Consider the following 112,455-nt stretch of genomic DNA (forward strand, 5'->3'; position numbering starts at 1 on the left):
CCCTCCGGTGATTCGTTTTTCAACGACCACCCTTTGGCACATTCGATGCCGGGAGCGGGCGTCGTCCACCACATCATTCGCGATTGAGCCGGGCAGTACTCGCTACCAATCGATGTCCGCTTCGGTCCCGATAGCGCCCGCATTTGTGCAGAAGCAGCAAATGACGCGAGGGGCCAAATCCGGAAGTCGTTATTCGATCACTTCGTCGGCGCGTGTCAGCACCACGGAAGGGATAATGAGGTCGAGCGACTTGGCAATTTTTAGGTTCAAGCTGAATTCAAATGCAGTCGGCTGCTCGATCGGAATGTCTCCGGGCGAGACGCCGCGAAATATCTGAGCAATCTGGTCGGCCATTCGCTTACGCAGCGCTATGCGGCTGGGGCCATATCCGATCAGACACCCCGCATGCGCCATTTCCGCCCATTCGCACACTGTTGGTAGCCGGGCTTCGAGAGCAAGACCTGCCAGCTGGCTCCGATCCCGAAAAAATCCCGGGTTCGCTGCGATTATCAATGCCTGTGCACCTTGGGCCTGCATGGCCGCAAAGGCAGCCGGGTAATCGCTCGGTGCGGCGGTCGGAAATATAAGTAATTCGACCCCAAGTCCTGCCGCCGCCTTCCGCACTGCGGCCTCGTTCGCCTCGCTTGTGGTCGGGACCAGCGCTGCTATTCGTCGGCGGCCAGGCATCGCCTCGAGCAAGAGTGAAAGTCGCTTGCCCTCAAGGTCGTCGGCCAGGATGACGACCCCGGTAACATTGCCTCCCGGCCGCGCGTGACTAGCGGCGAGACCAAATTCAATCGGGTCGACACCGAAAGAGATAATTGGCACAATCCGAGTGGCCGCGCCGGCAGCCCTTAGTTCGTCGGGGCCAATGGCGACGACGGCGTCCGGTTGGCCGGCGAGCAGCTCGCGCATTAGAGCCGGCATCAAATCCGGCTCGCCGACACGCGCATCGAACACGAGATTGCGGCCTTCAACAAAGCCGAGCCTTGCAAGTTCCGGTAAGGTTGTCTGGCGGGTAAGGGCTTCGGCGTCCGCCAACCTCGCAAGATGGCCAAGGCGGAAGATCCGGTTTGGCGTCTGGGCGCGAGCAGCCAGCGGGAATGCTACCGCGCCAACCAGACCGAGAATGAATTTCCGTCGCCACATGTCTGCGCCCGCTTGATCGACGATAGGGTCGCACAAGCAAGGTAGCTTTTCAGTACAAATCTATGGACCGACCGATGTCCGCTCGGGGTCATTCGCGACTAAGCTAGGCAGTGCTCGCTACCAATCGATGTCCGCTTCAGTCTCGATAGCGACCGCTTTTGAGCAGACGCAGCAAATGACGCGAAGGCCAAAAGCGGAAGTTAGAGCCGCACGGCGTGATGAGCGATAATGCCTATGGGCGGCCGGGAGGCCGCCTTTCATTTCTCGCCAGCGTTCATTGCGGAAGTTGTGCGACACGTCTCCGATGCGCTGTCGCTTTTGGTTCATTTCCAGCGGCGAGAAGCGGCCGCACCACTTCCGGGTTACCACCTCTGGGCTCCCGCCCTTCAGAACCGAATCCTTTTATCGCTGGACAGGTTCGCTCGCCGGACGCGATCGTTCGCAATGAGCGCTCATCCGCGCCGTCCTGACGGGCATTGTGTCGCAAAGCCGGGCCGGCTTCGTCAGAGGCCGGATACAGCCGGTGCCATGGTGATGATGCTGGAGGTGGTGAAATGAATTCGCGCACGACCATACAAGGCGACCAAAGGTCGATCCGCACGATCGTGGCGGCAAGCGCCATTGGTACGACCATCGAGTGGTACGACTTCCTAATCTACGCTACGGCGGCGTCGCTCGTTCTCAATAAGCTGTTTTTCCCTACCGAGGATCCGCTCGTTGGAAAGCTGATATCGATCAGCACCATCGGCGTCGGCTTCTTCGCCCGGCCGATCGGCGCCATCGTCATCAGCCATTTCGGCGATCGTCTGGGCCGGAAGGCGCCGCTGATCCTGACGCTGATGAGCATGGGCTTCGCAACGACGCTGATCGGCCTGCTTCCCACCTATTCCAGCATCGGTATCGCGGCTCCGATCCTGCTGGTCGCGTGCCGCCTGGTGCAGGGACTCGCCGTGGGCGGGGAGTGGGGCGGCGCGGTGCTGATCGTCACCGAACATTCGCCACCCCACAAGCGGGGCTTTTATGGCAGCCTGGTACAAATTGGCTTTCCGCTGGGCATGAGCCTAGGTACCGCCTCGTTCTTTGCGCTGGCCTATCTCGATGATCAGCAGTTCATGTCCTGGGGCTGGAGGCTCCCGTTCGTCGCGAGTGCCGCACTAGTGGCGATCGGAACCTTCATCAGGCTGCGGATCGACGAAACCCCGGATTTCAAGCGCGTCGTGAGCGAAGGCAAGGTCGCGCGCATACCGGTTTGGGAAGTCATAAGGCGCTATCCGAAGGACATTCTCATCGGCCTCGGCGCGCGCATCACCGAGATCTCCTGGATCTACGTGTTGACCATCTTCGGGCTGAGCTACGCCGTCACGACATTGGCACTGCCTCGGGGGCTGGTTCTTGGCAGCATCGCGCTCGGAGCGGCGGTGGAGCTGATTACCATCCCGCTGTTTGGCGCACTCTCGGACCGCATCGGCCGGCGCCCGATCTATCTTCTCGGCTGCGTCGCCGCGATCTTGCTTTCATTCCCGATTTTCTGGGCAATCGCGTCGCGTGATCCGGTCGTGGTGGTGCTTGCTTTCGTGATCGGAATGTCGGTCGGACATGGCATCATGTACGGCGTCCAGGCAAGCTTCCTCAGCGAGATGTTCCCGTCGAACCTGCGCTACAGCGGCGCGTCACTTGGATACCAGATCGCTGCACCAATCGGGGGCGGGCTGGTTCCGTTGGCCTCCGCCGCGGTCGTGGGATTCACTGGCGGCGCAACTTGGCCGGTCTCGTTGCTGATGATCCTGATCGCGTCGACGACCGTGCTCGCCGTGCTGGTTGCGCGGGAGACGGCACCGAAGCTCGTGCGTTTGCGGCCGGCCTTCGCGATCGTCGGCGATGCATCGTCAAACTCTTCGGCCATCTCCTGATGGAAGTGGTGCTTGCCGCTCCCGGTCCACCACCTTCATCGAAGGTGCGGCGACGCGAATTGCTCGTTGCGGTACAGCGACCAGCGCGCAACGGCTGGCCGGCGCCGTGCGATGCGGCGCACTGGAAGGTGCCGGCCATCGTGCCCCCTCACGGCAAGGTGGTCAGATTCTCGACGAGGTAGCCGACGCGAAAATGAGCCATGTGCGCGACAGCTTCGGCACTGTGGTAGTCACCGAATTCGGCAGGCTCGGTCCGTTGCGATTGGCCAGACTCAGCGACTGCGATGGCTGAGATTGCGGTGGACGCCGCGTCTCTCTCAGTTCCTAGATCACTCCCGCCAGCCGCAGCGCCACGCCCGCGGCGCACGATCCTGCCAGCACCGTCAGCATGCCGAGCTTGAAGCGAAAGATCGCCGTCGCGGCCGCGATCGAGAGCACAAGCGCCGCGATATCGACGGTTGCCAGCACCGGCATGTCGAAGGACAGCGGAAATGCGTGCACCGGAACGGTCTTGCGGAACAACGTGTGCAGCGCGAACCAGATCGAGAGGTTGAGGATCACGCCGACGACGGCCGCGGTGATCGCGCTGAGCGCGCCGGCAAGGCCCTTGTTGCCGCGCAGGAGCTCGATGTAGGGGCCGCCGACGAAGATCCAGAGGAAGCAGGGCGTGAAGGTGACCCAGGTCGCGAGCAAGCCGCCGAGCGTGCCGGCGAGCATCGGCGACAGCCCATTTGGATCGCGGAAGGCGGCCATGAAGCCCACGAATTGCAGCACCATGATGAGGGGGCCGGGCGTGGTCTCGGCCATGCCGAGTCCATCCAGCATCTCGCGCGCGCTGAGCCAGTGATAGTGCTCCACCGCCTGCTGGGCGACATAGGCGAGCACGGCATAGGCGCCGCCGAAGGTGACCAGCGCCATCTTGGAAAAGAACAGCGCGATCTGGCTGAACACGCTGGCCTCGCCGAGCGCGGCGAGCAGGCCGATCATTGGGACCAGCCAGAGTGCGAGCCATAACGCGCCGACACGGATCGCGCGCGCGGTGTCGGGACGGATATGATCGGGCGCGGCTTCGCCGAGCATGCTGTCGATCACGGCGGTGTTGCTGCCATGGCCGTGCACTGCGGGCGCGAATTCGCTCCGGCCGGATCGCGCGCCGACGTAGCCGATCACGCCGGCGGTGACGATGATGACCGGGAAGGGGACGGCGAAGAAGAAGATCGCAACGAAGGCTGCACCCGCGAGCGCGATCATGATGCGGTTCTTCAGCGCGCGCTTGCCGACGCGCACCACGGCTTCGAGGACGATGGCGAGCACGGCGGCCTTCAGGCCAAAGAACAGCGCCTCGACGAAGCTGACATTGCCGAAGGCAGCATAGACGTAGCTGAGGCCCATGATGGCGATGATGCCGGGCAGGATGAAGAGCCCGCCCGCCATCAACCCGCCGGCCGTCCGGTGCATCAGCCAGCCGACATAGGTCGCAAGCTGCTGCGCCTCCGGTCCCGGCAGCAGCATGCAGTAGTTCAACGCATGCAGGAAACGGCCTTCGGAGATCCAGTTCTTCTCCTCGACCAGGATGCGATGCATGACAGCGATCTGGCCGGCGGGGCCGCCGAAGCTCAGCACGGCGACCCTCAGCCAGACGCGAAAGGCTTCGTTGAAGCTGATGCCGTGACCGGCATCAGCTCCTGCGTGGACATTGCGGGTATCCATCACGCCTTCACTTTGTTGGTCGGCCAGTTGTGGGTCTCGGTGGTGGCGTCGCGGCACCAGCGGTAGAAGGCATCGTAGAGCAGCATGCCGGCCTCGAGCTGCGCGAGGTCCTCATCAAACATCCGCGACAGCCCGAGCGAGGCTGCGAGCAGGCCCGGAGCCTCCGGAGCAAGATCGGGCCGCGCGGTGTCGGCGCCGCGCACCAGGGTCGCGAGCCGCTGCAAGGGCGGGGTCGAAAGCCCGAACTCCTCGACCATGACGTCGAAGGTGCAGAGCGCGCCACGGTGGCTCCAGAACACGTTCTCGATGTCGAAGGGCGCGGCACTGAAGCGCTCGCCGACGCCGACGACTTCGGACGGCGCGACGTACAGGAACACCGCATTGGGATCGACGAAGCGGCGGATCAGCCAGGGGCAGGCGATGCGATCGACCTTCGGCCGTGCCCGCGTTACCCAGACGGTGCGACCCCTGGCATCCCGCTTCGGCAACTTGCTGGTGTCGACAAGCGGCAGTTTTGCCGCTTTCCAGCCCTCAAAGCCGCCCTCCAGCGTCTCTGCCTTGACGCCGAGTTGCCGGAGCCAGGCCGCCGTGCCTTGCGCGAGCTTTTCGCCGCGCAGGCAGGAGACGATGACCGAATGGCCGGCGAACTCGTTGCCCCAATCCGGAACCTTGTCGTGGCTGAGCTTGATGGAGCCCGGGATCAGCCGCCGGTCGGCGGCATAGTCCTCCTCGGTTCGAACGTCGATCAGGGCAGGAGCATTCGCCGTGCCGATCAGCCGCGCCAATTTGTCAGAAGATATCGTCGTGAAAGTAGACATGATGCGTCCTCGTAAAGAGTGAACGGGACGCGATACTTGGGCATGTCGCCTCGTGGGGAGATCGCTCAAATCCCCATGCCTCGCATTACAGCGAAACTGCGAGTGACTGTCAATCGCGGGTTTGACCGGCAATCGGCCTTAGAAAGTTCTGCTGCCGGAGCCTATATTCCCGGCAAATGGATTCCTTCTCGGAGATATGTCCGATGCACTCACATTCCATCGAGCAATGGACGCACGAGCATGCGTTCCTCGGCGAAAAGCATGACGAGAACGAGCGGCGCACCTGGTTCGTGGTGGCGCTGACGCTCATCATGATGGTCGGCGAGATCGTCGCCGGCTCGCTGTTCGGCTCGATGGCGCTGCTCGCCGACGGCTGGCACATGGGAACGCATGCGGCGGCGCTCGGGATCGCGGCGTTCGCCTATCTCTTCGCGCGCCAGCACGTTGGCAACGCGCATTTCACGTTCGGCACCGGCAAGTTCGGCGATCTCGCCGCCTTTTCCAGCGCGATCATCCTGGGGCTGATCGCGGTCCAGATCGCCTATGAGAGCGTGCTGCGGCTGGTCTCGCCGGTGCCGATCGTCTATGGCGAGGCGATCGCGGTGGCGGTGCTCGGCCTCTGCGTCAATCTCGTCAGCGCGTGGCTGCTGCGCGACAGCCATGAGCATCACCATCACGGCCATGCGCATGATGACGACGATCACGACCATGATCATCATCATCATCACCATCATCATGACCACAATCTCCGCGCCGCCTACGTCCATGTCATGGCGGATGCGGCGACCTCGGTGCTCGCGATCGGCGCGCTCGTCGTCGCCATGTACTCGGGTTGGGCGTGGGCCGATCCGGCCGTCGGCTTGATCGGCAGCGTGGTGATTGCGAGCTGGGCGTTCGGCCTGATCAAAGCCTCGGGCGCGGTGCTGCTCGACGTCAGGGCCGACGAGAAGCTGGAAAGGGTCATCCGCGCGCGCATGGAGGTGGGCGAGGACCGCGTCACCGACCTGCATCTCTGGCAAGTCGGCCCAGGCCACCGTGCCGTGCTGGTCTCGCTCGTCTCAGACCAGCCCAAGCAGCCGGTCGTCTACAAGAAACGGCTCGCGGGACTGAAGGGCCTCAGCCATGTCACCGTCGAGGTGGAAACCTGCCCACATTGACGTGTTCGGGCGGGCGGGAATTCCCTGGCGTGGTCGGGGTTTTCTGAGCGGTCACGGATGCGTCGCCAGCGCGTCGCCTCCGAAAAATGAGGAACCAGAATGATGCTCCGGATCAGCTTCGCTCTTGCCGCCATCGCGTTCGCCTTGCTTACCCAAACCGCCTCGGCCCAGTCGGAAAAGCCCGGTGTCGAAAGGCTCTACATCCTCAATTGCGGGGAGGGGGCCACCAGTGACGTGTCGCGCTGGACGCCCGGCATGAATGAGGGCAAGCCGATGGAGTTCGTCGATAGTTGCTACCTCATCAAGCACAGCCAGGGCTGGTTCCTCTGGGATACTGGCGTTCCGGATGCGGTTGCATCGATGCCCAATGGCCTCGTTCCCTCCGACCCAAAGGCGACGGTCTGGCGCCGGCCGAAGACGCTTCTCGCGCAACTCGAACAGCTCGGCCTCAAACCGAGCGACATCAAATGGATGGCGGTGTCGCACACCCATTCCGACCACACCGGCAACGTCGAGATGTTTCCGCAGGCCGTCCTTCATGTTCAGAGGGCTGAATATGAGTGGCCCGGCCCCAACAACGAGCCGCGCTTCAAGCCGTCACATCCCGTCGTGTTGCTCGACGGCGACAAGGACGTGTTCGGCGACGGCAGCCTGACCATTCTCGCAACGCCCGGCCATACCCCGGGCCACCAGTCGTTGCTGGTGAAACTGCCGAAAACCGGCGCGGTAGTGCTGTCCGGCGACGCCGTGCACTTCAAAAGCAACTGGGACAACCGCGTGGTGCCCAGCATGAATACCAGCAAGGACCAGACGCTTGCTTCGATGCAGAAGATCGCCGACGTGCTTGCCAAGGAGAAGGCGCAGCTCTGGATCAACCACGACAAGGCGCAGCGAGATAGCCTGAAGATCGCGCCGGAGTTTTACGACTGAAGTCGCCCTGGCAGCGGATGAGGCTGCTGCCACCATGCTGTCAGCAGGCCGCTGCTAACAGTCCGCCAAACTGGCTTCGCGATGGGAGTGAGCAGGCTTGGGCGAATGGGCGGGCGTTGCGATCGCGCTTCTGTCCAGCAGCATCGGCGGCACCGCGGCGGCGATCACGCGCTACCTCGTCGGTGGTGCAGATCCGATCCTGCTCGCGATCCTGCGCTGGGGAATCGGATTTGTCTGCCTGCTGCCGGTTGCGCTGCTGTTGCGCGTGCGCTGGCCGATGGGGCGCGACCTGCCGGCGGTTCTGCTGCTCGGCCTCAGCTTCTTCGGCCTGTTCTTCATCCTCTACAACATCGCGATCTCCTACACGACCGCGGCGCGGGCTAGCCTTGCGCTTGCAACGCTTCCGCTTCACACCATGGTGGTCGGCGCGCTCCTTGGCCTCGAGCGCCTGACGGCGCGCAAGGCGCTCGGCGTCGGCGTTGCCGTGCTTGGCGTCGTGGCCGCGCTCGCGACGGGCCTGGCGCAAAGCCCGCCCGGAGCCTGGCGCGGCGAGTTGATCATGACGGCGGCCGTGTTCTGCATGGCCTTCTACAACGTGTGGTCCCGCCCGTTGATGCAGCGCTCGAGCGCGCTCGGCTTCCTGACGGTCGGGATGGGGGCAGGGGCTGTCGCCCTGGTGTTGGTCGGCCTCTTGCGCGGCAGCTTCGCAGCGCTCGATCATTTCACGACCGCGCAGTGGATCGCCGGCGTCTATCTCGGCATCGGCGGCGGAGCACTCGCTTTCATCCTCTGGGTCCGGGCGCTCGCGCTCGCTACGCCGACCCGTGTCGCCAACACGATGACGGTCAACCCGATCGCCGCGGCGGTGCTCGCGGCGCTCCTGATCGGCGAGCCGGTCACCCCCAATCTTCTGATCGGCCTCGTGGCGGTGTTTGCCGGCATCTGGATCGCGACTGGTGAGGCGAAGCCGGCCTGATCAGCGCTTGATCAGCGCTCGATCAGTTCCTGGGCGCCGTCACGGGCGGCGGTCCGTCCTCCGGCGCCTTCTTCGGCTTCAGGCTGCCGGCATAGAACGACAGCAGGAACACCAGCACCACGGCGGCGAGATAGACGCCATAGGCCTGCGGCGGCGTGGTCGCCCATCGCGAGAGACGCTTGAATGTGCCTGAGGGCTCGGTGTCGTCGGTCATGCCTTGCTTTTGCGCGAAAGCAGCCGCGAAGGGAAGGGGCCTCAAGAGGACCGGCGTTCGGGGTGGATCAGGAACAGTGCCGCGAGCGCAGTGAGGCTCAGCGCCGAGGACACGATCAGGACCTTGCTGCCCATGACGTCGATCAAAAGGCCGAAGGCGAGCGGGGCCACCGCCTGAGCCATGCGCGCCGGCGCGCCGATGATACCGAGCCGGTAGCCGTAATTCTTCGGCCCGAAGATCGCGAGCGGCAGGGTGCCGCGCGCGATGGTCAGAACGCCGTTGCCCGAGCCGTGGAGAAGCGCAAAGGCGATCGCGCCGGCTGCGCCGAAGATGGCGATCACGGCGGCTCCAATCGGATGGGTGATGCAGGCAAGCCGCGTCGACCACAGCGGATGAAAGCGGCTCAGAAAGCTTGCCTCGAGAACCCGCGCGCCGACCTGCGCCGGCCCGATCAAGGCGCCCGCGGCAATTGCCTCGACGGGGGTCGCGCCGGTGGCCTCGAGGATACGCGGGAAATGCACCGCCATCGCGCCGGTGACGGTCCAGGCCGCGGCGAAGACGAGGGCCAGAAGGATCATGGTGCGGTCGAGCGGGATATGCGGCTTGACGGCCCTCGTCGCCGCCTCCTTGGCGCCCTTCACCTTCGGCAGCATCAGCAGGTTGAGCGGCAGGCCGATCAGGATGTGGGCGGCCGCCCAGGCAAAGCAGGTGTTGCGCCATCCGATATGCGCAAGGCCCCAGGCCGTCAGCGGCCAGCCGACGGTCGAGGCAAATCCCGCCATCAGCGTGATGCCGGTGATCGAGCCGCGCGCCTCGGTGCCGTAGATGCGTCCGAGCGCGGCGAAGGCAGCGTCATAGAGTCCGAGCGCCATACCGATGCCGAGCACGAGCCAGGCGATTGCCATCATCGGCACCGAGGTCGAGAAGCCGAGCAGCACGAGGCCGCCCGCAATCGTCAGGTTCGAGGCCGACAGCACCTGCCGTCCGCCGACGAGATCGATCCGCCGCCCGATGCGCGGGCCGAGCATGGCCGAGATCACCAGCGAGGCGGAGAAGGCGCCAAAGATCCAGTTGGAGGAGACGCCGAGATCGCGCCCGATCGGATCGGCGAGGATGGCAGGCAGGTAATAGCTCGAAGCCCAGGCCAGGGTCTGTGTGGTGCCGAGCGCCAGAATGACCGGAAGCTGTCGCTGGCTCATGTGCTTGCGTTGATCTCAGCGTTTCTCGTCGTCGCCGGCATCGGTAACATCAATCCGCTTTTGCCTCCGCGGCGCGGGCGGCGTCAACACCGCCGAGGGCATATTCGATCTGCGGCATGCGGGATGCTGCGCGAGGTGAGGCCCGCCTTTCGTCCGTCACGAAGGTGCGGCTATAATGCCCCATGGAATTGACCTCCCGCCTCGAACTGATCAACTGGCTGACCGTCCAGGGGCTCACCGGACTGCCCGAGATCGAGATGCTGCGCGGCTTCTGCGAGCGCTGCCGCGGCGAAGGGATCGAGCTGTCGCGCGGGCTCGTCGTCATCGACACGCTGCACCCGATCTATGAGGGGCGCGCCTTCCGTTGGAGCGATGTGCCGTCCAATGAGAGCGACGTCTTCGAGTATGGATCGACGGCTGAGGGCGATCCGGCCAAGAACTGGCGCCGTTCGGTATTCTATCATCTGCTCGAGCACGGCGAGGACGAGATGCAGCTCGATCTCGCGGACGCCGCATCGCTCGACTTCTCGCAAATTGGCGAGCTCGCGGAAAAAGGCCACCGGCATATCCTCGCCTTCGTGCATCGCTTCGGTGAGTCCGGCGCGCTCGGCCAGATGGACTGCCTGTATTCCTACTGGACGACGCGGCGGCCCGAGGGCTTTGCCGAGAGCGAGCTCGCGGCGCTGCGCGATCTCGTGCCGGTGCTGGGGCTCACGGTCAAATCCGCCCAGCAGGTCGATATCGTGCGCACGCTTGGGCGCGTCTATCTCGGCCGTGATGCTTCCGAGCAGGTGCTGCGCGGGCGCATCTCGCGCGGTGTCACCGAGCGCATCAACGCCGTGCTCTGGTATTCGGACTTGCGCGGCTCGACCGGGATCAGCGAGAGCATCGGACCCGACGAGATCATTCCGTTCCTCAACGACTACGCACAGGCCGTGATCGATGCGATCTACGAAGCCGGCGGCGACGTGCTGAAGCTGATCGGCGACGGCGTCCTCGCGATGTTCACCGGCGAGGACATGGCGGGTGCCCGCCGCGCGGCGCTGCGGGCCGAGCATCTATTCCGCAAGAACATCGTGGCGCTGAATGCGAAGCGGGCCGCCGACGGCCGCCCGACCACCTCGGCCTATATTGGCTTGCATGTCGGCGAGGTGTTCTACGGCAATATCGGCAGCGAGGACCGGCTCGATTTCACGGTTGTCGGGCCAACGGTCAACGAGGTCAGCCGCATCGCCTCGATGAGCCGCTCGGTCGATCGCGAGCTGCTCGCATCGGCTGAGTTTTACGCGGGACTCGATGCGGCGGGTCGCCGCTATCTCGTCTCGACCGGCCGCTACGCGTTGCGTGGCATCGGCCGCGCGCAGGATCTCTATACGCTCGACCCGGACATCGACACGAACGAGCCGGTGACGGGCAGCTACGAGCGGTATCTGGCGGGTTAGGGGCCGTCCGCGGGGAACGAGGCGTTCGGTGTTTTCGTCCGATCCTTTGCGGGCCATTGTTCGGAAAGCGGCGGCATCGAAGTCTCCTTGCCGGTGCTGCGCTCAACGGTGATCGCATAGACGGTAATGAGATCGAGCCGCGGAAAGAATCCCTTGGGGCGCGTTGTTTCCGGCTTGCCGTATTTGACCATCAACGCCTCGCAGAACCGCTGCTTGACGTCCCTGTCGTCTACGACCCTGATACGGCCGAACAGGCATATGCTTCGATAGGCGAGACCGGAATCGCATTCAAAGCGGCCATAGTCGAAGACACCGTCGTGCTCATCAATCTCGAAGCAGACGCGCCGGTCCCGCTCGATGTTGGTGCGCAGATGTCCTCTGGCACCTGTCGTGTGCAGATACACCTCGTTGTCGATCCAGAGATAGAGCAGCGGGATGCAGTAGGGGAAACCGTCCTCGCTGACTGTCGCGAGACGGCCACTATAACCTTGTGCCAGCATCTCCAGCATCCGCTCGTGCGACATGGCGCGGTCTGCGCGACGGATCTGCGGTGAGCTCATGGTTGGGGACACTCCGTGCCATCGTTCGAATGAACGGGAATTTCCTCGTTATCCGAAATTGGATAGGATATTTTGTGGTCTTATGGAAAGATCCACTTGGTCTCGTCGAGGCATACCACCTGCGGTGCACAGTTGGGGAAGGACACGTGAAGAGCCGGCAAAGCTGGGCAGAGCTTTATGCGTTCGAGGTGGATCGCGCGGCAGATACGCCCGTATTCCGCCAGATTTATCTGCGGCTGCGATCGGCGATCTTGTCGGGAGCGCTCCGTCCCGCGACCAAGCTGCCCTCGACACGCGAGCTCGCAACGCAACTAAGCGTTTCGCGCTCCGCAATCGTCTCGGCTTTCGAGCAGCTTCTTGCCGAGGGCTATGCCGTCGGCAAGAGAGGCGCCGGGACCTACGTTGCCTTCGATCTTCCTGAACCGTTCGCGGCCTTTCAGGGCCGAAGGGTGCGGCCTGCATCGGCCGTCGCCACCTTCGCGGAGCTTGGCGATTTCGTCGACGTGACGGCGCGAGACGATGAACGTCCCTTCAACCTGGGGCGGACCTTGCTGGACGCGCGTAGCGCCGAATTGTGGCGCAAGCTCACCGCGCGCACGCTGCGCTCGTTTGAGCGGCATCATCTCGGCTATGGCGATCCACGCGGCTTGCCGGAACTGCGCAAGTCGCTCTGCGATTATCTTGAGGCCGCCCGCGGAGTGCGCTGCGAGCCGGACCGGATCGTGCTCACTGCAGGCACGCAACAAGCCGTGGACATCGTGGCCCGCATCATGCCGGGGCCGGACAAGGAGGTCTGGATCGAAGATCCCGGCTACAGCTTGACCCGTCTTGCGCTGGTCGCGGCAGGCGCGAAGGTTTGTCCCATCCCGGTTGATCAGCACGGCCTGAACGTCGCCGAGGGCATTCGTCGCGCGCCCAAAGCACGCGCGGTGTTCATAACGGCCTCGCATCAGTTTCCCAGGGGCGTGCCGCTGTCGATGGCACGCCGCCTCGAACTGCTTGGCTGGGCCCGAGAGTCGGGCGCCTGGATCTTCGAGGACGACTACGCCAGCGAATTCCGCTACGGCGGCCGGCCACTCGCCTCGCTTCAGGGCCTCGATGAGGCCGGGCGCGTGATTTACGTCGGAACTCTCAACAAGGCGCTCTTCCCGGGACTTCGGCTCGGCTACGCAGTCGTGCCGGATTCACTCATGCGGAACTTCGTCGCCGCGCGCTATCTGATGGACCGCCAGCCGTCGAGCCTCTGCCAGACGGTCGTCGCCGCCTTCATGGAGGAGGGTCATTTTGCGGCTCACATCCGCAGAATGCGGGAGGTGTACCGCCTTCAGCGAGATGCGCTCGTCGCGGCTCTCAGGCGCCGGCTGGCCGACCACCTGAGCGTCGAACCACCGGACCAGGGGATGCATCTGGTCGCCTACACGCGACCGGGAGTGTCGGACGTGACGATCGAACGGCAGGCGCGCGAGCACGGCGTCGTCGTTCGCGCGATGAGCCGCCTCTACGTTGAGGCGCCGGCGCAATCGGCGCTGATGCTGGGCTTCAGCGGTTATCCGCGCCACATCATTGCGCCGGCGATTGCGCGTCTGGCGCGAGCCTTCTATCGATAAACGAGTAACCGTCTTCCGCCCGGGCCCGATCAGCAAGCGCGCGGCACGGCACCGTCCTGGACCATCTCCGGCTGCCGGTCCAGCGCGACCGCCGGCGAGAGCCAGATCACCAGCGCCTGCACCGCGAAGATCGCGGCTGCGAGATAGAGGCACGCCTCCGCGCCATAAAATCCGCCGACCATCGCACCCAGCGCCGAGCCGAGCGGGCGTGCGCCGTAGCTCATGATGTTGATGGCGGAGACACGGCCGAGCAGGCGCGGCGGCGTCACCGATTGGCGCAGCGTCGTGGTCGAGATCACCCAGAGGATCGGGCCGACGCCGAGCAGAAAGAAGCTCAACGCCGCCAGCCATGCCGCGGGTACCAGCACCGTCAGCGCCATCACGAGGGCTGCAACGAACCCGGTTACCGGTCCAAGTCCGACCACCGTGCCGAAGGCGAGGCGCCGCATCACTCGCGTCGCGACCAATGCGCCGATCACCATGCCGACTCCATACATCGCGAGCACCACACCGACGCCGGTCGCGGACAGGCCGAGGTGGCGCACCGCGTAGGGAACGAACACCGCAAGCTGGAGGAACCAGCCTGTGTTGAAGATGAACTGGGTGACGAACACCGGACGCAGCAGCGGGTGATGGAAGACGAAGGCAGCGCCCTCGCGGATCTCCTGGAACGGGTGCCGTCGCGGCAGATTTGCGCGCGCTGGCTCGTAGAGGCCGGCGAGCAGCACGACGGCGATCGCAGAAAGAGCGGCGGCAAAGCCGAAGGCCGGGCTGGCGCCAAGCCAGCCGACCAGCGCGCCGCCGAGTGCGGGACCGCTCGCAAACGCGATGGTGCGCGCAAGCTCAATTCGCGCATTCGCGGCAGGCAGCAGTTCCGGTCCGACCAGCGAGGGCACCAGCGCGGGCGCCGCCACGCTGTAGACGACCGTGCCACAGACCGCGGCAAAGCCGAGCGCTGCGAGCAGCGGCAGGTTGAGTGCGCCGAGCACAATCAGGATCACGATGGCCGCGAGCGCCGCGGCCCGCAGCGCCTCGGCGCCGGCCATCAGCGCGCGCCGCGAGATGCGGTCGGCGAGCAGGCCCGCCGGAATCGCGAACAGCACGAATGGCAGGGTGAGAGCGGTCTGGAGCAGGCCGGTCTGGCCTTCGGCCACGCCCAGCGTCAGCACCGCGACGATGGGGGCGGCTGCCAGCGCGATTTGTTCCGCCGATTGCGCCGCGAGATTGGACCAGGCGAGGCGGTTGAACGTGTCCGGGAGGCGAGGGGTCGCTGACATCGGTCATTTCCTGAAAGTCGATCTGGAGGCCAGTATTCGTCCCGAAGGGCGGCCAAACCCACCCGCTTCCCGACAATCCCGGTCACGGCTCATCCCCGGGAACCATTCCGGCTAGATGCAGTTGCAAATGAGTTGCAATAAGAGCCGAGTTCGGTATTCTTCCTGTCCATGGATGCCCGATCACCCGATCTGACCCAGGACGCAGCAGGCTGGCGCACTGACGCGCCTACCATCAAGAGCCTTGCCGAGGTGAACGGCACCGTCGCGATCCCAGCCGCCGCGGCGTGGTGGCGCCGGCTCCTCGCCTTTGTCGGCCCCGGCTATCTCGTCTCGGTCGGCTACATGGATCCCGGCAACTGGGCGACCGACCTCGCCGGCGGGTCGAAGTTTGGCTACACGCTGCTCTCGGTCATCCTGCTGTCGAACCTGATGGCGATCCTGCTCCAGTCGCTCGCCGCAAGGCTCGGCATCGTCACCGATCGCGATCTCGCGCAGGCCTGCCGCGCGACCTACTCGCCGGCGGTGAACTGGCTGCTGTGGCTGGCCTGCGAGGCGGCGATCATCGCCTGCGATCTTGCCGAGGTGATCGGCACGGCCATCGCTCTCAAGCTGCTGTTCGGCATTCCCCTGATCGGCGGCGCGCTGATCGCTGCGCTCGATGCTTTCCTCCTGCTGCTTCTGATGAACCGCGGCTTTCGTTTCCTCGAGGCCTTCGTGATGGCGCTGCTCGTCGTGATCGCGGTCTGCTTTGCGATCCAGATCGCCGCGGCGGCGCCGCCGGTAGCAGAGGTGATCCGCGGATTTGCGCCGCGGACGGAGATATTCACCAATCCCGAGATGCTCTATATCGCGATCGGCATCATCGGTGCCACCGTGATGCCGCATAATCTCTATCTGCACTCCTCGATCGTGCAGACCCGCGCCTATGAGCGGACCGACGAAGGCCGGCGCGAGGCGATCACATGGGCGACGACCGACTCCACGGTGGCGCTGATGCTGGCGCTTTTCATCAACGCCGCGATCCTGGTGGTCGCTGCCGCGACCTTCCACAAAAGCGGCCATTCCGACGTCGCCGAGATCAGCCAGGCCTTCGAGCTGCTGTCGCCGCTGCTTGGACTTGGCATCGCCTCGACCTTGTTCGCGGTGGCGCTGCTCGCCTCCGGCCTCAACTCCACTGTGACCGCGACGCTCGCCGGCCAGATCGTGATGGAAGGCTTTCTCGACTTGCGCCTGCCAAGCTGGGCGCGCCGGCTGCTCACGCGCGGCATCGCGATCGTTCCGGTGATCGTCGTCACCGCACTCTACGGCGAGCAGCGCACCGGGCAGCTCCTGGTGTTCAGCCAGGTCGTGCTGTCCATGCAGCTTCCCTTCGCGGTCGTTCCGCTGGTGCGCTTTGTCTCTGACCGACGCAAGATGGGCAAGTTCGCGATTTCCCGCAGCGTCGCCGCGATTGCCTGGATCGTGGCAGGCGCCATCGTCGCTCTCAATCTTAAGTTGCTATTCGATACGCTGTTCGGGTGAAGGCGGGGCATACTCCCCCGGAAGATCAGCCGGTGCGGAAACCCGGGGATACCGTCGCCCGCGCGAAAGAGCCCTCAAAAGGCGAGAAACCGGAACGTATTCGGCCATTAGACGGAATAATTGAGCTTGGTTCGCGACCAGATCCCTGGGCCCCGGGCTTTTACGGATTCGTTCTTTTCAATTTTGGCGAGGCGCGTATAATGAATTCAATTTTTGATAGGGGCATATAATGGCGTTGGTTTTTTCAAGATGGTTTTCATCCGCCGCGGAATGATGCGCTGAGATGAGCGTGTCAAGCGCGCTTCATCAGACACATGTTCGTCGGCAACGCGCAACTTCATCGGCGCAGGACCTTTGGTTTGAATCCATTTGTTTGATTCAGACGGCTCGGGGGCAAGATTGGCCTCGCGCCTCATAGGGCAGGACACAAATTTATTCGTTTGCATGAGGTGCCGGCATTTTTGAAATTGGCACCTGCCTAGCATGGATATGCCGCGCGAAGCGCATATCGACGTCTTGATTGTTACCGGCGGGAAGACTTTTCGCCACGTTGGTCAGGCTTCCCGCCACTCTATTTGCGCGCAGGTTCACGTCCTCAAGAGACGATGATCATGCGGATGAGCGTCGGTTATTCGTTGAAGCCATTGATGAGTGCGTAGTGCCGTGACCAAGTGTCCTGCTTGCTCCGCTCGAGTTGAACTTGAGCACCGATTCTGCTCGCAATGCGGCGCCGGCCTCAACCGTGCCGCCGACAAGTCTTCCGGGCCCTCAACCTCAGGCGCAACGGAGCGCGAGGCGCGATCCGCCGCGCAACATCCCAGCGCGCGGGCGCAACTGCTGACCGAGAACAAGCAGGTGAGCGTGCTGTTCGTCGACGTCTGCGACTCGACCTCGTTGTTGCAGCACGCGGACCCCGAGGAATCCCGGAACTACCTCGGCAGGACGCTCGACCTGCTTGCTGACGCGGTCGAAACCTTTGGAGGCACGGTCAGCCAATTGCTTGGAGACGGCCTCGTTGCATTGTTCGGCGCGCCCCGGGCACAGGAAGATCACGCCTTGCGAGCCTGCATGGCCGCTCTGAAGATGCAGAGGGCGACCATTCCCGGCCACGAAGCGCAAGGCGTCGCCAGCCCGACGCTGCGCATCGGTATCAACTCCGGTGAGGTCCTGGTCGGTATCGTCGGACAGTACCAGTGGTCGCATTACGGTGCGGACGGCCAGACGATCCACATCGCATCGCGGCTGGAGAAGCTGTCGCCGCCGGGCGGCATCTTGATCAGCGCGGCGACGCAGCGCCTGGTCGCGCAGCAGATCGACACACGGCCGGTCGGAATAAGGCCCGTGCGCGGATTGGCCGCCCCGATCGAACTTCATGAAGTCGTGGTCGAGACCGAAAGCTCGGCGGCCGCGCCGTTGACGCGAAAGCAGCGCTGGGCGCCGATGGTCGGACGTCAGGAATTGCTGACGGTGCTGGCGAGCGAGCTCGAAACGGCCATGACGGGGACCATGCGGACCGTTGGGCTGCGCGGTGATGCCGGCATCGGAAAGTCCCGCCTGATCGGCGATTGGACAGCCGCTCTCGCAGGCCACGGTGTGAACCTGTGCGTCGCGCAGGCGAGAGGCTATGCGAGTACGAGAGCCTACAACACTGCGGCTGACCTGATCGCAAGTCTGTTGGAGTTGCCTCGCACGAGCGCGACCGGCGTCAAGCAGACCGCTGTGCAGGCCCTGCTCGCGAAATGGCCGGCAGAAGGCGCCGACCACCTCTCGGCTTTGAACGATCTGCTCGGGCTGGCTGCGCCGAACGAAGCTTGGCTGGCGCTGAATCCGGCGCAAAGGCGGCGCCGTATCGGCGAGGCGCTGCTGTGGCTCGTTCGCCAGCGCGTCCGGGCAGGTCCGTTCGTGCTGGTGCTCGAGGACGTGTTCCTGGCCGACCGGGACAGCCGGCGGCTGTTCGAGGCCTTGTTGCCGCGGCTCCAGGGGCTGCCGGTCCTGATCTGCGTCAGCTACCGTCCGGATTTCGAGCATCAATGGGGGCAGACGGCGTGGTTCGCCGAGCACGTGGTCGAGCCCCTGCGCGACGTGGAGATGCTTGCCCTCGCGCGGGCCTTGCTCGGCGATGATCCTTCGCTGCTTGAGGTGACCAGCGAGCTGGTTCGCCGTGCCGACGGTAATCCCTTCTTCATGGAGCAACTGGTCATCACGCTGATCGATGACGGATCGCTGGAGGGAACGCCGGGCGCCTATCGTTTGCAGCGGCACCGCGGTGAGTTGCGGGTCCCGGGCTCAATCGCCGCCGTGATCGGGGCGCGGGTCGACAGGTTGCCGGCTGCTGCGAAGTCGGCCCTGGAGGCGGCGAGCGTTCTCGGCGATCCCATCACGCGAGAGCTGATCGCCGCCATGCAGGACGAAGACCTCGCGCGGACCGAGGAGTTGCTTGGTCTTTGCGTCTCGTCCGGCTTGCTGACGAGCCCCGATTCCACGGGGCGTCCGCTGGAGCAGCACGCATTCGTGTTCCGTCATGCGCTGGTCAGAGACGTCGTGCTCGGAGCGCTGACGCGCGCCCGCCTCAAGGCGCTGCATCGGCTCGCCTTCCTCGCCTTGCAGTCGCAGCCCGGTGCCGAGGACGCCGATGCCGCGCCAGCTCTGGCCCATCACGCCTTCAAGGGCGAGGAATGGGAGCATGCAGCAAGATACGGCGTGAAGTCGATGGCGCGGGCCATCTCGCGCTCGGCCAATCAGGAAGCCCTGCAACTGTTCGAAATGGGCATCGAGGCAGCTCGCCGCGCCGGCGGCACGCGGACTGCGCAGGGCCTTGAACTTGCGCTCCGGCTGGAAGCCATCGGCGCCATGATGGCGCTCGGGCAGATCGACGAGATCTTCAACAATATGGAGCGCGCCGAGGCCCTTGCCGCACAGTTGGACGACCAACCCGCGCGCGCGTCGGTTTCGACTCAGACTGCGGTGTTTCTGTGGATGCGCGGACGCTTCGAGCAAGGTCTGCGGTACGCCTCATCGGGCCTGGAAGCGGCCCGCCTTGCGCAGCGACGCCACATGGCGATGGCGGCGCATCAGGCGCGCCTCATGCATTTGCACGCTCTCGGGCGGTACTCGGAGGCGGACGTCGAAGGCCGTGTCCTGCTGGCCGACTATGCCTACGAACTCGCTGACCATCGTGTCCAGTCTGGATGGGCGGCGATTCCCATCATCAACCTCTATGCGTTCCATGCCAGCACGCTGTGGCGCCTCGGTGATTGCGAAGCCGGACATAGCGTCTGCGCGCTGGCCTACGAGATTCTCTCAAGCGCCGATCATCCATATTCGCGTCTGTTGGTTGACATTGCCCAGGGGCAAATCTGGATCGAGAAAGGAGAACTCGACCGGGCGGAAGCCTTGATGCGCAAAAGCGTGCAGCAATGCGCGACGCACAACGTGCCGACGATGCTGGCCCCCTGCACCGGCATTTTCGGGAATGCACTTGCGCGCAACGGCAAGGCTTCCGAAGCGGTGCCGCTGCTGGAAAAGGGTTTTGCCGACCGCATCCTCGATGCCTCCGGTCCTTACGGCAGGACCTTCATGCGGGTGGCCCTCGGCGTTGCCTATCGCAACTTTGGACGACTGGACGATGCCATCCGCGCCGGGCGCAAGGCAGTGGAGCAAGCAGGCGAAGAGTACGGGCACCGGACGGAAGCCCTTTACGAACTGGCCGTGACGCTGCGGCGCGCGGGCGACGAGCCAGCGGCCGAAGCGTGCTTCGCACAGACATCCGAGGCGGCGCGTCGTCTCGGCATGCCCTACTACCAGAAGCGCGCCGTTGCAGCGCTTGCAAAGCGACAAGAGGATTGGCACCCAGCATGAAACTCTCGATGTATGAACCCGATGCCTTGTCGCCGGGAGCCCGCAATCTCTCCTATGGCGCCTTTTGCTGGCTCAATCGTCACATCATCGTCCTGCGCGCGTTCGGCGCTTTGCTTAGGCGCTGGCCCTCGTTGGGCGGCAGCATGGTGGCCCGCGCCAGCGCAGTCAAAGGTGTGCTGACAAGAACGCGAAGCTTTTCCAACACCGCGCACGAGGCCAACATGGTCTCCGGGACCTATCTGATCGGCATGGATCCAGGTCCCACCTACGAAGCCGACAGGGATCTGGTCCATGAGCGCTTGGCCGCTCTGAAGGTTCCGGTCGACTCTGATGCCGAGGCCCAGCGGCGGATCAATACTCTGAGCCAACCCGGAGCGGGCGCCTTCGATCTGATCGATGATTACCTGATGTGGGTCGTGTTTCATGCCATGCGGCCTCTGTTTGGAACGGCAACGGGCGCCGTGGTTGCGGGCTCGGCGACCGGAGCCGCGCAAGGCAATGTCGATCAAGGCCTGCAACGACAATATCTCCTGGAAATCCGATATGTCGCTGGGCAGCTCTTGGCCGGCAGCTTGGCGACATTAGGGGTTCGGCGGCGGGCGGAAACCTGTGGTGATGCGCTGCAGGCGCGGATCGGTCGCGTAACCGGCTCCGTCGGCACGGCGTGGGGTGTCACAAGCTCCACTGCGAACATTGAACGAAACGCGGTGGGCCTTGCCTGGATCTCGCATCCGGTCACGGTGCAGTCAGGCGCTCTTGCCGTGCAGGAGCTCCTGGGACGGCCGAAGGTCTACGAACAGCTAAGATCGCATGCCAAAAGTCTTGGCGCGTCCGTCTGGACCGACGCCAGTTTCCGCAACGTCGTGCGCGACCATGTGCTCGAGCTTATGCGCTTCCGTCCGATCTTTCCGCTGCTTGCGCGCGATGTGCCGCGGGATACCGAAGTCGAGACGGGCGCGCGGCGCAATGCCAAATGTCCAGGCGGCGGGAAGGTCTCGCTCTTGTCGATCGCTGCCCTCTTCGATTCAACCGCGGTTCCTGACGCCGGCAAGTTTTGCCCGCATCGCAATTGGGGCAACGAACATGCCTTGCGGTATCTGATGTTCGGATATGGCTACCGCCAATGTCCGGCCAGGGATTACGCAGTCGAGATCCTGACGAGCGCGCTGATCGGCTTGCTGACCCTGCCCGGGCTGCAGCTGGCGCGCGATGAAGGCAAGGCCATCGTGTACGACGGGCCGCTAATGGCGTGCATGCGCATGCGGATCGCGTAAGCAAGCGGAGAAGGACAGCCATGCTCGAGATTGTCCGGCAGCAGATGATCTGCATCGTTGCGCCAGGCTGGCCCGGCGGAGGCGAAATTTCAGAGCCCGTTTCCAGCGCGCTGAATGATCTGTTCAAGGACGCGGCGGTGGTGCACTTCGCATCGATCGGCCTCCTGCCGGCGATGGCCGATGCGGCGGATCAGCGGCCGTCGCTGATGCTCGAGCTTGCCGTCGAGGAGGGCCTCAGCCCGTACGACCTGTTGTATCGGCTCATCTACCATGCCGGCGGCGCGATGTGGTCGCTGTTCGGCAGCATGTATTTCCCAAATGTCGAAGAGCTGACAGATCAGCACAAGCAGCAATTGCTCGATCGGCTGATGGAGTGCCACAGCATCGCCGATGGCGCCTTCGTTGGCGCCCGCGACCGGTCGGTTCGGCAGATCCAGATGGAGGGGGATCTGCTCGAGCAGACGCGAAACGAAGCGCGGTCGCTGAAGCCGAAATACGGCAATGATCGCACCGCGTTCGCCCTGGCGCTGGCACGATGGGCATACACGAATCCTCGCTTCGAGTGGGCGGCCGAGCCTGCACCGCGATCCTATTGGCGCGGCAAGGGCGCAGGCATCGGCGCCAAGCTCAAGTATCCGGTGGGCGCGGTCGTTCTCTGGTTCGTCGCCGTCTGGGTGGTTGGCGCGCTGTCGAGGGGGTTGATGAGGTTCGACGTCTGGTTCTTCGGAGAACCGCATCCCATCATCCAGTCCATTCTCAACGCCGTAAGCAAGGTGAGCCAGGGGCTGCTGGAGGTGAGCGGGCGTGGTCTACTGGCGTTAGTTGCGCTGGTCTTGCTCGCGTGGCTGTTCCTGGTTGCGCTGCCGGCGCTGTTCCAGCCGTGGAGGCGCTGGCTGAAAAGCATTCAGCGTGAGCTCGAACGTCCGACAGAAACGATCTCATCGTTGGCCACCTATATCGCCGGCTGGCTTATCGGCGTGCCCCTCGTCGCGGCCGTCATTGCGGGCGCCCTTGCCTACACGTTCGCCCCGAACTGGCTCGCGGGCACGATCGAGCCCTGGATCCCGAATCTTCCCGGATGGCAGCTCATCGCCATTGCGATCTTTGCAATCATCGTGGTGCTCTGCATCGGCGCGTTGTTTTCCTGGATCAATCGCCGGTTCACGAAGCTGAGCGAAAGGTTCTTTCATCCACTCGAAGACGACGTTCCTCGCGCCCAGCAGATCCACCCGTCGATCGAGAGATGCGAGGCGCGAGAGGTCAACCGAATCCAGCACATGATCAGCCTGACGGACTTGCGCGGTCCGCAGGGGTGGAGCGCGTGGTGCATCCGGGTCGCCCTGCGCATCGTGACGTTCGCTGGACGCGTGTTTTTCACGGAGGGGCTGCTGGGAGATGCGCCAGGCATCCATTTCGGTCACTGGCACATCATCGACAATGGTCGCCGCTTCGTGTTCTGCTCCAATTATGACGGGAATTTCGGCGGCTACCTCGACGACTTCATCAATGGCGCTTCCAGCGGAACGACGCTGGCATGGCGGTGGACTGAGCTGAACCCACGCTCACCGGCGGCTGACGGTCAGCCCGGCATCACGCAGCCGCGCAGTTTCCCGCCGACGCGGTTTGTCATTTACCGCGGCGTGAAGTGTGAGCTGAAGTTCAAATCCTACGCGCGCGACAGCATGCTTCCGAACTTGTACCGCTTCGTGGCGTGCAACGCGACGATCGACGAGATCAATCTCGCCACCGGGCTGCGCGAGGCCCTGTTCGGCGAGCGCAACGAGAAAAACGACGACCTGATCATGAGGGCCATCGAAACATGAAGCACGCGCCGAATCTCTCTGAACAGAGTCACGACATCCAGGGCATGATGAGGAGTGGCTTCGGCTGGCTCACCACCAGCCGCTTCAGGTTGCTGACAATCCGCGACGATGACCTTGCCCGGGCTTGGCTGGCAGAGCTCCTCAAGACTGGCTTGGTCGTCAGTGCGAAGCACGTGGGCGACACGAAGAAGAACCCTGTCGATGCAGCCGTGGCGATCGGCTTTAGCTTTTCGGGACTTGCAAGACTCGGTTGCAAGGAGAGCAACGAGCATCCGTTCCCGACGCCGTTTCGCAGTGGCATGGGCAGCGAGTTGCGGGCCCAGCTTCTGAGAGACGGCGATCGGCAATGGCGGTGGGCAGATGTCGAAGGACCTGGCAGCGGCGAGACGGTGCATATTGTGCTGGCCGAATGGAGGAGGAAGGACCGAGCCTCGCGACTGCCCACGATTGATGAAAGCGCATTCTCGGTCATCGAGATCGGAGAGGACTCCGACTTTTTCGACGCAGACGGCAAATTGCACGAGCCATTTGGGTTTCGCGATGGTCTCGCACAACCGGTGATCCGCGGCCTCAGGGATGAGAGCGGAAAAGCGCTGAAGCGGACCAAGGAGGACGCCGGTGCTCTATACGAAGATCGCGTCGTTGAGCCGGGCGAATTCATCCTCGGCTATCGCAATGAGTACGACGAACTCACCTACTGTCCAAACGTGGAGGGATGGACGCACGCGAGCGGCAGCTTCACCCTGAACGGAAGCTACCTGGCCGTGCGTCAGATCAAGCAGAAAGTGGACGAGTTCAAGGCATTCGAGGATGCGAACAAAGGGTTCAAAGACCCCAACGGCATAACGATCGGTGAAAAGCTGATGGGGCGTCGGAGGAACGGCATGCCGCTATCATGGCAAGGCCAATCCGGATCGGATTCAGCCGCTGATGCCTTCCGTTATCGTGTCCAGGATGCAAACGGCTTCGTTTGCCCCAAGGGAGCTCATGTCCGTCGGGCCAACCCGCGCGATTCTTTGGGCGTCGATGTGCAATCGAGCATCAAGTCATCCAAGCTGCATCGGTTGCTTCGCCGTGGACGTCCCTATCGCGAGAAGTCGGGCAGCCAGGGCCTGTTCTTCATTGCGTGCAATGCGGATCTCGAGCGGCAATTCGAGTTCATCCACCAACGCTGGGTGCAAAACCCCCGGTTCGGGACTCTCGACAATCAGGACGATCCGATCGTGGGTTCGCAACAATGCCCGAAAACCTTCACCATTCCGGGCCTGCCGAGCGGCAGTGAAGTCTCTTTGGAGTATTTCACGCAGACCCTCGGAGGGGGCTACTTCTTCCTTCCCGGGCTCGCGGCGCTCGACTTTATCGTCCGCAATCGTGCCGGCGCCAGGTCGGCCCAATCACACCAGGCCGAAGTGTCCGCCATTTGAGGGACGAAGTTTTTCGGAAGCCCTAATCCTGCGGCTCTGAGGCCGTGTCACCTTGGGCGTCGATGCGCAGCCAGCCGGAGGGCGCGAGGCGCTGCTGCGGCAGGAAGCGCGCCTTGTAATCCATCTTCTTGGAGCCCTCGATCCAGTAGCCGAGATAGACGTAAGGCAGGCCCTGGCGCCGTGCGCGGGCGATGTGATCGAGGATCATGAAGGTGCCGAGCGAGCGGCCGACCTGGCTCGGCTCGAAGAAGGAATAGACCATCGACAGCCCGTCGCTGAGCACGTCGGTCAGCGCGACCGCCAAAAGCTCCTCGCCTCGGCCGGTGATGCCGCTGTCGGGACCGCGCTTGCGGTACTCGATGATGCGGGTTTCGACATGGCTGTCCTCGACCATCATGGCGTAGTCGAGCACGGTCATGTCGGCCATGCCGCCGTGGCGGTGGCGGGCGTCGAGATAGCCGCGGAACACCGAATACTGCTCCGAGGTCGGCACCGCGCTGCGCTGCTCGCCGATGATGTCGGCGTTGCGCGCCATCACCTTGCGGAAGTTGCGGGACGGCCGGAACTCGTTGGCGACCACCCGGACCGAGACGCAGGCGCGGCACTGGTCGCACGCGGGCCTATAGGCGATCGACTGGCTGCGGCGGAAGCCGCCGTGAGTCAGGAGATCGTTGAGGTCGCCGGCGCGGTCCCCCACGAGGTGCGTAAACACCTTGCGCTCATGCCGGCCCGGTAGGTACGGGCAGGGCGAGGGCGCCGTGAGGTAGAATTGGGGGGTGTCGCGCGAGTGCTGGGTCAAGGGACGTCGTGGGCCTCCGAAACGGGTATCAGCATCGCGCTACGGAGGCTCATGGTCAATCGGTCTGCTCACAATGTGGTTTAAGAGGCGCTCTAGTAGGTTCGCTAGTAGGTTCTCGCGGTCTGCGGGACGGGCGAGCGGACGGAGTTGTTGATGATGACCGTTCCCAGCACGATATCGTGCAGCAGGCGCCGTCGGCCGTTGAACAGGCCGACGAGGACCACGAGCGGCGTCAGGAACGAGATCGAGACCCAGAACAGCACCGCGTGCATGGCACCAAGCACGAAATAGCCGGGTGCCCCGTACCAGGTGCGCAACTCCAGATCCATCACCCGCATGCCGACCGTCGCGGAATACGGACCGCCGATACAGGCGCCGTAATAGACCACGGCCCAGATCACCGAGGCCGGCCAGGCTAGCCAGAACAGCGCCCAGCCGAGGCCGAGCGTGACGACGCCGAACACGGCGATGAAGATGTAGCCGAGGATCACCGGAACCGAGATCACGATAAGGTCGATCAGGAATGCGAACACCCGCCGCGTCGCCACGCCGTGGAACAACTCCGGCTGGAGATAGGGATCATAGGCATGCGGCGGAACCCCGCCGTCATTGCGCCAGGGACCCGAATTGGGACCCGAATTGCCCGAATTCGAATACGACATGGTCCGTCCTCCCGATCGGAAACACCCGTGGCAGCACATGGGATCGGGCCGTCCCCCTGCCAAGGCTGCGGGGATTAACAAGCGGAAATATTCCGGCGATTCGGGGGCGGTGATTTGGGCACTGTCATTCCGGGGCGATGCGCCAGCATCGAACCCGGAATCTCGAGATTCCGGGTTCGGTCCTGCGGACCGCCCCGGAATGACGGAAGTTGTATTAACTCTGCGCCTTGATCTTCTCCGCCGCCTTCGGCGCGAAATACGTCAGCACGCCGTCGGCGCCGGCGCGCTTGAAGGCGAGGAGGCTCTCCATCATCGCGCGCTCGCCGTCGAGCCAGCCGTTGCCGGCGGCTGCCGCGATCATCGCGTATTCGCCGGAGACCTGGTAGGCGAAGGTCGGCATCGCAAAAGTGTCCTTTACCCGCCGCACGACGTCGAGATAGGGCATGCCCGGCTTCACCATCACCATGTCGGCGCCTTCGGCGATGTCGAGCTCGACTTCGCGCAACGCCTCATCGGTGTTGGCGCTGTCCATCTGATAGGTGCGCTTGTCGCCGGTCAGCGTCTTGGCCGAGCCGATGGCGTCGCGGAACGGGCCGTAGAAGGCGGAGGCGTATTTCGCCGCATAGGCCATGATCTGCACGTCGAGCAGGCCGGCAAGGTCGAGCCCCTCGCGGATCGCGCCGACGCGGCCATCCATCATGTCGGAGGGCGCGATGATGTCGCAGCCGGCTTCCGCCTGCACCAGCGCCTGGCGCACGAGCACGGCGACCGTCTCGTCGTTCAAAATCCTGCCGTCGGCGATCAGGCCGTCATGGCCGTGGCTGGTGAAGGGATCGAGCGCGACGTCGCAGAGGATGCCGATGTCAGGGAATTCCTTCTTGATCGCGCGCACGGCCTGGCAGACGAGGTTATCCGGATTGGTCGCTTCCGAGCCATGCTCGTCGCGCAGCGAGGCTTCCGTGTAGGGAAACAGCGCAAGGCAGGGGATGGTCAGCTTCATCGCGCGCTCGGCCTCACGCACTGCCTGGTCGACGCTGAGCCTTTCGACGCCGGGCATCGAGGCAATCGCTTCGCGCTTGTTGCTGCCGTCGATCAGGAACAGCGGCCAGATCAGATCATCCGTGGTGAGCACGTTCTCGCGCACCAGGCGCCGCGCCCATTCGGCCTTGCGGTTGCGGCGGGGGCGGACGGTCAGATCCAGGGCCGGCGAGGCCGCCGCGCTTCCACGCGCCACCTCGCGCAATTCGATCGGACGTCCGTACTTGATCGCCATCGTAGGTATCTCCAGCGCGATGACTCATCATCGCGCTTAGTTGTTGTTTGAGCATGATCTTTTCGGAAAACCGCTGCACACTTTGCGCTAACGCGGCCCTCCGGGTCCGGATCATGAAGGAATGGAATTATTCTTATACCAGCTCGCATGGTTCCCGTCACCGCGGCTTGACCTTGCGCAACCCGGGAGCAGACCGATTGATTTTGCCTGGCGAAGCGGCCAGAAGGGGAGCCATGTCCGAGATATCAACCCGCGATGCCGGCCGCGACAGCGCCAGGGACAACACCAGAGATAGCGCCAGTGCGATGTCGGTGGCCGCGCTGTCGTCCGAGCGGCCGGAGTCCGACGAGAACGTCTGGACGCGGCGGCTCGTGCTGTTCCTGCGCGTGATGGCGCTGCTCTCGATCCTCAAGGGTCTCTACCACTGGGCGCAGGTCACCGGCTTCGTCGGCGGCGAGGACGATGCGTTCGAGAACCAGTCGATGGCCTGGCAGGCTGCAACCGTCTACTTCGCCGTGATCGAGCTCGTCGCCGCCGTCGGCCTCTGGCTCGCCACGCCCTGGGGCGCGGTCGTATGGCTCACGACGGTGGTGTCGATGGCGGTGATCGAACTGATGTTCCCCGGCATCTATGGCGGCAGTCTCATCGTGGTTGCCGTCGAAGCTTTCATGCTCGCCGCCTATCTCGCGCTCGCCTGGATGGCCGCGCGCGAGCGCCCGCCATAGCAAACCGCAATTCTGATTTTGCGCAGTGCACCCACGATGTGGTGCGAGACCCATTTTCCACGATTGTCGGTCCGGGCGGCACTGCGCAGCAGCATTGCACGCTGCGGCGCGTCAGAGTGTGTTTTCGCGCATCGATGGTTGATCGATGGTTGCTTCAAATTTGCGGCAAGTTTTCGAAGATCCCGCGTGATCCGCCACAGCTCTTACGCTCCCGTTTCGAAACAGGGCAAGGCTGTTCTGGAATGCGACAAGTGGTGCGGACGGAGGGTGAACAGGACCTTGCCACCGTCAACAGAGGGTTGCGAAAAGTCCTTGTTGCACAGGCTTAATCCGCGATTCACTGTCTTAAATTCATGATCTCTTTATTCTCTTATTTAAGCTGATCTTCAAACGCCTCCCCTTAAGTTGCGGCTATCAGGCGGGACAAAAGTTTCGTCGAATAAGTGTCGACAAAAACGACAACAGGGGAAGTGTCATGATGAAAGCCGTCGCAACTGCGGCAGATACCGCAGAGCGCGTCGCCGGCCAGCAGGGCTCGGTGCAGTCGCTCTATCTGGAAGCTTTGACTCTGGTGGAGCGGCTGCATCGCCGCCTGCTCGACGTTATCAAGGATGAATTCGATCGTCGCGGCCGCGCCGACATCAACTCGGTGCAGGCGCTGCTCCTCTACAACATCGGCGACAAGGAGCTGACCGCAGGTGAGCTGCGCACGCGCGGCTATTATCTCGGCTCCAACGTCTCCTACAACCTGAAGAAGCTCGTCGAGCTCGGCTTCCTCGATCATCAGCGCTCGCGCGTTGATCGCCGCTCGGTGCGCATTCGCCTGACCCCGCAGGGCCAGGAAGTTCGCCGCATCGTCGACGCGCTCTACCAGAAGCACGTCAAGACGGTGGAGCAGGTCGGCGGCATCTCGGGCGAGGAGTTCTCCACACTGAACAAGTCGCTGCACCGCCTCGAGCGGTTCTGGACCGACCAGATCCTGTATCGGCTCTGAGTTTTTCGGAGGGGCAAAAGCCGGCCCCAAACAAGACCGGCGCGCCTCTCGAACGTGCCTGAACTTCCCCAATCGCGCCGGCCCGGCTTTGCCCGGACCGGTGCGTTTTGCGTTTTTGCATCTGCGAAAAAAAGCAGCGCCTTTGCGGAACTAGCCGTTGGCTCGCGGCTTATCCCCTTCGGATCGGAGGCATGCGATGCTGGTCGAGCGTGGACTACAGACTATGAACGTGGAGATTGTGAGCGAGGCGTATGCCATCGCCGCAAATTATCTGCGCAGAGCCGGCGCGCTCCCCGATACGCTCGTCACCGATGAGCGGCTGCTGAAGATCATCGTGCAGCTGTTCCAGCACGGCGAATTCAACAAGATCAGGCTTGCCAACAAGGCGATCGTCAAATTCGAGGCCGCCTTCGAGGCGGAAGCGCGTGCCTGACAGCATTCCCCAAAATTCAGATCAAACAGAGGATGCCATGGAAGCCGCCATCGACCGCATCATGAAGACCTATGACCTCTTGGCCAACCGCACCGCTGCGGCCAGCGACGAGGCGAGGGCCAAGGTGACGAACTACCTCAATACGCTGGTTGAGGCGGGCGAGAAGGACACTCATCGGTTGACGGTCTGCGGCCTGACCTATCTGCGTGAGCTCGACGGCAGCATCGACCCGGTGAAGGCGGGTTACACCGGTTTGTGAGGAGAGGCGGCCAAACCAGCAATCAGACCGAAACGGGTTGCATGCGCGGCCGGCCTTCCAGCGCGGTCGAGCAGGCGGCTGCCCCGGCCAGCCCATCGAACCGCCCGGACGTCATCGGCGACCAACGACGGCAACGCAACGACAGAGAGCCGAGATCGCTTGATGCCACTCCGCCAAATCCAGATGTTCCAAAAGGAAATCCTGAAGGGGCAGATCGCCCCGCCCGACCTGCGGGCTCTGCTCGAAATCGCCGCGCACGCCGGCAAGGACGACATCGATCCGATCTGTGAGGCGCTGCGCTATTCGCTGCTGGTCCCCGGGCGCGACTATCCTTTGCTGACCGGCTCCTACCTCAACGACAGCGATCGGCAAAATCCCCGCATCATGGCAAATGTCGCGGCCATTGATGAGCTGATCGCGCTCATCACTTTCGTCGCGACGAGCGACGATGGGGACATGATCGGCTACTGGCACGGCCCTGAACGGACGCCGATCGAGACGGCGTTGATCGTCAAACTCGATACCGAAGGCCAGTTCGACCTGATGCAGGGACGTAACTTGGCTGAGGCCATGCTCGGCGACAACACCTTTTCCGATCCGGAGGGCTTTGCGACCGGGCGGCGCTGGCTCGCCGACTGCGGCATCACGGTTGATGCCACGGATTGGCGCGAATTGGCCACCCCCGAATGTGCGGTGCAGCCAAGCGCGCTGCATCGGACGCTCTGCAACGAGAGGCGGATCGCGGCTGGGTTGCAACCCATCGGCTAGCCGGCCGGAGTAGGGTGTGATGCCGCGGTGAAAGGGTAGGGCAGGCATGCCCCCCAGTTGCCGGGCTGGTATCCCACCACATCTGGCATAATTATCGCCCCCGACCCGCAAAAGCTTGGCCGGGGCGGGCCGATGTGGTAGATCGCGCCTGCTTCCAACCGCCACACAAGACCGACCGTAGCCCGCCAAAAAGGCTGCGGCGGTGGAGATATTCGCCGATGACTTCCGCAAAAACCGCTTCCGCGCCCGATTCGTTTTTCACGGCCTCCGTTGAGCAGGCCGACCCGGAGATCGCCGCCGCCATCAAGGGCGAGCTCGGCCGTCAGCGCCACGAGATCGAGCTGATCGCCTCCGAGAACATCGTCAGCCGGGCCGTGCTGGAAGCGCAGGGTTCGGTGATGACCAACAAATACGCGGAAGGTTATCCCGGCGCGCGGTACTATGGCGGTTGTGAATGGGTCGACGTTGCCGAGAACCTGGCGATCGATCGCGCCAAGCGGCTGTTCGGTGCCAGCTTTGCCAACGTGCAGCCGAACTCCGGCAGCCAGATGAATCAGGCCGTGTTCCTGGCGCTGATGCAGCCCGGCGACACGTTCATGGGCCTTGATCTGGCCGCCGGCGGCCATCTCACCCACGGTTCGCCCGTCAACATGAGCGGCAAGTGGTTCAAGGCCTCGCACTACACGGTGCGGCGCGAGGACCAGATCATCGACATGGACGGGGTGGCCAAGCAGGCCGAAACGGTCAAGCCGAAGCTGATCATCGCCGGCGGCTCGGCCTATTCGCGCGCCTGGGACTTCAGGCGTTTTCGCGAGATCGCCGACAGCGTCGGCGCCTACCTCCTCGTCGACATGGCGCATTTCGCGGGCCTCGTGGCCGGTGGCGTGCATGCTTCGCCGGTGCCGTATGCGCATGTCACCACCACGACGACGCACAAATCGCTGCGCGGCCCGCGCGGCGGCCTGATCCTGTGGAATGACGAGACGCTGACCAAGAAGCTCAACTCGGCGATCTTCCCTGGCCTCCAGGGCGGCCCGCTGATGCATGTGATCGCGGCGAAGGCGGTCGCCTTCGGCGAGGCGCTGAGGCCGGACTTCAAGGTCTACGCGAAAAACGTCGTCGAGAACGCCAAGGCGCTCGCGGAAACGCTGCGCAGCCACGGGTTCGATATCGTCTCCGGCGGCACCGACAATCACCTGATGCTGGTTGACCTCAGGCCGAAGGGCCTGAAGGGCAACGTCTCGGAGAAGGCGCTGGTCCGTGCGGCCATCACCTGCAACAAGAACGGCATCCCCTTCGACCCCGAGACGCCTTTCGTCACCTCAGGCCTGCGCCTCGGCACGCCGGCGGCGACCACGCGTGGCTTCGGCGTTGCCGAGTTCCAGCAGGTCGGCGGCTTGATCGCTGAAGTCCTGAACGCGATCGCACAGTCCTCCGACGGCAAGGCGCCGCTGGTGGAAGCCGCGATCAAGGAACGGGTCAAGGCGCTCACCGATCGCTTCCCGATCTACCAGTAAGACCGGATAACAAGCGGATGCGCTGTCCCAACTGCAACAGTCTCGATACGCAGGTTAAGGACTCGCGTCCGACCGAGGACTCGTCAGTGATCCGCAGGCGGCGCATCTGCGTCGCTTGCAATTTCCGCTTCACCACCTTCGAGCGCGTGCAGCTGCGCGAACTCACCGTGATCAAGCGCAACGGCCGCCGTGTGCCGTTCGACCGCGACAAGCTGATGCGCTCGGTGCAGATCTCCTTGCGCAAGCGGCCTGTTGAGCCCGAGCGGGTGGAGAAGATGGTTTCTGCCATCGTGCGCGAGCTCGAGACCGCCGGCGAAGCCGAGATCTCCTCGGAGGTGATCGGCGAGACGGTGATGGAGCATCTGCGCACGCTCGACGACGTCGCCTATGTGCGCTTCGCCTCCGTCTACCGCAATTTCCGCGAGGCAAAGGATTTCGCCGACGTGCTCGGCGAGCTCTCCGGTGAGGAGGAAGCGCGGCTCGCCGCGATACGCAAATGATCTTCCGCATTCTGGAGGATCAGCTCGCGCAGAAGGCCCGTGAGTCCAACGATGCTGATCGCCGCTTCATGCAGCTTGCGCTGGCGCTTGGCCGGCGCGGGCAGGGGCGCACCTGGCCGAACCCTGCCGTCGGTGCCGTCATCGTCAAGGACGGCGTGATCGTCGGGCGCGGCTGGACGCAACCCGGCGGTCGCCCGCATGCCGAGCCGGAGGCGCTGCGACGAGCGGGCGAGGCGGCCCGTGGCGCGACGCTCTATGTCACGCTCGAACCCTGCTCGCATTTCGGCAAGTCGCCGCCTTGCGCGGACGCGGTGATCGCGGCCGGCATCAAGCGCGTGGTGGCGGCGATCGAGGATCCCAATCCGGAAGTCGCAGGACAAGGCCACGCGCGCTTGCGGGCAGCCGGCATCAGCGTCGATGTCGGGCTCTGTGCTGCGGATGCGGCCTACGACCATGCCGGTCATTTCCGCCGCATCCGCGACAAGCGCCCGCATGTGATCCTGAAGCTGGCGGTCTCGCCCGACGACAAGATCGGGGCGGCCGGCGGCAAGCCGGTCGCGATCACGGGAGAGGCCGCGCGCGACCGCGTGCACCTGTTGCGCGCGCAGAGCGACGCGATTTTGGTCGGCATCGGCACGGTGCTGTCGGACGATCCGCTGTTGACGTGCCGGTTACCGGGCATGGAGGCGCGCTCGCCGGTACGAGTGGTGCTCGACCGCAATTTACGTATTCCGACGTCGAGCCAACTCGTTCATTCAGCGCGCGAGACGCCGCTTTGGGTGATCGGCTCCGAGCTCGCGGAAGCGGCCGCGGCTACGCGGCTTGGTGCGGCCGGTGCCCAGGTCCTGCGCATGCCGCCCGGCAGCACGCCGGGGTTCGATCTTCCTGCGGTGCTGCACGCGCTGGCCGAGAAGGGCATCACGCGGCTGATGGTCGAGGGCGGCAGCCACGTGGCGTCGTCGTTTGTTGCGTGGGATCTTGCTGATGAGATCTGGTTATTCCGTGGGTCTGAAACGATAGGAACCGATGGCGTCAAGGCCTTGGACGGACTACCTCTCAGCTCAGTCACGCATTCGAAATACTATCGCATTCATGCTAGCGAAACATTCGACAGGGATACTCTCACCATCTACGAGCGCGCTTAATGTTCACCGGCATTGTCACCGATATCGGCGAGATCGTCGGCTTCACGCCGACGGCGCAGGGCCAGTTGCATCGCTTGCGCATCGCCTGCCGCTACGATCGTGCGACCATCGCTGATGGCGCGTCGATCGCCTGCAATGGCGTCTGCCTGACGGTGGTGGCTTCCGGCGTTGAAAGCGGCAAAACCTGGTTCGACGTCGACGCCGCGGCGGAGACGCTGGCGCTGACGACGGCCAAGCACTGGAAGACCGGCACGAAGCTCAACCTCGAGCGCGCGCTGAAAATCGGTGACGAGCTCGGCGGCCATATCGTCGCAGGCCACGCCGACGGGATCGCGACGCTTCTCAGCCGCGAGGACTTGCCTGACATGGCGCGGTTCGAGCTAAAGACCACGCGCGAGCTTGCGCGCTTCATCGCGACCAAGGGCTCGATCACGCTGGATGGCGTGTCCTTGACCATCAATACGGTCAAGGACGTGACCTTTTCGGTCCTGATCATCCCGCACACCCTCAGCGTTACAACCATCGGTGCCTGGCGCGCCGGGGACGAGGTCAATATCGAGGTCGATCTGATGGCCCGCTATGCAGCGCGGCTGACGGAAATGAAGTAATGGCACGGCCGTCATGCGGCGGCGATAGTGTCTTTTGAACTTGGCTTAACCGCTTGCGGCGACTACATAACGCGCCGACCTCAGTAAAACGGATTGAACGATGGCAGACGCGCGGCGCGCACCCCTGAACGACCAGACCGACATTTCGGGCGCGCGTGCGCTGATTGTCGAAGCGCGCTTCTACGACGACCTCCAGGATGCGCTTCTGGAAGGCGCGGTCGCCGAGCTGAAGGCGGCCGGCCTGACCCATGACGTGATTACGGTTCCCGGAGCGCTGGAAATCCCGGCAGCCGTGGCCATCGCAGTCGATGCTGCCGCGAGCAACGGGAAACCCTATGATGCTGTGATCGCGCTCGGCTGCGTGATCCGCGGCGACACCATTCATTTCGAGATCGTCTCGCAGGAATCTTCCCGTGCGCTGATGGATCTCGCCGTGGCGCGCAAGCTGCCGCTCGGCAATGGCATCCTCACCGTCAACAATGAGGAGCAGGCCTGGGCGCGAGCGCGCGCGAGCGAGCTCGACAAGGGCGGCGATGCTGCGCGCGCGGCGCTGGCCATGCTGCGCATCAAGCGCCGCCTGGCGCGGGCCTGAGCCATGGCCGACACCAAGAAACAGCCCGGCGGGGCGGAGAAAAAGGCGAACCGGCGCGGCGCCGCCCGGCTCGCGGCCGTGCAGGCACTCTACCAGATGGATATTGCGGGCGCCGGCATCAATGACATCTTCGCCGAGTTCGAGAGCCATTGGCTCGGCAACGAGGTCGAAGGCGACAAATATCTGCCGGCGGAAGCGGCCTTCTTTCGCGACGTCGTCTCGGGCGTCGTGCGTGACCAGAAAAAGCTCGATCCCCTGATCGACGAGGCGCTCTCGAAGGGCTGGCCTCTGAAGCGCATCGAGGCGATCCTGCGCGCGGTGCTGCGGGCAGGGGCCTACGAGTTGGAGCATCGCAAGGACGTGCCGGGCCGCGTCGTGGTCTCTGAATATGTCGACGTCGCCAACGCCTTCGTCGATCGCGAGGAGACCGGCATGGTCAACGCGGTCCTCGACCAGATCGGCCGTCACTTTCGCGGCGACGAGTTCGGGCGGTAGTCGTAAGTCGAGGGGCGTCAAATTGAAGCAACACGCTAGCCCCATGCTCTGCCGTCATGCCCCGCGAAGGCGGGGCATCCAGTACGCCGCGGCCTATCGACTCAGCACGACCGTCTCTGGAATACTGGATCGCCCGGTCAAGCCGGGCGATGACCGTTCGGTATGGGGCTGGCGTTGATGGCAAGCTCGCACAATCCCTCCGGCGAAGACTCGCTCATCGTGCGCTATTTCAAGCCGCTGGCAACTGACCCCGGCGCGTTCGCGCTGGTCGATGATGCTGCCATCCTGAAATCCTCCGCCGATGATGACGTCGTCGTCACCACAGACGCCGTGGTCGAAGGCGTGCACTATCTTGCCGACGACCCGCCCGGTACGATCGCTCGCAAAGCGCTCCGGGTGAACCTGTCCGACCTTGCGGCAAAGGGTACCACGCCGGCGGGCTTCGTGCTGACGCTGGCGCTCCGCAGCAAGGACGATGCCTGGCTGAAGCCATTTGCCGATGCTCTGGGTGAGGACGCCAATAGCTTCGCGTGCCCATTGCTCGGCGGCGACACAGTCTCGACGCCCGGGCCGCAGATGATCTCGATTACAGCCTTCGGCCGCGTGCCGTCGGGGCGGATGGTCGGCCGCACCGGTGCCAAAGCCGGCGACCGCATCATGGTGACCGGCACGATCGGCGATGCCGCACTCGGCCTCGATGTGCTCAAGGGCGGTGTTGCCGCGAACGTGCTCGCATCAGATCCGGCAGCACGGGATATCCTGGTCGCACGCTACCGCGTCCCGCAACCACGCAACGCGCTGGCAAAGGCGGTGCGCGACTGTGCGAGCGCTGCGATGGATGTCTCTGACGGGCTTGCCGGCGATCTCGCCAAGCTCTGTGCAGCTTCAGGCGTGTCAGCCACGATCGATTCGGCCAGCGTGCCGCTGTCGGCGCCGGCCGCCGGCCTCGTTGCGCGTGGCGCCGTCGGGATCGACGCGCTGCTATCCGGTGGCGACGACTACGAGCTTCTATGCACTGTTCCTGAGGCGCGTTGTACCGACCTGATTGCGGCCGGACGGACGGTTGGCGTGGCCGTGACCGCCATTGGAACGATAGTGCCGGGAAATGAGGCACCGCGCTTCCTGGATGGCGAGGGCCGGGAACTGGTCCTCAAGCGGTTGTCCTACAGTCACTTCTAGCAATTTCCGCGAAACGGACGCCTACGACCTAAGGACCTGCCGAGATCAACGATTTTCGCGCCTCCGACGTTGCACGGGCATGGCGATTTTGGCAAGGTCCCCGCCCATCGGGGCTGCTCCTTTTGGGGAGGCGCGGTCCCGCTTTAAAGGCGCCACTCCGTCACGACGGGAAAAAATCGGCGCTGGGGGTACATCAAGGATCTGAGGCAAAATTCACATGACAGCATTATGGTTGATAGTGCTCTGCGGAGTGCTCTCTGTCGTCTACGCGATCTGGGCGACGTCTTCGGTGTTGGGTGCGGATGCGGGCTCGCCTCGCATGCAGGAAATCGCCGGAGCGGTCCGTGAGGGCGCGCAGGCCTATCTGCGACGCCAGTACACGACGATCGGCATCGTCGGCATCGTCATCTTCGTGCTGCTCGCCTATTTCCTGGGTATCTACGTCGGCGTCGGCTTTGCCATCGGCGCCATCCTGTCGGGGGCGGCCGGCTTCATCGGCATGAATGTCTCGGTCCGCGCCAATGTGCGCACCGCCCAGGCTGCGACGACGTCGCTGGCCGGCGGTCTCGAGCTCGCCTTCAAGGCGGGCGCCATCACCGGCCTTCTGGTGGCGGGCCTCGCGCTCCTCGGCGTGACCCTCTACTTCGGCTTCCTGACCTATTCGCTGAAGCTCGCACCTGACAGCCGCACCGTCGTCGACGCCATGGTCGCGCTCGGCTTCGGCGCCTCGCTGATCTCGATCTTCGCCCGTCTCGGCGGCGGCATCTTCACCAAGGGTGCGGACGTCGGCGGCGACCTCGTCGGCAAGGTCGAGGCCGGCATCCCCGAGGACGATCCGCGCAATCCGGCGACGATCGCCGACAACGTCGGTGACAACGTCGGCGACTGCGCCGGCATGGCCGCCGACCTGTTCGAGACCTATGCGGTGACTGCGGTCGCCACCATGGTTCTGGCGGCGATCTTCTTCGCCAAGACGCCGATCCTCGCCAGCATGATGACGCTGCCGCTCGCGATCGGCGGCATCTGCATCATCACCTCGATCATCGGCACCTTCTTCGTGAAGCTCGGGCCGAGCCAGTCGATCATGGGTGCGCTCTACAAGGGACTGATCGCGACCGGCGTCCTGTCGCTGATCGGCATCGCCGGCGTGATCTACTACCTGATCGGCTTCGGCAAGCTCGAGGGCGTCGACTACACCGGGGCGGCCCTGTTCGAATGCGGCGTGGTCGGCCTCGTCGTGACCGCGCTGATCATCTGGATCACCGAGTACTACACCGGAACCGACTATCGTCCGGTGAAGTCGATCGCCCAGGCCTCGGTGACCGGTCACGGCACCAACGTGATCCAGGGCCTCGCGGTCTCGATGGAAGCGACGGCACTGCCCGCGATCGTCATCATCGCCGGCATCCTCGTCACCTACAGCCTTGCCGGCCTGTTCGGCATCGCGATCGCGACCGCCACCATGCTGGCGCTCGCCGGCATGGTCGTCGCGCTCGACGCCTTCGGCCCGGTGACCGACAACGCCGGCGGCATCGCTGAGATGGCGGGTCTGCCCAAGGAGGTGCGCAAGTCGACCGATGCGCTCGACGCGGTCGGCAACACCACCAAGGCGGTAACCAAGGGCTACGCGATCGGCTCCGCCGGTCTCGGCGCCCTGGTGCTGTTCGCGGCCTATAACCAGGACCTCAAGTTCTTCGTTGCGGGGTCGGCGGAGCACCCCTACTTCGCGGGCGTCAATCCGGACTTCTCACTGAACAACCCCTACGTGGTGGTGGGGCTGCTGTTTGGTGGCCTGTTGCCGTACCTGTTCGGCGCGATGGGCATGACCGCTGTGGGCCGTGCGGCCGGCGCGATCGTGGAAGAGGTGCGTCGCCAGTTCCGCGAGAAGCCGGGGATCATGCAGGGCACCGACAAGCCGGACTACGGCAAGGCGGTCGACTTGCTGACCAAGGCGGCGATCAAGGAGATGATCATCCCGTCGCTGCTGCCGGTGCTCTCGCCGATCGTGGTCTACTTCCTGATCTATGCGATCGCGGGAGGCGGCGCGGCCGGCAAGTCGGCAGCGTTCTCGGCGGTCGGCGCCATGCTGCTCGGCGTGATCGTGACCGGCCTGTTCGTCGCGATTTCGATGACCTCGGGCGGCGGCGCCTGGGACAACGCCAAGAAGTACATCGAGGACGGCCATTTCGGCGGCAAGGGCTCCGACGCCCACAAGTCCGCCGTGACCGGCGACACCGTTGGCGACCCCTACAAGGACACGGCCGGCCCCGCGGTCAACCCGATGATCAAGATCACCAACATCGTGGCGCTGCTGCTGCTGGCGATCCTCGCGCACTGAGCGGTGTCAGCCACCGCATGAACAAAACCCCGCGGCACAAGCCGCGGGGTTTTTGTTTGAGCTTGTCACGTCATTCCGGGTTCGATGCTTCGCATCGCCCCGGAATGACGCCGATCAGCTCTCCGATCGACTTGATGCCGGTCTTCGGATGCGCCGAGACGATGTTCGGGATCCGGATCATGTTGGAGACCGCCTGGAGCTGGTCGGCCTTGTAGCTGAGGTTCTTGAAGATGCTGTAGGCGATCGCGTTGGGGCCGGGATTGCCGATCAGGATGGTGTGGCCATCCGCTTTGGCGCGCGCAGCTTCGGTGGTGCCGATGGTGCCGCCGCCGCCCGAGCGGTTCTCCACGACCGCGGACTCGCCCCAGGTGGTTTGGAGATGGGCTGCGAGCAGCCGCCCCATGACGTCGGTCGAGCCGCCGGCAGCAGCCGGCACGATGATGCGGATGTTCTCGGTGGGCTTCCAGTCCGCAAGGCTCGTGCGCGGCAGGATCGGCGCCGTCGACAGGGCTGCCGCGCCGGTAAGCACGCGCCGGCGGGAAAAGGATGTCCTGGTCACGAATCCGCTCCCTGCTTCTTGTCTTGCAGGGAGCGTAGGGAACGCTGGGCACAACCGCACGCAACGTGGAGCGGCACGACGCCGCAACCTGACCTCAGTTGAAGCTGAGCAGCTTGAACAGTGGCGTGAGGTAGTTGAGCTCCTGGCCCGAGGTCGGCGTGGTGCGGCTGATGAAGTCGAAAATCTTGCCGTCCTGCATGCCGTAGTTGGCAAGCCGGCGTACGCGCCGGTTCTTGTCGAAGTAGATCGCGATGACGCGCTGGTCGACCACGCTCTGGTTCATGAAGGCGACGGGACGCTCAGAGCGCTGGGAGATGTAGTAGAACACCTCGCCGTCGAGAGTTGCGACGGTGGAGGGCGTGCCCATCACGATCAACACCTGATCCTGGCTTGCGCCGAGCGGAATCTGTTCGAGCGCACCGGGCGGCAGGATGTAGCCCTTTTGGAACTGCTCGCCGGTGCAGGCGGCAAGCGCGATGCTGACGAGCGCCGCGGCGGCGACGGCGCGCCAGCGCGCGTAACGGCTGCGCGCCCTGGCTCCGTGGTAGCTGGTCTGGCTCGAATTGGTCATTCTCGGAACTATCCCGTCCCCTTGCGTCGCGCGAGGCGCTGAAGTACCGGGCAGACGCGGCGAGCGCAACCCGCGCGCGCACGCTTGTGGAACCCACAATGCTCTGGCCGTTCAAACACTTCAGGAAACCCCGGCTAGCCCCGCGCGGCACCATTGAGACCATCTATGGCATGATCGTGACGCAGGCGCGAGAACCCATGTTTTACCGTGACCTGGCCGTCCCGGACACGGTTGACGGCCGATTCGACCTGCTTCTCCTTCATTTGTGGCTCCTGCTGCGCCGGCTGCGGGCAGCTTCCGACGCCACCGAGCTGTCGCAGGCGCTGTTCGACCGCTTTTGCGAGGACATGGACGATAATCTGCGGGAGATGGGCGTCGGGGATCAGACCGTTCCCAAGCGCATGCGGGCCTTTGGAGAGGCCTTTTATGGCCGGGCGCGGGCCTACGACCAGGCCATGGACGAGGGCGGCGAGGCGCTGGCATCGGCGTTCTGCAAGAATATCTTGAATGGGACTGAAAGCGCGCAGGCGCGACGGCTTGCGGCCTATGCCAGGGCCACGGAGGCTGATCTCGCCCGGACCGACCAGGGCGCGCTGCTGCGCGGATCGTTCGCGTTTCCACCGCCGCCAGGGGAGCATGTGGCGCCATGACCAGACCAAATGCCGGACCCGGGACCGATCCGTGGCGCGTGCCGGTGATCGTGGCGCAGATCCCGGACACTGGCCTGCATCGCCAGATCGAGGCATCGAGCCGCGAGCGCGAGGCCATAGCCGAGGTCGCTGGGGTTCGCGAGGTTCTCTCCGCCCAGGCCTCATTCGACGTGTCCCCGAAGAGCGGCGGGCGTGTGCATGTCACCGGCAACGTCCGGGCGCGAATCGGCCAGACCTGCGTGGTGACGCTCGACCCGATCGAGAGCGAAATCGACGAGGAGATCGACTTGATGTTCGCCCCCGAAGCCGAGGCGCGGCGACTGGCTGACCTCATCGAGGAGGGGCAGGACAGCGACGACGCGCAGGCTGTCCCGGAGCCGCCGGAGGCGATCATCGCGGGCGTCATCGACCTCGGCCGGCTGGCGACGGACGCCCTCTTTCTGGGCATCGACCCCTATCCGCGTAAGCCGGGTGCGGTGTTCGAAGCGCAGGTGACGGCCCCTGATCCCGAAGATCACCCCTTTGCGGCCTTGAAGGCGCTCCGGGACAAGCCCAAACGCAAATGAGGGCAAATAACTGTGCGGCGCGGGCGGGTTCGCTTTGCGATGTGCATGAATGGTTTGCCTCGTCAGGTTGAAAGATTGCCTCATCGGTTTGATTTCATGGCCATTTTATCGCCAGGGCGGGGCCAATCCCGGGATCGCCCGGGATGTAAAAGGCTGGGGTCAAGAGGTTGTTTCGACGCGGGGAAACGCTATTGTCGCGGCCCGGTCCGGGTGCGTGTGTGGCGCCTGGCCGATCGCTGTTGATGATGGCGAACCCATTTCGCGGCCCCGCGAGTTTCTAGACCGCACGAGACCAGGTTTCCGGGACGTTCATGCCAAGCAAGGTTCGAATTGCGCTTGACGCCATGGGAGGCGACGTCGGCGCCCCCGTCGTCATTCCTGGCGCGGCCATCTCGCTTGCCCGGCATCCCGATATCGAATTCCTGCTGGTTGGTGACCGCGCCAAGATCGAGCCGGAGCTCGGCAAGCACCCCTCGCTGAAAGCCGCCTCGAAGGTGATCCACACCGACGTCGCCGTCAGCGGGGCGGACAAGCCGAGCCAGGCGCTGCGGCGCGGGCGCAAGACCTCATCGATGTGGCTCGCGATCGACGCCGTGAAAAAGGGCGAGGCGGATGTTGCGGTCTCTGCCGGCAACACCGGCGCACTGATGGCGATGTCGCGCTTCCACCTGCGCACGCTGCCCGGCATCGACCGTCCGGCCATTGCCGGGATATGGCCGACCAAGCGTGGCGATTCCGTCGTGCTCGACCTCGGCGCCACCATCGGCGGCGATGCGCACCACCTGGTGTCGCTCGCCGTCATGGGCGCAGCGATGGCAAGCGTCTTGTTCAACAAGCCGCGCCCCACGGTCGGCCTGCTCAATATCGGAACCGAGGAGATCAAAGGCCACGAGGAGATCCGCGAGGCCGGCGAGACGCTGCGCGCGATGAACCTGCCGCAGCTCGACTATATCGGCTTCGTCGAGGGGGACGGCATCGGCAAGGGGTTGGCCGACGTGATCGTCACCGAGGGCTTCAGCGGTAACATCGCGCTCAAGGCGGCCGAGGGAACGGCGCGGCAGATGGCTGAACTGCTCCGCAATGAAATGCAGCGGGGCTGGCTGTCCAAGCTCGGTTATCTCTTCGCGCGCAGCGCTTTCCAGGCCCTGCGTGACAAGATGGACCCGAACAAGTCCAACGGCGGTATGTTCCTTGGATTGAAGGGGCTGGTGGTCAAGAGCCATGGTGGAACCAGCGCCGAAGGCTTTGCCTATGCGATCGATGTTGGCTATGAGATGGTGCATTACGATCTCCTGACCAAGATCAATCAGATGCTCAACCGCGACGGTGGCGCGCTGACTTCAGTGCCGACCGCGCAGGAGGCTGTTTCGTGACTCAAATTCGATCGGTCGTGCTCGGCTGCGGCAGCTATTTGCCGGAGCGTGTCGTGACCAATGCAGAGTTGGCGGCCCGCATCGACACATCGGACGAGTGGATCGTGCAACGCACGGGCATTCGCGAGCGTCACATCGCGGCCGACGACGAGTTCACCTCGCACCTTGCGATCAGGGCGGCGCGCGCAGCGCTCGCGCATGCCCGGCTCGATCCGCAGGCGATCGATCTGATCGTGCTCGCGACCTCGACGCCCGACAACACGTTTCCGGCGACCGCAGTCGCCGTCCAGCACGGGCTCGGCATCAACCATGGCGTGGCGTTCGATCTGCAGGCGGTCTGCTCCGGCTTCGTGTTCGCGCTCGCCACTGCCGACAACTTCTTGCGCACGGGCGCCTACAAGCGCGCGCTGGTGATCGGCGCGGAAACCTTCTCGCGTATCCTCGACTGGAACGACCGCGGCACCTGTGTGCTGTTCGGCGACGGCGCCGGCGCCATCGTGCTGGAAGCGCAGACGCAACCGGGCAAGACCTCCGACAGCGGCGTCCTGACCACGCATCTGCGTTCGGACGGCCGCCACAAGGCCAAGCTGTTCGTCGACGGGGGCCCCGGCTCGACCCGGACCGTTGGTCACTTGCGCATGGAAGGCAAGGAGGTGTTCAAGCACGCGGTCGGCATGATCACCGACGTGATCGTCGATGCCTTCAACGCCACCGGCATGACCGCCGAGGACATCAACTGGTTCATCCCGCACCAGGCCAACAAGCGAATCATCGATGCGTCCGCCCACAAGCTGCATATTGCGCCGCAGAAAGTGGTGCTGACCGTCGACAAGCACGGCAACACCTCGGCGGCCTCTATACCGCTGGCGCTGTCGGTCGCGGTGAAGGACGGCCGGGTGAAGAAGGGCGATCTGCTGCTGTTCGAAGCGATGGGCGGCGGCTTCACCTGGGGCTCCGCACTCGTGCGCTGGTAGTAGAGCGCGATCGATAAAATTTTGCCGGGATTACGGGCCATTTTGTCGACTCAAGCTCGGATGAGCGGGTTGACCGTTGTCTCGTAACCTCATAATTTTAGACGACAATTGTTCGCCGTGGTGTGGGGCAGGGCGATGACCGAGACTACTAAAACCGTAACGCGTGTTGATCTCTGCGAGGCCGTCTACCAAAAGGTCGGCCTGTCGCGGACGGAATCGTCTGCCTTCGTGGAACTCGTGTTGAAGGAGATCACCGATTGTCTTGAGCGAGGCGAGACGGTGAAGCTGTCCTCGTTCGGGTCCTTCATGGTGCGTAAGAAGGGTCAGCGTATCGGACGCAATCCGAAGACCGGTACCGAGGTGCCGATCTCGCCGCGCCGGGTGATGGTGTTCAAGCCGTCCGCCATCCTGAAGCAGCGGATCAATTCGCAGCACAAGGCCAATGGCGACGGCACCAAGACTGAACTGGAGGCGTAAAATCGCCTTCCGAAAGGATGAGGCCCTTGGACAAGGCGCCGGATGCGTTCCGCACCATCAGCGAAGTAGCGCAGGACCTCGACATCCCGCAGCACGTGCTGCGGTTCTGGGAGACCCGCTTCTCCCAGATCAAGCCGATGAAGCGCAGCGGCGGCCGCCGCTACTACCGCCCCGACGACGTCGACCTGCTCAAGGGCATCCGCCGGCTGCTCTACGGTGAGGGCTATACCATCCGCGGCGTGCAGCGGATCCTGAAGGAGCACGGCATCAAGTCGGTCCAGGGGCTCGCCGATTCGTCGGCCGCGGTCTCGTTCGGCGCGATCGAGGACGCCATCGGGCAGAGCCTGATGGAGCCCGAGGACGAACCCGAAATCCGTGGCGTCGCCGATACCGACGATGACGACTATCAGGGCGAGGAGGAGGAAGGCATCGATTTCCGCTTCGCCGAGATCGACGACGAGGAAATCCTCACCACCTTCCGCAAGGGCGGAGCCCCCGCAGCCCCCGCTGGCCCGAGCGCCATCGACCGGGAGCGGCTGGGACGGGTGCTCGCCGACCTCGTCGCCTGCCGGGAAATGCTGGATCAGGCGCTGAAGGACGGGTAGGGGCCGCATTCGGCAGGCTTTGCAGGGGGCGGGACCTCGAGGCGAGGACACCAAAATGCTGGGGCCTCGCCTTGCGCAAAGCGGCGATCCTAGCTAATGGAACGACGTTCGGAGCGTGGCGCAGCCCGGTTAGCGCACTAGTCTGGGAGACTAGGGGTCGGAGGTTCAAATCCTCTCGCTCCGACCATTTTTCAAACCATCTGGCGGGCGGATTGATTGGGGGCACGGCACGGGTGTTGCCGCCCCTGATGGTTGCGTGCCGATGGGGTAGCGGCGGCTGCCGCGTCCCGAAAACAAAATCTCGAAAACAACCCCATGCAAAGTAGCTGGTGAGGGCTGCGCGATGCCTTGCGGATTTTTCGAAATCGGTTGACGCGTCGGGCAAATCACCGGCACTATGCCATCATCGCAGCAAGTCGGACGGCGCCGATGAGACCCGGAAAGGTTGTATCCTTTCCAGTCGCGAAAGCAGAACAGCATGGATATCTCGGAACGGCTGCGTACCGCAATTGACGCATCGGTGCTCTGCTGGCTCGCCACAGTGGATGCCGAGGGTCAGCCGAACGTCAGCCCGAAGGAAATCTTTTGTATGGGCGAGGGGGCGAACGAGGTGCTGGTGGCCGAGATCGCCTCACCCGTCACCAGGAGGAATGTGTCCGGACATCCGAAGGTCTGTCTCAGCGCAATCGCGGGCGAAACTATTCGACCGTGCAAGACTGCTTCTGGGAGTTCCAACGGACCCACGTCTGAGCGGCATAGGCCAGTCGGTAATGAGTCATTGCGACGTCCGATATCGAGGCTTGCGCTGCTTCCAGGCGCCTCGCGAACCCGCTGAAACTCATGTCTAGGGTCGCGTCGACTGCCAAGAACGAGATTGCGATAACAGCGACCGCGGCTGCGATGGTTATCCCTGTCCATTCCGACGACTGCATGAGAAGCTTCTCCGCTCGCCGGTATACGTAGAGCTATTGCGCGCCATTCAAGGCGGCGAAGAGATGATACACGCGATCTTGAAATACGACATTTCTGTTATAGTGGTGCGCGTCTCGCCCTGCAGGCAAAGTACTTGCGCATTCAAATCGAACACGCCAGCGGGTTCATGCGCGCGCTTGCGCTCGAAACGTTAGAGTTTCTGGACTGCATTTTGATGCGCGTCAGAAGGTGACGTCGCGATTAACATCCTTGTAGAGGAGATAGGCGGCTTTGCTCCACCCCGTCGGGTAGAAGAGCTGCGGGCAATACGGGCCCATCCAGATGAAGTCGCTGGTCCAGGTCTCGTGCCAGTCGGCACCGAGGAGATACATGCCCTGGCCTTCCAGCATGTAAAGGCCATGCTCCATGATGTGTGTCTCGACATCTGGAAAATGTGCTCCCGGCTGGAAGCTCAGGATGTTCATCTCCATGTCAAACCGTAAGTCGTTGAAGCCGAGCAAGTGCTCCCAGGTACGACCTTCCGTGCCATTGTGGTTGATACATTCCACGTTTTTCCTGTGCGACACGATCGGATCTGGCTGCGGCAGGTCTATTGCCTCGTAAGGCTTCCAGAGACCGATGACCTGCGCCTGGTTCGCTCCGGCGTTCCGAAGCGAAAACCGTGTGTGCGGCGGCAGATAGGCATAGCCCTCCGGGCCAAGTTCGATCTGTGCCGCGTCATTCACGGAAAGCAGTACCGTGCCGCCGATGACGTAGAAGAAGCGCTGGAGGCGATCGCCGATCGGCGCGCGCGTGCCGCCACCGACCTCGATCTCGAGCATCGCCTGTGCGAATTTTGCTCCGAGTGCCGGCGCTGCCTGAAAACGGACGATCGTCTTTTCATATGCGGGCAGATAGCTGTCCATGATGCCTTCAGGCGGCATGAAGGCATAGTTGCGGCGCACGACGCTGCGCGTATGGCCGAAGGCGCCGGGCGGCAAGCGGCCAGACGGAATGGTCATCGAATTCGGGTGCATAGGACAGCCTCACAATCAGCGGAAGTGCGGCCGCGACGATATCTCGACCTGATCACCATCGGGCATGACAAGATTACGCGGGTGAACGGACCGGCCGCAATCCTCCGGCATCCACGATGCTCAGATACTGTCGAATATAGGCCTATGATGATGATTGGTGCCGATCACTTCGAATTGCGGTCGGACGAGAATTGGGTGTCACCGTAATTTTTTGCCGTGTCGTCCGGCGTGGAAACGGAGAGAGTTGAGTGCACTGTCACCGAATACAATTTTGGTTGGCGCTTGACGCGTCTTCAGCTTTCCGGGGCTGAAACTGTGGCTGGCGTAGTCAGGGGCGCTCCTCCAACTGAAACGGGCCCTAAAGATTTCGACTGCCGAGCCATCCGTTTGCGCATCGCCAGTCGATCACGAGCGCGCCCTCTTGGGATGGAAGAGGTTATTTCCGACATCATGGCACTTTGCAGCGAGTCGACCTTCGCGATCAGCGTAGAAAGCTGCGCCGATATCTTCTTCACATCGACCCGTTCGTCCGTGATGCTCTGTCGCAGAGAGCCGAGGATAGCTGAATCCTGCTGCTGCAGAGCTGCATTTTGCTGTAATGAGTGATTGTTCTCCTGCAGCGAGGCGGCATGTTGCTGCTGGGCCGACTGAATATCCTTCAAAGCAGCGACAACCGGATCCGGTTTTGGCGCGGAAGATTCCCAACGCGGAAGCAGTTCAGCCAAGCTGCTGACATTCGGTGACGGAAAATCAAACGGCAGTGTATAGATGGCCGCCGCGCCATTGATGGCCAAGGCACACGCGGACAGTGCCAGAACCGATTTCCGGCTGGACCGCTTGATCAGTACCGGAGCTTCTGGGGCTGCGACCGCGAGTGCTGCGGGGCCGAGTTGCTCGGCGAGGCCTTGTGTTTCGGATGTCGTGGTCACGTGCATTGAACCCAAATGAGCAAGCAATAGGAAGCCGTCGGCGGAACGTCCTCACGACGCCTGCGCAGCCCCCATCTACAACTGCCCAAAATTGTGGGCTTTTCGGATTAATTCCGCGTTAGCGACGTGGCCGCCTGGCATGCCCAGCCCCCCGGCCGATTACGGGGCAGTGCGATCGAATTGCCGGCGTGTCCCGGTTCCCGCCGAAGCAAGGTGTTGTGCTCCCCTGAGGATTGGGGCAGCCTGCTTCGAAGCGCGACAAAAGTTGCAGACAGCTCACGCCAAAAGTGTAGGATTCGGCAAAACGGGAGGAGCGGCATGTTTGAAATCAGCGGTTTCGACACGGCAGGCATCGTCAGCCTCAAGCGGCTGTCACTCACCGCCGCTCTCAAGAAAGCCAAAGAGCTTGTCGAGGATGGGTGCTGGGACGTTCAGATTGTTGATCCAGATGGCCGGGTATACACCTCGCTTGAGGAACAGGCCGCTTAGCCACCCGCCTGCCTCAACTCCCTCGCGTCATGCCGTTGCCAATCAACTCCATTGGGCGCACGCTGTCCCGGCGCATTAGACGCACCGCAGGGAGAGACACATGAAGGAACCGGGCCTGGACGGTCGCCATCGGGACAAGGATGGCGCGATCAGCAAGAAGCACGGCAACACGCTGGTCGGTACGTTACGCAAGATCTACGGCAAGGGTTTTGCGGCCGGTTATCCGGATGCGACCCAGCTCAGCGAGGTCCTGCTTCAGTTGAACGAGACGTCGCTGAGCCAGTTGCGTCGTGACCACGACACCGGGCATTTGGGACACAAGATCGACCAAGCCTCGAAGTGACGGACTTCGCGCCGCCAAACTCATCTCGTCGAAATAACTCCGCCGACACGGAATTGCGGTGACAGTGCTGGACGCCCGACTGCCCTCGACCACGGTCGGGGAGGGAGAAGGGACCATATGCTCCTCCGCCTTCCTGCCCAGCCTTCGAGCCGCCCGACGAAAAATCCTTCGGGAAGAAACAACGGCGTTGTGGATCTGAAAGAATCGATCGACATCGGTAAGCCCATTCGAAAAAGCGTCTAACCAAGTCGCTTTCATCGACGAGGTTCCTGATCAGTGCGGAAACATGCTCGGTTCGGAGCGCTCGACGATCCGCAGCACGCTCTTGCAGGCCGGACATTCATACGATCGAATTTCGTATCGTCCGGCGGCTGGTTCGCTGCGGACGAATGTGCGCGGCTGGTCGCACACGGTGCAACGTGGCCCTTCGAAATATCGATTGCGGTTCATCGCAGAACCCAAATCGTGGCGTCAGGAATGGAAAGGGCCGCCCGCAATATACCGGGCGGCCACCGAGTCCAATATCAAGCGGCTGATCTCAGCCCCGGTCCAGGTATCCTAATCGCGACGCGACCTACCAACGGTTCGGTACCCGACGTTCCCTAAGGGAACACCGTGCGAGTTGCATCTCAGTCACACCACTCATCGCAGGTCGTTCTCGGGCGGCCAGTTTCCCCAACGGACGACCGTCGGCATTGGCCTGCCAAGCGGTGGTCCGTCACCTCATGAATGACGGTCGGACCGGTGGCGGGCTATCCGCCATGGAACCGCGTGGCGCGCGCAGGCACCTCCAGCACCATTGGAGCAAGGTTTAGATCGGCTTCGATCGGTGTTCTGCTTTCGCCGGTCGCATGATGTAACTTGCAACCGTACCAGAACGCGTGAGATTTCAATCGCCGGATAACAGTTTAATTTCCGAAACAATCAAATGCTTGTCTTCGCTTTGGCAGACAAGGGGGCGGAGGTTGAGATCCTCCCGCTCCGACCATTCAGAACGTTTGACGAGAGATCGGCAGAAGCCGGTCCTCCGGGCGTTTCCTCCCCATTTTCGGGGTGGGCCTTAGGCGTGGCCCTTGATCTCGTAGTGACCTGGCACACACTTGTAGCGTTCGATGCGCCAGTTGACGTGGTAGATCGGGTGCTCGCCCATCCATTTTGCGAGTTCGGCCTGCGCGCCGACCGCACACTGCATGAGCGAGATTTCAGGCGTCATATTGCTGTCGGTGACGATTTCCTCGACGCAACCGCCTGAGGCTGCTGCGCCAAGCCGGCAGAGCACGGCCACGACGGTAATAAACATGCATTTCACCTCTCTGGTTGTTACTCGCCATGAGGAGATGCAAGTGGAGTGCCACGCCGTGTGTCGATCGCGACACGATGGCTTGAAGACTTAACCCCCAGCTTTCGCCCCATGTGACGATTCGGATTGTAAAAAGATTCCCCTCAATCCGAAGCCGGACAAATACGGGGAAGGGGCTGCTATGAACCATCTTATAGGCTACGTCGCCGCTCACCCGCTTCGTCGCTGTGCAGCCGGTTGGTTTGAACGCGGTGAAAGCCGACAATCGTGGTCGTGAAGACTTGCGTGGTCGTGCAAACTTGGCCGCGCGCCGATGTCCGGGCGGCGGAATAATCGTCCGCCGAAATTCGCCGTCGTCGTGACGTAGCGCCCGGCCTGCTTTACCGCAGGCGCGGCGCTGCTACACTTTGCAGCGGCCCCATGCATTGCCCGTGAAGGCCAACAAGACCAACAACCAGACCAATAACGAGGGGGGCCGAGCCCATGAAGGACTTTTCCGGAAAGATCGCCGTCATCACCGGCGGAGGAACGGGGATGGGACGCGAGCTGGCGCGCCAGCTCGTGGCCGAGGGCTGCAACGTCGCGATGTGCGATGTCTCGGAAGCCGAGATGGCCGAGACCAAGCGGCTGTGCGAGGCCGAGAAGCTGCCGCAGGGCCTGCGCGTCACCACCCACGTCGCCGACGTCGCGATCGAGGATCATCTCAAGCGGTTTCGCGACGAGCTCGCCGAGCAGCAGAAGACAGACCGGATCCATCTGCTGTTCAACAATGCCGGCATCGGCGGCGGCGGCAGCCTGTTCACCAATACGCGCGAGCAGTGGGAGCGCACCTTCAACATCTGCTGGGGCGGGGTTTATCTCGGCGTGCGCACCTTCCTGCCGATGCTGGTTGCGGCCGACGAGGCGCACATCATCAACACCGCGAGCGTCAACGGCTTCTGGGCCTCGATCGGCATGGGGCAGGCGCACACCGCCTACAGCTCGGCAAAATTCGCGGTGAAGGGGTTTACCGAGGCGCTGATCAACGATCTCCGCCTGCACGCGCCGCACGTCAAATGCTCGGTCGTGATGCCCGGTCACATCGGCACCTCGATCGTTTCCAACTCACGCAAGGTGCAGAGCGGGGACGGCTCCGAGCGCCTCAATGCCGACGAGGTCGCGCTGACCCGCAAGCGCATGGTCGCGGCCGGCGTGCCCGATGCCGACAAGATGTCGGACGAGGACGTCCAGGCCGCGTTTGCCGAGCGCGCCCGCAGCTTTCGCGAGGATGCGCCGACGACCGCCGCACAGGCCGCGAAGATCATCCTCGACGGCGTCAAGGCCGAGAGGTGGCGCATCCTGGTCGGTGAGGACGCCGTGCGCCTCGATCAGCGCGTGCGCGCGACGCCGGAAGAGGCTTATGAGAGGGCCTTCTACGAGGGCTTTGCCCAGGAGGCCGGCTGGCGGCTGGGGTGAGGGGGCTGCTGCGTCAGACCTGAAGTATGGGTAGATCGTAGGGTGGGCAAAGCGACTTGTCCGCCGTAGCTCGAAGAGCGAAGGCGGAAGCGTGCCCACCTTGGCGCCCCGATGCATGGATAGGTGGTGGCACGGCGCGCGAAGGGCGCGCCTTTGCCCACCCTACGAGCGGCTCGTAGCCCGGATGGAGCGAAGCGTAATCCGGGAATGGGAGCGCGCGTGGCAACCCCGGATTTCGCTTCGCTCCATCCGGGCTACGGGGGATTGATGTTGATTACGGCTGGCCAGTCGAGCGACGCGCATCCGGGGTTGTGCGCGCGCTGAGGCGATGACGCCGGATTGCGCTTGGCTGCAAATCGCTCGGTCTCCGGCAGCGTCGCGACTCGCTTGCGGGCCAAGCGACCAGGGTCGCGGCAAGTTGACGCAGAACTTTTGCTGCGGCGGTTGCCGATCGCGAAGCACGCAAAGTCACCCACGCATTATCACGCGCTTACTCAAGCGATCTTGATCGCCAGGCATGCCATTGCGGCGTCGTTTCGGCCGCCGGTAGCTTGGTAGCTGGATCGAAATAAGTTATTCGATCAATTGTTGAAGATAGCAAATGAAGCTTCGTTTCGCATGATCCCCGCCTGCCTTCCCGACGATTGGGCTTTCTGGCCGGAGCGGGAGGAACTGTCCGCCGAATTCATGCGATTGCTCGCGGCCGCCCAGGAGGGCGGGGCGACGATCGCCGAGTGCCTCCTGATCGCGCGACGGATCAGGCGCGGCGACGAACTCTCCTGGCACCGCGAATGGCTGGCGCTTGCGCAGATCAATCGCGAGCGCGGCGACGCGGCGTTCGCCGGCGGCCATCTCGCCACCGCCCAGCGCAACTGGCTTCGCGCCATCAGCTACTGCAATGCAGCCGCACTTCCGCTCGAGCCTGCGGACCCGCGGCGCACCGAGGCGGTCCTGGCAATGCAGGGCTGCGCGCGCAGCTTCCTCAAGGTGAGCAGTCCCGCAGGCGAGGTCGTCACGCTGCCATGGCTGAACGGTCATTCGCTGCAGGGCTACTTCCTGCCGGCGCGTTCGGCTGGCCGGCCGGCAGCGACGGTGGTCTGCATCGGCGAGCCTGGGCATCGCAAGGAGGAATTCCTGATCAAGCTCGCGCCGTTCGCGCGCGAGCGGGGCCTGTCGATGCTGGCGATCGATCTTCTGGGCGAGCGCAGCGACGATGACCTCGACAGGATTTTGCGCCGGCGCGATCTGGAGACGTCGATCACCGCGATCATGGACTATCTGGCCTCGCGCGCCGACGTCGACTCCGGCCGCGTGGCGATCCTGGCGGACGGCTGGGGCTCCTCATTCGTGGCCCGGGCGATCGTGCACGAGCCCCGGCTCGCGGCAGCCGTATGTGACGGCGGGCTGTGGGATCTGCATGAGCGCACCTTCCTCGCCAACCGCATCATGCAGCGCGATGCCGGTCTCGTCCCCGGACCTGAGGCCACCCTGATCGCCCGTGACATCGATTGTCCGGTGCTGATCACGCTCGGCGACGACGGCTGGCTGAAGCCGGACCGCGCGCAGCAGATGGTTCAGCAGGTACGCTCCACGCGGTCGGACGTGACGCTTCGGGTGTTCACCGCCGAGGAGACCGCCGCGGCGCAATCGCATGCCGACAACCCGAGCCTTGCCAACGAGTACATCTTCGACTGGCTGGCGTCGCGGCTCGGTGCACTGCCGGCCTGATGAGGAATCGCTTTAAATAGAGCCTCAGAAATCCAGCGTGACCCTTAGGCAGGCCTTCTCGAGGCGATTCTTGAGGGTGGCGAGCTTCTCGGTGAACGCGGTCAGCTCGTCCTGGTCGAAATCCTCGAACACGTATTCCCGAATCGCCTTGTACTGCTCGGCGAGGCTTGCGAGGTGCTTCTGCGTCTTGTCGGTGAGCGACAGCCTGACGACGCGTGCGTCGGTCGGCGAGGGCTTGCGGCGCAGCAGGCCCTTCTTTTCCAAGAGCTTCGACTGGGTGGTGATGAAGGACGGATCGACGTGGAGCAGCTTGGACACCACGTTGACGGGAACGCCGTCGTCCTTGTCGAGGTCGGAGATCGCCATCAGGATCATCCATTGCGGACCGGAGATGCCGAGCGTGCGGGCCCAGAACTGGCGCAGCTCCTCCAGATAGTTGTTGATCGAGGAGATCTCCCACGTGAAGCACTTGATGATGTCCAGATGTCCGACAGCGCGATGACGCGCCCCGTCCTTTCTCGTCGCGGACACGGCTTCCCTCCCTGGTTTGATTCTTGTCACCGGCGCCATGGCCCGCCCATTGTTGACCGCAAGTCTGCCCTGACGCAAGTGCAGAGCAAGGTAATTATGTCACGCATATTACACAGATGACCCGGTCAGCCTTTGCGGCGGCTGCAGTCGGTGTTGCGCCCGGGTCACAGCATCAGTGTAATCAGATAACTGATCTAATAAACTATTTTGATTAGCGAAGTCGCGCATGCATATTCGCCACCGACGGTTCAGGGGATTCTTCGGCCGTCCCGTTGCAGGTGGTTCGCTCAGGTTGCCCGCGCCAAGGCGCGCGCGTCCGAAGGCGTGAAGCGGCCGAGCGGTTTTCAAAAGGCGGGGATCTGGGGGCTGATGGCCCGCCTCGCCATGAATGAGCAACTTGGAGGTTAAATATGAAATTGGTGAAGAGCCTTTTGCTCGGTTCAGCGGCGGGTCTGATCGCCGTTGGCGGAGCACAGGCAGCCGATCTCCCCGTGAAGGCCAAGGCGGTCGAATACGTGAAGGTCTGCTCCCTGTACGGAGCCGGATTCTACTACATGCCGGGCACTGACACCTGCATCAAGTTCGGCGGTTACCTGCGTGCCGACACGACGGTTGGCGCCGGCGACTATTCCTTCCAGTCGGGCGCGAACCAGGGCTCGAACAATCGTCTGACCAACTACTGGTACAGCCGCGCCCGTATGGACTTCACCGTCGATACCCGCACGGCGACCGAGTACGGCGTTGTGCGCACGTACGCGGACATGGTCTTCACCTGGACGAGCAACTCCTTGACCGGCAGCAACGGGTCGGCGCAAGGGTCCTCGGATGGTAGCGCCTCGCTTGGCCTCTACCATGCGTTCATCCAGTTCGCCGGCTTCACCTTCGGCCGCACGGTCTCGATCTTCGACGCTCCGTGGCAGAGCTATCCGGCTGGCGGTCCCGACACCATTCCGGGCGGCAGCAACAACGTCAACGGCATCAACCAGGTTGCCTATACGGCTGACTTCGGCCAGGGCATCACCGCTTCGGTGGCCTTGCAGGATATGACGACGGCGACAAACGGCCAGTCGAACCTCTGGAACGTGTCGTCGGGTACGGCGGCTCAGTTCGTGACGGGCGTCTACGGTGCCAACGATTGGGGTGGCACGCGTTCCCCCGACATCGTCGGTGCGATCCGCGTCGACCAGGCCTGGGGTCTGGCCCAGATCTCGGTTGCCGCGCATGACATCCATTCCGCTTACTATGGCAGCACCGAACTCACGGGTCACCCCGGTGACAAGTGGGGCTGGGCGGTTCAGGGTTCGTTGTCGATCAAGAACATCCCGACCGGACCTGGCGACAACATCAACCTGCAGGCCGTCTACACGGATGGTGCAAGCCGCTACAACTTCCAGAGCCTGTTCCCGCAGAGCTTCTTCATGTTCAGCGGCACCGGCCTCGCCGGCGCCTACCAGAGCACTGGTTTCGCTGGCATTGCTGACGGCGTCTTCGGCACCGGCACCGGCATCGACACCGTCAAGACATGGGGCTTCCGTGGTGGCTACACCCACAACTGGAATCCGAACTGGGCGAGCGCCATCTATGGTGGCTATGCTCAGTTGAGGTACGGCGACACGGGCAAGGCGCTGATCTGCACCAACTTCGCAGCGATCGCCGTGGCCGGTTCGACCTGTAATCCGGACTTCAACTTCGCGGTCATCGGTGTCAACACCGTGTGGACCCCGGTCAAGAACCTGGCGTTCACTGCTGACGTGAACTGGACGCATCTGGACCAGAAGTATTCCGGCGCCATCAACAGCCCGGGCATTGCTTCCGCTGCCAAGCCGGCAGCCGTGTATGAGCTGAAGGACCAGAACTCGGTCAGCATGCTCCTCCGCGCCCAGCGCAACTTCTAAGATCGATCTTTCGACCGGTCAGAGAACCCCGGCGGGAAACCGCCGGGGTTTTTTCTTGGTCGGTTTTCTTTTCCATTTTTCTTCTTCGTTTTTCTTTCTTCGTTTTTCTTCTTCGTTTTCTTGGCTGCTTTGTTGGTGGCCTGCCTTGGCAGAGCAGGCCTTACGCGAAACGCGAAGGAGTGCCATGCAATTCTTTCGCACTCAAATTTATTTACTTAGCTGATTTACTCAGCTATATTCTCACTCAGCCGACAAGTTGAACTGACGGCTCCTGGCTTCATGCTAGGCCTCCAAGACCTCCGGCAGTGCCCTGCCGGAGGTTTTTATTTTTGCGGTGGCTGCGAGCGCAGTCAGTCGCGCATGAGACGTGCGCGTCCGTTCGGCCGGTAGGCGAGGCGCGCATGGCCCGTGCAGTAGGACTGGCCGTCGGGCGAGGCGTTGCCGCAGAAGCAGAAGTCATCCGCGCCCGGTGTCGAGATCGGCCAGCGGCAGCGGTTCTCCGACAATTCGAGCAGCGAGCAGCGGTTGGCCTCGTCGATGGGTGCATGCGCGAGCGGCGTCTCGTCCTCGCTATGGATCGTGTTGAGCATCTCATATTGCAGCCTGCGAAGGGTCCGCAGGGCCCGCGCGGTGCTTTTTTCCGCGCTCCGCTCCTCCCGCTTGGGACCCCGCGTCAGGTTAAGGCGGCTGAGCTTGCCGATGACGGCATTGCGGCTGACGCCGATATCAGCGGCGATTTCGCGGCAGGACAGGCCGGCGTGAAAATGGCTTTTCAGTAGTTCGATGCGCTCAACGGTCCAGGTTGCAGCGGACGTTGGCGAGGTCGGTGAAGCAGCAGGCATGTTGTGATGGTCCCAGGTTGCAAATCGACCACCCCGTCCGAAATCGTCCGCGTTGCGCTCCCGTTCCTCACGTCCTGCCATTGTCGCGAATCGACAAAAGTCCGTCCTTGATGGCGAGACGGATGCCTTCTTCGATCAAGGTCCGTGCGACGCCGGGAACGCTGGTGCCGTGGGTGCCCTGTCTCACCAGTTTTTCGAGATACGTGATGGTCGAGAGCGCCAAGGTTACGGGAATGCGGTCAGTCTCGGCTTTTTCGGTGGCCATGACGCAAACGCTAGCCTCTTACTCGGGTACATAAAAGTAACGATTAAGACTCTATTTAGAAACGAGGAGGAGTCAAATCCGGATCGAGTCGGTGTCCGAGGCTATTGGAATTGCTGGAGAAATTCCGAGCGCCGGCGCGCCGCGCGGTTTTCACCGGCGACGGAGGTCGGGCTGCGAGGGAGGAAAGGCGGCGTGAGCTAGCCGTGCACGAGCGACTTCTCGATCACGCAATGGATGCCTTTTGAGCCGTTGACGGTCTGCGTCACCCGCAGATCCGCAGCCAGGCTGCACAGCGTATAGGCGTCCTCGCGCGACAGGTTTCGCTTCTCGCCCAGGAGCGCGATCATGTCGCGCAGCGCGCGCACCACGCATTGGTCGAGGTCCGGGTCCATCGCCATGGTCATGTAGTGCGAGGCGGTCTCGGCGCGCGGGTAGGCGAATTTCATGTCCTTGCGCAGCGTGAGGCGGAAGCGGCCTTGCAGCGCGGTCTCGATCGCGGTGACGCAGACCTCGCCATCGCCCTGCACGCCATGGCCGTCGCCACAAGAGAACAGCGCGCCCGGCACGAACACCGGCAAATAGAGCGTGGCGCCCGCACCGAGCTCCTTGTTGTCGAGATTGCCGCCCATCGCGCGCGGGATCAGCGAGGAGATGCGGCCCCAGGCGGGCGGCGGCGCGACGCCCATCACGCCGAAGAACGGCTTGAGCGGCAGGTCGAGGCCCCAGGGCATGCGGCCGACCATCCGCGTCAGATCGAGCGGAATGTTGAGGATGCGCGTCTCATGGAAATCGTCGGGCAGGGTGCCCGAGAGCGGTTTGATCAGATTCCAGCCCCAATCCTGCCGCGGCGTGACGTCGAGGATCTCGACCTCGAGCACATCGCCGGGCTCGGCGCCGTTCACCGCGATCGGGCCGGTGAGGATGTGGCCGGGCAGCATGCGCTCGCTCCTGGCATGAACCTCGAACAGCTCCGGCGGAATATGAAACTGGTTGCGGTCGGGCACTACGTCCGGCCCACCGCTGATGGTGTCGACCGTCACCTCGTCGCCGCTCTCGATGGTGAGGACCGGCTTCAGCTTCGCCTCGAAGAAGCCCCAATGGCAGGTTTCGGGGCTGGATTGCAGGTGGTGACGGGTCATGGGTCTGGTCCGGTTGTTTGCGGTTGTTTTCATCAGGACTCGTCACTGCCGGGCTTGACCCGGCAATCCATCCTCTTTCAAGAAGATTTCTGAAGATGGATCGGCCCGTCAAGGTCCGCGCATCGATAGGCCCGATGATCCCAAAGCGAGGCTCCCCTGTTATTCGTCCTGTCCAAGACGCTCGGCGTCGCGCTGTTGCCGATCAACGTCCTGGTCGAGCTCGGCATTCTCGCGCTCGTTCTGATGACGACGCGCTTTGCGCGAGCCGGCCGCAGGCTTGCGGTGGCCGTGCTGGTCCTGCTGGCGCTCGCGGCGTTCTCGCCGCTCGGCAAGCTCCTGCTCTATCCCCTCGAGTCGCGCTTTCCGCAGTGGGATGCCTCGCGCGGCGCGCCCGACGGCATCATCGTGCTCGGCGGCTCCGTCGACACCGACCTGTCGTCGGCGCATCAGACGCCGGTCGTCGCCCATGCCGCCGATCGCATGCTGGCGCCGGCCGCGCTCGCACGGCGCTACCCGAATGCGCGCATCGTCTTCACCGGCGGGAATGCCAATCTGATCTCCACCGAAGCCAAGGAGGCCGACTACTCCGCGCCGATCCTGGAAAATCTCGGCATCGCCAAGGAACGCCTGATCGTGGAACGCAACTCGCGCAACACCTATGAGAACGCGATGTTCACGAAAGAGCTGGTCGCGCCGAAACGAGGGGAGCGCTGGCTTCTCGTAACCTCGGCGTTCCACATGCCGCGCTCGGTCGGGATTTTCCGCAAGGCCGGTTTTGACGTCGAGGCCTATCCCGTGGATTGGCGAATGGGTGGGCGCGAGGACCTCTTCACCTTCACCAATATGGGTACCGATGGGCTCGTCCGAACCGACATCGCCGTACGCGAATGGATCGGGCTCGTCGCCTACCGCCTGATGGGCCGCACCGGCGAGTTGCTTCCCGGGCCCGCCAAGGACTAGAACGGGGACACAAAAATCGTCGCCCCGGGAGGACGTCATGCAGCAAGAGCGCGCTGAACCGATCGATCTCGCCGGCATCGTGGCCGACCTCAACACGCTGTTGCGGCTGAAGACGACGGTGATCGGCATGAAGCTGTTCGCGCGTGCCGAGGACATGGAGGCGATCCCGAAGATCCGCCGGCCGAACGCGGTTCACACCACCGATCAGATCGTCAGCATGGCTTCGCGCCTCGGCTGGACCGTCGGCATCACCGCCGACGATCTCGTAGGCAGCCAGTGCCGCGCGGTGATTGGCCTCTCCCCGCAGGATGAAAAATGGCTTGCGGGCGAAAACTATGTCGGCGTGTGGCACGGCACGGCCGAGGACGCGCGCAAGCGCCAGGAGGCGCTCGACGTGGTGCCGTTTGGTCAGTACAAGGCGCTCGCCGTGAGCCCGCTGGCGAGCGGGCGGCTCGATCCGCCCGACATTTGTCTGGTCTACGCCACGCCGGGGCAGATGATCATCCTGATCAACGGGCTGCAATATACCGGCTACAAGAAGTTCGAATGGGGCGTGGTTGGCGAGACCGCCTGCGCGGATTCCTGGGGGCGGGCGCTGAAGACCGGCGAGCCCAGCCTGTCCTTGCCATGCTATGCCGAACGGCGCTATGGCGGCGTGCCGGACGAGGAGATGCTGATGGCGCTTAGCCCAGCGCATCTCGCCAAGGCGATCACGGGCATGAAGGCGCTGGCGAAAAACGGCCTGCGTTATCCGATCCCGCCTTATGGAATTCAAAGCGACGTCCGTGCCGGCATGGGCGTGAGTTACGGAAAGAAGTAAATCGTCATTGCGAGCGAAGCGAAGCAATCCGGGACGTCACCGCAGAAACAGTCTGGATTGCTTCGTCGCTTCGCTCCTCGCAATGACGAAGCAACTTGAGGATGCAACATGAGTACTTCGTCGAAATTCGACCTCGTCGTCTATGGCGCGACCGGTTTCACCGGCCAGCTGGTCGCCGAATATCTGGCCGCGCATTACAAGGACGACGAGGCGCTGAAATGGGCGATGGCTGGCCGCAGCCTCGACAAGCTGAAATCCGTGCGCGATGCGATCGGCGCGCCTGACGACACGCCGCTGATCGTCGCGGATGCGGCTGATCCGGCGTCGCTGAAGGCGATGGTCGCGCAGACGAAGTCGGTGATCACGACCGTCGGTCCGTACCAGTTCTACGGTGAAGATCTGCTCGCCGCCTGCGTGGCAGCGGGCACGGATTATTTCGATCTCTGCGGCGAGCCGGTCTGGATGCGGCAGATGATCGACAAGTACGGGGCGGCGGCCAAGACGAGCGGCGCGCGCATCGTGTTCTCGTGCGGCTATGATTCCGTCCCGTTCGAACTCGGTACGTTCTTCGTGCAGGAAGAGGCCAGGCGTGTGCTCGGTGCGCCGGCTGCGCGCGTGAAGGGGCGTGTGCGCGACATGCGCGGTACGCTGTCAGGCGGCACCGCGGCAAGTGCGAAGGCAACCTTCGATGCGGTCGCCAAGGACCTCAGCCTTGTCGCCATTCTCAACGATCACTTCGCGCTGACGCCCGGCTTCACCGGACCGAAGCAACCGAAGGGCAACAGGGCGGCCTATGAGGAGGACCTGCAATCCTGGGCGGCGCCGTTCATGATGGCGCTGATCAACACGCGCAACGTCCATCGCTCCAACATGCTGATGGGCTTTCCGTACGGGCAGGACTTCGTCTACGACGAGATGGTCCTGACCGGCGCCGGCGAGAAGGGCGAGGCCAACGCGAAGCGTGTGATGGCCGCCAACGCCGAGAAGACCGGCCCGAATGCGCCGAAGCCGGGCGAGGGCCCGTCGAAGGAGGAGCGCGAGAACGGTCTCTTCAACCTGCTTTATGTTGCGATCGCGCCCGATGGCCGCCAGGTCCGCGCTGGCGTCACCGGCGACCGCGATCCCGGCTACGGCTCGACCTCGAAGATGATCTCCGAATGCGCGATCTGCCTGCTGCGCGACACGCCCGACGTTCCCGGCGGCGTCTGGACGCCTGGCGCAGCGATGCAGCACAAGCTGATCAAGCGGCTCGAGGCCCACGCGGGGCTGACGTTCAGGGTAGAAGGCTAGCCGCGGATAGTAGGGTGGGCAAAGGCGCGAAGCGCCGTGCCCACCATCTCTCCGCGATTTTCGAACGGAAGTGGTGGGCACGCTTCGCTTTGCCCACCCTACGGCAGCGTGCGCTTACGCCGCTCTCGCATCATACGCGTACATGAAATCCATCCCCCTGGAGCCGAGTGGCAGCAGCCATTTCAGCATCTGATCGCGGATGAAGGCGCCGGTGGCTGAGAATTCGCGCTTGCTGTTGCCGTTGCGGCGGGCGATGGCGACGATCTTCTCCGCGCGGGGGCGGCGCTCGGCTTCAAAATTCTGGAAGGTGGCGCCGAGCTCCTTGCCTTCCGCCATCAGCCGGCCCAGGCGAAGCGCGTCTTCCAGCGCGAGCGAGGCGCCCTGGCCGGCATGCGGGCTCGTCGCGTGTGCGGCATCGCCGATCAGCAGCGAGCGCTTGCGCGACCAGTTCGGAAGGGTCGCGACATCGAGCGTATCGGTGACCACGATATTTTCGGCCGCCTCGATGATCGCGGGGATCGGATCGTGCCAGCCGCGATGGAAGTCGCGCAGATGCTGCTTGAGGGTCGCCTGATCCAGCGCTCGGAACGTCGCCGCGTCCATGCCGTGCGCGGGCTGCGTGCTCCACCACATCACGCCGTCATTTGGATCCGGGCTGCAGAAGCCGTAGCCGAAGAAGCCGCTCTGGCCGAACGTGGTCTCGACGCGCTGGCCGATCGGATAGTTGGCCAGCACGGCGCGCGGCACGAAGCCGCCAAAACCGATCAGTCCGGTGTTGAACGGCTGCGGCCCGTCCGGCACGACCTGGCGGCGCGCCACCGAATGCACGCCGTCGGCGCCGATCAGGAAATCGCCTTCCGCGGTGGTGCCGTCGGCAAAATAGGCGATGATCGGCTGGTCGCCGCGGTCCTCGATCTTGATCAGGCGCTTCTCGAAATAGAGCGAGACGCAGGAGCACCAGGCCTTGTCGATCAGGATCTCGTTCAGCGTGGCGCGACAGATGTTCACCGCAGGCTGGCCGAAGCGCCGCTCCATGTCGCGGTTGATCGAGCCGAGCTTCTGGCCGCTTTGCGAATAGAAGTCGAAGGAATCTGCGATCGAGCCGCGGCTGGTCACTTCGCGGGCGAGCCCGATCTCGTCCATCACCTGCATGCCGTTCGGCGCGATCTGAAGGCCGCCGCCGATCCCCCTGGAATAGGGCCAGGCCTCGAAGATCTGCGCCTCGATGCCGGCACGGCGAAGCAGGATTCCGGCGACGGGCCCGGCGACGCCGGCGCCGATGATGAGGGCCTTGCGGGGACGTGACGACATGGCTTGCTCCTGGGACTGCTGCGGTGCTAGTAAAAATCACGGCCACTAATTATCTTAGTGGCTAAGATATATATTCGCTAAGATATGAGGACGGCCTTGTCAAGAGGGAAAGCGCGCGCAGGCTTAGTGCAGGAACTCGAGGAGGCGATGCGCCGCTCCTCGGCGCAAGGCGTGCTGTACGGCCAGGCCGTTGCGAATGTTGCCGGAATTTCCGGCTCCGACCTCGAATGCATGGATTTTCTGCAACTGGAGGGACGGGCGACCGCAGGACGGCTCGCCGAGGTCACGGGGTTGACGACGGGGGCCATCACCGGCGTCGTCGACCGGCTCGAGAAGGCGGGCTATGTGCGCCGCGAGCGGGACGAGGACGACCGTCGCAAGGTGTTCATCACCATCGTGCCGGAGCATCTCGCCGAGATCGGCAAGCTCTACGTGCCGATGCAGCAGGCGATGCACAAGGTCTGGAGCCGCTATTCCGACGAGGAGCTGAAGCTGTTGCTGCGCTTTGCGACCGACGCCTACAAGGGCGTGCTCGAGGCGACCGAGGCGCTGAACGGCGTGCTCGCCACGCCGCCGGAGAAGCGCGCCAATCTCAAGACGCCGAAGTCGCCTCGCTGACCGGGCGGGCTGCTATCGTCCAAAGCTAGCCCTTGTATTCCACGATATAAAGGCCGGCACTGAAATCGGTGACGTAACAGAGCGCGTTCTTGTCGACGAAGACGTCGGCCGAGTGCAGCACGACGGGACGGTTCGGCCGGGGGTCCATCCACTTCGCGGGCGGCGGCGGAACGAATGCGCCGATCTCTTTCGGGCGAAACTGATCCTTGATGTCGTACACGCGCAGGCCCGCATTCTGATAGGTCGCGAAAATGACCTCCTCGCTGTAGAATGCATCGGGCCGGTTTTCGTGCACGTTGTGCGGGCCGAAATGGCCGCCGACTTTGAGATAGTCCTTGTTCGACGGTGCCGGGAATGTCGAGATGCTGATCGGATTGGACTTCACCTGATTGTCGAAGATCCAGATCGGCTTGAAGCCGTCTTCCTGATTGTCGAGCACCGTCTCGTCGACGACGACGAGCAGGTTGCGGTTGGGTAGGGGAAGCGCGTTGTGCGTTCCGCCGCCGAACGGTGGGGCCCATACCTTGTGGGTGATGAGTTTCGGATTGGACTTGTCCTTGACGTCGACGACGGCGAGGCAGGCGTCGCGCCAGCTGCAATAGGCGACATCATCACGGACGATCGGATGGTGCAGGCCGAAGCGGCCGTTTTGGGTCGGCCAGTTCGGCACTTCGCCGGAAGCCTTGTTCATCCCCGGAAGCCAGTATTTCCCCACGAGCTGCGGTTTCGTCGGATCGGCCAGATCGATCACGATCATGATGTAATCGGTGAAGCCATCCAGCAACGCGGAGGCATAGGCCCAGCGACCGCCAGTCCAGTAGATGCGGTGCAGGCCGGTGCCGTCGACCGGCATGAAACCGATCTGCTTGGGATCGCTCGGCGTGGAGAGATCGTAGACAGCCATGCCGGCCGACCAGTCGCGCTCGTCCTGCTTATCGTCGGCGTGATGGTCGACGGAGCCCTTGTAGTAGTTCTTTTCGTCGGCAAGCTCGGCTTGCGCGAACATGTCCTTGTTGTGGATCACGAGGAGCTTGTCCTCGGCGGCCTGGAGATGCAGCGTCCAGGTGTTGTGCGGAGCGGCGACGTATTTGACGGTCTTCGGGCTCTTGGGATCGCGCACATCGATGACGGAAAAGCCCTTGGAGAAGATGTGGCCGACATAGGCAAAGCCCTCGTGGACCATGATCTGCACGCCATCGCAGCGTCCGCCCTGGTCGCTGTAGCCGACAAGCTTCAGGTTGGCGGTGGCGTAGTCGGGTTTGGGAAGATCGTTGCTCATCGGCTGCCTCTGCAAATTCCAATACGGGAAGAAAGTCGTCCGAAGGGTTCGGGAGGAAGGCGGCCGCAGCGAAGAGCGCGACCGCCTCCATGGTTGCTTGCCTTGTGCTGCTACTTCACGCCCCAGATCTTCTTGTACTCGTCGCGATAGCCGTTGCCGGGATCGAACTTGTTATCCTTGCCGCCGTCTTTCTCGACATTGTCAGCGGTGAAGAGATGGACGTGGGGAACGAACCCGCTCGGCTTCTCGCCAGCGAAGGCGCGGTTGATCTCATCGATCATGATCCAGCCCTGCAGGTTCAGCGGCTCAGCCACGGTTGCGTTCTGATATTGTTTTTCGCGGATGCGCTTGAACGCGGGAACTGAACCGTCCCCCGCTGATATCTGCTGCGGGAATCCTTCGGCCGGATCCACGCCCGCCGCTCGCAGCGCTGGCGCCGAGAAGTCGTAATAAAGGTCGTTGACTGCGATCGAGTAGGTCCACTGCTTGCCGTACTTGGAAAGCAGCGACGTTGTGAGCTGGCCCATCCGGTTGGAGAGATCGGCAATCGGCGTGTCGACGACTTCGAGCACCTTGCAGCCCTTGCAGCCTTCCACGGCAGCCCGCTCCGCGTTGGTCTTGGCGGTCGCGATGGCATAGATCGAGTCCGTGAACAGGATGACGCCGGCGTGGCCATCTGACTTCACGACAGCCTGGAGCCCTGCGGATTTCGCGACCTCGGTCGGATCAGTCGTCACATTGGTGAAGACGGCGGGAACGCCTTCGACTGGTCCCGGCGTCGGCCCGGCATGCCAGCCGATGATCTTGATACCGGCGGCGGCAGCCTGCTCGAGCAGCGGCTGCTGCTCCTTGCTGTCGATGCCGACGTTGAGGATGCCGTTGGGCCTCATTGCGATCGCCTGCGTCAGCGCGGTTGCGTGTCCGGGCACGGTGCCCTGGCCGTCGAGCTGGCGCACGTCCCAGCCCAACGCTTTGGCAGCCTCCGCCGCGCCGTCGCCTGCACCTTGCGCACCGCCATTGCGCTGATCGGTTGAGACGATGACGATCAGCTTCTTGCCCTGTGCTTTCGCACCCGTGGTCGGCCCGTCCCATTTGGTCACGGGAGCTGCCACGTCTTGAAGAAAGGTCTTTGCCTTTTCGATATAGGCGGCGTCGTCATCGGCGCGCGCCCAGGCCGTGCCGAGCAGCAGGACGCTCGCCGACGCCAAAAACCCTTTCAGTACGACTTTGCTCGCTATCATTGCTTCTCTCCCCGGAATGAACTGGCAGCCAGAGGCGGCCGCCAGGCCGGCTTTGCCGGCGGTTTACGCAGCGGCGTCAGGTGGCCCTGGCCGTCTCTGCGGATTTTGATTGGGTCGGCATTGCCTTTGGATCGCGTGGTGGTGGCTTGGCGACCGCACGACGGCGCTGCGCGAACGCCGCGAGCGCGATCGCGACGACCAGCGTCGTGCCATTGAACAGCGGTTCAATGAAGAAGGCGCCGCCGAACAACTGGATGCCGGAAATGCCGACGGCGAGAATCAGGATGCCGAACACACTTCCCCAAACATTGACGCGGCCGGGCTTGATCGTCGTCGATCCCAGGAAGGCGCCGACGAGGGCAGGGAGAAGGAAGTCGAGGCCCACATTCGCCTGGCCGATGCGCAGCTTTGCCCCGAGCACGCAACCTGCGAGCCCGGTGATGACGCCGGAGGCCATGAACACGCCGATCACATAGGCCCGCACCGGAATGCCGTTGAGCGCGGCTGCCTTCTCGTTGGCGCCAATCGCGTAGATGAAACGGCCGATCGGCAGGCGCTCGCTGACGATCCACAAGACCAGCGCGAGCCCAATCACGTAGAAGGCGGGGATCGGTATGCCGAACACTGACGCCCAGTTAATCGCCACGAAATCGGGCGGTAGGTTGCCGATGATCTGGCGGCCTTCGGTGTGCCACAGCGCAAGCGCATAGAGGATCGTGCCAGTGCCCAGCGTCGCGACGAAGGCGTCGACCTGGGCGACTTCGACCAGCACGCCATTGACGAGACCGACGAAGCCTGCGCAAGCCACGACCAGCAGGATCGCGATCGGCCACGAGATGCCGTATTTCACCTGGAAGCTGATCGCCAGGATGTGCCACATCACGATGCCGAAGCCGACCGTGAGATCGATGCGGCCGGCCATCATCGGCAGGGTCGCAGCGAGCGCCAGCAGCGCAACGATGGACTTGTCGGCAAGGATCGAGCGTGCGTTGAGCCAGGTCGGGAAAGTATCCGGCAGGGCGATCGAGAAGAAGATGATCAGGAGCAACGTCAGCAAGGGCAAGCCGTACACCGGGAGCAATCGCAAGATCGCCTGCCCGTTGGTCAGCGCTGCGAGTTCGGGGCGCGTAGGCTCCAGGGCGTTCGACTTGATGGATTGCATCTTAGGCCTCGGTCAGTGAGCCGCCCCTTACGCTGCGACGGAGTTGCCCGCGACGCTGGCGGACGCGGCGGACAACAGATTGCTGATGGACAGATCGTCGGAATGAAGCTCGCGAACGACGTGGCCGCGGCTGAACACCAGTGCGCGATGGCAGACCTTTGCGATCTCCTCGAAGTCGGTCGAGACGATCAGGATGGCGGCGCCTTCGGAGAGCGCCACATCGAACAGCTTGTAGATCTCCGCCTTCGAGCCGACGTCCACGCCAGCGGTCGGATCCTCGAAGACATAGACTTTGGACTTCAGATTGAGCCAGCGCCCGATCGCGACCTTCTGCTGATTTCCGCCGGACAATAGCTCGATCGCCAGGTTTGGATCGTTGGGCCGAAGATCAACAGTCACGCCGAGCCGCCTCGCTGTCGCACGCTCCTTCGCCGGTGCAAGCCAGGTCGAAGCCGTGTGTCCTGCTGCGAGGGGATTGAGGAAGAAGTTCTCCCGCACCGACAGGCCGGGGACGATGGATTCTCCGACGCGGTCCGCACAGACGAGGCTGATCCCGAGGTCCATCGCACTCCGCGGAGAAGTAATCTCGACAGGCACGCCGTCGACCAGGATTTGTCCGCCGGTAACCGCTTCCATGCCGAACAGCGCGCGGCCGAAGGCCTCCTGGCCTGCGCCACGCAAGCCGACGAGACCAACGATTTCGCCGGCGTGGATACGGCAGTCGATCGGCCCAACGGACGTCATCGATGCATGGTCGAGTTCGAGGCGAGCCGCGCCTTCGCGCTCGGCGGGCCGTCGGAAAACCTGAGAGGGCTCGCGTCCCACGATGAGCAGGATGGTTTCGTCCGGCGATGTCTGCGTGACCATGCGCTCGCCGGCCATCCGGCCGTCGCGCAATACGACCATCCGGTCGGCCACCTCGAACACCTCGTCGAGGCGGTGCGAGACATAGATCATGCCTACACCGTGATCGCGCAGGCGACGGAGTGCCGTGAACAGGCGCAATACCTCGTCCGCAGGAAGACTTGCGGTCGGCTCATCAAGCACCAGGATTTCCGCGTCAGTCGCAAGCGCACGGGCGATCGCGACCAGCGATTTCTCCGTTCGTGTCAGGCTCTGGATACGGAGGTCCGGATCGATGTCGGCGCCGAGTCTTGCAAGGGCAAGCTCGGCCCGCTTGCGCGCCTTGGTCCAGTCGATGACGCCAAAACGGCGGGGATAGCCGAGGGTCAGGCAGATGTTTTCGGCCACCGTCATCCAGTCGATCAGTCCGAGATCCTGATGGATGAACGATAGGGGCAGGCGCCTGACCGAGGACGTCATATCCTGGCCTGCATAGGAGATTGTTCCGCTGTCGGCGGAGTACACGCCCGCCAGAATTTTGATCAGGGTCGATTTGCCAGCGCCGTTCTCGCCAAGAAGAGCGACGACCTCGCCGCGGCCCACGGCCATGCTCACCTCGTTGAGGGCCTGGGTACCGCCGAAGCGCTTGCACAGACGATCGATCCGAAGCACCTTGGACTGAGTGCCCTCGGGCGGCTCGTCATCACTGCACCGAGAGCCATCGCCTGTCACTGCGGCGTTCCTCCCATCGCGCAGAAGATTTCCTCGCGAACGATTTGGTTCGTCTTTTTCATCATTGTGCAACCGCGCTTCTTTGCGTCGCGACATGCATTCGAGCACCATTTCGTTCGAGCAGACGGCTCTCGCGAAAGGTCAATCGATTAGAATTGTCGGGTCTCAGCTTGTCAATCGAGATGTCTGCGCCCGAGCATCACGGATTGGACATATTCGAGATGCTTGGGCGCAGCGCAGCACGGCGAGAGCGTGCGTCAGGAGTGCAAGCCGCTTCCTAATCCTCGCTGTCATGCCCCGCGAAAGCGGAGCATCCAGTACGCCGCGGCTTCTCCGTATTCGTCGCCGTCTCTGGAATACTGGATCGCCCGGTCGAGCCGGGCGGTGACAACGAGAGTAGTGCCACGCTATCACGGCGGCGTCCCGCAGAGCCCTGTGGCGTGCGCCAAGTTTCCTGAACGTGTGCTAGGGCTCCAGCGAAGCCTCGCCGACGCCGGATTGCCACGCCTTGTAAGCCTGCGCGGCCGCGATCATGCCCCACATCGTCCCCAACATCATCCAGAAATGCCGCCAGTGGTCGGTGTCGATGATGAAACTTTCGCCGACGGTGCCGACGAAGGCCGAGAAGATCGCAAGATAGGCGCGCTGCCAGGGCACGCGTACGAAGACGTTGCGAAAGCCTGTGATCACGGTGGTGAAAACCAGCGCAGGATAGCAGATGCCGGAAAGCCAGCCGCCGGACATGAAGGCGTTGAGATAGGAGTTGTGGGTATCCTCCGGGAAGTAGCGGTGGAATTGCAGGGGGCCGATCCCGAACGGCAGGTCGAGCGCCATCTCCGCGCCGAGGATGTGGCGGCCGAAGCGGCCGAAGCGGCCTTCGTCGTAGCTCTGGTCGAAGCTCGCGCGCTGCTTGAACATCTCGGCGATGGAATCGAATGAGAGCAGGATCGCGATCAGCGCCAGCCCCAGCGCGGCCGCGACCAGCGCCATGACGATGATGCGCGAGCGCTGCGCATTGCTCCGGCTGGTCAGCACCATCAGCGCCAGCATGAAGCCGGAGGTCAAGATCAGGCCGCCCCACGCGGCGCGCGAGAAGGCGAGCAGGATCGCGAGTGCCATGATGGCGAAGGCGATCGCGTTGCGGAACGCCTTGGCCAGTTTGTCCGAGACCACGCTCTGCAATGAAAACAGCGCCGGCAGGATCAGGAACGCGCCGAGCACGTTCGGGTCCTTGAACGTGCCGCGCGCGCGCTCGTAGAGCGTCAGGAGGTCGTGGCCGCCGGGAACGAGATTGAAGTAGCCGGCGATTGCCGAGGTTGAGGCGACCATCGCGCCGACCACGAGGCCGCGGCGCAGCATGTCGAGCCGCGCCGCCGTATCCTCCGATGTGACCATGGCGAAGAACACCACCGTCACCGCCATGTACCAGGAGGTCGCGATCCAGCTTGCCACCTCGGACTGGCCGAGCAGCGGAATGGCGCTGATGGTGTAGCCGACATTGAGCAGGATCAGCAGCAGCACGAGCGGCATGAAGACGAGGCGAAGCCGCAGGCCGGTGGCGAAGAAGGTGACAGTCGCAAGCAGCGTCACGATCTCGTAGGGGCTGGGCTCGATGAAGACGATCGCACCGGAGGCACCGACCAGCCATACCATCGCCCGCTGCAGGGCAAGAACGCCGGGCGCAGCGGGTCGCGCTACGTTCATTCCCCCGGCCGTCGCCGCATACGCCATCACACGCTCACACGCTCACGCAACTGGTACACACAACCACGGTGTCATCGTCCGGCTTGACCGCGCGATCCAATACTCCGCGGCGGCGAAGTTAAACCTCGGCGCCGCGGAGTACTGGATGCCCCGGTCAAGCCGGGGCATGACTACGTTTCAATACGCGTTCTCGTTCTTGGTCAGCAGCGAGATCGGCGTCTTCAGGAGAATGTAGAGGTCGAATAGCACCGACCAGTTCTCGATATAGTAGAGATCGAACTCGACGCGCTTCTGGATCTTCTCCTCGTTGTCGATCTCGCCGCGCCAGCCGTTGATCTGGGCCCAGCCGGTGATGCCCGGCTTGACGCGGTGACGGGCAAAATAGCCGTCGACGGCCTCGTCGAACAGCCGGCTCTGGAGCTTGCCTTGGACGGCGTGCGGGCGCGGGCCGACGAGGGAGAGATTGCCGGAGAAGACCACGTTGAAGAGTTGCGGCAGCTCGTCGAGGCTGGTCTTGCGGATGAAGCGGCCGACGCGGGTGACGCGCGGATCGTTTTTGGTGACGACCTTCGAGGCTGTCGGGTCGGCCTGATGGTGATACATCGAACGGAATTTGTAGACGTCGATGCGCTCGTTGTTGAAGCCGAAGCGCTTTTGTCGGAACAGCACGGGGCCGGGGCTGTCGAGCTTCACCGCCAGCGCCACCAGCGCCATCACGGGAAGGGCAGCGAACAGCGCGAGGCCGCCGACGATGCGGTCGAACAGCCATTTCATCACCAGATCCCAGTCGGTGATCGGCGCCTCGAACACGTCGAGAGTGGGCACCTCGCCGAGATAGGAATAGGAGCGCGGACGGAAACGCAGCTTGTTGGTGTGGGCGGAGAGGCGGATGTCGACCGGCAGCACCCAGAGCTTCTTCAGCATCTCGAGGATGCGCGTCTCGGCCGAGATAGGCAGCGCGAACAGCACGAGATCGACGCGGGTGCGGCGGGCGAACTCGACGATATCGTCGACCTTGCCGAGCTTCGGCGCGCCCGCGCAGGTGTCGAGCGCGCGGCTGTCGTTGCGGTCGTCGAACACGCCGAGCACGTGGATGTCGGAGTCCTCCTGCGCCTTCAGCGCCTCGACCAGCTCTTCGCCATTGCTGTCGGAGCCGACGATGATGGTGCGGCGGTCGAGCCGGCCCTCGCGCGCCCAGGTACGCACCAGAGTTCGCAGCGCCAGGCGCTCGGCGACGAGCGCGGCGAGGCCAAGGGAGAAGAAGGCGGCGAGCCACAGCCGCGAGACTTCGCTGCCGACCCTGGCGAAGAAGGAAATGCCGATGGACAACAGGAACACGAACGACCATGACGAAATCATCCGCGTCATCTGGCGGAGCTGACCGCGGAAGAGCTGCACCTGATACATGTCGGCGGCCTGGAAGCAGATCACGGTTGCCGCTGCGACGGCGCAAATCGCGGCGAGATATTCCCAGCGGATGCCGGTCAGCGGCGCGACATAGCCGAAGTAAAGTACCGTGCCGACGAGGCTGAGCAGGACAAAATCGGCGACGCGCACGAAGCCGGCGATCACGATCGGCGAATAGGCGCGGGCGACCTTCTGGTTGACGACGGCGAGTGCTGCCGGCGAAAGCCGGCGACGGCGTTCGACAAAGGGCTTGTCAACGGGTGCAGCCGCGGCACTGGTCGCGGCGTCGAGCATCGAGCGTGCGTTGAGCGGTTCCACGGTCGTCCACGTCCATTCCTGAAACCCGCCGGACGCGCATATAGGCGCGCGAAGCGCGGAAGTCCCCCTTGCTCTCGCTTATCGGACAAATCGGAAGAAACTCTAAAGCCGCCTTAAGGATGGCTAATGATGGGTAAACGCGTCCCGGTAGCCGGCAAGCACGCCATCCACCATCGCCTGCTGGGAAAAGTGCGCCGAGATCCGCTCGCGCAACCTCGCTGCGCGCTGGGCAGTCGCTTGCGGATCGTCCAGCGCAGCCCCAATGGCCTCCGCCATGGCCTCGGGATTGCTCGGGGCGAAGAGGGCGGAACTCCCGGCGTCGAAGATCTCGGGGATGCCGCCGACGCTCGCGGCGATCATGGGGATGCCGGCCGCACCGGCTTCGATCACGACATAGGGCATGGAATCGCCGCGCGAGGGAACGACCAGCAACCGGCCTTTGGAGAAGCCGTAGCGCGCCTTGACGTGGCCGATGAAGCGGATCGAATTGGTTAGGCCGAGCCCCTCGACCTGCGCCTTCAGCGCCGCCATCTCCTCGCCGTCGCCGCCCAGCGTCAGCGTGACTCTCCGACCGTCGGCGTGCAGGCGGGCCACCGCGTCGACGAGGAGATCGGCGCCCTTGATACGCCGGAACTCGCCGACATAGGCAAGGTCGGTCGCATCGTCCGCGGTGACGACCGGCTCGAATTCCTCCGGCGTCACGCCATTGAAGACGCAGCGCACCACGCCTTTGGGCTTGCCGACGATGCGCTGATAGGTGTCGCGGGCAAAGGCGCTTTCGAACAGGAACAGGTCGGTGCTGTTCGTCAGCGTCCGTTCAAGTCGCGCATAAAACTCGCCCTTGAAGGTGTGCAAAGGATAATGCAGCGAGCCGCCGTGCGGGGTGTAGATGCGGATGGTGTCGTTCGAGCGCCGCCTGAGCCGCACGAAGGCGCCGGCCTTGGCGCCATGGCCATGTATCACATCCGGCTCGAGCTTGGCGATCAGGCGCCTCATGCGCAGCCACACGAGAAAGTCGTCGGGCGATGGTTCGCGGCGGATCGCCAGCCGATGGACGCCGAGCTTCAGGCGCGGCGCGATCTCGGCCAGCGCGTTCGCTGCGCGCTCGCCGCCGGTGAGATCGTCGGCGAGAATCCCGACATGATGTCCACGATCGACCTGGCCGTTGGCGAGGTCGAGGATGTGACGGAAGATGCCACCGACCGGGGCACGCACGGCGTGCAGGATGCGAAGCGGCTGGTCGAGAGAGGGGGGCATGATCTGAACCAGCGCTCGCAGGCGACGTCGGAGCAATCCACTGAATATCGATGCCGATTAAGGGGTCTCATGGTTAACAAACGGTGTTCGCGCGTCGCGCCATGCGCGCGTGCGGCGCGATTAACCCAGCGGCAACCTTAATGGAGTGTAATCGCCTCGGTTGAGGTGGGTGGCGGCGTTGCCCTGCGGGAGTGTGCGATGCGTTTAGCGTTCTGGCGTGCCGGCAAGGACAAGGCCGTGATCGAGCGGGCCTTGCACAAGCCCGAGCCGAGGCCCGCGGCCGCCGTCGCGCGGGCGCAAGCCGAAGCCGGTGACATCGATCTGCATGCGCTCGGTGCCGCGCTCAAGCGCAGGCGTGGCTTCATCATCCTGCCGACGGTGCTGGCGCTGGTGCTCGCGCTTGCCGGCGTCAATCTGGTGACGCCGCGCTACAAGTCGGAAGCCCGTATCCTGATCGACGGGCGCGAGAACGTCTTTTTGCGTCCGTCCAGCGACCGCAGCACCGAGGAACGGCAGGCGCTCGACGCCGAGGCCGTCACCAGCCAGGTGCAACTCGTGCTGTCGCGCGATCTGGCGCGCGAGATCATCAAGAAGAACAAGCTCGCAGAGCGGCCCGAATTCGATCCGGTGCTCCAGGGTGTCTCGCCGCTGAAATCGCTGGCGGCATTGTTCGGAATTGGCCGCGATCCGTTCTCGATGACCCCTGAAGAGCGGGTGCTGGATGCCTATTACGACCGCCTGACGGCCTACGCGGTCGACAAGTCTCGCGTGATCGTCGTCGAGTTCCAGTCGACCGATCCGGAGCTCGCCGCGCGCGTCGCCAACTCGATCGCCGATGGCTATCTGGTGCTGCAACAGAATGCGCGCCAGGAGCAGGCCAAGTCGGCCAGCCAGTGGCTGTCGGGCGAGATCGAGAACCTGCGCAAGAAGGTCTCGGACGCCGAGGCCAAGGCCGAGGATTTTCGGTCCAGGTCGTCGCTGTTCGTCGGCACCAACAATACCACGCTGTCGAATCAGCAGATGGGCGAGCTCAACACCCAGCTCAACAATGCGCGCGCGATGAAGGCCGATGCCGAGGCCAGGGCGCGGCTGATCCGCGAGATGCTCCAGAGCGGCAAGCCGATCGAGGCATCGGAGGTGCTGAATTCTGAGCTGATGCGCCGGCTGTCCGAGCAGCGTGTGACGCTGCGGGCGCAGCTCGCCGAGCAGTCCTCGACGCTGCTTGGCAATCATCCGCGCATCAAGGAGTTGAAGGCGCAGATCGGCGATCTCGATACGCAGATCCGTGACGAGGCGGGCAAGATCTCGCGCTCGCTGGAGAATGACGCGCGAATCGCCGGCAGCCGCGTCGACAGCCTCACCGCCGGCCTCGAGCAGCTCAAGAAGCAGGCGACCTCGACCAATGGCCAGGACGTCCAGCTTCGGGCGCTGGAGCGCGAGGCCAAGGCGCAGCGCGACCTGCTCGAGACCTATCTCGCCAAATATCGCGAGGCCAATGCCCGCGAGACCATCGACACCGCGCCGACCGAAGGGCGCATCATTTCGCGCGCCATCGTCTCGAACACGATCGCCTATCCGAAGAAATTGCCGATCGTGCTCATCGCGACGCTGGCGACGCTGCTGCTCAGTGCCGGCATCGTCGTCACCGGCGAGCTCCTGCACATGACCGCGCCGCGTGCAATCGCCGCATTCACGCCGGCTGCAGCGTCGCGCGTCGTTCCCCGCAGTGAACCAGCCGTCGAGCCCGAGCCCATGGTGAGCGAGCCGACGCCGCTCCAGCCGGAGATGGCTTCCGACGCTGGCATCACCGAGTTTGCCGAGATCGAACAGCTTGCCGACAGCCTGCGCGGCGCCGGCAACGGCGCGCGCAAGGTGACGGTGCTCGGCACCGCGGCGGGCGATGCCATCACGCTGACCGCGCTGACGCTGGCGCGCCATCTGGCGCGCGAGGCGCGGGTCGTGGTCGTCGATCTCGCTGCATCGTCGCCGACGATTTCGGCGATCTCCGCCGATCCGAGCGCTCCCGGCCTTGCCGAATTGATGCAGGGCGAGGCCTCGTTCGCCCAAATCATCACCAAGGACAGGCTCTCGCGTCTGCAACTGGTGGCGGCGGGTCGCGACGGCTTCGACCGCAGCCTGCTGCAATCGCCGCGCGTGATGCTGGCAATCGACGCCTTGCTCCGCGTCTACGATCACGTGCTGCTCGATGCCGGTACCGCCTCCGACCTGCCTGCCGAGCTGCTGACGACGAATGCCCGCGCCGTCGTGGTTCCGGACGCCGGCATGCCCACTGAAGCCCGCACCTCGATGTGCGAACAGCTCAAAGCGGTCGGCTTCAGCGAAGTGACGATGCTGAAGAAGCCGGTGCAGCCATCGGATGCGGTGGAGGCGCCTCGCGTGGTGGCGGCCTAGGCGAGCGCTGCGCTGGGCGCGATCATCAATCTAACCACGCAGTCGGTGTACCCTCTCCCCTTGCGGGAGAGGGTCGTTCGACAGCTAGTTCTTACCCGAACGCCTGTCGCACCTTGCGCGCGAGGTCGAACAGCATCTGGTTCTGCTTCACGAGGCGCTTGCCGTGGCTCAGCGACGACATCGCCATCGCCGCGAGCTTGCCGCGCGAGGTCAGCGGGACGAAGCTGTCGAAAATCTCTTCGTCGCTCTTGCAGAACATGCGCTTGTAGTCGTCCGAGCCGACGCCGAGATCGAGTGCGTGATAGCCTGCTTCCGCATAATGGTCGATGATGTTGCGCAGCAGGATCAGGCCGGGGCTGAAGCGCGAATGCTCCGACATCGTGTAGGTGTTGAACATCGTCGAGAAGCGGCAGCCGTCGGCGACGCCGGCGAAGATCGCGATCACCTCCTCGTCGCATTCCAGCGCATGGATGTCGATGATGCGGGCCTCGCCGCGCGACCTCAGGCAGGTCGAGCGGATGAATGCCTCGACGCCGGGCTCGGCGAATACGTTCGGCAGCTTCTGCTCCGCCATCCGTATCGGCTTGACGCGGAAGAACCAGTCGAGCAAGCGCGTGATGTCGTCATCGGTGGCGGCGACGTGATAGCGGTAGCCGGCGAGCGCCTGAAGTTTCTTTTCCTTGCTCTTCAGACGACGGCGGAAGGAGTTGCTGATGCGCGACGCCGGCGGGTCGCCCGGCTGCATCGCGAGCAGCGGGCAGCCATTGATCGAATTTTGGCGTGGCAGAAGTGCGAACGGGTTTTGCTGGTCGCGCCAGCGTATTGGTTGCTGTGACAGCGCGAGCACGTCGACGCCGCTGCGCGCGCGCAGGGCCGCGAACAGCGCGTCGAGATCGGCGTTGTTGGCGTGGCTTGCGAAATCGGCGTCCCACAGGCCCATGTTGAAGGTCGTATGCTTGCCGCCCATGAAGCAGGCGACCGTGACGCCGCGGTTTTGCCGCGTGCACAGCGGCAGCACGACGAGCGGCCGGCGTTCGGCATCGCGGGCAATGACAATGAAAGGCGTTGCGCCTTCATGCTCGCCGGCGAGACGCTGCCAGGGGGCGAGCAGGTCGAAGCGCTGATAGGGTGTTGCGAGGTGACCGGTGTTTTCCAGCGCGCGCCACACCGGTTCGGCCATGGTGAGATCGCTGACGATGTCGACCTCAGCGATACGGCTCGCTTTCGACCGCGCTGGCGCTTCTGCCGTCCGGCTTTGCATCGCCGCAGCCATGGTCATTCGCGAAACCTGTCGAGAAAACGGAAAATGAGCGTAATTCGGCCTGCGGCCGACCTTTGCAAAGAAAGGTCAACAAAGAGTAAGGAGAATGCGAAGGGGAACCGGCCGCTCGTCGGTTTGCAATGGGTGGGATTTTGGCGTCCGATGATCGATGGATGGAACGGCTGCGGCTGGAACTGGCCTGGTTCACCGGCCAGCACCGGTTGCGCGGACGGAGGGCAGGTGGCGCCGGTGCGATCCTGCGCTTTCAGCGCGTCAGGCCGCGCGGGCGCGTGCCCTTCCGGCCGCTGCTTGCCAATGAGATCACGCCAGAATTCCTCGACCGCGTGCTTCGCGCGCTGAAGCGGTGGAAGTTCGACATCGTCGGCATGGATGAGGTCTGCCGGCGCGCGGTGACGCTGCCCGAGCGGCGGCGCTTCGTGGCGCTGAGCTTCGACGGTGCGTACAAGGATCTCGCCACGTTCGCTTATCCGGTGCTGTCGCGCCACGGCGTTCCCTTCACGGTCTACGTGCCGACGGCCTTTCCCGACGGCGTCGGCGAAGCCTGGTGGCTCGCGCTCGAACAGGTGATTGCGCGCGAAAGCCGCATCAGCCTGATGATGGGCGACAAGGAGCAGCGCTTCGTCGTCACCGCGCGCGCGGAGAAGCAGGCACTGTTCACGCTGCTCGAAGAGTGGCTCAGAACCTTGCCGTCGGCCGAGCTCTCGACTGCGATCAACGATCTCTGCAAGCGCCATCAGGTCGACCTCGCCGCCGTCTCGCGCGAGGCGTCGATGGATTGGTCGGATCTTTCGAAACTCGCGGCCGACCCGCTGGTGACGATCGGCAGCGCGACGGTGAACTATGCTGCGCTCGCCACCATGAAGGATACGGCCGCCGCGCGCGAGATGGCGATGGGCAAGGCGGTGGCGGAGTCCGCGTTCCACCGCGAGATCGGACACTTTGCCTATCCGTTCGGCGATCGCAGCTCGTTCCGGCGCAGCCATGTGGTGATGGCGGAGGAGGCGGGCTTTGCCAGCGCGGTGTCGACGATTCCTGGCATCGTGGACGTCGAGGGGCGGACCAATCTGCGCGCGCTACCGCGGATTTCCTGGGACGGCCGGCGCCGCTCGTTGCGGATGCTGCGCGTGCTTGTCTCCGGCGTGACGTTTCCGCCGGTGAAGCCGACGGGCAGTACGACGTCTTGAGTTAAGTTCGATCCGGGAGGATGAGTGGACACCAGAGCTTGCTGCCGACAAACGCGCAAGCGCGTTTGCGTAGGCTAGACCGGGTCGGGCCGCTGCATCCAGCTCACGACCGGCATTGCCGGCAGCACCCAGCCCATGCCGACCACGACGTAGTAGATCGCCTGCCGCCAGCCGGATTCTGCGATCCACGGCATCTGCGCCAGCGTCATGCCGAGCAGCGCCCAAATTGCCGCGAGCACCAGGAGCGCGATGGTACCGAGGAACTTGCGGGTGCGGATCTTCATGGCGGGAGCTTGCGGCTTTTCGCGTAACTTGCGCTGCGGGAGCGGGGGACTATAAGGGGCGCGCAGTTTGGTTCAAGCATTGGTTTCTCCGGCCAAAATGACCACGATATCAGCTCCGTCCGACCCGCATCGCGCCGTGCGCTGGTGGCTCATTTCCGTGGCCGCGCTGATCGCGCTGATGGTGCTGGTCGGCGGCGCGACGCGGCTGACGGAGGCCGGGCTCTCGATCGTCGAATGGAAGCCGGTAACGGGTGCGCTGCCGCCACTCACCGAGACGCAGTGGACCGAGGCTTTCGAGGCCTACAAGAAGATCCCGCAATATCGCGAGCTCAATGCTGGCATGAGCTTGTCTGAGTTCAAGACCATCTTCTGGTGGGAATGGAGCCACCGGCTGCTCGGCCGCTTCATCGGCGTCGCCTATCTGTTGCCATTCCTGTTTTTCCTGTGGCGAGGCGGTCTGTCGAGCGAATTGAAACGGCGGCTGTGGTTGCTGTTCGGCCTCGGCGGGCTGCAAGGCGCGGTCGGCTGGTGGATGGTGGCCTCTGGCCTGTCTGAACGGGTCGAAGTGTCGCAGTATCGGCTGGCGACGCATCTGGTTCTGGCGCTGCTGATCTTCGCCGGCATCGTCTGGACCTTGCGACGGCTCGGCGCGCGCCAGGAGATCGTTGCCCCTGTGCGATTGAAGTTCACGAGCGCGCTGCTCGTTGTCGTGACCTTCGTGCAGCTTTATCTCGGCGCGCTGGTGGCGGGTTTGCGGGCAGGTCGCGCCTACAACACATGGCCCGAGATCGACGGCGCATTCATCCCGTCGGCGGAGCGGCTGTGGTTCGAGACGCCGTGGTGGCGCAACCTGTTCGACAATGTGCTCACCGTGCAGTTCGAGCACCGCATGACGGCCTACGCGCTGTTCGCGCTGGCGGCACTGCACGCGTTCGACGCCGTACGCTCGCGCGCAGGTTCTGCTGCGAGCGGTGCCGTGTGGCTGTTCGCGGCGGTGAGCCTGCAGGCCGTGCTCGGTATCCTGACACTGCTGAACCAGGTGCCGATTGGGCTTGCGCTCGCACATCAGGCGGTCGCGATCCTCGTGTTGACGCTGGCGGTGATGCAGGCAGAGCGGCTCGCGGCGCGAAAGCCTGCGGAGACCTGTTCGCGTGTCGTCCCCGCGAGCCAGGTCGGCTGATCAGCAATAACCGTAGACGCCGCAGGCGTAGGGCAGGCGCCAGTAATAATCGACCTGCGGGCCGCCGTAATACGCCCCCTGATAATCGTAGTCCCAGGGACGGCCGTAATAACCCGGCAGCGTATACGCGCCCGGCAGGAGCGGGGTGCCCGGCAGATTGCGGATGTAGCTGCCGACGCCGTAGGCCGGCGAGATCAGCGCGTCCGGATCGGTCTCGACCCAGACCTGCGGCGGCTCCGCCGGCGCGATCGTGGTGCGGAACTTGTAATGTGGCCGCGGCAGGCCCGGCGGCAATTGCTCGACGTGTCGTTTCTTGTGCACGACGACCTGATCGGCCGCGAGTGCGCTCGTGACCATCAGCGTCACGGCCAGAGGGGACATTATCCAGCGCAGCATGGTCGGCTCCGAATCAATCTGGGCGACCCAGTATGTCAGCCGGGATCGCAGATAGCGTTAACGAGCCGCGGCGTCATTCCGGGCGTCGCGAAGCGACGAACCCGGAATCCGGAAGTTGCGGCGCGAGATTCCGGGTTCGCCTCTTCGAGGCGCCCCGGAACGACGGCATATTACGCGCCCAGCGCCTGCTCGAGGTCCGCGATCAGGTCCTCCTTGTCCTCGATGCCGATCGACAGGCGCACCACGTCGGGGCCGGCGCCTGACCTCACCTTGGCGGCATCGTCGAGCTGGCTGTGCGTGGTCGAGGCGGGGTGGATTACCAGCGAGCGGGTATCGCCGACATTGGCCAGATGCGAGAACAGCGTCAGCTTCGACACCAGGCTGACGCCGGCGTCATAGCCGCCCTTCAGGCTGAAGGTGAACACCGCGCCCGCGCCCTTCGGCGCGTATTTGCGCGCAAGCTGACTGTACTTGTCGCTGGCAAGACCGGCATAGCTCACCGACGCCACGGCGGAATGGCCGGACAGGAATTCGGCGATCGCCTTGGCATTGTCGCAGTGCTTCTGCATGCGCAGCGGCAGCGTCTCGATGCCTGTGAGAATGAGGAACGCGTTGAACGGCGAGAGCGCAGGGCCGAGGTCGCGCAGGCCGAGCACGCGGCAGGCGATGGCAAAGGCGAAATTGCCGAAGGTCTCGTGCAGCTTGATGCCGTGATATTCGGGGCGAGGCTCCGAGAGCATCGGATATTTGCTGTCCTTCGACCAGTCGAAGGTGCCGGCATCGACGATGACGCCGCCGATCGAGTTGCCATGGCCGCCCAGAAATTTCGTCAGCGAGTGCACGACGATGTCGGCGCCGTGGTCGATCGGTTTGATCAGATAGGGCGTGGCCAGCGTGTTGTCGACGATCAGCGGCACGCCGGCCTTGCGGGCAACAGTGGAGATCGCCTCGATGTCGGTGATGCTGCCGCCGGGATTGGCGATGGACTCGACGAAGATCGCCTTGGTGCGCGGCGTCACCGCGCGCTCGAAGCTCGCGATGTCATCGGGATCAGCCCACACCACGTTCCAGCCAAAGCTCTTGAACGAATGGCTGAACTGGTTGATCGAGCCGCCATAGAGCTTTCGCGCGGCGATGAACTCGTCGCCGGGCTGGAGCAATTGCTGCATCACCACGACCTGCGCGGCATGGCCCGAGGCGACCGCAAGCGCGGCGGTGCCGCCTTCGAGCGCTGCGACGCGTTCTTCGAGCACCGCATTCGTGGGGTTGCCGATGCGGGTGTAGATGTTGCCGAACGACTGGAGGCCGAACAGCGAGGCGGCATGGTCGGCGTCGTTGAAGACGAAAGAGGTCGTCTGATAAATCGGCGTTGCGCGCGCACCGGTCGTCGGATCGGGCTGTGCACCGGCATGCACGGCAAGGGTCGAAAATCCCGGAAGGCGATCGCTCATTCGTGGCGTCCTGTTCTTGGGTCGGCTGAAAAACGCGCGGCATGCTGATCGGGGCCGCGCCCGCCGTCAAGGCGCTCGCGCGCATCTGACATTGTTCGAAACGGTCGTGCTTCGCTTTGTCGCGTTCGCGAAACGAATCTTTTGCGGCTGCGTCAGCTCTGCTCGGTCTTGTTCTTGGCCGCGCGATCGGCCGCTGCGGTATTTCCGCCGCCGACGCTCATGCGATTGAGCGACAATTGCATGCCTTGCGTCGGCGCGGGCGGGCGCTTGGAGCTGAGCGTGCGCGAGTTGACGCCCATCCAGGAGATCTCGGAGGACAGCCGGCCATATTCGATCTTGGGGCAGCGGTTCATCACGACCTTGATACCGGCGGCCTCGGCCTTCTCCGCAGCGGCATCGTCGCGTGCCCCTAGCTGCATCCAGATCACCTTCGGCAGCGGATCGAGCTTCAAGGCTTCCTCCACCACCGGCATGATGTGGCTGGAGTTGCGGAAGATGTCGATCATGTCGACGGGGCGGCCGATATCGTGAAGCGAGGCGACGAAAGGCTTTCCGAGCAGCTCCTTGCCGACGTGGCCGGGATTGACCGGGATCATGTCATAGCCGCGCTGCGCCAGATATTTGAACGCAAAATAGCTCGGCCGCACATTGACCGGCGAGGCACCGACCATCGCGATCGACTTCACGCTGTTGAGGATGCCGCGGATGTAGTTGTCGGGATAGGCGTCGTGATTCATTCTTCACCCAGTGCGTCGTTCCGGGGCGATGCGCAGCATCGAACCCCAATGCGCGATTGCGCATTGTGGAACCTCGAGATTGCGGGTTCTCGCTTCGCGAGCCCCGGAATGACGACGCGAAAGTGCGTCGTCACCTATCTTCCCATTTCGGTTCGCGCTTTTCGATGAAGGCCTGAATGCCTTCCTCTGCATCGCGCGCCATCATGTTCTCCGTCATCACCTCTGCCGCATAGCGATAGGCATCCGCAAGGCTCATTTCGGCCTGGCGATAGAACGCCTCCTTGCCGAGCTTCACGGTGTAGGCAGATTTCAGCGCGACCTGTTCGGCGAGCGCAATCGCAGCATCGCGTTCGGTGCCGGCTGCGACCACACGGTTGACGAGGCCGATCTCGCGGGCGCGTGCGGCGGGTATCGGCTCGCCGGTCAGCAGCATTTCCATCGCCTGCTTGCGCGGCACGTTGCGCGACAGCGCCACCATCGGCGTCGAGCAGAACAGGCCGATGTCGACGCCGGGTGTGGCGAAGCTTGCGGCGTCCGAAGCGATCGCAAGATCGCAGCTCGCGACGAGCTGGCAGCCGGCCGCCGTCGCGATCCCCTGGACGGCTGCGACCACGGGCTTGGGCAGGCGCACGATCGCCTGCATCATCGCGCTGCAGGCATTCATGATCTCGGCGAAATGGGCGCGGCCGCGATCGGGATCGCTGCGGCGCGCGGTCAATTCCTTGATGTCGTGGCCGGCTGAAAAGGCCGGGCCGGTGGCGGCGATGACGGCGGCGCGGATGCGCTTGTCCTCGGCAATCGCGTTGAAGCTCGCGTGCAGCTGGCCAATCATCGCCTCCGACAGGCTGTTGCGCGCGGCAGGGCGGTTCAGCGTGAGTATGGCGACGCTGCCGACGATCTCCCGCAGCAGGATCGGCGGTTCCGGGGAGGGGGTGCGGGCAGGCTGGACGGACATTGAAGATTCCGCTTGGGACATTGCCGTTGGATGACGCAGATAACTTAATGTAACAGGCAGCGTGAAGCGAGGGTGGGGGGTGGCATGGCGGCAGCGAAAATGAGCGTAGCTGAGGTCGAGCAGTTTCTTCGTGAGGAGTTTCCTCAGGCCTTCAGCGGCGACGACATCACCATCGAGAGCGCCGACGGACAGACCGCGCTGCTGCGCCAGCGCTACAGCGAACGGATGCTGCGGCCGGGGGGAACCGTGTCGGGTCCGACGCTGATGGCGCTTGCCGATTTTGCCATGTACGTGGTGCTGCTGTCTGCGATCGGTCCGGTCGGGCTCGCCGTCACCACCAATCTCAACATCAACTTCCTTCGCAAGGGCCTGCCTGGGCAGGACGTGCTGGCCGAGGCCCGGCTTCTGAAGCTCGGCAAGCGTCTGGCGGTCGGGGAGGTCAACCTGCTCTCGGGCACCTCGCCGGATCCGATTGCGCATGTCACATCGACCTATTCCATTCCAAATGTTTGAACTTTTTCGAGGTAATATAACACCATATTTGTAAATCGCTGATTTTGCTTGCCTAATTTCTCTTGTCGGGCATTGACCGGCGCGCATCACTTCTCTAGAAACCGCGCAGTCCGGCGCGTCGTTCGTGCCGTCATCTCCCCGTCCACGGAAATTCAGATATGAAAACCTTTTCGGCAAAGCCCGCCGAGGTGACGAAGAAGTGGGTGCTGATCGACGCCAAGGGTCTGGTCGTCGGCCGCCTCGCGACCATCGTTGCCATGCGGCTGCGCGGCAAGCACCTCCCGACCTACACCCCGCACGTTGATTGCGGCGACAACGTCATCATCATCAACGCCCAGCACGCGGTGCTGACCGGTCGCAAGCGCGAGCAGAAGACCTACTACAAGCACACCGGCTATGTCGGCCACGTCAAGGAGCGCACCGCGCGCCAGATCCTCGAAGGCCGTCATCCCGAGCGCGTGCTCGAGAAGGCCGTCGAGCGCATGATCCCCCGTGGTCCGCTCGGTCGCGTCCAGATGGGCAACCTCCGCGTCTATGGCGGGGCCGATCATCCGCACGAGGCGCAGAGCCCGGAAAAGATCGACATCGCCAAGTTGAACCGCAAGAACACGAGGGCCGCATAACATGGCCGAATCCATCCAGTCGCTCGACCAGCTCTCGCAGCTCAAGACGGCCGCGCCCGACGCCCCCAAGCACGAGAAGAAGGTCGACAAGCTCAACCGCGCCTATGCTACCGGCAAGCGCAAGGACGCTGTCGCCCGCGTGTGGATCAAGCCGGGCGCCGGCAAGGTCACGGTCAACTCGCGCGAGGTCGAGGTCTATTTCGCCCGTCCCGTGCTGCGCATGATGATCGAGCAGCCCTTCTCCGTGGCCCAGCGTTCCGGCCAGTACGACGTGATCTGCACCGTCGCCGGCGGCGGTCTGTCCGGCCAGGCCGGCGCCGTCCGCCACGGCATCTCGAAGGCGCTGACGCATTTCGAGCCGGAACTGCGGACCGTGCTCAAGAAGGGCGGCTTCCTGACCCGCGACTCCCGCGTGGTCGAGCGCAAGAAGTACGGCAAGGCAAAGGCCCGCCGGTCCTTCCAGTTCTCCAAGCGCTAACCGCTTCGATAAAATTCGTCGCGAAAGCGGCTTCAATGAAATGCAAAAGGGCGCCGAATTCGGCGCCCTTTTGTTGTTCGTTTGTATGCAAATTGCACCGGTGTTTTCCCGAAAAGTTGCGCCTGCATGAAAACCTGAATGGAACCCGGGAGACCTAGCCTCGCAGTTGGAAGGGCACGCGATCGGGCTGATCGCGTATTGGCTTGGTTTCAAAGGGGGCTGACATGATGTCGCTCGATAGCATCACGCTATACTTGGTTGCCACGATGGTAGCCGCACTGCTCGGCGCCATGATGGTGTTCTTCGGCAGGCAAGAGAAAAGTCCCGCGCTGAAATGGTGGGGCACCGCCTATCTCCTCGGCGCAGCTTCCGTCGCGCTGTGGACAGCCGCCGGCGACAAGCTTGGCGCGCAGCTCTATCTCGCGCTGAACGCGGTCGGCTTCGTCGCCTGCGGCATGGTCTGGAACGCCGCGCGCGTCTTCCACGGCCGCAAGCCGAACTGGCCCGGACTTCTGTTCGGTGCGCTCGGCTGGGCTGCCGCTGTGACGCTGCTTGATCCGGCCAATGCGACGCTGCGCATGATGGTCGGTGCCGGTATCGTCTCGGTTTACGCGGCGCTGACCGCGGGTGAGCTCTGGTCCGAGCGGCGCAAGAGCCTGCAGCGAAGCTGGCCGGTCGTCGCCGTGCCGATCATGCATGGCTGCGTGCTGATGATGCCGGTTCTCATCGGCGGCCTCCTGCGGCCGCACGATCCGCACTTCTCCACCAGTATCTGGGTCACGGTGTTCGCGGTCGAGCTCATCCTTTACGCCGTCGGTACCGTGTTCGTGATCTTCATGCTGGTGTCCGAGCGCACGGTGACCGCGCACAAGACCGCGGCATCGATGGATCCGCTCACCGGCATGTTCAACCGGCGCGGTTTTGCGGAAGCCTGCTCGCGCGTCATCGAGCGCGAGGCCAAGACGGGGCGGCCGGTGACCGTCATGATCTTCGACATCGACCACTTCAAGTCGATCAACGACCGCTTCGGCCACCCCGCGGGCGACGAGATGCTCAAGCTGTTCTCGACGGTCGTGACCACAAATCTGCGTATCTCCGACCTGTCGGGCCGGATCGGCGGCGAGGAGTTCGCGGCGCTGTTGCCGTGCTCGCTGGAAGAGGGCGTGCTGGTCGCCGAGCGCGTGCGCGAGGCGTTCGAGACCTCGGGCATCGTCGTCGACGAGGGGCCGGTCGACACCACCGTCAGCATCGGCGTTGCCGGTGGCCCTGCCGGCACCGAGCTCGAGGTGCTGCTGGCTGCCGCCGACACCGCGCTCTATCAGGCCAAGCGCGGCGGCCGCAATCGCGTCGAGGCCGCTGAAGAGCTGCCGCTGTCGCTGGAGAACTGGCGCCGCCAGACCGCGGCGCGGCTCCCGGTGCCACGGCCGGCGACGGTCTGAGACGCAAAGGAGGCTTTGCGGGTAAGGCGCTGTTTACTATCGATTACTACCATCGTGGTCATGGAGTCGATTCGTCAACAGAGCCCGCAAGCCGCCATGGTGTCGCTCGAAGCGGCCGCGGCAAGCGCGCGCGGCGGTTTCGGCTGCATCTTCTCGACATCGGATGAATATGAGACGGCGCTGATCAGCGAGCGCCGTGCCCAGGGCCGCTACGCAGAGAAACGCGACCACCGGCCGCTCACACTGTTTGCTGCCTGCGCGCTGACGGTGGCCGGCATCGTCTTGTTGTTCAGCTGAGAGAGCAGGTGGTTCGGCTGACCCCAAGGCGCCGTTTCGGCGCCTTTTTCTTTTCGGCCGTCTGCGCTAGACACGCCCTGTCAACAAGAAGGGCGGAAACGATGATCACCGAGATCGCGCAAATCGACGTCAAGCCGGGCACCGAGAAGGATTTCGAGGCGGCGGTAGCCAAGGCCAAGGCCGCGTTCGGCCGCTCCAAGGGTTTTCACGGCTTCGAGCTGCACAAGTCGATCGAGAAGCCGCAGCGCTACCGGTTGATGGTGAAGTGGGAGACGCTGGAGAACCACACCGTCGACTTCCGCGGCTCGGAAAACTTTGCCGAATGGCGCGGCCTCGTCGGCCAGTATTTTGCCGCGCCGCCCGAGGTCGAGCACACCAATACGGTTGTGACGACGGCTTGAGCGGTCTCACACCGTCGCGGTCTGCGCCGGCGCCTCATAGCTCTTGAAATGATCGAGCAAAACCTTGGCGATGGCGACCAGCGGGAGCGCTAGAGCCAGGCCCCAGATGCCGAACACGACACCGAGCAGGATCTGGAAGGCGAACAGCGTGGCGGGCGGAATGTCGAGCGCCTGCCGCTGGAGGATCGGCGTCAGCACGTAACTCTCCATCGCGTGGACGCCGAGAAACAGGATCAGGGCGGAGAGCGCGGCGACCCAGCCTGACGCGATGCTCGCCAGCACCACGATCACGCCGGCGATGATGGCGCCGACCGTCGGGATGAAGGCGAGGAGACCCGCCTGAATCCCGAGGATGAATGAGCCGGGGATGCCGATGATGGCAAGCCCGACCCAGGTCACCGCGCCGACCGCGAGCATGACGATGATCTGCGCGATCAGCCAGCGTTCCAGCGTCTCGCTGATGTGGTCGATGATGACAGTGGCACGCGCCCGGTGCCGGGCCGGTGCGATGAACAGGAGCCCGTCGTGATAGACGCCGGGCTGCGCGGCGAAGGCGAGCCCCAAGAACAGCACGATGAAGAAGTTGCCGACAGCGCTGATCGTGCCGAGCAGCAGCTTGAGCGTCTGGCTCACGATCGCACCGCCGCTGGAGGCCAGCGCACCGGCACCGGGAAGGCCGGTGCGCGGGGGTGAGGCGCTGGGCGCCGCTTCCGAGCCGGTCGGCGCGGAGGAGGCGTTGCCGATGTCGAAGAAGCTGGTGTCGATGCCGTGGCTCTCGAGGAAGCCTTTGACGGTAACGAGCTGCGATTTGATGGTGTCGCTGAGTGCGGAGGCCTGCTCCGCGATGGTCGCGCCGCCGAGATAGGCCACGCCCGCGAGCATCGCCGCAAGCACCACGCAGACGATCGCAAGCCGGAACGGATGCGGCAGGTTGAGATGGCGCCCGAGCGCGTTGGTCATCGCGTTGAGTCCGACGCCGAGCAGCATGCCCGTGAAGATCAAGAGTAGGGTTGCGGCAAAATACCAGGTGAAGACCAGGAGCGCTGCAAACAGCACGATACAGATACCACCGACCGCGATCGCCCAGGCCAGATCGCTGCGGGTCCGTTCATCTGCAGGAATCGTCACATGATGTCCTTTGCGCGGCAGGCGTTTTTTTGCGGCAGGTGTGTGCACGGCACTCTTTCGCGAAATCCAGCCAAGGATCAAGCCGGGACCCGCGTGCCGGTTTGACGCGTCCGCGACCTGAACTGTGCCTTGCGAGCGGTCCGCTCGAGCCCCGGGCGCGGATGGGGCGGTTGGGGTCTCAATGCCCTTCCGGCGGGGCATTCAGGCGAAATAGCATTGCCGTCCCGCGATCCCTTCGGTTGAAATTGTTCCATTCGGTGGGCATGTATAGGGAATCTTCTTCGGCGGGGAGGTCGGAACGGGAGATGAAAAAGCCGGTCGTCGGCGTGATCGGGAATTCCCATCGCGTCGAAAATCGATTTCAAGTCCAGATGGTCGGCGAGCGAAACTTGCGCGCTGTGGCCGAGGTTTCCGGTGGCTTGCCGCTGATGTTTGCCGGTTCAGCCGACATCACCGATATCGGTGCGCTGCTCGATTGCGTTGATGGCATCGTGCTCACTGGCGCCCGCGCCAACGTCCACCCCATGCGCTTCAATGTCGATCCCTGCCAGAAGCACGAGCCCTATGACATCCATCGCGACGAGGTCGCGCTGGCGCTCTCGGTCGCCTGCGTCGCTCGCGGTATCCCGCTGTTTGGCATCTGCCGGGGCCTGCAGGAGATGAACGTCGCCTTCGGTGGCTCGCTGCACCCCGAGATCCGCGAAATACCGGGCCGCATGAACCATCGCATGCCCAGGCTCGAGAACGGCGAGATCCATCCCGATCCCACCGTCGTGTTTGCCGACCGCCACGAGGTCGATCTCATCCCCGGCGGCGCCTTCGCCAGAATTCTCGGCTGCGAAAAGATCAAGGTCAATTCGCTGCACGGTCAAGGCATTCTGGAACCGGGCAAGCGCGTGCTGATCGAAGGTGTCGCCGAGGACGGCACAATCGAGGCGATCCGCATCGCGGAAGCCCCGACCTTTGCGCTCGGCGTGCAATGGCACGCCGAATACGATCCCCAGCGCAATCCGATCAACCGGAAGATCTTTCAGGCGTTCGGCGAGGCGCTCGTGGCGCGGCAGCGCGCGACGGCGTAGCCGGTTCGCACGCGTGTCGAGGGCGGTTTTGCGTGAGCCGTTGGTCTCGGCATCCCGACGGTGATAGGGAGGTGCTCGCGGCACCTACTTGCGATACTCCGTCTTCAGCGCGCGCAGTGCATTGGCATAGCTGAATGCCGCGAGCTGGCACTCGGCGACGAACTGCTGCTTGACCACCGGCTGCTCCTCGTACTTCTCGCATTCGGCCACGAGTTGACCGATTGTCTTGTCGCGCCTGTACTGGCTGGTGCAGAACGCGATCACCTCGTTCTTCTCGGCCAGGCGCTCCTCGCCCTCGGCCTGCGAGGCATCGAGCCGTTGCATCCTGGTCTCGCAATCCTCTGCGGTGGGTTTTGAGGCCGTCCGCTCGCCGGCGAAGGCCGGGGTCGCCAGCGCCAGAAGCGAAACGCAGAGTAGAGCGGACTTGTTCATCGTTGATGTCCTCCGATGGGTGAGATGCCCTTGCGCCTGCTGCGATAACGAAAGGGCGCCCCGAGGGGCGCCCTTTGTTTGTCGTATCCGCTAACCCACTTAGCCCGAGTAATACATCTCGAACTCGATCGGGTGCGGGGTCATTTCGAAGCGCTCGACTTCGGTCATCTTCAGCTCGATGTAGCTGTCGATGAAGTCGTCGTCGAACACGCCGCCGGCCTTGAGGAAGGCGCGGTCCTTGTCGAGGTTTTCCAGCGCCTCGCGAAGCGAGCCGCACACGGTCGGAATCTGCTTCAGCTCTTCCTTCGGAAGGTCATAGAGATCCTTGTCCATCGCCGGGCCCGGATCGAGCTTGTTCTTCACGCCGTCCAGACCCGCCATCAGCATCGCGGCGAAGCCGAGATAGGGGTTGGCGAGCGGATCGGGGAAGCGCACCTCGACGCGCTTGGCCTTCGGCGAAGCGGTGTAGGGGATGCGGCAGGAGGCCGAGCGATTGCGCGCGGAATAGGCGAGCAGCACCGGCGCTTCATAGCCCGGGACCAGACGCTTGTAGGAGTTGGTGGTCGGGTTGGTGAAGGCGTTGATCGCCTTGGCGTGCTTGATGATGCCGGCGATGTAGGACAGGCAGGTCTCCGACAGGTCGGAATACTTGTTGCCCGCGAACACCGGCTTGCCGTCCTTCCAGATCGACTGGTGCACATGCATGCCCGAGCCGTTGTCGCCATAGACCGGCTTCGGCATGAAAGTGGCGGTCTTGCCGTAGATGTGCGCGACCTGATGGATGCAGTATTTGTAGATCTGCAGGTGGTCGGCCATCAGCGTAAGGGTGTCGAACTTCATGCCGAGCTCGTGCTGGGCGGAAGCGACCTCGTGGTGATGCTTTTCGACCTTGACGCCCATCTTGGCCATGGCGCCGAGCATCTCCGAGCGCATGTCCTGCACGGAATCTTGCGGCGGCACCGGGAAGTAGCCGGCCTTGGTGCGGATACGGTGGCCGAGATTGCCGCCCTCATATTCGGTGTCGGAGTTGGTCGGCAGTTCCGAGGAGTCGAGCCGGAACCCGGTGTTGTAAGGCTGGGACGAATAGCGCACGTCGTCGAACACGAAGAACTCGGCCTCGGGGCCGACAAAGACGGTGTCGCCGACGCCCATCGACTTCACCATCGCCTCGGCCTTCTTGGCGATACCGCGCGGATCGCGGTTGTAGGGCTCGCCGGTGGTCGGCTCGAGCACGTCACAGACGATGACCATGGTGGTCTCTGCGAAGAACGGATCGATCGTCGCGGTGACCGGGTCGGGCATCAAGCACATGTCGGACTCGTTGATCGCCTTCCAGCCGGCGATCGAGGAACCGTCGAACATCTGGCCTTCGGCGAAGGTGTCCTCTTCGATCATGCTGACGTCGAAGGTCACGTGCTGCCACTTGCCGCGCGGATCGGTGAAACGGAGGTCGACGTACTTGACGTCGTTGTCCTTGATCGCTTTCAGGACGTCTTTGGCGGTCTTCATGCATACCCCTTTTGGCTCTGCGGGTCGGTTTCCAGACTTCGAGCGACGTTGTTCTCGCTTCTCGAGGCGCGCGAGTGCACAAACGACATCAGGCCGCCGAGGCGGCCTTATTTCTTAGGTAGAATGTCGCAAAATGCGGGATAGCACCCGGCTCAGATAGCGTCCAGCCCGGATTCGCCGGTCCGGATGCGGATGGCTTCTTCGATGTTGGAGACGAAGATCTTGCCGTCGCCGATGCGCCCAGTCTGTGCCGCACGGCGGATCGCGTCGATCGCGCGCTCGACCAGATCGTCGCCGATCACGATTTCGATTTTGACCTTGGGCAGGAAGTCCACGATGTATTCTGCGCCGCGGTAAAGTTCGGCATGACCTTTCTGGCGACCGAAGCCCTTGGCCTCGGTGACGGTAATGCCCTGCAGTCCGACTTCCTGGAGCGCCTCTTTCACCTCGTCGAGCTTGAACGGCTTGATGATGGCTTCGATTTTCTTCACTGCGCGCCTCCCGGCCTTTCGATCAAATAGCAACGTCTTCGTCAGGATGCGCTTTGTTTTCGCGCGGAGTTGTCCTCGCTGTCCCAAGCTGCCTGACCAGCCCGGGCGGCGGCCGGTCACACCTGAAGAATGCCAGTGAGCACGACGAACCGAAGCGGCTTCCTCGAAAGCAGGGTCTATGCCAAGTTGCAAATGCCCTGATTATTGGAGCGTTATCAGCCTTTTAACGAGCATCTCGGATAGGTGGGACCAACCGGCCCAAAATAGCGAAGACTACGAAATAGGCAAACGGTTCAATCTGTGTGCAGATTGCGGGTTTTGCCCCGAGATCGGAACGAAATCTGCCTGTTGAAAAGGCGTTTGTACCAGGGAAGTGGCATGGAAGTTCTGACCAACGCTGAAATGCAGCGGGCCGACCAGCTCACCATCGCGGCCGGCACGCCCGGTTTCAAGCTGATGCTGAGCGCCGGCCAGGCGGTCGCGGAAGCCGCGAGCGCGCTGGCGGAGGAGGGGCCGATCCTGGTGGTGGCCGGTCCGGGCAATAATGGGGGCGACGGTTTTGTCGCCGCAGCCGAGCTCGCAGCCCAAGGGCGCGAGGTCTCCGTCATCCTGATGTGCGAGCGCGACCAGCTCCAGGGCGATGCGGCCTCCGCCGCGCGCGGTTGGAAGCATCCACTCCTGCCGTTCAATCCGCAGGCGATCGGCAGGCCCGCGCTGATCATCGATGCGCTGTTCGGCGCCGGCCTCAGCCGCCCGATCGAAGGCGAGGCGCGCGAGATGATCGAGGCGATCAACGCCAATGGCGCGCCGGTGCTGGCCGTCGATCTGCCGAGCGGCATCAACGGCACGAGCGCAAGCGTGATGGGCATTGCGGTGAACGCCACCGAGACCGTCACCTTCTTCCGCAAGAAGCCCGCGCATCTTCTGTTGCCCGGCCGGATCCATTGCGGCCGCGTGCGTGTCGCCGACATCGGCATCGACGATCAGGTGCTTCACGAGATCAAGCCACAGCTGTTCGAGAACGATCCGGATTTTTGGGGCGCGACCTTTCCGGTGCCGCGGATCGATGGCCATAAATACGCGCGAGGCCACGTGCTCGCGGTATCCGGTGATGCCGCAGCAACCGGTGCCGCACGTCTCGCCGCGCGCGGCGCATTGCGTGCCGGCGCGGGGCTCGTAACCTTGGCCAGCCCGCGCGATGCGCTCGCGATCAATGCGGGCGCGTTGACGGCGGTGATGGTCCGCCCGGTCGACACCGCGATCGAGTTCGGCGAGCTCCTCTCCGACAAGCGCTACAATACTTGCATCATCGGTCCGGGCACCGGCACGGGGACGCGCACCTGCGACTTCGTCCACACGGCGCTCACAGCCCAGCGCCACCTCGTGCTCGATGCGGACGCGCTGACGAGCTTTGCAGCCAATCCCGGACGGCTCTTTGAATCGATCAAGTCGTCGCACGACTGCGAGGTCGTGCTGACGCCGCATGAGGGCGAGTTTCCGCGCCTTTTCGCCGATCTCAGCAACAAGCATCCCGGCCGCTCAAAGCTCGAGCGCGTCCGTGTCGCCGCCGAGCGCTGCGGCGCAGTCGTGCTTCTGAAAGGACCGGACACCACCATCGCCGCGCCGGACGGTCGCGCCACCATCGCCGCCAACGCGCCACGCTGGCTCGCGACGGCCGGTGCCGGCGACGTGCTCTCAGGCATCATCGCGGGACTCCTGGCGCAGGGCGTGCCGGCCTTCGAGGCCGCGAGCATCGGTGTGTGGATGCATGGCGAAGCGGCGGGTGAGGCTGGTCCCGGCCTGATCGCGGAGGACCTGACCGAGACGCTGCCGGCCGTGCACCGGCGGATTTATGATGCGCTGGGAGTGGAGTACTAGTGCTCAGACCGCTCGGGCTGGCCGATATGGACGCGGCCGCGCGGGTCCACCGTATCGCCTTCGACCATGCGATGCCGTGGCTGGTCGGGCTGCACACGCCCGACGAGGACCGCTGGTTCTATCGCGAGCGGGTTTTCGCTAGGTGCCGCCTGTGGGGACGCTTCGACGGCGGCGCATTAGGCGGAATCATCGCCTTCCGTGACGGCTGGATCGAACAACTCTACGTGCTGCCCGACGCGCAAGGCCGCGGCGTCGGCACCGAGTTGCTTGATGTCGCCAAGAGTACCTTCGAACACCTTCAGCTCTGGACCTTTCAGCGCAACGTTCGAGCTCGACGCTTCTACGAGCTCCGCGGGTTCGAGCTGGTCGAGGAGACCGACGGGACGGGGAACGAGGAGAAAGAACCCGACGCCCGCTACGTCTGGAAGCGCCGGTAGGGCATTCACTCCACCGCGTACCAGCGGACGAGCCGCGGTGCGGTCCAGTCGGTCACGACAGACTCGACCAGCCAGCGTCCTGGGTAGGTCGCCAAGAATGCGATGCGTTGGATTTGGCCGGGCTCGATCGCGAGCGTGTCGAGCCAGTACGGCTTCCAGCCGTCGTCGAGCCGGTCGAGCAGGCGGAAATGATGGCCATGCAGGTGGAAGGCGGTTGTGACTGGTCCCGAGTTCTTCAGGGCCAACACGACAGTGCGACCGGCCTTGGCCCGAAAGGCAGGGGCGGAGGAAGGGGAGAAGCCTGCCGGGCGGGTCCAGCCGGCGTCAGGGGCGCCGAGCGCGACATCGAACCGCAGGGCGCCCTTCAGATCGAGCTGCAGGGGAAGGTCATTTGGCGGGAGCGGCGGTGGCAGCAACAGCGGCACGCGTCTCTCGAGCCAGCCGGTGACCGCGAGGGTCCCGATCTGGCGCGCCTCCTTGCCGTCATGCAGCAGGAATGAGGCCGATTTGGCCGTATCCACTAATGCGTCAGCACGCGCGCCGGAGGCGAGCACCAGGGCGCCGTTGCGAGCCGGGAACGGCTCGGCAGGCTGTCCGTCCATGGCTATCACGCGGACGTCGTGGTTTTCCAATTTGATCGCCAGAACAGTGCGTTGGGAGCCATTTATAAAGCGCAGCCGCAGCCGCTGATTGCCGGAGGCTGAGAGTTCGAATGAGGTCCGCCCGTTGAGGGTATAGAGCGGGATCGTGTCTCTGGGGTCGGTGCCCGGGGTGATCGCCGCTCCATCCGGCCGCAGGCGCCATTCCTCGATCAACAGAACCTCATCACGATCCACGGCGACACGGTCCGCTTCCTCGACGATGATCGGGAGCGGCCGTACGGGCTGCTTCAGGCGCTCCTCGAGCAGGCTGAGGTCAGCCAGCAGGGTCCCGGCGTGAGGCATTGAAATGATTGATGTTGTTGTCGCTCCCGGGGCCACCGCCGCGCCGCCCAGCAGTGGCTCGGCAGCCGCCGCGCCGTCGAGGCCGTACCAGACTGCTGCGATCGGCACCGGCAAATCGTTGCGTAAGGTCACCTCGCAGCGGTCACCGCGCTTGAGACGAACGGTGCCGGGAGCATTTGGTGCCGCGAGCTCCCAGACTGATGTGGGCGGCTGTCCCGGCCTCAGAGCCAGGGTCGCAGGCCGCGCCAGGAGGGTGAGCCGGGCGGCTGCCGGTGGCGTCGCTCCGCCGCCGGCCAGACCGGCCGCCGAGGCCGCCAGGCCGGCCAAAAGCTCTCGTCGGGTCGGGACAAAAAATCGCTTCGTCATGAGGGCGATGCGGACCACGCCGCGCTGGATAAGTCCAGCCGCCGTGCCTATCTCAAGAGGGCGTTCACACGGCCATTTTTTTGCTGCGAACAGGCGGGCACATGCTATAAGCCCGGCCGCCCGCGGCATCGCGGCCGGTCTTGATGCAAATTCACGCGGGCGTGGCGGAACTGGTAGACGCGCTGGATTTAGGTTCCAGTGACGAAAGTTGTGGGGGTTCGAGTCCCTCCGCCCGCACCAAGCGCTTTCAGCGTTTGCACGGATTACTGCAGGACCTCGTTCCTCATGGACGTTTTGTCCCGAGGCGCCGGGTCCAATGAACCACCGGCGCAAAGGCGTTCTGCCCGCGCGCCGGATCGATTGATGACAAATGTCGCGGCGGCAAGCGCCGTGACGAAGCGAGAAGAAGATTGGACGCCATGCAGGTCACAGAGACCCTCTCGGAAGGATTGAAGCACGAGTTCAAGATCAGCGTTTCCGCGTCTGATCTCGATGCCAAGGCCGACGCCAAGCTCGTCGACCTCAAGGACAAGGTGCGCCTCAACGGCTTCCGTCCCGGCAAGGTGCCGGTCGCGCATCTGAAGAAGGTCTACGGCCGTTCGGTGATGGCGGAGACCATCGACCAGACCATCCGCGACACCAATACGCAGATCTTCTCGGAGCGCGGCTTCCGCCTTGCGACCGAACCGAAGATCACCATGCCGACCGAGCAGAAAGAGGTCGAGGAATTGCTCTCCGGCAAGTCCGACCTGACCTACACCGTGGCGATCGAAGTGGTGCCCCCGATTGCGCTGGCCGACTTCAAGAGCTTCCAGGTCGAGAAGCCGGTCGCCGACGTGACTGATGTCGAGGTCGACGAGGCCATCAAGCGCATCGCCGACAACAACCGCAGCTACAGCGACAAGGGCGAGGGCGCCAAGGCGGCGTCCGGCGATCGCGTCACCGTCAACTTCAAGGGTACGATCAACGGCGAAGCCTTCGAGGGTGGCACCGGCGAGGGCATTCAGGTCCAGATCGGGTCCAACACGTTCATCCCCGGTTTCGAGGATCAGCTCATCGGCATCGGCGCGGGCGAGACCCGCACGGTGAAGGCGTCGTTCCCGAAGAACTATATGAGCGAGAAGCTCGCCGGGAAAGACGCCGAGTTCGAGACCACTGCAACACTGATCGAGGCAGCACAGGACACCAAGATCGACGACGAGTTTGCCAAGTCGCTCGGCCTTGAATCGCTCGACAAGCTGAAGGAAGCCGCGCGCGAGCGGCTCGTGGCCGAGTTCGCCACCGCGACGCGTCAGCGCGTCAAGCGCGCGCTGCTCGATCGTCTCGACGAGGCTCATCGCTTCGATGCGCCGCCCTCGCTTATCGACGAAGAGTTCAATCTGATGTGGAATTCGGTCAAGGCCGAGATGGATTCCGCCGGCAAGACTTTTGCCGACGAGGACACCACCGAGGAGAAGGCGCGGGACGAATATCGCAAGATCGCCGACCGCCGCGTGCGCCTCGGTCTCGTGCTGTCGGAGATCGGCGAGAAGAACAAGATCACCGTGACCGACGACGAAGTAGGACGCGCGGTGATCGAGCGGGCGCGCCAGGTGCCGGGCCGCGAGAAGGAAGTATGGGACTACTACCGCAACAATGCCAACGCGCTGGCCCAGCTTCGTGCACCGATCTATGAGGACAAGGTGGTCGACTTCATCCTCGAGCTCGCCAACGTGACCGAGAAGAAGGTCTCGCGCGAAGAGCTCTACAAGGACGATGAGGCGGACAAGACCGCCGCTTAAGGCTTCGCGAGAAAGCCTTCTGTTAAGGATGATCGGCGGAAGCAGGCGCGCTAGCCAGGTGGCCGGCTGGGCCTGTTTCCACGAATCAGCTTCAAGTGGTTCTGTCGGATTAAGCCTTAATTCGCTCCGGTCTTGTCTGGAGCGAATTGGGCTATATCTGTGGCTACCTACCCAAGTCCTGCATCACGGGACGTCCATCCGCGCTCGGCAATTCCAGCCAAGACTGTCTTGCCGCGAGGATGTCCGCCTCCGAAAAACCTAGGTGACTCATGCGCGATCCGGTCGAAACCTACATGAACCTCGTGCCCATGGTGGTCGAGCAGACCAACCGTGGCGAGCGCGCCTACGACATCTTCTCGCGCCTGTTGAAGGAGCGCATTATCTTCGTGACCGGACCGGTCGAGGACGGCATGTCGACGCTGATCGTCGCGCAGCTTCTGTTCCTCGAAGCCGAGAATCCGAAGAAGGAAATCTCGATGTACATCAACTCGCCGGGCGGCGTGGTGACGTCGGGCCTTGCAATCTACGACACCATGCAGTTCATCCGCCCGCCGGTCTCCACGCTGTGCACGGGGCAGGCGGCCTCGATGGGCTCGCTGCTGCTCGCCGCCGGCGAGAAGGACATGCGCTTCTCGCTGCCGAACGCGCGCATCATGGTGCACCAGCCCTCGGGCGGCTTCCAGGGGCAGGCCACCGACATCATGCTGCACGCGCAGGAAATCCTGAACCTGAAGAAGCGGCTCAACGAGATCTACGTCAAGCACACCGGTCAGACCTACAAGTCGATCGAGGATGCGCTGGAGCGCGACAAGTTCCTCACGGCAAACGACGCCAAGGAATTCGGTCTCGTCGACAAGGTGATCGACAAGCGCGCCGAGGATCCGGCACCGCCGAAAGCCCCGTAGCACTACCGATATGATAAGGACGATCCCTGGGTTTATTTGGGATCGTCAGGGCGGCCTTCACGTTAACGGCGCATTCGCGCGGCGCAAAAAGCGGTTTTGCGCCCTGCGATAGGCGGAAAGTTCCGCTTTCGTGCTGGTTCTTTCGTGGTAATCCAGCAACGCTGGGGTGATTTCGCTCACTTCCCCCGTGCCAAGACGTGAAATCACGGTATTGTCACGGGTAGCCGCCGACCCCCGATTAGCGAATTCTTGATAGTCGGGTGACAGCATGGTTGGCTACGACTGGTGGGCTAAGATCGCGGGAGAATCGAGTGACCGTGATTCGCACGGGATGTAACGCGTAGGGTCTTTTTTGGTACGGAATTTGCTCTATTTGAATCTTCATGCCGGCTGTCGTGCCGGAATGGAGCGATCGAGCGGACGGGATCGAACCGCGGACGGAGACATGAATGAGTAAGGTCGGCACGAGCGACTCCAAGAACACGCTGTATTGCTCGTTCTGCGGCAAGAGCCAGCACGAAGTCCGCAAACTGATCGCGGGTCCCACGGTCTTCATCTGCGACGAGTGCGTCGAGCTCTGCATGGACATCATCCGTGAGGAGAACAAGTCCTCGCTGGTGAAGTCGCGCGACGGTATTCCGACGCCGAAGGAAATCTGCAAGGTGCTGGACGACTACGTGATCGGCCAGAGCCATGCGAAGAAGGTTCTCTCGGTCGCGGTGCACAATCACTACAAGCGCCTCAACCACCAGACCAAGCACAACGACGTCGAGCTCGCGAAGTCGAACATCCTGCTGATCGGTCCGACCGGCTCGGGCAAGACGCTGCTCGCGCAGACGCTCGCCCGCATCCTGGACGTGCCCTTCACGATGGCTGACGCGACGACGCTGACCGAAGCCGGCTACGTCGGTGAGGACGTCGAGAACATCATCCTGAAGCTGCTCCAGGCCGCCGACTACAATGTCGAGCGCGCGCAGCGCGGCATCGTCTACATCGATGAGATCGACAAGATCAGCCGCAAGTCCGACAATCCGTCGATCACCCGCGACGTGTCGGGCGAGGGCGTGCAGCAGGCACTGCTGAAGATCATGGAAGGCACGGTGGCTTCGGTCCCGCCGCAGGGCGGCCGCAAGCATCCGCAGCAGGAGTTCCTGCAGGTGGACACCACCAACATCCTGTTCATCTGCGGCGGCGCCTTCTCGGGCCTGGAGAAGATCATCTCGGCGCGCGGCCGGTCGACCTCGATCGGCTTCGGTGCCTCGGTGATGGCACCGGAAGATCGCCGCACTGGCGAGATCTTCCGCCACGTCGAGCCCGAGGATCTCCTGAAGTACGGCCTCATTCCTGAGTTCGTCGGCCGACTGCCGGTCGTTGCGACGCTCGAGGACCTCGACGAGACCTCGCTGAAGAAGATTCTGACCGACCCGAAGAACGCGCTGGTCAAGCAGTATCAGCGCCTGTTCGAGATGGAGAACATCGAGCTGACCTTCGCCGACGAGGCGCTTGGCGCGGTTGCCCGCAAGGCGATCGAGCGCAAGACCGGCGCGCGCGGACTGCGCTCGATCCTCGAGGCGATCCTGCTCGAAACCATGTTCGATCTGCCGGGCCTGGAAGGTGTGGAAGAGGTCGTGATCTCCCGCGAGGTCGTGGAAGGCACGGCGCGTCCGCTCTACATCTACGCCGATCGCTCCGATCGCGCGGTTGAGAATGCCAGCGCCTGAACGACGCTGGTCCGAGCCTTCGAACTTCTCGAATTGACGGCTGCGGAACGTGTATCCGCAGCCGGTACTGCGTCGCTCGTCCCGCGTGCGTAAGCGCTGAATGGCGCGCGTTTTTCAATGGCTTGACACCCCCCGGGTCGATAGCCACCTAATGTCAACGGCGAGCAGGAATTCTCTTCAAGATTCGCCTCACTTCGATCCGGCAAGGCCGGTCCAAGCTTAAGGGCCTACTGGTTTTGCGGATCACCTCGGCACCTTGTGGCGGTTGCGCTAGCTACGGCGGATTGCGTGCAAGGGGGCAAAGCAAAAGGAAAAGGCCATGACCAGTCCAAAACCCCGGCCAACCATCATTCACGGCGAGGCGCACGCTTATCCCGTGCTCCCGTTGCGCGACATCGTCGTCTTCCCGCACATGATCGTGCCGCTCTTCGTTGGTCGCGAGAAATCGATCCGCGCGCTCGAAGAGGTGATGAAGAACGACGCGCTGATCATGCTCGCGACGCAGAAGAACGCGTCCGACGATGATCCGGCGCCGGATGCGATTTACGAGACCGGTACGCTCGCGAGTGTGTTGCAGCTCCTGAAGCTCCCCGACGGCACCGTGAAGGTGCTGGTCGAAGGGCTCGAGCGCGCGCGCGTGGAGAAGTACACCGATCGCGCCGACTACTACGAGGCGACTGCGGTCGCGCTCGCCGACACTGACGCGAAGTCGGTCGAGGCCGAAGCGCTGGCGCGCTCGGTCGTGTCCGACTTCGAGAGCTATGTGAAGCTCAACAAGAAGATCTCGGCCGAGGTCGTCGGCGTCGTGCAGGCGATCACCGATTTCGCCAAGCTCGCCGACACCGTTGCCTCGCATCTCGCGGTCAAGATCGCGGATCGGCAAGGAATCCTGGAGACGTTGTCCGTCACCTCGCGCCTGGAGAAGGTGCTGGGGCTGATGGAGAGCGAGATCTCGGTGCTGCAGGTCGAGAAGCGCATCCGCTCGCGCGTCAAGCGCCAGATGGAGAAGACCCAGCGCGAGTACTATCTCAACGAGCAGATGAAGGCGATCCAGAAGGAGCTCGGCGACGACGATGGTCGCGATGAGCTCGCTGATCTCGAAGAGAAGATCTCCAAGACCAAGCTGTCGAAGGAAGCGCGCGAGAAGGCGCAGCACGAGCTGAAGAAGCTGCGCCAGATGTCGCCGATGTCCGCGGAAGCGACCGTCGTGCGCAACTATCTGGATTGGCTCTTGTCGATCCCGTGGAACAAGAAGTCCAAGGTCAAGAAGGACCTGGAAGCCGCGCAGGCGGTTCTGGATGCCGATCATTACGGACTCGAGAAGGTCAAGGACCGCATCGTCGAGTATCTTGCGGTGCAGTCGCGCGCCAACAAGCTCACGGGTCCGATCCTGTGCCTCGTCGGGCCTCCCGGCGTCGGCAAGACCTCGCTCGGCAAGTCGATCGCCAAGGCGACGGGGCGCGAATTCGTGCGCGTCTCGCTCGGTGGCGTGCGCGACGAGGCCGAGATCCGCGGTCATCGCCGCACCTATATCGGCTCGATGCCCGGCAAGATCATCCAGTCGATGCGCAAGGCGAAGTCGTCCAATCCGCTGTTCCTCCTGGACGAGATCGACAAGATGGGCGCCGATTTCCGCGGCGATCCGTCCTCGGCGCTGCTCGAGGTTTTGGACCCCGAGCAGAACTCGACCTTCAACGACCACTATCTCGAGGTGGACTACGATCTCTCCAACGTGATGTTCATCACGACCGCGAATACGCTCAATATTCCGGGGCCGCTGATGGACCGCATGGAGATCATCCGGATCGCGGGCTACACCGAGAACGAGAAGGTCGAGATCGCGCGCAAGCACCTGATCCCGAACGCGGTGTCCAAGCACGGCCTGGACTCCAAGGAGTTCTCGATCGACGACGACGCACTGCTGCTTCTGATCCGCCGCTACACCCGCGAAGCGGGCGTGCGCAATCTGGAGCGTGAGCTCTCGACACTCGCCCGCAAGGCGGTGAAGGAGCTGATGATCTCCAAGAAGAAGTCGGTCAAGGTCACCGAGAAGACTCTGGAAGAGTTTCTTGGTGTGCCGAAGTACCGCTTCGGCGAGATCGAGAGCGAGCCGCAGGTCGGCATCGTCACCGGCCTTGCCTGGACCGATGTCGGCGGCGAGCTGCTGACGATCGAAGGCGTCATGATGCCCGGCAAGGGCAAGATGACGGTCACGGGCAACCTGCGCGACGTCATGAAGGAGTCGATCTCGGCGGCGGCGTCCTACGTCCGCTCGCGCGCGATCAACTACGGTGTCGAGCCGCCGATGTTCGACAGGCGCGATATCCACGTGCACGTGCCGGAGGGGGCTACCCCGAAGGACGGCCCGTCCGCAGGCGTGGCGATGGCCACCGCAATCATCTCGGTCATGACCGGCATCCCGGTCCGCCATGATGTCGCGATGACCGGCGAGATCACGCTGCGCGGTCGCGTGCTGCCGATCGGCGGTCTGAAGGAGAAGCTCCTGGCTGCTGCCCGCGGCGGCATCAAGACGGTGCTGATCCCCGAGGACAACGCCAAGGATCTCACGGAGATTTCCGATGCGATCAAGGGCGGCATGGACATCGTCCCGGTCTCCCGGCTCGACGACGTCGTCGCCCGCGCGCTGGTGAAGAAGCCGGTTCCGATCGTCTGGGAAGAGGACACCAAGGTGACGGTGAAGCCGGACGGCGACGAAGCCGCCGGCGGCCTGACCGCTCACTGATCGTTAAAACGGCGCCTTCGGGCGCCGTTTTTGTTTCGGGAGCGCGGCATGCAGATCGACGGACAATGCCATTGCGGCCGGGTCAGCTACGCGGCGGAGATCGATCCGGAGGCCGTCTCGGTGTGCCACTGCACCGATTGCCAGGCGCTGACCGGGTCTCCCTTTCGGGTGACCGCGGTCTGCTCTGGCCAAACCGTCCGCCTGACCGGCGGGAAGCCCAAGGTCTATGGCAAGCGCGGCGACAATGGCCGGATGCGCTTCCAGCATTTCTGCGGCGACTGCGGTTCCCCGCTGTTCACCAGCGGCGAGGGCACCGAGGCCGACGATTGGGGCATCCGCTGGGGCAGCATCCGCCAGCGTGAGGCCTTGCGGCCCAGCCGGCAGATCTGGTGCCAGTCGGCGGCGCTGTGGATCGACGCCGTGCCGGGGCTGCCCGGCCGGCCCATGGACTAACACTGATTGACGTTCGACCCTTGCCCCTCCCGGGTGCCTGGGGCTAAAGAAGCGGCGAGGGGCGGTTAGCTCAGCTGGTTAGAGCATCTCGTTTACACCGAGAGGGTCCGCGGTTCGAATCCGTGACCGCCCACCAGCCTTCGCTCGCTTCGCGAGCTACGGCTGGGCGGGCCAGCCTCCGAACATCATTGACGCGAGGCGAGCGAAGGCTGCCACGCCGAAGCCCAACGGGCGAAGGTGGGCTTTTCGCCGCGAGCTACGGCTGGGCGGGCCGGCCTCCGAACATCATTGACGCTAAGCGAGCGAAGGCTGTCGCGCCGAAGCCCAACGGGCGAAGGCGGGCTTTTCGCCGCGAGCTACGGCTGGGCGGGCCAGCCTCCGAACATCATTGACGCGAAGCGAGCGAAGGCTGTCGCGCCGAAGCCCAACGGGCGAAGGCGGGTCTTTCGCTGGGCATGCAACGCCCAGAAAGGGCCCCCGACGGGTCCAAAATTGCCTCCGTTCGGTCATCTTTTCGATCTCCGCCCGAACCACCGTTCCAGTTCCCGTGATCAGCGTGGAGTACCGCCGTGATGAATGATCTTCGCATCAAGCTGGAAAGGTACGAGTCCAAAGCCGCTCACTGCATGAAAGCAGCTCAAGAAGCGAGAGACGCGGCCGGAAAGGCTTTTTATGAGGAGCTTGCTCGCTACTATGATGAGCTTGCAGCGGACTTTCGCCGCGTCCTTGCGAAGCGAAGCGGAGCCTCGCTGGCAGCCGAATGATCCAGGCTGGCGCGGATCGGCGGTTCGATCCTCTCACCGCTTACCATTGTCTGTCGCTCTACCCGTCCGCGCATTCATAAACCTTCTCGCCGAGGTTGACCGAAGAGGCTGCCTCGATGGGGCCTGCTGTCATTTCGGCACCCGAGCGTTCCGACAAGGTGCCAAGAGATGCTCCATCGGCCGAGCGGACATCACCGGCCGGCATAGTAAACCGCCCGTTAACTCGGGATTGGTATGGTGCGTCGTGTTCGGGTGGTGACCGCCCGGCTGGCCGGGAGTAACCATCATGCCCGTCGAAATGCTGACTTATGCCGAGCTAGGCGAGCGACTCAAGATATCGCCAGAGGCAGCCAGATCACTCGTGAAGCGACACCGGTTTCCCCGGTCTCGCTCGAACGATGGAAAGACCCTGGTCCACGTCGATCTCACCGAGATCAGCCATTCGCCCATCACGCGCGCGCCCCAAACTCCGGCCGGTCACCAGGTGGTCACCGCTCTCAAGGAGCACATCGCCACGTTGCAGGCCGATCTCCTGGAGATGAAGGCGATTGCCGGCAGTCATCGGTCCGACTTCGAGAGAGAGTGCGACCGCACGAACAAGCTGCTGGCAGAATTGCTCAAGGCCAACGTCGAAACCGTGGCAGCCCGCGAGAAGGCCGCGCATCTGGAGGGGAGGCTGTCGACGGCGAAGCAACCTTGGAGGCGACGGCTCGCGGAGGCTTTCACCCATATCCCTCTGGAAGCCATGCGCTGGAACATCGGTCGCGCCGCTCGATCCAACTGACTGAGCAGTCGGGACTCTGCGGCGGTGGCACCCGGTTTGCGGCGCACAAGGCTGTGCCGATCACTCCACCTATTTTTCCTGCATTTCCCTTCGTGCGATCCCGCGCTTTGCCTACGTGCCATTCGGCAACGGCCCGCGCATCTGCATCGGCTCGTCCTTCGCGCTCCCGGAGGCGACCATCGTGCTCGCGTCTCTCGTGCATCGCTTGGACATGGAGCCTTCGCCGGGGGCGCCAAAGTTTGGCCGTCGCAGAAAATTACGCTGCGGCTGGCAAACGGGCTGCCCATGCACGTGACTGCGCGCAATTGCGAGGTTCAGGCGGCTTGCGGATGCGAGACACAGAGGGCGTGATGGAACAGCCGAGCGGACATGAGCAGAATACGGACCAGATCGCCTATTGGAACGGTCCGGGCGGGCAGCGCTGGGCCGATCGCCACGCGGTGCAGGAGACGCTGCTCGGGCCGATCGCGGACATACTGATTGACCGGGCAAAGCCAAAGCCGGGCGAGCGCGTGCTTGATATCGGCTGCGGCTCCGGCGCGACGACGGTTGCGTTTGGGAAGGCGGTGGCGCCGAATGGCTTTGCGCTCGGCCTCGACGTCTCAGGTCCCATGCTATCGCAGGCGCGTGCTCTCTCGCCAAAGAACCTGCCGCTGGATTTCGTGCTGGCGGATGCGACGGTCTATCCGTTCGAGCCCCAAAGCTTCGATCTGCTGGCATCGCGTTTCGGCGTGATGTTCTTCGCCGATCCGATCGTGTCGTTCACCAACCTGCGTCGCGCGCTGACACCTGCGGGGCGGCTCGCCTTCATCTGCTGGCGTGAGCCGCGCGAAAATCCCTGGATGATGACGCCGCTGATGGCGGTCTACAAACACGTGCCCAAGATGCCGCCGGTTGGTCCGGAGGATCCGGGCCCGTTCGCCTTTGCGTCGGAAGAACGCGTGATGCGCATCCTGAAAGGTGCCGGCTTCGCGGACGTGGCGATGGAGCCGCATAACCTTGCGATGGATATCGCGATCGGTGGCGGGCTGGACGCGGCCGTTGACGGCTCTCTTCAGATCGGCCCTGCCAGCCGCGCGTTGCAAGGCCATCCGCCGGAGACCGTTGAGGCCGCCAAGGGCTCGATCCGCGAAGCGCTGGCGCCGTTCGTCGAGGGGCAGTCGGTGGCGCTGCCGGGAGCGATCTGGATCGTGACGGCGAAGGCGGCGTAGTCGCCGTCACACCACGTTGTCGGGCGCCAACGCGCAGCCATTGTCCTGGCCGGTCTCGATCTGGATCGTCGTGTGACCGATCCGGTGCGAGGTTTTCAGGAGCTGCGCGGTCTCCATCAGGAAGACGTCGCCGGGGTGGCCGCCCAGCATGACGAGGTGACAGGTCAGCGCGGTTTCCGTGGTCGAGATCGGCCAGACGTGCAGGTCGTGGATATCGGAGACGCCGGGCCGCTGCATCAGAAAGCCTTTGATGGCGTCGAGGTCGGTGCCTCGCGGAGCGGCAGCCATCGACATGTCGATGGAGCTGCGGAGCAGACCCGTCGTGCTCCAGAGAATGACGGCGCAGATCAAAAGGCTCGCCAGCGGATCGAGCCAGAGCCAGCCGGTCCACATGATCAGCGCCGCCGAGATGACAACGCCGAGTGAGACCGCCGCGTCTCCCGCCATATGCAGGAACGCGCCCTGGATGTTGATGTCGTCCTTGCGGCCGCTCGCGAACAGCATCGCGGTTGCGCCGTTGATGAGGATGCCGATGCCGGCGACGATCATCACCGTGACGCCGGCGATCGGCTCGGGCTCGCGCAGGCGCAGGATCGCCTCCCAGCCGATCGCCCCGGTTGCGACCAGGAGGAAGACGGCGTTCGCGAGGGCCGCAAGGATGGTCGAGGCGCGAAAGCCGTAGGTGAAGCGGCCCGTGGGCGCGCGCCTAGCCGCGACCGAGGCACCCCAGGCCATGACGAGGCCGAGCACGTCGCTCAAATTGTGGCTGGCGTCGGCGAGCAGGGCGGTTGAATTGGCGATGTAGCCGTAAATGCCTTGCGCGACGACGAGCGCGGTGTTCAGCGAGATCCCGATCGCAAATGCCCTGCCAAAACTTGCGGGCGCGTGGACGTGCGCACCATGGCCATGACCGTGGCCATGATCGTGGCCGCCATGGTCGTGGTCATGATGATCGTGATGGTCGTGGCTGGCCACGTCTGTCGCCCCTTCGGGGGCATCGGATCATCCGACTTCCCGATCCGCCGCGTAGCATGGCCGTAGGAACAGTGTCGACCCGCAACATTATTACGTTAGCGGAACAAACTCGGCGCCGCTGAAGACTGCGGCGACTCGTTCTCACATGGGACGCAGTCAGGCCTGCGCATCAGGCCGATGCGATAGGATCGTGTCTGCCGCTCCATCGGCTCCGGAATGGTGCAGCCATCGCCGGCTTCGACCGCGACGTGGTAGCCCGCTTCCATCGCTAGCTCGAGCCATTTGATGGCTTCGTCGATCCACTGGTCGTGGTGCTCGGGATCGGCGATCGCCTTTTCTCGAAATGCGTTCGCCTGGTTCAGGCATGCCGTTCTGCGATCCACGCGGCTCTCCCGCTCCTGGGGGTTCCGCCCCGACCGCATCTTTGATGATTCCTGAGGTTGGCGTCGTTAACATACGACAGTCAATGCAGCGCAAAAACGGAAGGCCCCAGATCCGGCGCGGACCGGCTGGGGCCTTTGTGCTCACAATCCATGCTTCCCTTGGACTTATACAGGTAACCCGCATCTCGATGTTTCGTTCCGAGCTACGAAAGCCCGATTAGGAACATTCCTTGGGCCTCTTCATTAGCGCCGCGGAGCATTTGAGGAGGATGGGCTTATGGACGGATTGATCTATCTGATCGGTTTGATCGTCGTGATCATGGCGATCCTGTCGTTCTTCGGCCTGCGCTGAGAGTGCCGCGATGACTATCGAGGCTCTCGTACAGGAAGAGGTCATGGAAGGTGGCGTGCCCGCCGCGGAAGGGCGCTGGGCCATCCAGTGGAGTTCGGTGCTGGCAGGCGCGTTCGCTGCCGGTGCGCTGTCGTTCATCCTGGTCAGCTTTGGCCTCGCCATCGGCCTCGGTGTTAGCTCGACCTCGCCGACATGGCGCGATGCGTCATCGGCGCTCGCGCTGCTGTCGGGACTGTATCTGATCCTCCAGGCGATCGTCAGCTTCGGTTTTGGCGGCTACATCGCCGGCCGGATTGCGCGGCCTGCGCCTGCGCTCACGGCGGTCGAGGATGACGGCGAGCGGCGGGACGGGCTGCACGGACTGATGTCATGGGCTGTCGCGGTGCTGATCGGTGCGGCATTGCTCGCGATCCTCGGCGCGTCCGCGCTCGAGCGCTCGCCGATGCGCAGCTCGGCCAGCAATGCAACCGCCGCCGAGCCGCTGTTGAGCTATGAGCTCGACAAGCTGTTCCGCGCCCCGCGTCGGCCGCCCAACACTGATATCCGGGAAGACCGCGCCGAAGCCGGGCGGATCCTCATGACGTCGTCGAGCCACAGCGGCATCAGCAGCGATGATCGCACCTATCTCGTGCAACAGACGGGCGCGCTGACGGGGCTGTCGCCGGCGGATTCCGAGCGGCGCGTCGACGCTGTGATCGCGGAGTCCCAGACGGCAATCAACCATGCGCGGCGCAGTTCGATCATCGTCGCATTCTGCGTTGCGGCAGCGACCCTGATCGGAGCCGTGGTCGCCTGGGCGGCCGCAGTCGCCGGCGGACGCCACCGCGACGGTGAACCCTTGCCGCAATGGATGGCGAGCTCGAACCGGTTCAGTCGCAATCGGCGTCCGATGCCGGTGCCATAGTAGGGCAACCGCGTTCTTTACGAACGCGGGAGCGCCCGACCTTCATACATGAACGTCATCGGCTTCGGTCCCGGCATATAGCCTTCATGGAGATCGTGGACGGCGAAGCCGTTGTCGCGGATCAGGTCCGCGATGGCACGATTGAGATGGCAGCCGCCCGCGATGACCCTCCAGGGCGGGGTCAAACGATCCTGCCACCATTGCACGCTGGCCTCGGGCGCGCGACCATGCTCGACGAACAGCAGTTGTCCGCCCGGCCTCAGGATCCGTCGCGCCTCGGAGAGCGCGCGATTGACGTCCGGGATGCTGCACATGGTCCATGTCGTCACCACCGTGTCCACGCTCGAATTCTCCAGCGGAATTGCCTCCGCGGAGCCTTCGATCAGCGCGAGCGGTGCCATGGTCTTTCGCCCGGCATCGCGCGCGATCTCCAGAAGCTTTGGTGACGGATCAAGGCCGATGACTTCGGTCACATCAGGCCCGTAGAACGCGAGATTGAGTCCGGGACCAATTCCGATCTCCAGCACGCGGCCGGTCGCGCCGGAGGCAACGCGTGTTCGATATGGCACGAGTTGGGCCTGGCGCATCGCCAGATGCGTCAGCCAAGGCACGATCCTGTCCTGGTAGAAGCCCATGCGGGATCCTTGGTCGCCTGGCGCGGTCTAGGAACAGCAGTCACCCGCCTGGACGGGCGGACAGGGGACGGATCCGAACGAGCAGAATACACAGCAATCGCCCACCTTCGGTTTCAGCCTCCTGCCGCAGCCCTTGCAGTCATAGAAGAACTGGCAGGCATCGGTCGGCATGGCCTTGCGCATGCGATGGCCGCATTCCGGACAGGTGAGCGTCGATTCAAGCTGCATTCGCGATGAACTCCAGGGCCGGTCGTAAGGCCGAACGTCCTAGCACCCGCCGCAATCGTCGTTGCCGCATCTAAGGCAGCCCGGCCTAGGCCCGCTCTTCCCAGATCATCGCAAGATGCACGATGGTCTGGACGGCCTTTTCCATGTCCTGCCGGCTGACCCATTCCAGCCGCGAGTGAAACGCGTGCTCGCCGGCAAAGATGTTGGGGCACGGCAGGCCCATGAAGGAGAGGCGCGAGCCGTCGGTGCCGCCGCGGATCGCGGTGCGCATCGGGCGGAGACCGGCGCGGCGGATCGCTTCGATCGCGTATTCCAGGATGTGCGGGTGACGGTCGATCACCTGCTTCATGTTGCGATACTGCTCTCTGACCTCGAAACGGTAGGTCGAGCGCGGATAGTCCTTCATCACGTCCTTGACGATGGCCTCGAGCAGGGCCTCTTTCTCCTTCAGGCCTTCCTCGGTGAAGTCGCGCACGATGAAGGACAGTGTCGCCTGCTCCAGCGCGCCGGACATGCCGATCGGATGCAGAAAGCCCTGCTTGCCCGAGGTGGTCTCGGGCGAGCAGCCTTCCTTGGGCAGGCGCTCGACGATGGCGGCTGCGATCTTGATCGCGTGCTCCATCTTGCCCTTGGCATAGCCGGGATGGGCGGAGACGCCCTGGATGGTGATGGTGGCGCCATCAGCCGAGAACGTCTCGTCCTCGACGCTGCCGGCGCTCTCGCCGTCCATGGTGTAGCCGAAATCGGCGCCGAGCTTCTTCAGATCGACATTGTCGACGCCGCGGCCGATCTCTTCATCGGGTGTGAACAGGATCTTGATGGTGCCGTGCTTCACATCGGGATTGTTGATGAAGAAATGCGCGGCATCCATGATCTCGGCGACGCCGGCCTTGTTGTCGGCGCCCAGCAGCGTCGTGCCATCGGTGGTGACGATGTCGTTGCCGATCTGGTTCTTGAGCGCGGGATGCTCGGCGAAGCGGATCACCTGGGTGGGATCGGCTGACAGCGTGATGTCGCCGCCGCGATAATTCTTCACGACCTGTGGCTTGACGTCCTTGCCCGAGCAGTCGGGCGAGGTGTCCATGTGCGAGCAGAAGCAGATCACCGGCACCTTCTTGGTCGTGTTGGCCGGGATCGTCGCGTAGACATAGCCGTAGTCGTCGAGATGGGCATCTTCGACGCCCATGGCCTTGAGCTCGGTGACGAGCACGCGGCCGAGATCCTTCTGCTTCTCGGTCGAGGGCGAGGTCGGGGATTCGGGATCGGACTGGGTGTCGATAGTGACGTAGCGCAGGAAGCGCTCGGTCACGGTGTGGGTAAAGGTGAGGGACATTTCTTCTCGTAGCCGCCGGGTCAGATGAGGGGCGGTATACCAGAAAAAGCGTCGTTCCGGGGGCGCCGTGTCGCCGCGCAAGGAGGCGTGATCAGGCTTAACGAAGTATAAGCCTCGGCGGGCTTCGGCGAGTTCCCTGAACGGAGCGGACGGCGGCTTTTGCCGCCTTCGGACACCGGACGATTCGGGCCTGACGGGCCAGCCATCCAGGGCCGCATTTCTGCGAAGTCCCGCAGAAACACCCGATGTTTACGGGCCAAGCTCAACGTCCTTGACTTCACCAGATCGCGCCTTTAAGTCCCCCCTCGTTCCGCATGGCTTTGCCCAGCACGCGGGAGTAGCTCAGTTGGTTAGAGCGCCGGCCTGTCACGCCGGAGGTCGCGGGTTCGAGCCCCGTCTCTCGCGCCATTTTTGGCAACGAATTCAATCATTTGCTGTCTTGCCATTTTTCGCTGCGCCGCGGAAAAGTGTGGCTTTTGTTCGGTCTTTGTTCTAATTGCTTCGCTCCGACAACCCGCGCCTGATCGAAGCGGCGTACGCTGGCGATGTTCACTGGGTTGAGGTCTTCCGGAGCCGCTTGTTGGTGGCGATGCTGTTCGCCATCTTGTTGGTCTGGTCCGCCCCTCGATGGCGCCGCTATGGCGCACGTCCGCGAGCTGGCGCTTGTCGGTCTTGTCGATCGCCTCCCGCACGTCCCGAAAGTCATCGCCAGGTGTATCCTTGGAGTAGGGGGCACCGGACCGGTTCCGGAAGATCGGCGCGTTCGGGGCGATGTCGACGCCAAGCTTGCGCACGCAGGCTGTCAGGATCGCCAGCGACCAGGGCGTGAGCGCTGCCGCAGCCGCCTTGCCTGTCTGTCTTGGCGCGGTCGACCTCGAACCAGCTGCTCCTTGGTCCAGATGATGCCGGCCTTGATGCGCTCGCCTTCGCGCGCAAGTAGCCATCGCCGACGCTGCCCTTGGCGAAGGTCGGTCGGTCAAGCCTCCGCTTCGGCCTGATGCCGAAGCGGACCAAATACAGCCGTGTGAGGGCGTTGCATTTAACGCGAGCCATGATGACCGAGAGTACCAAGGCCCATGAGCGCGATGAGGCCGCCCGCTGAGGTGGCCTCTTCCGTTATTGGCGGCGATGGCGCGATCAGCGCTCCGCGGGCGGCATCGTTCAAGGCGAGGCAGTGCAGGCACATAGGGTGGATGGTAGCTCTCTTTTTTAAGGCGGTAATTTTCAGCTGCCTGACGCTAATGGGGTTGAGTTTGTCGCTGCTTGGCTGGAACTAGCTCAAACTCATGGCGTCAGAGTTTGGATAGCCTCGGCAGGCGGCCTTACAACCGTCCCTCGCAGCATGGGAGCACCCTCGTCTGAACATTAGGCCGTCATGAAATTCAATTTGAAATTTGGAAGGCTCATGGATGGCGCCCTCTGGCGTCAGGCGTCTTCTGAGAGGCTGGCGAGGCCGGGGGGAGGTCGCCGCCATGGTTGGAAAAAAATCACAGGCAGGCGTGCCTGAGTGGGCCCATCCGCGTGGCCGCTCATCTGGACAAATTTCGACAACCGCGCGAATAATAGCGAAAGCGAGTACGGGGGTATCCCATGGATATCGGCCGTTGGCTGCTTGGACTAGGCCTTGAGCAATACGCGGCAGCTTTCCGCGAGAATCGGATAGACCGAACGATCCTGTCCGCTCTGACGGTGGAGGACTTGAAGGATCTCGGCGTGGTGTCGGTGGGCGACCGCCGCAGACTGCTCGATGCAATCGCGTTGCTGGCGATCGAACCGGCGAAAGATGCACACTCGGGCGCCGCGCTGGCAGCCGCGGAACTGGAATCCAGACAGCGGTTCCTGGAGGCGGTTCTTGATTCGATCGGCGACCCGATTTTCGTAAAGGATCGCGATCATCGCTACCTTTACGTGAATGAAGCGAAGTGTCGTCTTGCGGGCTGCAAGCGAGAGGACATCATCGGCAAGACCGATTACGACCTCTCTCGCCCAGACAAAGGGGAGGTCAAAGTCTTTGTCGAAAGAGATGACATCGTACTGAAGACTGGCCGTGAGGACACCAACGAAGAAGCCGTTACGGGTGCCGATGGCGTGCTCCGGACGGTGGTCACCAAGAAGTCACTGTACGTCGATGACGCTGGCCAGCGCTGCGTCGTAGGAATCATTCGCGATATTACGGAGCTCCGACGCGCCGAGGAGGCACTACAGCGGAGCCAAGCTGCGTACCTTGCCGAGGCGCAAAGGTTGAGTGCCACCGGCAGTTTTGGCTGGAATCCCAAAAGCGGTGAAATCTTTTGGTCTGATGAGACCTACCGGATCTTCGAATACGAGCCGAGATCGAAACCCTCGATCGAAATGATCATGAAACGTGTGCACCCGGAGGACGTTGCGCTCGTTGAGCAGGTGATCGAGCGGGCGAGAACAGATAGACAGGGTTTTGAACTTGAGCATCGTCTGGAGATGCCCGATGGCTCGGTCAAGCACCTTCATGTCGTAGCCCGAGATTTTCCAGGCGATTCGGGAGAAATGCAATTCGTTGGTGCGGTAAAGGAGGTCACGGCCGCAAAGAATGCTCAAGAACGGCTCAACGCGGCACAGACCCAGCTCGGCCGTGCCATGCGCTTGTCGGTCGTCGGCGAGCTCACAGCCTCGATCAGCCACGAGGTGACCCA

108 protein-coding genes, 4 tRNA genes and 1 pseudogene (1 of these 113 only partly in view) are annotated in these 112,455 nt (G+C 63.6%); 67 read left to right on the forward strand and 46 right to left on the reverse strand.

From position 1 onward, the window contains the following. Positions 1–189 precede the first annotated feature (189 nt). A complete protein-coding gene (locus tag Q3C01_RS15050) occupies positions 190–1,149 on the reverse strand; it encodes an ABC transporter substrate-binding protein (RefSeq protein ID WP_458146110.1) in 960 nt (319 codons plus the stop codon). A 554-nt stretch (positions 1,150–1,703) separates the two neighbouring features. On the opposite strand from Q3C01_RS15050, the gene Q3C01_RS15055 reads away from it, so the two are divergent. Continuing rightward, complete coding sequence (locus Q3C01_RS15055; protein ID WP_458146111.1) at positions 1,704–3,059, forward strand: MFS transporter; 1,356 nt, start codon at positions 1,704–1,706, stop codon at positions 3,057–3,059. A 324-nt stretch (positions 3,060–3,383) separates the two neighbouring features. On the opposite strand, the gene chrA is transcribed toward Q3C01_RS15055, so the two are convergent. Together chrA and Q3C01_RS15065 are read right to left on the reverse strand one after the other, a co-directional pair. Continuing rightward, the gene (gene chrA, locus Q3C01_RS15060) at positions 3,384–4,769 is read right to left on the reverse strand and encodes a chromate efflux transporter (RefSeq protein ID WP_458146112.1); all 1,386 of its coding nucleotides are present in this window, start codon (positions 4,767–4,769) and stop codon (positions 3,384–3,386) included. After that, a complete protein-coding gene (locus tag Q3C01_RS15065) occupies positions 4,769–5,587 on the reverse strand; it encodes a chromate resistance protein ChrB domain-containing protein (protein WP_458146113.1) in 819 nt (272 codons plus the stop codon). The genes chrA and Q3C01_RS15065 overlap by 1 nt, the downstream gene beginning before the upstream one ends. A gap of 203 nt (positions 5,588–5,790) precedes the next feature. Here Q3C01_RS15065 and dmeF point away from each other — a divergent pair, with 203 nt between their 5' ends. From dmeF to Q3C01_RS15080, 3 genes are all read left to right on the forward strand, one after another. After that, positions 5,791–6,744, forward strand: coding sequence for a CDF family Co(II)/Ni(II) efflux transporter DmeF (dmeF, locus tag Q3C01_RS15070; RefSeq protein WP_458146114.1), 954 nt, complete (start codon positions 5,791–5,793; stop codon positions 6,742–6,744). Positions 6,745–6,843: 99 nt separating this feature from the next. After that, on the forward strand, positions 6,844–7,674 hold the full coding sequence (locus tag Q3C01_RS15075; protein WP_458146115.1) for an N-acyl homoserine lactonase family protein: 831 nt from the start codon (positions 6,844–6,846) through the stop codon (positions 7,672–7,674). 97 nt (positions 7,675–7,771) lie between these two features. Beyond that, positions 7,772–8,650, forward strand: a complete 879-nt coding sequence (locus Q3C01_RS15080) for a DMT family transporter (RefSeq protein ID WP_458146116.1) — start codon at positions 7,772–7,774, stop codon at positions 8,648–8,650. A 22-nt stretch (positions 8,651–8,672) separates the two neighbouring features. Here the strand turns inward: Q3C01_RS15080 and Q3C01_RS15085 are convergent, their stop codons facing one another. Both Q3C01_RS15085 and Q3C01_RS15090 read right to left on the reverse strand, forming a co-directional pair. Continuing rightward, positions 8,673–8,864: a hypothetical protein gene (locus tag Q3C01_RS15085; protein WP_458146117.1), complete on the reverse strand. Its 192-nt coding sequence runs from the start codon at positions 8,862–8,864 to the stop codon at positions 8,673–8,675. 41 nt (positions 8,865–8,905) lie between these two features. Continuing rightward, positions 8,906–10,063 (reverse strand): MFS transporter, encoded by a 1,158-nt coding sequence (locus Q3C01_RS15090; protein ID WP_458146118.1) that lies wholly within the window; start codon positions 10,061–10,063, stop codon positions 8,906–8,908. A gap of 182 nt (positions 10,064–10,245) precedes the next feature. Here Q3C01_RS15090 and Q3C01_RS15095 point away from each other — a divergent pair, with 182 nt between their 5' ends. Continuing rightward, positions 10,246–11,505 carry an adenylate/guanylate cyclase domain-containing protein gene (locus Q3C01_RS15095; protein ID WP_458146119.1) on the forward strand — a complete coding sequence of 420 codons (1,260 nt, stop codon included), beginning with the start codon at positions 10,246–10,248 and terminating at the stop codon, positions 11,503–11,505. Here the strand turns inward: Q3C01_RS15095 and Q3C01_RS15100 are convergent. Next, positions 11,502–12,065 carry a pyridoxamine 5'-phosphate oxidase family protein gene (locus Q3C01_RS15100; RefSeq protein WP_458146120.1) on the reverse strand — a complete coding sequence of 188 codons (564 nt, stop codon included), beginning with the start codon at positions 12,063–12,065 and terminating at the stop codon, positions 11,502–11,504. The genes Q3C01_RS15095 and Q3C01_RS15100 overlap by 4 nt on opposite strands. A gap of 146 nt (positions 12,066–12,211) precedes the next feature. On the opposite strand from Q3C01_RS15100, the gene pdxR reads away from it, so the two are divergent. Next, positions 12,212–13,672: a MocR-like pyridoxine biosynthesis transcription factor PdxR gene (gene pdxR / locus Q3C01_RS15105; protein ID WP_458146121.1), complete on the forward strand. Its 1,461-nt coding sequence runs from the start codon at positions 12,212–12,214 to the stop codon at positions 13,670–13,672. 29 nt (positions 13,673–13,701) lie between these two features. On the opposite strand, the gene Q3C01_RS15110 is transcribed toward pdxR, so the two are convergent. Further along, complete coding sequence (locus Q3C01_RS15110) at positions 13,702–14,949, reverse strand: MFS transporter (RefSeq protein WP_458146122.1); 1,248 nt, start codon at positions 14,947–14,949, stop codon at positions 13,702–13,704. Between the two features lie 168 nt (positions 14,950–15,117). On the opposite strand from Q3C01_RS15110, the gene Q3C01_RS15115 reads away from it, so the two are divergent. Next, positions 15,118–16,470, forward strand: coding sequence for an Nramp family divalent metal transporter (locus Q3C01_RS15115; RefSeq protein ID WP_458146123.1), 1,353 nt, complete (start codon positions 15,118–15,120; stop codon positions 16,468–16,470). A 206-nt stretch (positions 16,471–16,676) separates the two neighbouring features. On the opposite strand, the gene Q3C01_RS15120 is transcribed toward Q3C01_RS15115, so the two are convergent. Further along, the gene (locus Q3C01_RS15120) at positions 16,677–16,886 is read right to left on the reverse strand and encodes a hypothetical protein (RefSeq protein WP_458146124.1); all 210 of its coding nucleotides are present in this window, start codon (positions 16,884–16,886) and stop codon (positions 16,677–16,679) included. Between the two features lie 439 nt (positions 16,887–17,325). Between Q3C01_RS15120 and Q3C01_RS15125 the strand changes: the two genes are divergently transcribed. The 4 genes from Q3C01_RS15125 to Q3C01_RS15140 are packed head-to-tail and all read left to right on the forward strand — an operon-like array spanning position 17,326 to position 24,849. Beyond that, a complete protein-coding gene (locus tag Q3C01_RS15125) occupies positions 17,326–20,328 on the forward strand; it encodes an ATP-binding protein (RefSeq protein ID WP_458146125.1) in 3,003 nt (1,000 codons plus the stop codon). Further along, positions 20,325–21,602, forward strand: a complete 1,278-nt coding sequence (locus tag Q3C01_RS15130; RefSeq protein ID WP_458146126.1) for a cytochrome P450 — start codon at positions 20,325–20,327, stop codon at positions 21,600–21,602. The genes Q3C01_RS15125 and Q3C01_RS15130 overlap by 4 nt, the downstream gene beginning before the upstream one ends. A 20-nt stretch (positions 21,603–21,622) precedes the next feature. Beyond that, positions 21,623–23,425 carry a hypothetical protein gene (locus Q3C01_RS15135; protein ID WP_458146127.1) on the forward strand — a complete coding sequence of 601 codons (1,803 nt, stop codon included), beginning with the start codon at positions 21,623–21,625 and terminating at the stop codon, positions 23,423–23,425. Further along, the gene (locus Q3C01_RS15140; protein WP_458146128.1) at positions 23,422–24,849 is read left to right on the forward strand and encodes a Dyp-type peroxidase; all 1,428 of its coding nucleotides are present in this window, start codon (positions 23,422–23,424) and stop codon (positions 24,847–24,849) included. The genes Q3C01_RS15135 and Q3C01_RS15140 overlap by 4 nt, the downstream gene beginning before the upstream one ends. A 22-nt stretch (positions 24,850–24,871) precedes the next feature. Here the strand turns inward: Q3C01_RS15140 and Q3C01_RS15145 are convergent, their stop codons facing one another. The 3 genes from Q3C01_RS15145 to hemB all read right to left on the reverse strand — a co-directional run bounded on the left by Q3C01_RS15145 (position 24,872) and on the right by hemB (position 27,583). Then, entirely contained in the window at positions 24,872–25,648 is a 777-nt protein-coding gene (locus Q3C01_RS15145) for an arginyltransferase (protein WP_458146129.1), read from the reverse strand. 104 nt (positions 25,649–25,752) lie between these two features. Then, on the reverse strand, positions 25,753–26,310 hold the full coding sequence (locus tag Q3C01_RS15150; RefSeq protein ID WP_458146130.1) for an RDD family protein: 558 nt from the start codon (positions 26,308–26,310) through the stop codon (positions 25,753–25,755). A gap of 214 nt (positions 26,311–26,524) precedes the next feature. Beyond that, complete coding sequence (gene hemB / locus Q3C01_RS15155) at positions 26,525–27,583, reverse strand: porphobilinogen synthase (protein ID WP_458146131.1); 1,059 nt, start codon at positions 27,581–27,583, stop codon at positions 26,525–26,527. Between the two features lie 233 nt (positions 27,584–27,816). Between hemB and Q3C01_RS15160 the strand changes: the two genes are divergently transcribed. From Q3C01_RS15160 to Q3C01_RS15220, 13 genes are all read left to right on the forward strand, one after another. After that, positions 27,817–28,308, forward strand: a complete 492-nt coding sequence (locus tag Q3C01_RS15160) for a DUF6163 family protein (RefSeq protein ID WP_458146132.1) — start codon at positions 27,817–27,819, stop codon at positions 28,306–28,308. A 475-nt stretch (positions 28,309–28,783) separates the two neighbouring features. Next, the gene (gene ldtR, locus Q3C01_RS15165) at positions 28,784–29,302 is read left to right on the forward strand and encodes a transcriptional regulator LdtR (RefSeq protein ID WP_027522899.1); all 519 of its coding nucleotides are present in this window, start codon (positions 28,784–28,786) and stop codon (positions 29,300–29,302) included. 196 nt (positions 29,303–29,498) lie between these two features. After that, entirely contained in the window at positions 29,499–29,735 is a 237-nt protein-coding gene (locus tag Q3C01_RS15170) for a hypothetical protein (RefSeq protein WP_458146133.1), read from the forward strand. 37 nt (positions 29,736–29,772) lie between these two features. Then, positions 29,773–29,994, forward strand: coding sequence for a hypothetical protein (locus tag Q3C01_RS15175; RefSeq protein WP_458146134.1), 222 nt, complete (start codon positions 29,773–29,775; stop codon positions 29,992–29,994). Positions 29,995–30,156: 162 nt separating this feature from the next. Continuing rightward, positions 30,157–30,762, forward strand: coding sequence for a hypothetical protein (locus Q3C01_RS15180; protein ID WP_458146135.1), 606 nt, complete (start codon positions 30,157–30,159; stop codon positions 30,760–30,762). Between the two features lie 218 nt (positions 30,763–30,980). After that, positions 30,981–32,279, forward strand: coding sequence for a serine hydroxymethyltransferase (gene glyA / locus Q3C01_RS15185; RefSeq protein WP_458146136.1), 1,299 nt, complete (start codon positions 30,981–30,983; stop codon positions 32,277–32,279). Between the two features lie 17 nt (positions 32,280–32,296). Beyond that, entirely contained in the window at positions 32,297–32,779 is a 483-nt protein-coding gene (gene nrdR, locus Q3C01_RS15190; protein WP_027522895.1) for a transcriptional regulator NrdR, read from the forward strand. Continuing rightward, a complete protein-coding gene (ribD, locus tag Q3C01_RS15195) occupies positions 32,776–33,924 on the forward strand; it encodes a bifunctional diaminohydroxyphosphoribosylaminopyrimidine deaminase/5-amino-6-(5-phosphoribosylamino)uracil reductase RibD (protein WP_458146137.1) in 1,149 nt (382 codons plus the stop codon). The genes nrdR and ribD overlap by 4 nt, the downstream gene beginning before the upstream one ends. Continuing rightward, a complete protein-coding gene (locus Q3C01_RS15200; protein ID WP_458146138.1) occupies positions 33,924–34,532 on the forward strand; it encodes a riboflavin synthase in 609 nt (202 codons plus the stop codon). Before ribD ends, Q3C01_RS15200 begins: the two co-directional genes overlap by 1 nt. A gap of 100 nt (positions 34,533–34,632) precedes the next feature. Then, positions 34,633–35,124: a 6,7-dimethyl-8-ribityllumazine synthase gene (ribH, locus tag Q3C01_RS15205; RefSeq protein ID WP_458146139.1), complete on the forward strand. Its 492-nt coding sequence runs from the start codon at positions 34,633–34,635 to the stop codon at positions 35,122–35,124. Positions 35,125–35,127: 3 nt separating this feature from the next. After that, on the forward strand, positions 35,128–35,619 hold the full coding sequence (gene nusB, locus Q3C01_RS15210; RefSeq protein WP_458146140.1) for a transcription antitermination factor NusB: 492 nt from the start codon (positions 35,128–35,130) through the stop codon (positions 35,617–35,619). 177 nt (positions 35,620–35,796) lie between these two features. Beyond that, entirely contained in the window at positions 35,797–36,798 is a 1,002-nt protein-coding gene (thiL, locus tag Q3C01_RS15215; RefSeq protein ID WP_458146141.1) for a thiamine-phosphate kinase, read from the forward strand. A 217-nt stretch (positions 36,799–37,015) separates the two neighbouring features. Further along, entirely contained in the window at positions 37,016–39,136 is a 2,121-nt protein-coding gene (locus Q3C01_RS15220; protein ID WP_458146142.1) for a sodium-translocating pyrophosphatase, read from the forward strand. Between the two features lie 103 nt (positions 39,137–39,239). Here Q3C01_RS15220 and Q3C01_RS15225 read toward each other — a convergent pair. Beyond that, positions 39,240–39,695: pseudogene (locus Q3C01_RS15225) on the reverse strand (Bug family tripartite tricarboxylate transporter substrate binding protein); the annotation flags it as partial. Positions 39,696–39,789: 94 nt separating this feature from the next. Next, entirely contained in the window at positions 39,790–40,266 is a 477-nt protein-coding gene (locus Q3C01_RS15230; protein ID WP_458146143.1) for an outer membrane protein assembly factor BamE, read from the reverse strand. 98 nt (positions 40,267–40,364) lie between these two features. Between Q3C01_RS15230 and Q3C01_RS15235 the strand changes: the two genes are divergently transcribed. The 8 genes from Q3C01_RS15235 (at position 40,365) to Q3C01_RS15270 (ending at position 45,746) form a co-directional block, all read left to right on the forward strand. Continuing rightward, positions 40,365–40,916 (forward strand): ubiquinol-cytochrome C chaperone family protein, encoded by a 552-nt coding sequence (locus tag Q3C01_RS15235; protein WP_458146144.1) that lies wholly within the window; start codon positions 40,365–40,367, stop codon positions 40,914–40,916. Continuing rightward, entirely contained in the window at positions 40,913–41,482 is a 570-nt protein-coding gene (locus tag Q3C01_RS15240; RefSeq protein WP_458146145.1) for a YceD family protein, read from the forward strand. The genes Q3C01_RS15235 and Q3C01_RS15240 overlap by 4 nt, the downstream gene beginning before the upstream one ends. Positions 41,483–41,793: 311 nt before the next feature. Beyond that, positions 41,794–42,855 carry a phosphate acyltransferase PlsX gene (plsX, locus tag Q3C01_RS15245; RefSeq protein ID WP_458146146.1) on the forward strand — a complete coding sequence of 354 codons (1,062 nt, stop codon included), beginning with the start codon at positions 41,794–41,796 and terminating at the stop codon, positions 42,853–42,855. Next, a complete protein-coding gene (locus tag Q3C01_RS15250; RefSeq protein ID WP_458146147.1) occupies positions 42,852–43,829 on the forward strand; it encodes a beta-ketoacyl-ACP synthase III in 978 nt (325 codons plus the stop codon). Before plsX ends, Q3C01_RS15250 begins: the two co-directional genes overlap by 4 nt. A 135-nt stretch (positions 43,830–43,964) precedes the next feature. Next, positions 43,965–44,306, forward strand: coding sequence for an integration host factor subunit alpha (locus Q3C01_RS15255; protein ID WP_458146148.1), 342 nt, complete (start codon positions 43,965–43,967; stop codon positions 44,304–44,306). 26 nt (positions 44,307–44,332) lie between these two features. Continuing rightward, on the forward strand, positions 44,333–44,911 hold the full coding sequence (locus Q3C01_RS15260) for a MerR family transcriptional regulator (RefSeq protein ID WP_458146149.1): 579 nt from the start codon (positions 44,333–44,335) through the stop codon (positions 44,909–44,911). Between the two features lie 109 nt (positions 44,912–45,020). Next, a tRNA-Pro gene (locus Q3C01_RS15265) sits at positions 45,021–45,098 on the forward strand. A 291-nt stretch (positions 45,099–45,389) separates the two neighbouring features. Beyond that, entirely contained in the window at positions 45,390–45,746 is a 357-nt protein-coding gene (locus Q3C01_RS15270) for a pyridoxamine 5'-phosphate oxidase family protein (RefSeq protein WP_458146150.1), read from the forward strand. 319 nt (positions 45,747–46,065) lie between these two features. Here Q3C01_RS15270 and allE read toward each other — a convergent pair whose 3' ends face one another. After that, positions 46,066–46,845, reverse strand: a complete 780-nt coding sequence (allE, locus tag Q3C01_RS15275; RefSeq protein WP_458146151.1) for a (S)-ureidoglycine aminohydrolase — start codon at positions 46,843–46,845, stop codon at positions 46,066–46,068. A 308-nt stretch (positions 46,846–47,153) separates the two neighbouring features. Continuing rightward, on the reverse strand, positions 47,154–47,795 hold the full coding sequence (locus tag Q3C01_RS15280) for a hypothetical protein (protein WP_458146152.1): 642 nt from the start codon (positions 47,793–47,795) through the stop codon (positions 47,154–47,156). Positions 47,796–48,107: 312 nt separating this feature from the next. Between Q3C01_RS15280 and Q3C01_RS15285 the strand changes: the two genes are divergently transcribed. Both Q3C01_RS15285 and Q3C01_RS15290 read left to right on the forward strand, forming a co-directional pair. Then, positions 48,108–48,278, forward strand: coding sequence for a hypothetical protein (locus Q3C01_RS15285; RefSeq protein WP_254095647.1), 171 nt, complete (start codon positions 48,108–48,110; stop codon positions 48,276–48,278). A gap of 100 nt (positions 48,279–48,378) precedes the next feature. After that, a complete protein-coding gene (locus tag Q3C01_RS15290) occupies positions 48,379–48,621 on the forward strand; it encodes a hypothetical protein (protein WP_458146153.1) in 243 nt (80 codons plus the stop codon). A 1,060-nt stretch (positions 48,622–49,681) separates the two neighbouring features. On the opposite strand, the gene Q3C01_RS15295 is transcribed toward Q3C01_RS15290, so the two are convergent. Next, positions 49,682–49,921 (reverse strand): hypothetical protein, encoded by a 240-nt coding sequence (locus Q3C01_RS15295; RefSeq protein ID WP_449380665.1) that lies wholly within the window; start codon positions 49,919–49,921, stop codon positions 49,682–49,684. A 483-nt stretch (positions 49,922–50,404) separates the two neighbouring features. On the opposite strand from Q3C01_RS15295, the gene Q3C01_RS15300 reads away from it, so the two are divergent. Then, complete coding sequence (locus Q3C01_RS15300) at positions 50,405–51,376, forward strand: SDR family NAD(P)-dependent oxidoreductase (RefSeq protein WP_458146154.1); 972 nt, start codon at positions 50,405–50,407, stop codon at positions 51,374–51,376. A 618-nt stretch (positions 51,377–51,994) separates the two neighbouring features. After that, positions 51,995–53,104: an alpha/beta hydrolase family protein gene (locus tag Q3C01_RS15305; protein WP_458146228.1), complete on the forward strand. Its 1,110-nt coding sequence runs from the start codon at positions 51,995–51,997 to the stop codon at positions 53,102–53,104. Between the two features lie 24 nt (positions 53,105–53,128). Here Q3C01_RS15305 and Q3C01_RS15310 read toward each other — a convergent pair whose 3' ends face one another. After that, positions 53,129–53,635 (reverse strand): MarR family winged helix-turn-helix transcriptional regulator, encoded by a 507-nt coding sequence (locus Q3C01_RS15310; protein ID WP_458146155.1) that lies wholly within the window; start codon positions 53,633–53,635, stop codon positions 53,129–53,131. Positions 53,636–54,045: 410 nt separating this feature from the next. Here Q3C01_RS15310 and Q3C01_RS15315 point away from each other — a divergent pair, with 410 nt between their 5' ends. After that, complete coding sequence (locus Q3C01_RS15315; RefSeq protein ID WP_458146156.1) at positions 54,046–55,530, forward strand: porin; 1,485 nt, start codon at positions 54,046–54,048, stop codon at positions 55,528–55,530. A gap of 18 nt (positions 55,531–55,548) precedes the next feature. Here Q3C01_RS15315 and Q3C01_RS15320 read toward each other — a convergent pair whose 3' ends face one another. From Q3C01_RS15320 to Q3C01_RS15335, 4 genes are all read right to left on the reverse strand, one after another. Further along, positions 55,549–55,716 (reverse strand): hypothetical protein, encoded by a 168-nt coding sequence (locus tag Q3C01_RS15320; RefSeq protein ID WP_458146157.1) that lies wholly within the window; start codon positions 55,714–55,716, stop codon positions 55,549–55,551. A gap of 164 nt (positions 55,717–55,880) precedes the next feature. Next, positions 55,881–56,372, reverse strand: a complete 492-nt coding sequence (locus Q3C01_RS15325) for a GcrA family cell cycle regulator (RefSeq protein ID WP_458146158.1) — start codon at positions 56,370–56,372, stop codon at positions 55,881–55,883. 67 nt (positions 56,373–56,439) lie between these two features. Further along, positions 56,440–56,637 (reverse strand): hypothetical protein, encoded by a 198-nt coding sequence (locus tag Q3C01_RS15330; RefSeq protein ID WP_007603456.1) that lies wholly within the window; start codon positions 56,635–56,637, stop codon positions 56,440–56,442. A 197-nt stretch (positions 56,638–56,834) separates the two neighbouring features. After that, complete coding sequence (locus tag Q3C01_RS15335) at positions 56,835–57,776, reverse strand: acetamidase/formamidase family protein (RefSeq protein WP_458146159.1); 942 nt, start codon at positions 57,774–57,776, stop codon at positions 56,835–56,837. A 192-nt stretch (positions 57,777–57,968) separates the two neighbouring features. Here Q3C01_RS15335 and Q3C01_RS15340 point away from each other — a divergent pair, with 192 nt between their 5' ends. The 3 genes from Q3C01_RS15340 (at position 57,969) to Q3C01_RS15350 (ending at position 60,846) form a co-directional block, all read left to right on the forward strand. Continuing rightward, positions 57,969–58,736, forward strand: coding sequence for a YdcF family protein (locus tag Q3C01_RS15340; RefSeq protein WP_458146229.1), 768 nt, complete (start codon positions 57,969–57,971; stop codon positions 58,734–58,736). Between the two features lie 37 nt (positions 58,737–58,773). After that, positions 58,774–59,556, forward strand: a complete 783-nt coding sequence (locus tag Q3C01_RS15345; RefSeq protein ID WP_458146160.1) for a DUF169 domain-containing protein — start codon at positions 58,774–58,776, stop codon at positions 59,554–59,556. Positions 59,557–59,664: 108 nt separating this feature from the next. After that, positions 59,665–60,846 carry a saccharopine dehydrogenase family protein gene (locus Q3C01_RS15350; RefSeq protein WP_458146161.1) on the forward strand — a complete coding sequence of 394 codons (1,182 nt, stop codon included), beginning with the start codon at positions 59,665–59,667 and terminating at the stop codon, positions 60,844–60,846. A 114-nt stretch (positions 60,847–60,960) separates the two neighbouring features. Here Q3C01_RS15350 and Q3C01_RS15355 read toward each other — a convergent pair whose 3' ends face one another. Continuing rightward, a complete protein-coding gene (locus Q3C01_RS15355; RefSeq protein ID WP_458146162.1) occupies positions 60,961–62,157 on the reverse strand; it encodes an FAD-dependent monooxygenase in 1,197 nt (398 codons plus the stop codon). A gap of 147 nt (positions 62,158–62,304) precedes the next feature. Here Q3C01_RS15355 and Q3C01_RS15360 point away from each other — a divergent pair, with 147 nt between their 5' ends. Beyond that, positions 62,305–62,775 (forward strand): MarR family winged helix-turn-helix transcriptional regulator, encoded by a 471-nt coding sequence (locus Q3C01_RS15360; protein WP_458146230.1) that lies wholly within the window; start codon positions 62,305–62,307, stop codon positions 62,773–62,775. A gap of 25 nt (positions 62,776–62,800) precedes the next feature. On the opposite strand, the gene Q3C01_RS15365 is transcribed toward Q3C01_RS15360, so the two are convergent. The 7 genes from Q3C01_RS15365 to Q3C01_RS15395 form a co-directional block, all read right to left on the reverse strand. Further along, positions 62,801–64,054, reverse strand: a complete 1,254-nt coding sequence (locus Q3C01_RS15365; protein WP_458146163.1) for an LVIVD repeat-containing protein — start codon at positions 64,052–64,054, stop codon at positions 62,801–62,803. A gap of 110 nt (positions 64,055–64,164) precedes the next feature. After that, positions 64,165–65,292, reverse strand: coding sequence for a substrate-binding domain-containing protein (locus Q3C01_RS15370; protein WP_458146231.1), 1,128 nt, complete (start codon positions 65,290–65,292; stop codon positions 64,165–64,167). A gap of 79 nt (positions 65,293–65,371) precedes the next feature. Next, the gene (locus Q3C01_RS15375; protein WP_458146164.1) at positions 65,372–66,457 is read right to left on the reverse strand and encodes an ABC transporter permease; all 1,086 of its coding nucleotides are present in this window, start codon (positions 66,455–66,457) and stop codon (positions 65,372–65,374) included. Between the two features lie 27 nt (positions 66,458–66,484). Then, positions 66,485–68,032 carry a sugar ABC transporter ATP-binding protein gene (locus Q3C01_RS15380; RefSeq protein ID WP_458146165.1) on the reverse strand — a complete coding sequence of 516 codons (1,548 nt, stop codon included), beginning with the start codon at positions 68,030–68,032 and terminating at the stop codon, positions 66,485–66,487. Positions 68,033–68,497: 465 nt separating this feature from the next. After that, a complete protein-coding gene (locus tag Q3C01_RS15385; protein ID WP_458146166.1) occupies positions 68,498–69,763 on the reverse strand; it encodes an O-antigen ligase family protein in 1,266 nt (421 codons plus the stop codon). 150 nt (positions 69,764–69,913) lie between these two features. Further along, complete coding sequence (locus Q3C01_RS15390; protein WP_458146167.1) at positions 69,914–71,461, reverse strand: undecaprenyl-phosphate glucose phosphotransferase; 1,548 nt, start codon at positions 71,459–71,461, stop codon at positions 69,914–69,916. Between the two features lie 123 nt (positions 71,462–71,584). Continuing rightward, positions 71,585–72,718, reverse strand: coding sequence for a glycosyltransferase family 4 protein (locus Q3C01_RS15395; protein WP_458146168.1), 1,134 nt, complete (start codon positions 72,716–72,718; stop codon positions 71,585–71,587). A 198-nt stretch (positions 72,719–72,916) separates the two neighbouring features. On the opposite strand from Q3C01_RS15395, the gene Q3C01_RS15400 reads away from it, so the two are divergent. Further along, positions 72,917–75,130 (forward strand): GumC family protein, encoded by a 2,214-nt coding sequence (locus Q3C01_RS15400; RefSeq protein ID WP_458146169.1) that lies wholly within the window; start codon positions 72,917–72,919, stop codon positions 75,128–75,130. 91 nt (positions 75,131–75,221) lie between these two features. On the opposite strand, the gene Q3C01_RS15405 is transcribed toward Q3C01_RS15400, so the two are convergent. After that, positions 75,222–76,409 carry a GNAT family N-acetyltransferase gene (locus tag Q3C01_RS15405; protein WP_458146170.1) on the reverse strand — a complete coding sequence of 396 codons (1,188 nt, stop codon included), beginning with the start codon at positions 76,407–76,409 and terminating at the stop codon, positions 75,222–75,224. Between the two features lie 134 nt (positions 76,410–76,543). On the opposite strand from Q3C01_RS15405, the gene Q3C01_RS15410 reads away from it, so the two are divergent. Then, a complete protein-coding gene (locus Q3C01_RS15410) occupies positions 76,544–77,596 on the forward strand; it encodes a polysaccharide deacetylase family protein (RefSeq protein WP_458146171.1) in 1,053 nt (350 codons plus the stop codon). A gap of 74 nt (positions 77,597–77,670) precedes the next feature. On the opposite strand, the gene Q3C01_RS15415 is transcribed toward Q3C01_RS15410, so the two are convergent. Continuing rightward, positions 77,671–77,880, reverse strand: a complete 210-nt coding sequence (locus Q3C01_RS15415; protein WP_458146172.1) for a DUF2842 domain-containing protein — start codon at positions 77,878–77,880, stop codon at positions 77,671–77,673. A gap of 97 nt (positions 77,881–77,977) precedes the next feature. Here Q3C01_RS15415 and Q3C01_RS15420 point away from each other — a divergent pair, with 97 nt between their 5' ends. Further along, entirely contained in the window at positions 77,978–79,060 is a 1,083-nt protein-coding gene (locus Q3C01_RS15420) for a COX15/CtaA family protein (RefSeq protein WP_458146173.1), read from the forward strand. On the opposite strand, the gene Q3C01_RS15425 is transcribed toward Q3C01_RS15420, so the two are convergent. The 4 genes from Q3C01_RS15425 to Q3C01_RS15440 all read right to left on the reverse strand — a co-directional run bounded on the left by Q3C01_RS15425 (position 79,061) and on the right by Q3C01_RS15440 (position 82,599). Beyond that, a complete protein-coding gene (locus tag Q3C01_RS15425) occupies positions 79,061–79,456 on the reverse strand; it encodes a hypothetical protein (RefSeq protein WP_458146174.1) in 396 nt (131 codons plus the stop codon). Positions 79,457–79,626: 170 nt separating this feature from the next. Beyond that, positions 79,627–80,907: an O-acetylhomoserine aminocarboxypropyltransferase gene (locus tag Q3C01_RS15430; protein ID WP_458146175.1), complete on the reverse strand. Its 1,281-nt coding sequence runs from the start codon at positions 80,905–80,907 to the stop codon at positions 79,627–79,629. 152 nt (positions 80,908–81,059) lie between these two features. Next, positions 81,060–81,644, reverse strand: a complete 585-nt coding sequence (locus Q3C01_RS15435; RefSeq protein WP_458146176.1) for a CoA-binding protein — start codon at positions 81,642–81,644, stop codon at positions 81,060–81,062. Between the two features lie 130 nt (positions 81,645–81,774). Further along, complete coding sequence (locus Q3C01_RS15440; RefSeq protein WP_458146177.1) at positions 81,775–82,599, reverse strand: enoyl-CoA hydratase; 825 nt, start codon at positions 82,597–82,599, stop codon at positions 81,775–81,777. An 84-nt stretch (positions 82,600–82,683) separates the two neighbouring features. Here Q3C01_RS15440 and Q3C01_RS15445 point away from each other — a divergent pair, with 84 nt between their 5' ends. The 6 genes from Q3C01_RS15445 (at position 82,684) to Q3C01_RS15470 (ending at position 86,350) form a co-directional block, all read left to right on the forward strand. Further along, entirely contained in the window at positions 82,684–83,112 is a 429-nt protein-coding gene (locus tag Q3C01_RS15445; protein WP_458146178.1) for a PaaI family thioesterase, read from the forward strand. A gap of 158 nt (positions 83,113–83,270) precedes the next feature. Further along, complete coding sequence (rplM, locus tag Q3C01_RS15450) at positions 83,271–83,735, forward strand: 50S ribosomal protein L13 (RefSeq protein WP_027522853.1); 465 nt, start codon at positions 83,271–83,273, stop codon at positions 83,733–83,735. A 1-nt stretch (position 83,736) separates the two neighbouring features. Beyond that, entirely contained in the window at positions 83,737–84,213 is a 477-nt protein-coding gene (rpsI, locus tag Q3C01_RS15455) for a 30S ribosomal protein S9 (protein ID WP_027522852.1), read from the forward strand. Between the two features lie 224 nt (positions 84,214–84,437). Continuing rightward, positions 84,438–85,652, forward strand: a complete 1,215-nt coding sequence (locus Q3C01_RS15460) for a GGDEF domain-containing protein (protein WP_458146179.1) — start codon at positions 84,438–84,440, stop codon at positions 85,650–85,652. A 60-nt stretch (positions 85,653–85,712) separates the two neighbouring features. Continuing rightward, positions 85,713–85,949, forward strand: coding sequence for a hypothetical protein (locus tag Q3C01_RS15465; protein ID WP_458146180.1), 237 nt, complete (start codon positions 85,713–85,715; stop codon positions 85,947–85,949). Positions 85,950–86,050: 101 nt separating this feature from the next. Further along, positions 86,051–86,350, forward strand: a complete 300-nt coding sequence (locus tag Q3C01_RS15470; protein WP_027522849.1) for an antibiotic biosynthesis monooxygenase family protein — start codon at positions 86,051–86,053, stop codon at positions 86,348–86,350. A gap of 6 nt (positions 86,351–86,356) precedes the next feature. Here Q3C01_RS15470 and Q3C01_RS15475 read toward each other — a convergent pair whose 3' ends face one another. Further along, positions 86,357–87,478, reverse strand: a complete 1,122-nt coding sequence (locus Q3C01_RS15475) for an AI-2E family transporter (protein WP_458146181.1) — start codon at positions 87,476–87,478, stop codon at positions 86,357–86,359. A gap of 305 nt (positions 87,479–87,783) precedes the next feature. Here Q3C01_RS15475 and Q3C01_RS15480 point away from each other — a divergent pair, with 305 nt between their 5' ends. Beyond that, complete coding sequence (locus Q3C01_RS15480) at positions 87,784–88,557, forward strand: gamma-glutamyl-gamma-aminobutyrate hydrolase family protein (protein WP_458146182.1); 774 nt, start codon at positions 87,784–87,786, stop codon at positions 88,555–88,557. Between the two features lie 84 nt (positions 88,558–88,641). Here the strand turns inward: Q3C01_RS15480 and Q3C01_RS15485 are convergent, their stop codons facing one another. The 3 genes from Q3C01_RS15485 to Q3C01_RS15495 form a co-directional block, all read right to left on the reverse strand. Then, positions 88,642–88,989 (reverse strand): hypothetical protein, encoded by a 348-nt coding sequence (locus Q3C01_RS15485; protein WP_458146183.1) that lies wholly within the window; start codon positions 88,987–88,989, stop codon positions 88,642–88,644. A gap of 99 nt (positions 88,990–89,088) precedes the next feature. Further along, a complete protein-coding gene (gene glnA, locus Q3C01_RS15490) occupies positions 89,089–90,498 on the reverse strand; it encodes a type I glutamate--ammonia ligase (RefSeq protein WP_458146184.1) in 1,410 nt (469 codons plus the stop codon). Positions 90,499–90,650: 152 nt separating this feature from the next. Then, positions 90,651–90,989, reverse strand: coding sequence for a P-II family nitrogen regulator (locus Q3C01_RS15495; protein WP_007603495.1), 339 nt, complete (start codon positions 90,987–90,989; stop codon positions 90,651–90,653). A 378-nt stretch (positions 90,990–91,367) separates the two neighbouring features. On the opposite strand from Q3C01_RS15495, the gene Q3C01_RS15500 reads away from it, so the two are divergent. Then, positions 91,368–92,867 (forward strand): NAD(P)H-hydrate dehydratase, encoded by a 1,500-nt coding sequence (locus Q3C01_RS15500; protein ID WP_458146185.1) that lies wholly within the window; start codon positions 91,368–91,370, stop codon positions 92,865–92,867. Continuing rightward, the gene (locus tag Q3C01_RS15505) at positions 92,867–93,304 is read left to right on the forward strand and encodes a GNAT family N-acetyltransferase (RefSeq protein ID WP_458146186.1); all 438 of its coding nucleotides are present in this window, start codon (positions 92,867–92,869) and stop codon (positions 93,302–93,304) included. The genes Q3C01_RS15500 and Q3C01_RS15505 overlap by 1 nt, the downstream gene beginning before the upstream one ends. 5 nt (positions 93,305–93,309) lie before the next feature. On the opposite strand, the gene Q3C01_RS15510 is transcribed toward Q3C01_RS15505, so the two are convergent. After that, positions 93,310–94,614 carry a multicopper oxidase family protein gene (locus tag Q3C01_RS15510; RefSeq protein WP_458146232.1) on the reverse strand — a complete coding sequence of 435 codons (1,305 nt, stop codon included), beginning with the start codon at positions 94,612–94,614 and terminating at the stop codon, positions 93,310–93,312. Between the two features lie 155 nt (positions 94,615–94,769). On the opposite strand from Q3C01_RS15510, the gene Q3C01_RS15515 reads away from it, so the two are divergent. From Q3C01_RS15515 to Q3C01_RS15525, 3 genes are all read left to right on the forward strand, one after another. After that, positions 94,770–94,854, forward strand: a tRNA-Leu gene (locus Q3C01_RS15515). 179 nt (positions 94,855–95,033) lie between these two features. Further along, positions 95,034–96,395 carry a trigger factor gene (tig, locus tag Q3C01_RS15520; RefSeq protein WP_458146187.1) on the forward strand — a complete coding sequence of 454 codons (1,362 nt, stop codon included), beginning with the start codon at positions 95,034–95,036 and terminating at the stop codon, positions 96,393–96,395. A 269-nt stretch (positions 96,396–96,664) separates the two neighbouring features. After that, positions 96,665–97,300: an ATP-dependent Clp protease proteolytic subunit gene (locus Q3C01_RS15525; RefSeq protein WP_027522840.1), complete on the forward strand. Its 636-nt coding sequence runs from the start codon at positions 96,665–96,667 to the stop codon at positions 97,298–97,300. 57 nt (positions 97,301–97,357) lie between these two features. On the opposite strand, the gene Q3C01_RS15530 is transcribed toward Q3C01_RS15525, so the two are convergent. Next, on the reverse strand, positions 97,358–97,570 hold the full coding sequence (locus Q3C01_RS15530) for a hypothetical protein (protein ID WP_458146188.1): 213 nt from the start codon (positions 97,568–97,570) through the stop codon (positions 97,358–97,360). Positions 97,571–97,749: 179 nt separating this feature from the next. Between Q3C01_RS15530 and clpX the strand changes: the two genes are divergently transcribed. The 8 genes from clpX to Q3C01_RS15570 all read left to right on the forward strand — a co-directional run bounded on the left by clpX (position 97,750) and on the right by Q3C01_RS15570 (position 104,976). Then, a complete protein-coding gene (gene clpX / locus Q3C01_RS15535; RefSeq protein WP_254095610.1) occupies positions 97,750–99,021 on the forward strand; it encodes an ATP-dependent Clp protease ATP-binding subunit ClpX in 1,272 nt (423 codons plus the stop codon). Between the two features lie 319 nt (positions 99,022–99,340). After that, positions 99,341–101,764: an endopeptidase La gene (gene lon / locus Q3C01_RS15540; protein ID WP_284263343.1), complete on the forward strand. Its 2,424-nt coding sequence runs from the start codon at positions 99,341–99,343 to the stop codon at positions 101,762–101,764. Positions 101,765–101,812: 48 nt separating this feature from the next. Then, complete coding sequence (locus Q3C01_RS15545; RefSeq protein ID WP_458146189.1) at positions 101,813–102,217, forward strand: GFA family protein; 405 nt, start codon at positions 101,813–101,815, stop codon at positions 102,215–102,217. A 59-nt stretch (positions 102,218–102,276) separates the two neighbouring features. Continuing rightward, positions 102,277–102,353 (forward strand) — tRNA-Val (locus Q3C01_RS15550). A gap of 436 nt (positions 102,354–102,789) precedes the next feature. Further along, positions 102,790–102,981: a hypothetical protein gene (locus tag Q3C01_RS15555; protein WP_458146190.1), complete on the forward strand. Its 192-nt coding sequence runs from the start codon at positions 102,790–102,792 to the stop codon at positions 102,979–102,981. Positions 102,982–103,267: 286 nt separating this feature from the next. Beyond that, on the forward strand, positions 103,268–103,765 hold the full coding sequence (locus Q3C01_RS15560; RefSeq protein ID WP_458146191.1) for a hypothetical protein: 498 nt from the start codon (positions 103,268–103,270) through the stop codon (positions 103,763–103,765). A 115-nt stretch (positions 103,766–103,880) separates the two neighbouring features. Then, on the forward strand, positions 103,881–104,060 hold the full coding sequence (locus Q3C01_RS15565; protein ID WP_458146192.1) for a cytochrome P450: 180 nt from the start codon (positions 103,881–103,883) through the stop codon (positions 104,058–104,060). Between the two features lie 55 nt (positions 104,061–104,115). Next, entirely contained in the window at positions 104,116–104,976 is an 861-nt protein-coding gene (locus Q3C01_RS15570; protein WP_458146233.1) for a class I SAM-dependent methyltransferase, read from the forward strand. A gap of 6 nt (positions 104,977–104,982) precedes the next feature. On the opposite strand, the gene Q3C01_RS15575 is transcribed toward Q3C01_RS15570, so the two are convergent. Both Q3C01_RS15575 and Q3C01_RS15580 read right to left on the reverse strand, forming a co-directional pair. After that, positions 104,983–105,951 (reverse strand): cation diffusion facilitator family transporter, encoded by a 969-nt coding sequence (locus tag Q3C01_RS15575; protein WP_458146193.1) that lies wholly within the window; start codon positions 105,949–105,951, stop codon positions 104,983–104,985. A 95-nt stretch (positions 105,952–106,046) separates the two neighbouring features. After that, positions 106,047–106,334, reverse strand: a complete 288-nt coding sequence (locus Q3C01_RS15580) for a hypothetical protein (RefSeq protein ID WP_458146194.1) — start codon at positions 106,332–106,334, stop codon at positions 106,047–106,049. Between the two features lie 362 nt (positions 106,335–106,696). Between Q3C01_RS15580 and Q3C01_RS15585 the strand changes: the two genes are divergently transcribed. Then, positions 106,697–107,590 (forward strand): hypothetical protein, encoded by an 894-nt coding sequence (locus tag Q3C01_RS15585; RefSeq protein ID WP_458146195.1) that lies wholly within the window; start codon positions 106,697–106,699, stop codon positions 107,588–107,590. 17 nt (positions 107,591–107,607) lie between these two features. Here Q3C01_RS15585 and Q3C01_RS15590 read toward each other — a convergent pair whose 3' ends face one another. From Q3C01_RS15590 to pepT, 3 genes are all read right to left on the reverse strand, one after another. Next, positions 107,608–108,225, reverse strand: coding sequence for a class I SAM-dependent methyltransferase (locus Q3C01_RS15590; RefSeq protein WP_458146196.1), 618 nt, complete (start codon positions 108,223–108,225; stop codon positions 107,608–107,610). Between the two features lie 27 nt (positions 108,226–108,252). Further along, complete coding sequence (locus Q3C01_RS15595; RefSeq protein WP_458146197.1) at positions 108,253–108,453, reverse strand: GDCCVxC domain-containing (seleno)protein; 201 nt, start codon at positions 108,451–108,453, stop codon at positions 108,253–108,255. 85 nt (positions 108,454–108,538) lie between these two features. Then, the gene (gene pepT / locus Q3C01_RS15600) at positions 108,539–109,786 is read right to left on the reverse strand and encodes a peptidase T (RefSeq protein ID WP_458146198.1); all 1,248 of its coding nucleotides are present in this window, start codon (positions 109,784–109,786) and stop codon (positions 108,539–108,541) included. 331 nt (positions 109,787–110,117) lie between these two features. Here pepT and Q3C01_RS15605 point away from each other — a divergent pair. Continuing rightward, positions 110,118–110,194: transfer RNA gene (locus Q3C01_RS15605), tRNA-Asp, on the forward strand. Positions 110,195–111,376: 1,182 nt separating this feature from the next. Next, positions 111,377–112,455: the 5' portion of a PAS domain S-box protein gene (locus tag Q3C01_RS15610; protein WP_458146199.1), read on the forward strand. The gene runs 685 nt beyond the window's last position; only the first 1,079 of its 1,764 coding nucleotides appear in the window; the start codon lies at positions 111,377–111,379; the stop codon falls past the right edge of the window.

The sequence above is a fragment of the Bradyrhizobium sp. UFLA05-109 genome (genome assembly GCF_054185165.1).

What these genes read in the sequence shown, in the direction of transcription:
- Q3C01_RS15395 (WP_458146168.1), bottom strand. Translation starts at nt 72,718, where the DNA reads ATGCCCCCCTCTCTCGACCAGCCGCTTCGCATCCTGCACGCCGTGCGT.
- Q3C01_RS15335 (WP_458146159.1), bottom strand. Translation starts at nt 57,776, where the DNA reads ATGACCCGTCACCACCTGCAATCCAGCCCCGAAACCTGCCATTGGGGC.
- Q3C01_RS15290 (WP_458146153.1), top strand. Translation starts at nt 48,379, where the DNA reads ATGAAGGAACCGGGCCTGGACGGTCGCCATCGGGACAAGGATGGCGCG.
- Q3C01_RS15595 (WP_458146197.1), bottom strand. Translation starts at nt 108,453, where the DNA reads ATGCAGCTTGAATCGACGCTCACCTGTCCGGAATGCGGCCATCGCATG.
- glnA (WP_458146184.1), bottom strand. Translation starts at nt 90,498, where the DNA reads ATGAAGACCGCCAAAGACGTCCTGAAAGCGATCAAGGACAACGACGTC.
- Q3C01_RS15170 (WP_458146133.1), top strand. Translation starts at nt 29,499, where the DNA reads ATGCTGGTCGAGCGTGGACTACAGACTATGAACGTGGAGATTGTGAGC.
- Q3C01_RS15435 (WP_458146176.1), bottom strand. Translation starts at nt 81,644, where the DNA reads ATGAATCACGACGCCTATCCCGACAACTACATCCGCGGCATCCTCAAC.
- rplM (WP_027522853.1), top strand. Translation starts at nt 83,271, where the DNA reads ATGAAAACCTTTTCGGCAAAGCCCGCCGAGGTGACGAAGAAGTGGGTG.
- chrA (WP_458146112.1), bottom strand. Translation starts at nt 4,769, where the DNA reads ATGGATACCCGCAATGTCCACGCAGGAGCTGATGCCGGTCACGGCATC.
- Q3C01_RS15175 (WP_458146134.1), top strand. Translation starts at nt 29,773, where the DNA reads ATGGAAGCCGCCATCGACCGCATCATGAAGACCTATGACCTCTTGGCC.
- Q3C01_RS15445 (WP_458146178.1), top strand. Translation starts at nt 82,684, where the DNA reads ATGGCGGCAGCGAAAATGAGCGTAGCTGAGGTCGAGCAGTTTCTTCGT.
- Q3C01_RS15085 (WP_458146117.1), bottom strand. Translation starts at nt 8,864, where the DNA reads ATGACCGACGACACCGAGCCCTCAGGCACATTCAAGCGTCTCTCGCGA.
- Q3C01_RS15255 (WP_458146148.1), top strand. Translation starts at nt 43,965, where the DNA reads ATGACCGAGACTACTAAAACCGTAACGCGTGTTGATCTCTGCGAGGCC.
- Q3C01_RS15420 (WP_458146173.1), top strand. Translation starts at nt 77,978, where the DNA reads ATGACCACGATATCAGCTCCGTCCGACCCGCATCGCGCCGTGCGCTGG.
- Q3C01_RS15425 (WP_458146174.1), bottom strand. Translation starts at nt 79,456, where the DNA reads ATGCTGCGCTGGATAATGTCCCCTCTGGCCGTGACGCTGATGGTCACG.
- Q3C01_RS15330 (WP_007603456.1), bottom strand. Translation starts at nt 56,637, where the DNA reads ATGGCCACCGAAAAAGCCGAGACTGACCGCATTCCCGTAACCTTGGCG.
- Q3C01_RS15560 (WP_458146191.1), top strand. Translation starts at nt 103,268, where the DNA reads ATGCCCGTCGAAATGCTGACTTATGCCGAGCTAGGCGAGCGACTCAAG.
- nrdR (WP_027522895.1), top strand. Translation starts at nt 32,297, where the DNA reads ATGCGCTGTCCCAACTGCAACAGTCTCGATACGCAGGTTAAGGACTCG.
- Q3C01_RS15050 (WP_458146110.1), bottom strand. Translation starts at nt 1,149, where the DNA reads ATGTGGCGACGGAAATTCATTCTCGGTCTGGTTGGCGCGGTAGCATTC.
- Q3C01_RS15585 (WP_458146195.1), top strand. Translation starts at nt 106,697, where the DNA reads ATGACTATCGAGGCTCTCGTACAGGAAGAGGTCATGGAAGGTGGCGTG.
- Q3C01_RS15130 (WP_458146126.1), top strand. Translation starts at nt 20,325, where the DNA reads ATGAAACTCTCGATGTATGAACCCGATGCCTTGTCGCCGGGAGCCCGC.
- Q3C01_RS15240 (WP_458146145.1), top strand. Translation starts at nt 40,913, where the DNA reads ATGACCAGACCAAATGCCGGACCCGGGACCGATCCGTGGCGCGTGCCG.
- Q3C01_RS15530 (WP_458146188.1), bottom strand. Translation starts at nt 97,570, where the DNA reads ATGCTGTCACCCGACTATCAAGAATTCGCTAATCGGGGGTCGGCGGCT.
- plsX (WP_458146146.1), top strand. Translation starts at nt 41,794, where the DNA reads ATGCCAAGCAAGGTTCGAATTGCGCTTGACGCCATGGGAGGCGACGTC.
- Q3C01_RS15200 (WP_458146138.1), top strand. Translation starts at nt 33,924, where the DNA reads ATGTTCACCGGCATTGTCACCGATATCGGCGAGATCGTCGGCTTCACG.
- pepT (WP_458146198.1), bottom strand. Translation starts at nt 109,786, where the DNA reads ATGTCCCTCACCTTTACCCACACCGTGACCGAGCGCTTCCTGCGCTAC.
- Q3C01_RS15480 (WP_458146182.1), top strand. Translation starts at nt 87,784, where the DNA reads ATGAAAAAGCCGGTCGTCGGCGTGATCGGGAATTCCCATCGCGTCGAA.
- Q3C01_RS15405 (WP_458146170.1), bottom strand. Translation starts at nt 76,409, where the DNA reads ATGACCATGGCTGCGGCGATGCAAAGCCGGACGGCAGAAGCGCCAGCG.
- Q3C01_RS15230 (WP_458146143.1), bottom strand. Translation starts at nt 40,266, where the DNA reads ATGACCAATTCGAGCCAGACCAGCTACCACGGAGCCAGGGCGCGCAGC.
- tig (WP_458146187.1), top strand. Translation starts at nt 95,034, where the DNA reads ATGCAGGTCACAGAGACCCTCTCGGAAGGATTGAAGCACGAGTTCAAG.
- Q3C01_RS15065 (WP_458146113.1), bottom strand. Translation starts at nt 5,587, where the DNA reads ATGTCTACTTTCACGACGATATCTTCTGACAAATTGGCGCGGCTGATC.
- lon (WP_284263343.1), top strand. Translation starts at nt 99,341, where the DNA reads ATGACCAGTCCAAAACCCCGGCCAACCATCATTCACGGCGAGGCGCAC.
- dmeF (WP_458146114.1), top strand. Translation starts at nt 5,791, where the DNA reads ATGCACTCACATTCCATCGAGCAATGGACGCACGAGCATGCGTTCCTC.
- Q3C01_RS15465 (WP_458146180.1), top strand. Translation starts at nt 85,713, where the DNA reads ATGGAGTCGATTCGTCAACAGAGCCCGCAAGCCGCCATGGTGTCGCTC.
- Q3C01_RS15345 (WP_458146160.1), top strand. Translation starts at nt 58,774, where the DNA reads ATGCAGCAAGAGCGCGCTGAACCGATCGATCTCGCCGGCATCGTGGCC.
- Q3C01_RS15300 (WP_458146154.1), top strand. Translation starts at nt 50,405, where the DNA reads ATGAAGGACTTTTCCGGAAAGATCGCCGTCATCACCGGCGGAGGAACG.
- Q3C01_RS15485 (WP_458146183.1), bottom strand. Translation starts at nt 88,989, where the DNA reads ATGAACAAGTCCGCTCTACTCTGCGTTTCGCTTCTGGCGCTGGCGACC.
- Q3C01_RS15055 (WP_458146111.1), top strand. Translation starts at nt 1,704, where the DNA reads ATGAATTCGCGCACGACCATACAAGGCGACCAAAGGTCGATCCGCACG.
- thiL (WP_458146141.1), top strand. Translation starts at nt 35,797, where the DNA reads ATGGCAAGCTCGCACAATCCCTCCGGCGAAGACTCGCTCATCGTGCGC.
- Q3C01_RS15120 (WP_458146124.1), bottom strand. Translation starts at nt 16,886, where the DNA reads ATGAGGCGCGAGGCCAATCTTGCCCCCGAGCCGTCTGAATCAAACAAA.
- Q3C01_RS15180 (WP_458146135.1), top strand. Translation starts at nt 30,157, where the DNA reads ATGCCACTCCGCCAAATCCAGATGTTCCAAAAGGAAATCCTGAAGGGG.
- Q3C01_RS15470 (WP_027522849.1), top strand. Translation starts at nt 86,051, where the DNA reads ATGATCACCGAGATCGCGCAAATCGACGTCAAGCCGGGCACCGAGAAG.
- Q3C01_RS15365 (WP_458146163.1), bottom strand. Translation starts at nt 64,054, where the DNA reads ATGAGCAACGATCTTCCCAAACCCGACTACGCCACCGCCAACCTGAAG.
- Q3C01_RS15430 (WP_458146175.1), bottom strand. Translation starts at nt 80,907, where the DNA reads ATGAGCGATCGCCTTCCGGGATTTTCGACCCTTGCCGTGCATGCCGGT.
- Q3C01_RS15510 (WP_458146232.1), bottom strand. Translation starts at nt 94,614, where the DNA reads ATGACGAAGCGATTTTTTGTCCCGACCCGACGAGAGCTTTTGGCCGGC.
- Q3C01_RS15320 (WP_458146157.1), bottom strand. Translation starts at nt 55,716, where the DNA reads ATGGCACTCCTTCGCGTTTCGCGTAAGGCCTGCTCTGCCAAGGCAGGC.
- Q3C01_RS15110 (WP_458146122.1), bottom strand. Translation starts at nt 14,949, where the DNA reads ATGTCAGCGACCCCTCGCCTCCCGGACACGTTCAACCGCCTCGCCTGG.
- Q3C01_RS15220 (WP_458146142.1), top strand. Translation starts at nt 37,016, where the DNA reads ATGACAGCATTATGGTTGATAGTGCTCTGCGGAGTGCTCTCTGTCGTC.
- Q3C01_RS15355 (WP_458146162.1), bottom strand. Translation starts at nt 62,157, where the DNA reads ATGTCGTCACGTCCCCGCAAGGCCCTCATCATCGGCGCCGGCGTCGCC.
- glyA (WP_458146136.1), top strand. Translation starts at nt 30,981, where the DNA reads ATGACTTCCGCAAAAACCGCTTCCGCGCCCGATTCGTTTTTCACGGCC.
- Q3C01_RS15525 (WP_027522840.1), top strand. Translation starts at nt 96,665, where the DNA reads ATGCGCGATCCGGTCGAAACCTACATGAACCTCGTGCCCATGGTGGTC.
- ribD (WP_458146137.1), top strand. Translation starts at nt 32,776, where the DNA reads ATGATCTTCCGCATTCTGGAGGATCAGCTCGCGCAGAAGGCCCGTGAG.
- Q3C01_RS15500 (WP_458146185.1), top strand. Translation starts at nt 91,368, where the DNA reads ATGGAAGTTCTGACCAACGCTGAAATGCAGCGGGCCGACCAGCTCACC.
- Q3C01_RS15115 (WP_458146123.1), top strand. Translation starts at nt 15,118, where the DNA reads ATGGATGCCCGATCACCCGATCTGACCCAGGACGCAGCAGGCTGGCGC.
- Q3C01_RS15160 (WP_458146132.1), top strand. Translation starts at nt 27,817, where the DNA reads ATGTCCGAGATATCAACCCGCGATGCCGGCCGCGACAGCGCCAGGGAC.
- Q3C01_RS15325 (WP_458146158.1), bottom strand. Translation starts at nt 56,372, where the DNA reads ATGCCTGCTGCTTCACCGACCTCGCCAACGTCCGCTGCAACCTGGACC.
- Q3C01_RS15590 (WP_458146196.1), bottom strand. Translation starts at nt 108,225, where the DNA reads ATGGGCTTCTACCAGGACAGGATCGTGCCTTGGCTGACGCATCTGGCG.
- Q3C01_RS15555 (WP_458146190.1), top strand. Translation starts at nt 102,790, where the DNA reads ATGAATGATCTTCGCATCAAGCTGGAAAGGTACGAGTCCAAAGCCGCT.
- nusB (WP_458146140.1), top strand. Translation starts at nt 35,128, where the DNA reads ATGGCCGACACCAAGAAACAGCCCGGCGGGGCGGAGAAAAAGGCGAAC.
- Q3C01_RS15385 (WP_458146166.1), bottom strand. Translation starts at nt 69,763, where the DNA reads ATGGCGTATGCGGCGACGGCCGGGGGAATGAACGTAGCGCGACCCGCT.
- ldtR (WP_027522899.1), top strand. Translation starts at nt 28,784, where the DNA reads ATGATGAAAGCCGTCGCAACTGCGGCAGATACCGCAGAGCGCGTCGCC.
- Q3C01_RS15090 (WP_458146118.1), bottom strand. Translation starts at nt 10,063, where the DNA reads ATGAGCCAGCGACAGCTTCCGGTCATTCTGGCGCTCGGCACCACACAG.
- Q3C01_RS15415 (WP_458146172.1), bottom strand. Translation starts at nt 77,880, where the DNA reads ATGAAGATCCGCACCCGCAAGTTCCTCGGTACCATCGCGCTCCTGGTG.
- Q3C01_RS15545 (WP_458146189.1), top strand. Translation starts at nt 101,813, where the DNA reads ATGCAGATCGACGGACAATGCCATTGCGGCCGGGTCAGCTACGCGGCG.
- ribH (WP_458146139.1), top strand. Translation starts at nt 34,633, where the DNA reads ATGGCAGACGCGCGGCGCGCACCCCTGAACGACCAGACCGACATTTCG.
- Q3C01_RS15095 (WP_458146119.1), top strand. Translation starts at nt 10,246, where the DNA reads ATGGAATTGACCTCCCGCCTCGAACTGATCAACTGGCTGACCGTCCAG.
- Q3C01_RS15305 (WP_458146228.1), top strand. Translation starts at nt 51,995, where the DNA reads ATGATCCCCGCCTGCCTTCCCGACGATTGGGCTTTCTGGCCGGAGCGG.
- rpsI (WP_027522852.1), top strand. Translation starts at nt 83,737, where the DNA reads ATGGCCGAATCCATCCAGTCGCTCGACCAGCTCTCGCAGCTCAAGACG.
- Q3C01_RS15235 (WP_458146144.1), top strand. Translation starts at nt 40,365, where the DNA reads ATGCTCTGGCCGTTCAAACACTTCAGGAAACCCCGGCTAGCCCCGCGC.
- Q3C01_RS15150 (WP_458146130.1), bottom strand. Translation starts at nt 26,310, where the DNA reads ATGTCGTATTCGAATTCGGGCAATTCGGGTCCCAATTCGGGTCCCTGG.
- Q3C01_RS15400 (WP_458146169.1), top strand. Translation starts at nt 72,917, where the DNA reads ATGCGTTTAGCGTTCTGGCGTGCCGGCAAGGACAAGGCCGTGATCGAG.
- Q3C01_RS15100 (WP_458146120.1), bottom strand. Translation starts at nt 12,065, where the DNA reads ATGAGCTCACCGCAGATCCGTCGCGCAGACCGCGCCATGTCGCACGAG.
- Q3C01_RS15140 (WP_458146128.1), top strand. Translation starts at nt 23,422, where the DNA reads ATGAAGCACGCGCCGAATCTCTCTGAACAGAGTCACGACATCCAGGGC.
- Q3C01_RS15460 (WP_458146179.1), top strand. Translation starts at nt 84,438, where the DNA reads ATGATGTCGCTCGATAGCATCACGCTATACTTGGTTGCCACGATGGTA.
- clpX (WP_254095610.1), top strand. Translation starts at nt 97,750, where the DNA reads ATGAGTAAGGTCGGCACGAGCGACTCCAAGAACACGCTGTATTGCTCG.
- Q3C01_RS15270 (WP_458146150.1), top strand. Translation starts at nt 45,390, where the DNA reads ATGGATATCTCGGAACGGCTGCGTACCGCAATTGACGCATCGGTGCTC.
- Q3C01_RS15295 (WP_449380665.1), bottom strand. Translation starts at nt 49,921, where the DNA reads ATGTTTATTACCGTCGTGGCCGTGCTCTGCCGGCTTGGCGCAGCAGCC.
- Q3C01_RS15285 (WP_254095647.1), top strand. Translation starts at nt 48,108, where the DNA reads ATGTTTGAAATCAGCGGTTTCGACACGGCAGGCATCGTCAGCCTCAAG.
- Q3C01_RS15570 (WP_458146233.1), top strand. Translation starts at nt 104,116, where the DNA reads ATGGAACAGCCGAGCGGACATGAGCAGAATACGGACCAGATCGCCTAT.
- hemB (WP_458146131.1), bottom strand. Translation starts at nt 27,583, where the DNA reads ATGGCGATCAAGTACGGACGTCCGATCGAATTGCGCGAGGTGGCGCGT.
- Q3C01_RS15375 (WP_458146164.1), bottom strand. Translation starts at nt 66,457, where the DNA reads ATGCAATCCATCAAGTCGAACGCCCTGGAGCCTACGCGCCCCGAACTC.
- Q3C01_RS15360 (WP_458146230.1), top strand. Translation starts at nt 62,305, where the DNA reads ATGCGCCGCTCCTCGGCGCAAGGCGTGCTGTACGGCCAGGCCGTTGCG.
- Q3C01_RS15315 (WP_458146156.1), top strand. Translation starts at nt 54,046, where the DNA reads ATGAAATTGGTGAAGAGCCTTTTGCTCGGTTCAGCGGCGGGTCTGATC.
- Q3C01_RS15075 (WP_458146115.1), top strand. Translation starts at nt 6,844, where the DNA reads ATGATGCTCCGGATCAGCTTCGCTCTTGCCGCCATCGCGTTCGCCTTG.
- Q3C01_RS15280 (WP_458146152.1), bottom strand. Translation starts at nt 47,795, where the DNA reads ATGCACGTGACCACGACATCCGAAACACAAGGCCTCGCCGAGCAACTC.
- Q3C01_RS15135 (WP_458146127.1), top strand. Translation starts at nt 21,623, where the DNA reads ATGCTCGAGATTGTCCGGCAGCAGATGATCTGCATCGTTGCGCCAGGC.
- allE (WP_458146151.1), bottom strand. Translation starts at nt 46,845, where the DNA reads ATGACCATTCCGTCTGGCCGCTTGCCGCCCGGCGCCTTCGGCCATACG.
- Q3C01_RS15350 (WP_458146161.1), top strand. Translation starts at nt 59,665, where the DNA reads ATGAGTACTTCGTCGAAATTCGACCTCGTCGTCTATGGCGCGACCGGT.
- Q3C01_RS15440 (WP_458146177.1), bottom strand. Translation starts at nt 82,599, where the DNA reads ATGTCCGTCCAGCCTGCCCGCACCCCCTCCCCGGAACCGCCGATCCTG.